Raw genomic sequence first — 112906 nt, 5'->3', positions numbered from 1 at the left:
GCGCTGCTCGAGGCCTCCGCCGATCTCGGCGCCCGCCCGCTCGGCACCTTCCTCTCGATCACCTTGCCGCTCTCCATGCCCGGCGTCATCGCCGGCGCCATGCTGGTGTTCATCCCCGCCATCGGTGAGTTCGTCATCCCCTCGCTCTTGGGCGGAGACAGCACGCTGATGATCGGCCGCATCCTCTGGGACGAGTTCTTTTCCAAGACCAACTGGCCCCGCGCCGCTGCGCTCGCCATCACCATGCTGATCGTCGTTGTGATCCCGATCATGCTGATGCAGCGCGCCCAGAACGCCGTGGTGGAGGGCCGCCGCTGATGGGAAAGAACCGCTGGTTCCTGCCGCTTACTTCGGCCCTGGGCTTTTTCTTCCTCTATGCTCCCATCCTCTCTCTGGTGATCTTCTCGTTCAACGCCAACAAGCTGGTGACGGTGTGGTCGGGCTTTTCCGTCCAGTCCTATGTCGATCTCTGGAATGACCCGCAACTGCTTCCCGCTGCCGGCCTCAGCCTCCAGATTGCCGCCGTCGCCGCATCGATCGCCCTTGTGCTGGGCACCCTCTGCGCCATCGCGCTCGTCCGCTTCCGGCGTTTCCGCGGCAAGACCATACTGCAGGCCACGGTGTCGGCGCCGCTGGTCATGCCCGACGTCATCACCGGCCTCGCGCTCTTGCTGATGTTCGTGGCTTTGCAGCAGCTGATCGGCTGGCCGCAGGGTCGCGGCATCCTCACCATCATCATCGCGCACGCCACCTTCTGCACCGCCTACGTGACGGTGGTGGTCCAGTCGCGGCTTGCTGATTTCGACATGAGCCTCGAAGAGGCGGCGATGGATCTGGGCGCAAGCCCGGTCCGGGTCTTCCTCGATATCACCTTCCCGATCATCGCTCCGGCGCTGGTCTCGGGCTGGCTCCTCGCTTTCACGCTCTCGCTCGATGACCTGGTGATTGCGAGTTTCGTGTCGGGCCCGGGTTCATCGACCCTGCCCATGGTGATCTTTTCGAAGGTCCGCCTCGGCGTCAAACCCGAGGTCAACGCGCTCGCCACCATCTTCATCGGCGTCGTCGCTTCCGGCGTCATCGCCGCCACCATCTTCAGCATGCGCAACACCAGCAAGCCGAAGAAGGCCTAGTCCCGCCTTCACCACCGGCCGTTATCCCAGCGAAAGCTGGGACCCACCTCTAGTCGGGCTGTGAGAGGGAGAAGCCGATGCGCGTGGGGGGCACAGTCGTGCCTCAACTCACCTCTCCCTTGGGGGAGAGGTCGGCCGAAGGCCGGGTGAGGGGGCCTTCATCAGCATCTTCGAACAGCAGAGCGCGACGCCCCTACCCGATCATCCATTCATGCTCGGGCGCATTATAAAACTTCCAGGTCCGCTTCGGCCCGGCCATGACGTTCAGATAATAGATGTCATAGCCCGCCACCGCCGCCACCGGATGGTACCCCTTGGGCACCATCACCACGTCGCCATCCTCGATCAGCATGGTCTCGTCGAGCGAGCGGTCGTCGGTATAGACGCGCTGAAACCCAAAGCCCTGCGGCTTTGAAAACCGGTGGTAATACGTCTCTTCGAGAAAGCTCTGCCGCGGCAGGTCGTCCTCGTCATGCCGATGCGGCGGATAGCTTGATGTGTGGCCGCCGGGCGTGATCACTTCCACCACGAGGAGCGAGTCCGCATCCGCCGTCTCGGGCAGGATATTGGTCGGGTAGCGCGTGTTGGTGCCCTTGCCGCGCGTCAGTCTGTCGGCGTCCTTGGGTCCGATCAGCCGCGCCGGCCGTGCCCCCGGTTTGCCGGGCGCACTGCACACCGCCACTTCCAGAGCCGTCAGCGCCTCGATCCGCCAGCGCGCACCCGCCGGTGCATAGACCGACCAGGGCTGGCCCTCGAACGGGCTCATCCGCTCACCGGCAAGAAACGTCTGCCCATCCACCTCGATCGACGCACGGCCCGAGATCAAAACGATGCAGACCTCGCGGTCATCCACCCCGCCATGCGCCACATCGCCGGCATTGGGCAACCGGTGGAGGTCAAACCCTACATAGGTCCAGCCCGCATTTTCCGGCGTCACATGATGCACATGCCCGGTCTGTGCCAGCGGCCTAAGCTTGAGGTTTGGCATCGTCATCTCCCGCAGGCGATGTGGTGTCCACGCCCGCCGCCGGCGCGTTGCCGCCCCGCTTGTCGAACGTGATGAACAGGCTCCAGACCGCATAGACCAGCGCCGCGCCGACAATCGCCATCCACAGCTGGTCGTGGTTGAAGAACGTCTCCCACCCCAGCCAGCCGACGAGGAACACCGTCACTGCGACCCGCCGCCACAGCGGCTTGAACCAGTCCATCTCGCTCTGTTTCACTTGCCTGTCCGCCTAGTTGGGAAAGCCGCGAGTATCGACGGTATAGCCTGCCGCCGTCATCACCCGCATCAGCTCCTTGTAGCCCACCTCAGCCATCTTAAGGGGCGGATTTTTCTTGGGGTCCTGCTCGGCCTCAACCACGAACCAGCCTTCATAGCCGTAGTCCGCAAACCGCTGCACGATCGCCCCGAAATCCAGCGACCCGTCGCCAGGCACTGTGAATGCCCCGAGCGCCACCGCATCGAGGAAGCTCTGCTTACCCCGGTCGAGCCCATCGACCACCGCCTGCCGGATATCCTTCACATGCACATGCGTGATCCGCTTATGGTGCGCATCGATCGCCCTCAGCACATCGCCGCCCGCAAACGCCAGGTGCCCGGCATCGAGCAGTAGCGGAATCCCCGCCCCGGAAGCCGCCATGAACGCATTGAGCTCCGGCTCGGTCTCAACTACCGCCGCCATGTGATGATGGTAGGCGAGCGGCATTCCCTGCTCGGCGCACCATTCGCCGAACGCCGTGACCTTTTTCGCGTAGGCCTTCATCTCGTCATCGGTGAGCTTCGGCTTGGTCGCGAGCGGCTTCGTCCTGTCGCCCTGGATCGAGCGCCCAACCTCGCCATAAACGATGCACGGCGCATCCACCGCCTTGAACAGCTCGATCATGGGGAGGATGCGGTCCTTGTTGGCCGCAAGTTCCTCGTTCACCAGCGTGCCCGAGAACCACCCACCGCACAGCGTCACATCCGCCGCCTTGAGGATCGGCAGCATCACCGCCGGATCATCGGGAAACCGCCGGCCCTTTTCCATCCCGGTAAACCCGGCCGACCGCGACTGCCTCAGGCACTCCTCCAGCGACACGTCATCGCTGAGCTCCTTCAGATCATCGTTCCACCACGCAATGGGCGACATCCCCAGTCTGGCTCTCACGTCTCAGTCTCCATTGTCCAAGTGTGCAATTCATCCTGCCCCTCACCTGGCGCTTCGCGCCACCCTCTCCCTCAAGGGGAGAGGGAAGAGGGAACACGATACCGCCGCAGCGTCCCTCTCCCCTTGAGGGAGAGGGTGCCCGAAGGGCGGGTGAGGGGACGTTTAGTCCGTCAGTGCCGCTGCCCCTTCAGCGCATCCACATATTCCGCGCGCGCCTTGTTGACACTCGGCCGCACCGAAACCTCTGGCACTGCCACATCCCACCAGTGCCCGCCCGCATCGGTCGAAATCAGCGGGTCGGTGTCGATCACCAGCACCGTCGTCCGCTCGATGCCGGCAGCTTCGGCCAGCGCCGTTTCGAGCTCCCCGACCGAGCCGACCTTCTTCGTCCATGCGCCCATCGCGGCGGCGTGCATCGCAAAGTCGATCTCGGGCAACACCTCGTGCCTGGTGTCCTTCAGGAGGTTGTTGAAGTTCGCCCCGCCGGTCGCCATCTGCAGCCGGTTGATGCAGCCAAAACCACGATTGTCGAGCACGACGATGGTGAGTTTCTTCCCCAGCATCACCGAGGTCGCGATCTCGGAGTTCATCATCATGTAGCTACCATCGCCCAGCATGACGATCACGTCGTCATCGGGCTTCGCGAGCTTGACGCCCAGCCCGCCGGCGATCTCGTAGCCCATGGTCGAGAACCCGTATTCCATGTGATACGAGCCCGGCGCGCCGGCCGGCCAGAGCTTGTGCAATTCCCCCGGCAGCCCGCCCGAGGCACAGACCAGCGTCGCCCCCGAGCCCCGCGCGCGGTGCACCGCGCCGATCACCTGCGCGTCCGATGGCAGCGCGTTGGTCGGGTCCGTCACCAGCTTTGCCGCGCCGAGCCAGTCGCTCTTTGCCGCTTTCGCTGCCGCCACCCAGCTTGCTGGCGATGCCCAGCCACCAAGCCGCGCCGTGAGCGCCTCAAGCCCAACTTTCGCATCTGCCACCAGCGGCAGCCCGCGGTGCTTGCCCGCATCGAACAGCTGCGCATTGAGCCCGATGATCTTGACGCCTTCGGCCTTGAACAGCGCCCACGACCCCGTGGTGAAATCCTGAAGCCGCGAGCCCACCGCCAGCACCACATCGGCCTGCTCGGCCAAGAGGTTCGAGGCCGACGAGCCCGTCACGCCGACCGAGCCCATATTGAGCGCATGGTCATGCGGCAGGCTCGATTTGCCCGAATTGGTCTCCATCACCGGAATGCCGTGCGTCTCTGCAAAGGCGCGCAGCGTCGCCGTCGCCTCCGAATAAAGCACCCCGCCCCCGGCAATGATCACCGGCTTCTTCGCCGCCTTCAGCGCCGCCACGGCTGTCTCGAGCTCCGTCGCATCCGGCTGCGGCCGGCGCGGGATCCAGACCCGCTCTTCGAGAAACTCTACCGGATAGTCATAGGCTTCCGCCTGCACATCCTGGCACAACGCCAAGGTCACCGGCCCGCATTCAGCCGGGTCGGTCAACACCTGCATGGCGCGGCTCAGCGCCGAAATGATCTGCTCGGGCCGCGTAATCCGGTCGAAATAGCGCGACACCGGACGGAACACGTCGTTCGCACTCACCGTGCCGTCGCCAAAGCTCTCCACCTGCTGCAGCACCGGGTCCGGCGCCCGGTTGGCGAACACGTCGCCGGGCAGCAGCAGCACGGGAATACGGTTCACATGCGCCAGCGCCGCCGCCGTCACCATGTTGGTCGCGCCCGGCCCGATCGATGACGTCGCCGCCATGAACCGCCGCCGGAAGCTCGCCTTGGCAAAGGCGATCGCCGCATGTGCCATGCCTTGCTCATTATGCGCCCGATAGGTCGGCAACTCGTCGCGCACCTGGTAGAGCGCCTCGCCCATCCCCGCGACATTGCCATGCCCGAAAATCGCGAACACGCCGCCAAAGATCGGCACCTTCTTGCCGTCAATGATCGTCATCTGCCGCGTCATAAACGTCGCCACAGCCTGCGCCATGGTCAGGCGAATGGTCTCTTGGGTCATTGCTGCCCTCCCTTATCCTTTGGGCCGAAAGACCCTTGATACGCTTCGATCTTCCCCCAGCGCATTCCTCTCCCCGTCGGGGAGAGGGTGGCCTGGCGAAGCCAGGTCGGGTGAGGGGTTGGCGCGCACCGCGCCATCCTCACTGCTCCCAGATCCCCACCAGCCGCCGGAACCGTGCCGCCATATCCGCGACCGCTGCTTCGTCGCTCATTTTGCCAGCAAACCACGCCTTGGCCGCATCCGCAAAGAGCGTCCGACCGACGGCAAATCCGCGCACCGTGCGCGATCCCTTTGCCGCTGCAAACCCACGCGCCAGTTCCGCTTCCGGCGCCTCGAGCCCGAGCAGCACCACCCCACGACAGAGCGGGTCATTGGCCTCGATCACCTGATCGATCTTTTCCCATGCCGCCGCACTCGGCTGCGCCTCGAGCTTCCACCAGTCCGGTTTCAGTCCGGCCGCATAGAGTTCCCCCAGCGCGTGCGCCACCGTCGTGTCATCAACCGGCCCGGCCTTGCTCGCAATGATCTCGATCAAGATGTCGCGCCCGACCTTGCGCGCACCCTCATAGGCGGCCGTGAGCTTTTCGGCCTGCTCGGTCTTCAGCTCCGCCGGGTCGTCCGGATGATAGAAACACAGCACCTTGACGCAATGATCCACCGGCCACTCGATCAGCCGGCTCCCGAGGTCCTGCGAAAACTCGAACTGCAGCGGCCGGCTCCCCGGCAACTCGATGGGCCGCCCGATCCAGAAGTTCTTCGGCGCGGCAAACAGCGCGTCGCGGCCGTACTTGTCGTCAAGCAGCATGCCGAAACCGTCGCGTCCCGCCGCCACCTCAGACGCCGCCTTCACCGCCAGCACCTTGAACGCCGGAATCCGGCCCAACTGGTCGCCCGCGATATCCTCGAGCTGCTTCCGGTGGTCGATCGCAAACGCCGTCAGCTTCGGCCAGGCCTTCCGCCGCGTCGTCGCCCAATGGATGTGGTTGAGCACCACATCCTTGCGGAGCGCCCGCTCGCTGCTGCCCTTTTCAAGGAAGTGCGTCAGCTCCGCCCAGCTCGGATATTCCGGCGCACAGAGCAGCCGGCTCACCGCAAAGGCGCCGCAGGCATTGGCCCAGGTGGCGCTCGTCGCATGCGGCTCGCCCTTGAGCCAGCCACGCAGGAAACCCGACATGAACGCGTCGCCTGCGCCCAGCACGTTGTAGATTTCGATCGGGAACCCCTGCCCGACAATCCCGTCCTCGAGATCGTCCGGGATCGGGCCGTCATAGACAATGCAGCCCATGGCGCCGCGCTTGAGCACGATCGTCGCCTCGGACACCGCCCGGATCGCCTTCAGCGCGCCGACAAGGTCACTGCCACCCGCCGCGATCAGCACCTCTTCCTCGGTCCCGACGATCAGGTCGCAGTCCTTGAGGATGGGCTTGAGCTTGCCCGTCACGTAGTCCGATTTCACATAGCGCTCGAACCCGGCAGCGTGGCCCGCAAGGCCCCATAGGTTCGGCCGGTAGTCGATATCGAACACCACCTTCCGCCCATTGGCCTTGGCAATGCGGATCGCCTTGAGCTGCGCTGCTTCCGAGTGCGGCTTCGAAAAATGCGTGCCGGTCACGACGATCGAGCGCGCCGAGGCAATGAACGCCTCATCGATATCGGCCTCGTTGAGCGCCATGTCGGCGCAGTCGGTGCGGTAAAAGATCATCGGCGAGACGCCTTCGGCTTCCACCGCCAAAAGCACCAGCGCGGTCAGCCGGTCTGGGTCGGAAACAATCCCCGCCGTCTCGACGCCCTCGCGCTGCAGCTGCTCGATGATGAAGCGCCCCATCTGCTCGGCGCCTACCCGCGTGATCAGCGCCGATTTCAGCCCCAGCCGCGCCGTGCCCACCGAGATATTGGTCGGGCATCCGCCGACCGACTTGGCGAACGAGCCGATATCCTCGAGCCGGCTGCCGATCTGCTGGCCATAGAGGTCCACCGAGGCCCGCCCGATCGTGATGACATCGAGCTTGTCCTCCGGCATGGTCTTCTCCTCTGTGTGGTCTCTGGACACCTGTTCGCGGCCGTTGTATCCCTGCCGCGAATGAAACGTCAATTCTGATCTGGAACAATTTCAGAATAAACGTTCTAATATGAACATCCGTTCATATTCTGGCACTAACTGTTCATCGCTGGGGTTGTTTCATGGTCAAATTCGGGATTCTTGGTGCCGGCCGCATCGGCAAGGTGCATGCCGCAACCATCGCTGCTTCGGCCCGCGCCAGCGTCGCCTACGTGGCTGACGCCATCCCCGACGCCGCCAACGCGCTGGCAGCAAGTGTTGGCGCAAAGGTCTCCACCATCGACGCGATCCTCGCTTCCGACGTCGATGCCATCCTCATCGCCACCCCCACCGACACCCATGCCGATCTGATCGAGCAGGCAGCGCGGGCCGGCAAGGCCATCCTGTGCGAAAAGCCGGTTTCGCTCAGCGTCGAGCGCATCGAAGCCTGCCTCCCCGTCGTCGAAAAGGCGGGCGTCCCGCTGATGATCGGCTTCAACCGCCGGTTCGATCCGAATTTTGCGAGCCTTCAGAAGCGCTTGCGCGATGGTGAGATCGGCGATGTCGAACTCGTCACCATCATCTCGCGCGACCCCGCACCGCCGCCGGTCTCCTATATCGAGCGCTCGGGCGGGCTGTTCCGCGACATGATGATCCACGATTTCGATATGGCCCGCTTCCTCGTCGGCGAAGAGTTCGTCACCGTCCACGCCCTCGGCGGCGCGCTTGTCGACAAGGCCATCGGCACCGCCGGTGACGTCGATACCGCCTCGGTCCAGATGCAGACGGCCTCGGGCAAGATCGTCGTCATCACCAACTCCCGCCGCGCCACCTACGGCTACGACCAGCGCCTCGAACTCCATGGTTCCAAGGGCATGCTGCGCGCCGGCAATGTCCACATGACCACCGTCGAAAGCGCCACCGCCTCGGGCTTTAACGCCGACGTCATCCAGAACTTCTTCATCGACCGCTACGTCGCCGCCTATGCCGCCGAAGTGAACACCTTCATCGACGCCATGGCCTCCGGCAAGACGCCTACCCCCTCAGGCCACGACGGCCTCCAGGCCCAACGCCTCGCCGAAGCCGCCACCAAAAGCCGCCAGACCGGCGAAGTGGTCCGGGTCTAGCCTCCTTACCTCTCCCTTCGGGGGAGAGGTCGACGCGTAGCGGCGGGTGAGGGGGCCTTACCTTCCATCGAGAAATGGGCAATAGGCACTCCTATTCCTCTCCCCGTCGGGGAGAGGGTGGATCGCGCGTGAGCGCGAGACGGGTGAGGGGTGAGCCACCAGTCCCACAATTTCGCCCACCCTCCCCTTCACTTACGCCTGCCAACTGCCTAGTGTCCGGCCGCTTCTCCATCAGCCGAGTCACATCATGTCCGACGCCTATGCGCTCTCCTCGTTTGCCGGCAAGGTCGCCGTCGTTACCGGCGGAGCGCAGGGGATCGGCGAGGCCACGGCGCGCCTGCTCGCCGCCCGTGGCGCCGAAGGGATTGTGCTTGTTGACCGCCGCGTCGAAAAGGGCGAGGCCGTCGCGGCGTCGCTGAATGCGGCTGGCACCAAGACCATCTTCGTCGCCGCCGATCTTGCCGATCCCGCCGCTGTCGCCCGCGTCATGCCGGCCGCCGACAAGGCCTTCGGCCGCGTCGATCTCCTCGCCAATGTCGCTGGGCTCACCGATCGTGGTAGCATCTTCGATACCGATCAGGCGCTGTTCGACGTGATGTTCGCGGTCAACGTCCGCGCCCCGTTCTTCCTCATCCAGGATGCGCTCAAGCTGATGCAGCGCGACCGCATCGAGGGCGCCATCGTCAACATCCTCTCGGTCAATGCCCATGTCGGCTCGGCGAATCTCGCCGCCTACAGCGCCAGCAAGGCGGCGCTGACCAACCTCACCAAGAACGTCGCCAACGCCGTCACCGGCTTCCGTATCCGGTCGAACGGCATTCTCCTCGGTTGGGTCGATACCCCCGGCGAGCATGAGACGCTGAAGAAATTCCATGGCGCCGGCGACGATTGGCTGGAAAGCGCCGAAAAGAGCCGCCCCTTCGGCAAGCTGATCAAGCCCGAAGACGTCGCCCGCATCGTCGCGTTTCTGTTGAGCGCCGAATCCGCCCCGATGACCGGCTCCGTCATCGACTACGAACAAACCGTCTTCGGCGGTTACTCCGGCCCCGCCACCGGCTACCCCAGCAATGACTAGCTGTTTCCACCGGCCGTGCGATTGGTCCCCTCGCCCCTCTGGGGACTTCGATCCGTCCCGCAGGGCAAATCGGTCCAGCGGACCGATTTGAGGGGAGAAGGCCATAAGCGCTGTGCGCGAATGGCAATGTGCCCGAAGGGCGGGTGAGGGGCCGTAGCACACCAAAATATTCCCCCAACCCTGTCGAAATCTCCCCTCCCCGTTCGGCTATAAAGCAAAGGGTCGGCACCTCGCCCGCCCGCGCCTGAGGAGAGATCATGACCCAATACCTGGTTGCCATTCACCGCCCCGATTTCTATGACGGCGCGACCGAAGACGCCGCAATGCGGGAGGGCATCAGCGCCCTCAACCGCGAGATGATCGCCGCCGGCGTCCGCCTGTTTGCCGGCGGCCTCCAGCCGCCGAGCAAAGCCATCGCCGTCCGCCGCAAAGCCGCCGGCGACCTGCTCGTCACCGACGGCCCCTATCTCGAAACCAAGGAACACATCGGCGGCTTCTGGATCCTCGACGTCGCGACCCGCGAAGACGCCCTCCTTTGGGCCAAAAAAGCCGCCGAATCCTGCCGCTGCTCGGTCGAGGCGAGGCCGCTGTTCTAGCGATCTATCGGCGTTAGTCCCCTCGCCCCTCTGGGGAGAGGGTGCCCGAAGGGCGGGTGAGGGGCCGGGCACCGCCCCTAGCGCCCCATCTCCCCGCGCCGCCCGGCAACCGCTACGGTCAGCGTCATGGCCAGCGCCATCGTCGCCGCCATCGAGCGGAAGCCTTCAAAGTTCGCCTCGACGATCTCGAGCCACACATCGGCAATCGGCGCGATGGGGGAGAATGGCGAGTCCGTGATCGATACGATCTTGGCGTCGCGTGCCCGTGCCGCGTGGGTCAGCGTCACCGTCTCGCTGGCATAGGGGGTGAAGCTGATCGACAGCACCGCGTCGCGGGCCGACACAAAGTTCATCTGCTCCGCCCCGAGCCCGGCAATGCCATCGACGAGGATATTGCGGATCCCGAGCTTGCCCATGGCATAGGCCATGTACGACGCGATTGGAAAACTGCGGCGCAGGCCAACGAGATAGATGGTTTCGGCGCCGGTCAGGATTTCTACCGCCCGGTCAAGCTGGGCCGGATCCACCTTGGCGCGGAAATCGGCAACCGAGCGCTCTGCGGCCTCTGCAAAGCCTTCAAGCAACAGACTGGTCTTTGAGGTCTCAATGCCATGGTCGCGCAACTGTTTGAGCCGCTCGTCATAGCTCGGCACCCGGTCCCTGAGCCGCGAGCGAAACACTTCCTGCAGGTCGGAAAAGCCTTGATAGCCGAGCGCCTGGCTGAACCGCACCAGCGTCGAAGGCTGGACGCCAGAATGCTGCGCGACGCTGGCTGCGGTGCCGAACGCGATCTCGTCGGGGTTTTCGAGCGCATAACTCGCCACCTGCGTCAGCCGCCGCGGCAAGGTCGCCGCCCGCGTCGCGATCAGCGCGCGCAAAGCCGCAAAATCGCGCGGCGCGCTCTCATCGGTCGTCACCGCGTCCTCACTCATCCCTGCCCCGAAAATAAGTTATCCCCGACTGTTGAAGGTCAGCGATAATCCGTCAGAAAGCTACAGACTTCTATTGCAAGTGCGTTGGAAGGCTGCCTGAGCGACCGAAAGGACACCGCGCCCCAGGACAGAATGGATATTCTATCTTGGAGCGAAAAAGCAACATATGTTCTAGCGTTGCCTTTCCCCCTCTCCCTTGAGGGAGAGGGCGGCCGCGAAGCGGCCGGGTGAGGGGAAGTTTAGAAACGGCCCCTCATCCGTCTCGCTGCGCTCGCCGCCTTCTCCCTCAAGGGGAGAAGGCGGAAAGGGCTCGAACTTCGACTCAGGCCGCCGACAACCCCATCGGAGCGTCGTGCTTGCCGTTCTCGGACCAGTAGATGAAGCTCGAGGCGGCAACGATCAGGGCGGCGCCGATCCAGAACCAGAACGTCGGCACCTGGGCAAGGAAGATGAAGCCGATCACTGCGGTCAACGGCACCTTCAGGTCGCCGAACGGCTGCAGGTAAGTCGCATCCGCCACCTTGTAGGCCGAAGCGAGGAGGTACTGGGCAGCGGCCGTCAGCACGCCCAGCAACCCGAGCAGCCAGAGGCTACCGCCTTCCGGCAACTGGAACGGGAAGCCGGTGGCAACGCCCGCCGGCAACAGGCCCGGCGTCAACGTCGAAAGCAGCGTTGCGACGAGGAGGATCAGCAAGTGGTTGGGGGTGATGAGCACCAGCAGCGACACCGTCAGCGTTTCCGGCGATTCCTCGCGGGACAGGTACTTGGTCAAGACGTCCGTGGTGGCCCAGAGCGCCGCGGCGGCAATCGGGATCAGCACCATGGCCGAGAACCCGTCACTGCCAATGCCCGACACCATCAGCGCCCCGACAAAGCCAAGGAGCGACGCAAAGAGCCGTGCCGGGCTGGCCTTCTCGCCGAGGAACAGCGTTGAGGCGAGGATGATGAACAGCGGGCCTGTTGCGAGCAGCGTCACCACCTGCCAGGCCGGCATGCCGGAGGCGAAGGCATAAACGAAGACGTGGACGCCGAGCGCGGAGACGAAGGCGCGGATTTCGTGGAGCACAGGGTGGCGGGTGCGGAGCTTGTTGACGCCGAGCCGGAAGATCAGCGGCACCGCGATCACCGTGGCGATCAGGTACTGCCAGAAGGTCATGCCGGTCGAACTCATCCCGATCGGCCAGATCAGGACGTTCTGCAAGATATTGGTGCCCGCAAAAGCGAGGCTGGCGAAAATCATCAGCAATGCGCCGGTGAGGGCGCCATTTCTGGAGGCAGAGGAAATCTGGTTCATCGTCGATCCTTTCCGTAACCAGTTTCCTCAGGGTTACGGACATCGACGGCGTCGAACAGACAGGCCGCCCAAATAGGGCACGGCCTGCCAGTGCGGCAGCGCAAATCCCGTTCTCTTTCATCCGGACTATACCGTCGGCCCCGGAATTACACCGGATCTGCTGACCCTCCGGCTTTTGACCGAAGGCGCTCGCGGGCTTTGGGATTTTCCCATCTACCGCCGGTGGGGAATCGCACCCCGCCCTGAGAACATGCCGGCCCGATCAGGCCGACCTTTGTTAATTAGACCGAGTTGGTAGCCTATTCAAGCAGGTACATCTTTGTCACCGACAAAGCCCCGCTTTCAGGCCGCCGTGAAGCCGTTGTCGACGAAGAGATGCGTGCCGTTGACGAAGCTCGCGTCATCACTGGCGAGAAACAGCGCCGCCTGGGCCACTTCCTCGGGCTCCCCGATCCGCCCCTGCTGCGCCGCCAGCGCCGCCTCGGAGGCATCGACGCCGAGCTTGGTCAGCTCAGCCACTTCGCGCAACCCATGCGGGGTGCGGATGAAACCAGGGCATACCGCATTGCAGCGGATATTGCGGTCGCGGAACTCGACAGCGATGGCACGCGCGAACATGTGCACCGCGCCCTTGGTGGTGTCGTACAGCACCTCCATGGGCGTCCCCGCGACCGCCGAAATCGACGAGGTGCAGACGATCGAGCCGCCGCCCGCCGCGATCATTTTTGGCAGCACGGCACGCGTCATCAGGAACATCGAGCGCACATTCACGGCATGAAGCCAGTCCCACTCGGTGAGCGTCGTTTCAAGGAAGGGTTTGATGACGATGGTGCCGGCGTGGTTGAACAGCACCGTCACCGCGCCGAACCGCGCCTCGACCGCTGCCACCGCCTGCTGCACCTGCCCCTCGTCGGAAACATCAGCCGCAAACGCTTCGGCGACACCGCCAGCGCCACGGATTTCCGCCGCCGTCGCCTCGGCGGCCGCGAGGTTGCGGTCGATGATAGCCACCTTGGCGCCCTCTGCCGCAAACAGTTTTGACGCCGCGCCGCCCATGCCGGTGGCGCCTCCCGAAATGATGGCAATCTTGTTAGCGAGACGATTCATGACGGCACCCCCTGTTGGCGTCTGAGCCTAGCCGTTTACCCGCAATTCGGGAAAGCCTTGACCACACGCCACTTTGCCGCGAATACCTCCGCACCGCCTGAGCCGGAGCCCGAAATGTCTGCCAATTTCATTCTCACCCTGTCATGCGCCGATCGGCCCGGCATCGTTGCCGCCGTGACCACCGAGCTGGCAGGGCTGGGCGCCAATATCGCTGAATCCAACCAGTTCTGGGATCGCGAGACCGGCCAGTTCTTCATGCGGCTTGCGTTCACCGCCCCCGACGGCGCCAACCGCGACGCGATCGAGCGCGCCCTGCGCCCGGCCTTCGAACGCTTTTCCATGCGGACGACCCTGCTCGATGAGAGCCGCAAGAAGAAGATCGTCGTCCTCGTCAGCAAGTTCGACCACGCCCTGCTGCACCTGCTCTACCAGATCCGGGTCGGCTGGCTCGATGCCGAGGTCGCAGCGATTATTTCAAACCACGAGGACTCGCGGCCAACCGCCGACTATGAGGGCATCGCCTATCACTACCTGCCGGTAGCGCGGGACAAGTCCGACAAGCCTGCCCAGGAGCAGCAGATCCTCGACCTGGTCAAGGACACCGGGGCTGAACTGGTGGTGCTGGCGCGCTACATGCAGGTGCTGGGGGATAGCTTCGCCACGAGGCTATATGGGCGGATCATCAATATCCACCACTCGTTCCTGCCGAGCTTCAAGGGCGCCAAGCCCTATCACCAGGCCCATGAGCGTGGGGTCAAGATCATTGGCGCTACCGCGCACTATGTCACCCCCGACCTCGATGAAGGCCCGATCATCGAGCAGGAAACCGCCCGCGTCACCCACGCCATGAGCCCCGACGACCTGATCGCCAGCGGCCGCGACATCGAGAGCCGGGTGCTGGCCCGCGCCGTAAAGCTCCACCTCGAAAGCCGCGTCATGCTCAACGGCAAAAAGACCGTGGTGTTCGGCTGACAGCAAAAAGGCGGGGCGCTTCTCAGCACCCCGCCTTGCCTTCGTGCAAACCCACAAAGGCCCCCTCACCCGCCGCTTTGCGGCGACCTCTCCCCCAAGGGAGAGGTGACGAGAGAGCGCGATTGTGCCTCAGCTCACCTCTCCCTTTGGGGGCAAGGTCGGCCCAAAGGGCCGGGTGAGGGGGCCTTCCCTTAGTGCGCAGCGGCCGCCGGTGCCGGGGGAGCGCTCAGTGCGGCAGCGTTGGCCTTGAAGAACTCTGCAACCGAAACCGGCTTCGTGCCCCACAGCGTTTCCACCGCATTGGTGGTGACATCGGCCTTGCCCTCGCGGGTGTTGCGGTCGAACGCCACGATGAAGTGCTCGATGACGAAATCCGGCACGCCCGCGGCCTTGGCGCCAGCAGCGAGCTGCTCGTCGCTGACATTGACCACAGCCAGCGACTTGCCAGCTGCGGCGCTCGCCAGCGCGGCGATCTCGGTGGCCGAAAGCGCGGCGGGACCGGAGACGGTGTAGGTCTGGTTGCTGGCGGTCGTGAGCAGCGCGCCGGCTGCCGCCTTGGCGCAATCCTCACGGGTGACGTAGTTCACCTTGCCGTCGCCGACCGAGGTGTACCACTGGCCAAAGGCCAAGGCGTTGGGGAGCGCGCCGAGGAGGTTATGCGTGTACCAGTTCATCCGCAGGATCGTGTAGGGGATGCCGCTCGCCTTGATCGCCTCTTCGGTGCCGAAATGCTCGGGTGCGAAGGTGATGGCCGACGGGGCTTCCGGGTTCGGCATCGAGGTATAGGCGATTTCCTTGATGCCCGCGGCCTTGGCGGCCTCGATGGCGACGACCTGGCCCGCAAGGCGGGTGCCGATCTGGTCGGTCGAAATGATCAGCAGCTTGTCGGCACCGGCCAATGCCGTGATGAGGCCTGCCTTGTCGGTGAAATCGGCCTTGCGCACTTCGACGCCCTTGAGATCGGCAAGCTTGCTCGGATCGCGTGTGCCGGCAATGATCTTGCCGTCATAGCCGCGCGACTGCAGCGCCGCGATCACGAGGCGGCCGAGATGGCCGCTGGCGCCGGATACGAAAAGGGTGGGACTGGTCATTGCAATTCTCCGAGTGGTTGTCTCTTTATGAGAGTAGGTATATATTAGGTACTGAAAGCAGGCGCCACAAGACGGCAGGTTTGGCGCCCCTGGTTACCTGGAGAGAACCACCATGCCCAAACTCGCCGCCGAACAGCTGGCCGCGCACATGCGCACCTCCCGCGAAAACTACCCCGAGCCGGGGCTCTGCCCGGTCCGCAATGTGCTCGACCAACTGGCGGGCAAGTGGAGCGTGCTGATCCTCACCGCACTTTCGGAAAAGCCCTTCCGCTTCGGCGAATTGAAGCGCGAGATCGGCGATATCTCGCAGCGCATGCTGACCCAGACGCTTCGCGATCTGCAGGCAAGTGGCCTCGTTGAACGCACCGTGTTTCCAACGACGCCCCCCAGCGTCGAATACCGGCTGAGCCCATTGGGCCAGAGCTTCATGGTGCCCTTGGCGACACTGGTCGACTGGGCCTTCACCAATATGCCCGCCATCACCGAGGCGCGCGCCGAGTTCGCCGAGGCCGCCTAAGCCACAACGCAGAGGAGACTTGCGTCGGCACGGCGCTTGGCTCAATGAAAGCCGAACCGCAGGGCGAAACGCGTGCCGAAAACTTCGATCTTTTCCGACCGGCGCGTCGTCGTCGCCCTGGCGCTCTTGTGTTGCCTGCTCTGGGGCAGCGCCGTGCCGGCGGTCAAGACCGGCTATGTGTTGCTGGGCATCGTGCCATCCGACACCGCATCGCTGCTGTTGTTTGCCGGCGTTCGTTTCACGCTTGCCGGGCTGATACTGCTGGTCATCGGGGCACTGGGTGGCAAGCCGATCGTCCGCACACCGCGGCAACTGGCCGAGATGACGTTGCTCGGGCTGATCTCCACCGCCGGCCAGTACCTCTTCTATTACATCGGCCTCGCCCACACGACGGGGGTGAAAGTCTCGATCACCACCTCGACCAGCACGTTCTTCTCGGTGCTGCTGGCGCACTTTCTCTACGCCAATGACCGCTTGACCCCGCGCCGCGTCATCGGCTGCCTGATCGGCTTTGCCGGGGTGGTGGTGGTCAACATCGCGGCGACCGGGCTCGATCTCCACATTAGTCTCCTCGGCGAAGGCTTCATTGTCATCGCAGCGCTGCTGTTTTCCCTCGCCGGCATCTACGGCAAGGGGCTGAGCAAACAGATCGACGTCACCGTGATGACCGGCTGGCAACTACTGCTGGGCGGGCTGATGCTCACCGCTGCCGGGCTGGCGGGCGGCGGGCATCTGGCAGCGTTCACGCTTGAGGCGGGTGTGCTGCTGGCTTATCTCGCCGCGCTATCGGCGGCGGCTTTCGCGCTGTGGAGCGTGTTGATGAAGCACAATCCGGTGGGCTCCATCGCCATCTTCAACACCGCCATCCCGATCTTCGGCGTGCTGCTCTCGGCGCTGTTCCTCGGCGAGAACGTCCTCGAATGGAAGAACCTCGCCGCCCTGGTGCTGGTCAGCCTCGGCATCTGGCTGGTGACAGCGACACGGCAGGTAAAACCCGCCTGACGCCTCACGCCGCCGGAAACAAGCGCCAGCGCTTGGGGCGGAAGGCGATGCGGGTGCGCTCGCCGGCCGGATGATCGAAAGGCAGGTCGATCTCCACCCGATCCGAACTGCCGCCGATTTCGAGCTCGACGCGGCGCGTACCGCCGACCCGGCGCGACGCCACGACAACCCCTGCGAGCGCGGCGCCGTCATCGACCAGTTCGACATCGTGCGGGCGGAAGAACAGCCGCGAGTCGCCGGCGACATCGTCATGAGCCGGCAGGCCAACGGCCCGGCCACCAGCCCAGACCTCGTGGTTCTCGACCTTCACCGGCAGCGAACTCGATTCCCCGATAAAGGTGAAAACGAACGGCGAGTTGGGCCGGTCATAGACCTCGTCGGGCGAGCCCACCTGCTCTATGGCGCCCCGGCTCATCACCACCAGCCGGTCGGCCAGTTCCAATGCCTCTTCCTGGTCATGGGTCACGAACACCGTGGTGTGTCCGGTGCGGTCGTGGATCTCGCGCAGCCACTTGCGCAGTTCTTTCCGCACCTGCGCATCGAGCGCGCCGAACGGCTCGTCGAGCAGCAGCACCTTGGGCTCGATGGCGAGCGCCCGGGCCAGCGCCACGCGCTGCCGCTGCCCGCCCGAAAGCTGCTGCGGATAGCGCTTTTCGAGCCCCGACAATTGCACGAGATCGAGCAGTTCCATGGCGCGGCGGCGGATTTCGCCTGCCGGCGGTCGCGTAGCGCGCGGCCTGACCTTCAGCCCGAACGAGATGTTCTCGAGCACCGTCATGTTGCGGAACAGCGCATAGGCCTGGAAAACGAAGCCGACATTGCGCTGCTGCACGGTGCGCCGCGACGCATCTTCCTCGCCGAAAAAGATCTGCCCCGCCGTCGGTGTCTCTAGCCCGGCGATCAGCCGCAGCAGCGTCGTCTTGCCCGAGCCCGAGGGACCGAGCAGCGCGATCAGCTCGCCCGAGTTGATTCCCAGCGACACATCGTTGAGCGCCGGGTAGCGCGAGAATTCCTTGCGGACGTTTTGTACGCGGATATCCAAAAGCTCTGGCCTTTCAGTGGCGGCGGGTGCCGGCGAGTTCGGCGCCGAAGCGGAACTCCAGCAGTGTTTTCAACAGCAGCGTCACAAGGGCCAGCATGGCCAAGAGCGACGCGACGGCGAAGGCTCCGGCGAAATTGTACTCGTTGTACAGAATTTCGATATGGAGCGGCATGGTGTTGGTCTTGCCCCGGATATGACCGGAGAGCACCGAGACGGCCCCGAACTCGCCCATGGCGCGGGCGTTGCAGAGCAGCACGCCATAGAGGAGGCCCCATTTGATATTGGGGAGCGTCACGCGCCAGAAGGTCTGCCAGCCGGTGGCGCCGAGCGAAATCGCTGCCTCCTCGTCGACATTGCCCTGCGCCTGCATCAAGGGAACCAGTTCGCGGGCGATAAACGGGAAGGTAACGAACATCGTTGCGAGCACGATGCCCGGCACGGCGAAGACGATCTCGATATCATGCGCCTTGAGCCACGGCCCGATCAGGCTCTGCGCCCCGAACAGCAGCACGTAGACCATGCCCGAGACCACCGGCGAGATCGAGAACGGCAGGTCGATCAGCGTGGTGAGAAACGCCTTGCCCTTGAACTCGTACTTGGCGACGCACCACGCGGCGGCGACCCCGAACACCAGGTTCATCGGCACCGCGATGACCGCCACCAAAAGGGTCAGCTGGATCGCGGCAATGGCGCTACGGTCGCTGAAGGATTTGAAATACACGTCGACGCCCTTTTTGAACGCTTCGACGAACACCAGCACCAGCGGCAGCACCAGCACCAGCAGCATGAACGCCACGGCAATGCCGATCAGCGTCCACTTCACCCAGCGCCGCTCGGTCGTGGGCCGGGTGTGGAGTTCCGGCGCCTCGGGCGGGCGGCGGCTGTCGTAAACGGCGACGTCGCTCTCATCAAACATCGCCGAACCTCCGTCGCGACCAGGTCTGGACGAGGTTGATGACGAGGAGCATCAGGAAGGCGATCAGCAGCATGATCACCGCGATCACCGAGGCGCCGGCCTGGTCGAACTCTTCGAGCTTGATGATGATCAGCAGCGGCGCGATCTCAGAATCGTTGGGCAGGTTTCCCGCAATGAAGATCACCGAGCCGTATTCACCCACCGCGCGCGCAAAAGCCAACGCGAAGCCGGTGACGATCGCCGGCGTCAGCCGCGGCAGGATCACCTGCGTGATGGTCTGCCAGCGATTGGCGCCCAGCGTTGCAGCCGCTTCCTCAAGCTCCTGCTCGAACTCTTCGAGTACCGGTTGCACGGTACGGACAACGAACGGCAGGCCGATAAAGATCAGCGCGATGACGATACCGGTCGGCGTGTAGGCGATCTTCCAGCCCAGGTGCAGCGGGCCATTGGCCGAGACCAGCCAGCCGATCCAGCCCTTGGGGGCATAAAGGCTCGAGAGCGCAATGCCTGCCACAGCTGTCGGCAGGGCGAACGGCAGATCGACGATCGCATCAAGCACGCGCTTGCCTGGGAATTTATAGCGCACCAGCACCCAGGCGATGATCACCCCGAAGACCACGTTGACCAAAGCCGCAATCAGCGACGAGCCAAAGCTGACCGACAGCGCGTGGATGGTGCGTGGCGCCGTCGCCAGCCTGATGATCTGGTCAAACGGCAGCGTGAAGGCCTTGAGAAACAGCGCCGCCAGCGGGATCAGAACGATGAGGCTCAGATAGGTCAGCGTATAGCCCAGCGTGAGCCCGAAACCGGGGATCACACTGGGCCTGACAAAACTCCACCCCGCTTTCGCGGGGTGGCGCAGGATGCCGGCGGTCACGCCTGGCTTATTGCTTGGGGACATAGATCTGGTCAAAAATCCCGCCGTCGCCGAAGTGCTTGGGCTGCACCGTCTTCCAGCCCCCGAAGATCGGATCATCAATAGACACCAGATCGAGCTTTGGGAAGTTGGCAAGCAGCGCTGTGTCGGTCACGAGGTCGGGCTTGGCCGGACGGTAGTGATGCTTGGCAGCGATGGTCTGCCCTTCAGCCGAGTAGAGATATTCGAGATAGGCCTTGGCGACTTCGGTGGTGCCGTGCGCTTCGGCGTTCTTGTCGACCACCGCGACCGGGGGCTCGGCAAGGATCGAACTCGGCGGATAGACGATGTCGAAATTGTCGGCGCCGAACTCGTCGAGCACCAGGTAGGCCTCATTTTCCCAGGCGAGCAGCACGTCGCCCAGTTCCTTCTGGGCGAAGGTCACGGTCGAATCGCGGGCACCGGTACCAAGCACCGGCACGTGGCCATAGAGGGCCTTGATGTACTCAATATCCTTGGCTTCATCGCCGGCATTGGTCTTGTTGGCCCAGGCCCAGGCCGCGAGGTAAGCCCAGCGCGCGCCACCGGAGGTCTTGGGGTTCGGGGTGATGACTTCGACGCCGTCCTTGATCAAGTCGCCCCAGTCGGCAATGCCCTTGGGGTTGCCCTTGCGCACGAGGAAGATGATGGTCGAGGTGTAGGGGGTCGAGTTGTTTTCGAGCTTCGAGCGCCAGTCTTCCGGGATCTTGCCGGTTGCCTTGGCGATCTTGTTGATGTCGCCCTCAAGCGCCAGCGTCACGACGTCGGCATCGAGCCCGTCGATCACGGCCTGCGCCTGCTTGCCCGAGCCGCCATGGCTCTGGTCGATGGTGACATTGTTGCCCGTCGTCTCTTTCCAGTGCGCCGCGAACGCCGCGTTGTAGTCTTCATAGAGCTCGCGGGTCGGATCGTACGACACGTTCAGCAGCGTCTGGTCGGCAGCGCGCACGGTGATGGCGCCACTTAGCGCCAGGGCCGCAACGAGCCCGCCAAAGGCGAGAAGTTTTGCAGTCTTCCTCATCATGTCCCCCAGGGGTGAATAACTACGCTTACTCTACCTGCTTAGTCGGCATTAACAAGAAACCCATTTGTCCGCGCGAAGGGTCCCAACGGAATAGGTTTCCGTCAGAACATGGGTTCTGGGGTAAAATGACTCAAGTTGGGCTTGGTTCCAAGCCAAGCGGGGAACGGTTTGCTCCAGCCCGCGAGGTGACCCCCCTGTCGGCGCGTCCCTAAAGCGGCATCTCGCCGCCTGCAACCGCATCGGCCAGCGTGGTCGAATCCAGCACCGCCCGGGTCGCAATGGTGACGTGAGCGAACACCCTGCGAATCTCGCAGGTCGCCTCTTCGGCGCAATCGGTGCACTTGCGGTAGGCGATCTTGCTGAGGCAGGGCAGCGGCGCGATCGGACCATCGATCAGCCGCAGCACTTCGCCGAACGTCACGTGCTCGGGTGCCTTCAGCAGCACGTAGCCACCGAGCCGCCCGCGCCGGCTCATCACGATTCCGGCCCGTTTGAGTTCCAGAAGGATCTGCTCCAGGAATTTCTTGGGGATCGCCTGTTCGCGGGCGATGTCGGAGATCATCACCGACTCCCCCTGCGGCACCTTGCACAGCGCGACGAGGGCCCTCAGGGCATACTTAGCCTTCTGTGAGATCATTTAGCCACTACCACCGCGCCGGTCGGGGTGAGCCCCCGCCGTTCAAGACACTCACCCTATAATCCAAATCCTCGCCAAATCGCTACGCCTCGTCGCGATCAGGCGCGCAAAGGCGGCGGCACTTCCGGATTGAACACTTCTTCCACCTCTGCCTCGGGTTCCGCGGCCGAGTGGTACGGCACCCCTGCGACCCGCGCCGGCTCAGACGGCTTCGGGCTCTGCGGCATGTAGGGCTGTACCACCGGTTGCGGCTGCTCGAATGCCGCGCCCTGCTCAGCAGCCGCTTCCGGCTCCTCGCCCAACGATGACACCACGCCCGGCGGCTCGGCCGGGCCGCTGTCGGCATGCCGAACTTCGGCCTGCGCCGCTTCGATCGCCGCCTCGAGCCGGTTCGTATCCACCTTGCCGAGTGACCCCGCCGCCGCAAGCGGGGCCAGCGCCGATTCCACCGCGTCGGCCGCCGTGATCTCGGCAACCGCACGGCTGTCGCGGCTGATCACATCGACCATGCCCAACCCGATTTCGCGCTCGCCCAAAATCACCACATCGGCGCCGAGGTGCTTGAGGTGCGCCTCCTCCTCGTCCGAATGCGCCCGCGCGACGATCAGCAGCTTGCCGTTATGCTTGCGGCACTGCTCAGTCGCCTGCCCCGCCTCGAAGGCATTGGGGATGGCAATGATCACTGTGCTGGCCGCATCGACATTGGCCAGTTCCAGCACCTTGGCGCTGGCGGCATTGCCGGAGATCACTTCAATGCCCGCAGCGCGCGCCGCATTGGCCCGGTTGTCTGCATCCTCAATGAGGAGGAACGGCCGCTTCCCGGCCTTCAGCGCCTCGGCCACCACCGTGCCCACCCGGCCATAGCCGATCAGGACGATGTGGTCATGCTTACTGGTGGCAACCACCGGCGCTTCGTTTTCAGCTGGCGCTTCCGGTGTGGCACGCGGCGCCGAGGCGACGAGATCAGGCTCCTGTCGCACCGCTTCCACAGCGGCGGTCCGGCTGCCGAACCGCGCCTCGAACCAGGGTCGCGCCTTCTCGAAGGCATAAAACACCACCGGGTTGAGGATGATCGAAATGATCGCCCCGGCGAGGATCAGGTCGCGCCCTTCGGTGGGCAAAATCCCGAGCCCGACGCCAAGCGTTGCGAGGATGAACGAGAACTCGCCGATCTGCGCAAGGCTGGCGGAAATGATCAGCGCGGTTCCCACCGAACGTTTCAGTGCTACCACGATCGCAAACGACAGGATGGCCTTGCCGATGACGATGATCGCCACCGTCGCCAGCACCTGCCATGGGCTGTTGACCACGATCATCGGGTCAAACAGCATGCCCACGGCGACAAAGAACAACACCGCGAACGCATCGCGCAGCGGCAGGCTCTCCTGCGCCGCCCGCTGCGACAGCTCGCTTTCAGACAGGATCATACCGGCAAAGAACGCCCCGAGCGCCAGCGACACGCCGAAGAGATATGCCGCACCGGCCGCAACGCCCAGCGCAATCGCCAGCACCGCGAGGCGGAACAGTTCACGGCTGCCGGTGTGGGCGGTATAGTGCAGTACCGCCGGGATCACCCGCCGCCCCACCACCAGCATGAAGCCGACAAAGGCCGCGAGCTTGATCAGCGCGATGGCAAGGATGCCGAAAATGCCAACATCGGCATTGAGCAGGCGCTCGACCAGGTCGACGAAGGGATCGTGGCTTTGGGCCGCTTCGACCCCGTTGGCGCTCGCAATCGCCGGGATCAGCACCAGCGCCAGCACCATCACCAGGTCTTCAACGATCAGCCAGCCAACCGCCAGATGGCCCTTTTCGCTATCGACCATGTGCCGGTCCTGCAGCGCCTTGAGCAGCACCACAGTCGAGGCCACCGAGAGCGCGAGCCCGAACATCAGGCCGGCGCCCAACGACCACCCCAGAAGCGTTGCAAGGCCTAGCCCGAGGAGCGTCGCACCGCCGATCTGCACCAGTGCACCCGGAATGGCGAGCGCCCGCACACTCAGCAGATCCTTCAGCGAAAAGTGCAGCCCTACTCCGAACATCAGGAGGATCACGCCGATTTCGGACAGCTCGTTGGCCAGTTCCGCATCGGCGACGAACCCGGGCGTAAACGGCCCGACGAGCACACCCGCGATCAGGTAGCCCACCAGCGGCGGCATCCGGAACCGATTGGCGATCGCTCCCAAAACAAATGCCAGCACAAGACCCACGACGACCGTCGAAATCAGCGGGGTACTGTGCGGCATGGGTGAGACCTCTATCGGAACGGATCCAGATTATGTTGAAACGCGAAGACGTTAAGATGGGGCATCAAGCGCCGTATCGCAAGCGGCGGACCCTGTTCAGGTCAGCAGTTTGTCGATCTTTTCGGCCAGCGCAACGTCTTTGCCGGTCAGCCCGCCCGCCTCGTGTGTGGTGAGCGTGATGGTGACCTTGTTATAGACGTTCGACCATTCGGGGTGATGATCGGCCTTTTCGGCAGCGAGTGCGACGCGGGTCATGAACCCGAACGCCTCGGAAAACGTCTTGAACTTGAAATCGTGGCTGATTGCGTCGGTCTTGCTGTCATAGATCCAGCCATTGAGACGCAGCAGCGCCTTCTCCCGGTCGGCAGTATTGAGTTTGTCGGCCATCTGGACAATCCTTTGTCGGTAAGCCGCAAACAATAGAGCCAGAGTGCGCCCGATCCGTGACGCCTTCGCACACCCGCGAAATCCAGTATTATCAACTCTTCGGGCATCGCGAACAGTCGCAGAGCGGACCGGCCTGGGGCAAAGAAAGCATAAACCATTTGCCGCGATAGCCCGCCGTGCGGGGCGAAACGGGCCGGTTTAGGCCAACGCCACACCTTTGGCGAAAGCAGACATTAACGGCTTGTAAGGCAGGGTCGGCAATCGACGGTGTAGGCTAATGTTCGAACCAGCACATAAATCATTGCCGCCAATCGATTACGTTTCGATGATCCGGTCACTTTATACGGATCGGCGGTCACAGGCTCTTGGCGCTTATGGCTCGGCTGCTGCCGTGGCCTTGACTTGGCTTGAGTCGCAGTCCGTCGTCCTGCTGTTGATCGCCATGGCTTTTGTTGTTGTCGGCATCGGCCGCAACATCGACATGATCATGTTCGAGCGCGAGGAACACGACGAAACCGACGTCGTGAGCGCCGCTCGCTGGGAAAAGCGCGCCATGATCGGCAGCGGCGCCATTGCGCTGCTTTACGGCACCTGGACGGCCTATAGCTTCCTCGTCGTCAACACCTTCTTTGCAGAACTGGCGAGCCTCGGCGTCTCGATGGCGGTTCTGGTCGGCGTCACGGCGCGCAACTTTGCGGTCGAGCGCGTGATGATGACCCAGGTGATGCTGATCTGCATTCCCACCTGGATCGGCATGATCCTTGACGGGCACTTCTTTACTGCGCTGCTCTCCTTCATCTTCCTCCCCTATTTCGCCAGCCTCCGCCGCCTTGCCGCCAATGTCCGCGGCATCCTCCTGCGCGCCGTGCGCGGGCGGGTCGAAGCCAGCCGGCTCGCCGCCGAACTCGATGCAGCGCTCGAAACCATGCAGCACGGCATCTGCATGCTGGACGAGCAGGGCGTCATCGCCGTCACCAATGATCGGGCCGAGCTGGTCTTTTCGCGATTCGTGCCAGGCAACTGGGGTGGCCGGCCGTTCTCGGCCATGATGTCTGCCGCCGCCGAACGCGGCACCATCCCGGCCCGCTCCGCGCAGCAATTGCAGGAAACGGTCGAAGACGGCACTGGCGGCAAGGTGCTGCTGCGGCTCGACGAGGGGCAGTTCTGCGAGGTGACCGTGTCATCGCGCCAGGACAAGACCGTGCTGCTGTTCGAAGACATCACCGAACGCGTCAAGGCCGAAGAGCGCATCAACTACATGGCGCATTACGACACGCTGACGGGTCTGCCCAACCGCGCCTATTTTACCGAACAGGTCGATGCCGACCTTGAGCGCCGCCGCCACAACCGGCGCCCCGCCAACAAGGGTGCGCGCACCGGCAAACATTCTGACATGGCCATGCTGATGATCGTCGACATCGACGATTTCAAGCATGTCAACGACACCATGGGGCACCTGATCGGCGACCGCGTGCTGATCGAAACCTCCGAGCGCCTGACCCGGGCGCTGGGCCGCGACAGCCTTGTGGCCCGCCTGGGTGGCGACGAATACGTCATCTACCGTTCGGGCGGGGTTTCGACCGCCGACACCACCACCGACGCCGAAGCGATCCTCAACGCGTTCAGCGGCCCGTTCGAGGTCGCCGGCGAAGTCTTTGCCGTCAATGTCAGTATCGGCATCGTCACCGCCGTCGAGCGCGCCGATGATCTCGATGCCCTGATGACCAAGGCCGACCTCGCGCTCTACAAGGCCAAGGCATTCGGCAAGGGTCAGGCGCAGGTGTTCCACGATGAGATGGACACCGACTACCGCTACCGCCAGCGGTTGAAGGCGGACCTCAAGGCAACCGTTGCGGCCGGTGGCCTCACCCTCGTCTACCAGCCGATCGTCGACCTCAAGTCGCGCCGCGTGGTGAGCTGCGAAGCCCTGGCACGCTGGCAGCACCCCGAGCTCGGCTCCATCCCGCCCTCGCTGTTCATCCCCATTGCCGAGGAGACCGGCATCATCTCCGATATCAGCCGCTGGGTGCTGAAATCGGCGACTGCCGAGTGCCGCAACTGGCCCGAGGAAGTCTCCATATCGGTGAACATCTCGGCGCGCGATTTCCGCAACGACGATGTCGCGGCCATGGTCAGGGAAGCACTGGCAAGTTCGGGGCTCGCCCCGCAACGGCTGGAAATCGAAGTGACCGAGACCGCGCTGCTCGAGGAAAAGGCCACCGCCACCAAGATCCTCAGCAAGCTGGCCAAACAGGGCATCGGCATCGCGCTCGACGATTTTGGCACCGGCTACTCGTCGCTGAGCTATCTGCAGGCACTACCCTTCACCAAGCTGAAGATCGACCGCAGCTTCGTCATGGATATCGTCGAGAACCCGCGCGCCCTGAAGCTGCTCAGCAACGTCGCCCAGCTCGGCAAGGACATCAACCTCACCGTCACTGCCGAAGGCGTCGAGACCGAGGATCAGCTCAACCTCATCGCCGAGCACTCCAAGGTCGACCAGATCCAGGGCTACCTGTTCGGCGTACCCCTGCCCCGCCGCGATGTCGCCGAGCTGATTGCGCGCATGGCCGCCCGCTCGCCGCTGCCTAGTGAGCCGGAAGTGCTCACCGTCGTGCCAAACCGCAAACGTGGTTAATCTGCGTTAACATCTTTCGGCTCTGACATTTTTTGGCCGCAGCGGCGTCGGCACGCGGGCAGATGCGTCTGGCTGGTGGCCGCATTGCAAAAATCCCAATTCAAATATGGCTAACGAAAGGTTAAGGTGCTTCGTATAATTGTGCGGAGTTCCTAATGCGTACCGATACTGAGGCCCCGGCGGCCACGACGACGCCTGGGCCCTCCCGTTTTGCAGGCACCCTTCTGGATATCCTCGATCGCGTCGAATATTCCCGCGTGCGCATGGATGTCACCGACAATCCGATCTACCGGCTGCGCTATGAAGCGTATCGGCGGGAAGAATCTGTTCCGTTCAACGATGCGGGCGTCGTGGTCGACGATCTCGACACCGCGCCCAATGGCATGTGCTTTGGCGTGCATATCGATGGCGAACTGGTGAGTTCGCTCCGCATGCACCACATCAGCGCGCGCCACCCGATCGGGCCGAGCATGAAGAGCTTCCCTGATGTGCTGCAGCCGCTGGTCGATCGCGGCGAAAGGTTCATCGATCCCAGCCGCTTCACCTCCGATTATGAAGCTTCGCTCGCCTACCCGGCGCTGCCGTTCCTGACGCTGCGCCTCGCGGTAATGGCAACGGTCCATTACGAGGCCACGATGTGCCTGTCGCTGGTGCGCCCCGAGCATACGGCGTTCTACCGGCGCGTCTTCCAGTCCGAGCCGATGAGCGACGTGCGCACCTATCCGGGCCTCGCCTTCCCGGTGACGCTCTATGGCGCCCGGGTCGAGGAAACCCGCCACCACTCGATCTTCACGCGCTACCCGTTCTTCATGTCGACCGAGACGGAGCGCCGGCAGCTGTTCGACCGGCCGTTCGACGACAAGTTCGAGACCCCGCAGCGCACCAGTTCGCGCCTCGCCTATGAGCGCGCCCTGCTCGAAACCGCGTTCGGAACTCACGCCGCCCCCGCAGTGACGGCCTGACGCGAGGACATAGGCAGGGAGCTTAAAAGTAGGCCCCCCTCACCCGACCTTCGGCCGACCTCTCCCCCAAAAGGGAGGTAATGAGAGGCACGATCATGCTGCCCCACCACCTCTCCCTTTGGGGGAGAGGTCGCCGCGGAGCGGCGGGTGAGGGGGCCTTTAGTCGTTCACATGCAAATAGAGGTTACCCGAGGCCTATGCCTCGGGGACCCAGACCACCATCGAACCCTTGCCGCGGTTGGCCCAGAGGTAATAGGGCACCGCCGTGAGCGTTGCTGCTGCCTCTCTTGGCGGCGCCGTGCGATAGAGCCCCGACCAGTCGCTCTCATCGATCGCCTTGCCCGACGCAGTGAGTGTCACGAGGCCACCCAGCACCGCATCGCGGTTTTCGCCGACCACGATCTCCGATTGCCGCGACAGCTTCAGCCGCTGCACCCGCCCGCCCGGATTGTCCGCTTCCTCGACGCAGTAGACCAGCGGGCCGCGCTTCAGCGCCACCCGGCCAACGTCCATGATCACCGCCGGATTGGCGAACATCCGCTCTGCCGGCATCGGCAGATCGAGCGTGATGGTGTCGCCCTTGCTCCAGGTGCGGTGGATGGTGGCGTAGCCCTTCGATGGCGACAGCGTGATCGTTTCGCCATTCACCTTGGCCGTCGCGCGCTTGCACCAGCCTGGCACGCGGAGCTTCAAATCAAACGCCTTGGGCGTTGCCGGATCGACACTGATCGAAATGGCGCCCGACCACGGGTAGTTCGAAGTCTCGCGCACCGCCACTGCCGTGCCGCCAACATCCAAATTGGACGAGATGCCGCCATAGAGATGGAAGGCAATGCCGTCCGGCGCCGTCGAGACGAAGTACCCCCCAACCGACGCCACCAGCCGCGATACGTTCATCGTGCAGCACGGGCAGGTGTGCCAGTCCCAGCGATTGGCCGAACCGTTGCTCTCCAGCGGGTTCATGTAGAAGTAGTGCTCGCCATCGCGGCTGAGCCCCGAGAGCGCGCCATTGAACAATGCCAGCTCAAGGATATCAGCATACTTGCCGTCAAGATCGAGATGCAGCATGCGCTGCGCCCAAAAGATCAACGCCACCGAAGCGCACGTCTCTGCGTACGCGGTCTGGTTGGGCAGGTCGTAGTCGTAGGTGAAGCCCTCGTTGTGCTCCGACGGCCCGAGCCCGGCGGTGACGTACATCTTGGTGACCATCACGTCATCCCAGAGCGTCTCGCAGGCTTTCCTCAGCCCCGCATCGTTCAGCTCCACCGCGAGGTCGGCCATCGCAGTATACATGTACATCGCGCGCACGGCGTGCCCGACCACCTTGTCCTGCTCGCGCACCGGCTTGTGCGACTGGCTGTACTCGTAGTTGGACTGCGCGTAGCGCTGCATCTCCCAGCCCTTCTTGATGCGCTCCTCGCGTTCGACATCGAAATAATGCGGCGGCTGGTTGCCGCGCTCGTTGATGAAATAGGCCGCGAGGTCGAGGTGCTTTTTCTCCTTGGTGAGGTGATAGAGCTTGATCAGCGCGATCTCGATTTCCTGGTGCCCGCAATAGCCGCGCTTTTGCCCCGGCCCGGTGCCGAAGGTCTGCCGGATGTGCTCGACATAGCGCTCCATGATATCGAGCCAGCGCCGGCGCCCGGTGGTCTCGAAATAGGCGATGGCGCCCTCGAGCATATGCCCGGCATTATAGAGTTCATGGTTGTCGCGCATGTTCGACCAGCGCTTTTCCGGCTCCCGGCCGAGATACCAGCAGTTGAGATAGCCGTCCGGCAGCTGCGCCTTTTCGAAGTCATCGACGATGGCTTCGATCTTGGCCTCGATATCGGCATCGCGCCGGTGGCTCAGTGCATAGCTCGCCGCCTCGATCCACTTGCCGACGTCTGAATCCCAGAACACCTGCACGGTGAAACCGTTCGGGTGGCGCGGAAAGCGCAGCGGCGGCGGCGGGTTGGGCAGCTTCAGCGAGTCAAGGAGGCCATATTCGGCCAGCTTCTTGTGCTGGCTCGGGATGGTCTTGGCCAGAACGGTGTCCAGCCGCTCCTTCCAGAAATCGCCCTCAAGGCGCACATCGACAAAGCGGACTGAGTGGTACTGGCTCATCATAACTCCCTTTGGCTCCGCCCTTTTTGAAAGGCGGTTTCGTTTCTCGTTTCTAGCGTTTGGTCGATTCCCGGACGACCAGCGTGCAGGGCAGGCGGCGGATGCCGCGCAATCTCTCGCCGCCGATCATGCCGATCAGCAGCCGTCCCGCCTCGTGCCCGAGAGCGGAGAGATTCATATCGACACTGGTGAGTGGCGGCCGCGCCGCGGAGGTCATCACCTCCCAGTTGTCGAACCCGACAATCGCCACTTCCTCCGGCACCTTGATGCCGCGTTCGCGGAGCGCATCCACCGCGCCACGCGCGATCTGGTCATTGCCGCAAAACAATCCATCCGGCCGCTCGCCGGCCCCATCGAACAGCGCCGCCACGGCCTCGCGGCCCCAGGCCTCCGACCATTTTCCGGAGAGATAGTAGCCTGGATGCTCTGGCAGCCCCGCCTCTGCCAGCGCCGCGTGATAGCCAAGCTTGCGCTGCAGCACCGCTTCGAAATGCTCAGGACCCGTGAGATAGGCGATGCGCGTGCAACCGACTTCGATCAGGTGATTGACTGCCTGGCGCGCGCCATCTTCTTCATCCGACAACAGCGACAGCGCATCACCATCGTCAGCCTGCGAATAGACATAGATCACCGGCAGCCCTGGCGGCAGCGGCCCGACTGGCGCCCGCTTGTCAGCCCGGCGCGCCGTCACCACCAGGCCGTCGATGCGCTTACCCAGCAACTGATCGAGATGCTGGCGCTCCCGCGCCGGATCGTCGGTGGCATTGCACATGAAAATGGCAATGCCCTGGTCGGCAAACTGCTCTTCCAGCGCCTGGAAGATCGGCAGCGTGAAGCGCCCGAACGAGTCCGTCGACAGCACTCCGACGGTCATCGACCGCGTCCGGTGGAGACTCTGTGCCATGTCATTGGGCCGGTAGCCGATCTGCAGGGCCACCTCATTGACCTTGTCGCGCGTCTCCTGCCTCAGCCGCCCATTGGCATTGAGCGCCTTGGACGCCGTGCCGATCGACACGCCCGCCAGCCGCGCTACATCGCGGATGGTCGGACCGTGCCGGCCGGCCTTGTCGCCGGGCCCGTTGGGAGGCGTATCACTCATTTACTTCACGGCACCATTGAGGAAGCCGGCCACGTAGTACTTCTGCAGCAAAACGTAAATCAGCACGCACGGCAGGATCGAAAGGATTACCCCTGCCTGCAGCGCACCCCAATCCACCGCCCCGAGCCGCCCTGCCCGCACGCTGACCAGCATGATCGGCACGGTGAACGAGCTCTCCTTGTTCATGAAGATCAGTGCCGAGAGGAACTCGTTCCAGCTGGCAATGAACGCAAACAGCGCTACCGTCACGATCCCCGGCACCACCAGCGGCAAAAAGATGCCGCGCAGTGCCTGGAACGACGTGCTGCCATCGACCTTCGCCGCCTCTTCGAGCTCCCGCGGAATGCTCTCGAAACTGTTGCGCATCAGGTAGATCGAGAACGGCAGTTGCAGGATCGTGTGCACCATGGCGAGCCCGAGATGCGAATTGGCGAGCCCGATCTTGGAAAACGTCAGGTAAAGCGGCGTCAGCAGCGCCTGGTAGGGCACCATCAGCGGCGCGAGCAGCAGGATGAACCAGAATTCCTTGAACCGGATCTTGAACCGCGCCAGCCCGTAGCCCGCAGGTATGGCCAGCGCGAGACAGAGGACGATCGTCAGCCCCGCCACGATGATGGAATTGCTGAGGTAGGTCAGGAACCCCGCCTGGTACTGGAACACCTTGACGTAGTTCTCGATGGTGAACCCATGCGGCAGGTAGTTGGGCGGTGTCTCATGCGCTTCCGCCATCGGCTTGATCGAGGCGAACAGCGACAGCACCAGCGGCGCCAGCATGATGACCACAACGGCGACGAGAACCGCCGCAACGATATAGCCGATCGGCCGGCTTTCGCCCGCCGCGCGGGACACATATTCCTTGGCCTTGGCCGGCGCTGCCGTTTCGATCAGCGTGGTCATGACTTGGGACTCCGGTTCGAAAGCGCCACCTGGATCGATGAAAAGACCAGGATGATCAGCGTCAAAATGATCGACAGGGCGGCGCCATAGCCGAGTTTGAAAGAAATGAAGCTGTTCTGGTAAATCCAGTACACCGAGGTGAAGGTCTGCCCGCGCGGGTTGCCGCCGGTCATGATGTAGAACTGGTCAAAGGCCAGCATCGAGCCGATCACCGAGATCAGCGTGGTCAGAAGGATCACCCTGAGCGACAGCGGCAGGATGATGTACCAGACGCGCTGCCAATAATTGCCGCCATCGATCAGCGCCGCCTCCCCGATCTCGCCATTGATCGACTGGATGCCGGCGACAAACAGCAGCATGCCGAAGCCCACCACTTTCCAGGTGACCGAAATCGTCACCGCGACCAGCGCCATATCCGTCTTGGTGAACCACACGGCAGGCTCCGCCAGCACATGGATATCGACGAGGAACCGGTTGAACAGGCCCACCTGCTGGTCGAACAGCCAGAACCAGAGGAGACTCGAAGCGCCGAGCCCGATCACCACTGGCAGGAACACCGTGGCGCGCGCGAATTGCTGCAGCGGCCGGTTGGGGGCCGTCAGCAGGGCCAGCGCGAAGCCGAGCCCCATCAGGAACGGCGTGATGAACACCGTGTACTTGACAGTGAACCACAGCGCGCGCCAGAACGCGGCATCGCTGAACGCCTTGATGTAATTGGCAAAGCCGATGAACTTGCCACCGCCGAGCAGCGAGGCGTCGGTCAGCGACAGATAGACCAGCTGCCCCAGCGGCCAGAACACAAACAGCCCCACAAAGGCCAGTGCCGGCAGGACATAGAGAAAGCCTTCGCTGTTGCGCAGCGCCCGGATCACGAAGTGGCTCCTGTTCTCAATTCGGAAAGATTGGGGTTCACGGCAGAAGCCGCGAACCCCGGGGTCCGGGAGGACCGTTTACTGCGCCGCGATGGCGTGCATGGCGTCGCGCGCCGCCTGGATGGCGCCGTCGATATCGCCGTCGAACACTGCCGTCTGGATCATCGTCAGCCACGGCGACTGGTCGGCATTGACCATGTCGTTGAAGTGGAAGGCATAGGGTGTCTGCCCGATGCCCACCGCCTGCGCGGTGGTGACGTAGCGCGGTTCGGCCTTGAAGAACTCGTTGTCGGCCAGATCCGAGCGTGAGGGCAGGATCAGGTTCTTGGCGAGGCCCTGGAGCTGTGCTTCGTCGGTCAGCTGCCACTGGATGAACTTGGTGGCGAGGTCTGCATGCTTGGAGCCGGTCGGGATGGCGATCACGTCACCGCCGACAAAGCTCGACTGGTTGCCATCCTTGATGCCCGGCAGCGGTGCGATGCCGAAGTCGATCTCGGGATGGTTGGCCTTAAGCGCCGCGATGGCAAAGCCACCCGAGCCCTGCATGCCGATGGTGCCGGTTTCGAACGTCGCCTGGAAGTTCGCCCCGGTATCGGCTTCCGCGCTTTCCGGAATGACGCCGGCCGCCCACATGTCGTGGAGCATGGTCAGCACTTCCTTGACGCCCGGACCGTCCATCGCCGGCGCATCGCCGCTCGTGGGCAGGAGCGTTGCGCCCGAGCCCCACATCATCGGCGCCTGGGTGAAGATATTGCACCCGCCGCACGAGCCGGAGAAATAATAGCCATAGAGCGACGGGTCGGCCGCATGGATCTTGGTGGCATAATCCTGGAGCTCAGCCAGCGTCTTGGGCGGCTGTTCCGGATCGAGCCCGGCCTTCTTGAAGATGCCCTTGTTGTACAAGAGGATCGAGACGTCCGGGGTGAAGCCGGTGCCATAGAGCTTGCCATCATAGGTGGCGAGATCGCGGAAGGCCTTTGCGACCTTGGCCTGGTTCGGATCGGCGCCGAGCGTCGCGGTCAGGTCTGTCAGGAACCCGGCTTTCATGAAGTCGGGCATGAAGATCAGGTCGAACGAGATCAGGTCCGGCACGTCACCGGCCTGCACGCCCGTCGCCAGCTTGGTCACCATCTGGTTGTCGGGAATGGTGGTCAGCTCGATCTTGTCGTCATGTGACGAATTCCACAGATCGATCATGTGCTGGGCCGCGTTCGAGCTCGATGCGCGCGCGAACATGCTCAGCGTTTCGGCAAAGGCCGCGCCAGGCAAAATGGCAGTGGCCGACATGGAGACGGCAAGCGCCATCTGCCACAGGTTTGGCATTCTCATGAGTTCCTCCCTCGTGCCAATCAGACCGCCGGCCCTTGCTGCGCAAGGCTCCTTGCCGGAGGTTCTGTCTCTCGGGAAAAGCTTTTCCGTCGGGTTCTGCACCCTTTTTGAGGGAACATCCTGACGATTTGGGAAAAGCTTTTCTCGCGCTTTACCTCGCATGTTTTGCCAGCCTCGGCAAGAGCTTGGGAAAAGCTTTTCTTGGATTATCCGCGCGGTAGGCTATCGAGCGTGCTGACCCAGTTCACCACGTTCTCCACCGCCCGTTGCTCCGGCAGGCCACCCGCCGCCAGCTCTGAAAGCCTCAGGGCAGAAGTGTAGAGCATCACCAGTTCCCGGTTCACGTCGCGCTTCGCCAGCACCTCGTAGCGTGCGATGATCCGGAGCGTGAGGTCGGCGGAAATCCAGTTGCTGTAGCTGAGGTCGCGATGGCGTGAGCCAAAGCCGGAATCGGCGAAATCGAACACGCCGTTGAGCATCCCCGTCGCATGGTCAAACGCCATGTTCCAGCCATGGCCGTCGAAATAACCATAGACCAGCTCATCGCCGGCAATCGCCAGCTTGCGGTAGGCTTTCACGGTGCGCTTGAGGAACGGATAGAACTTCTTCGCCAGCAGCGGTTCCGCGCCCGCCAGAACGTCGTCCGGTGCCATCCATGGGTCCACCGCCACCGCGCCGACGGCCTGCATCCGGTTCAAAGGCAGCGCGTGCAGTTCGGCATAAAGCTGAGCCATGCGCGTGGCCAGCGCGTTGCGGCGGCCCTCGTCAAGCGCCTCATAGTCTGTGGCCTCGAGCGATGTGCCGGCAATTTTCCTGTGCTGCGAAAACGGCTGCGGCCCCTCGTGCCAGACCATTTGCGGCAGCGACATCGTCACGCGCGGCCTGAGAAACGCGAGCACCGCGACCTCGCGCCGCAACCGCACTTCAGCGTCGGCATGGCGCGCAAATTTGAATATCCACCCGTCGCACTCCAGCGCGACGCTATCCCAACCCGCACCAATCAGACTGAATCCGGCACCCGCAAACTGCGGGAGAGTCCCGATGACGATGGCACGATAGCGTGCCAGATCAGCCTTTGGATCCGGGATCGGAGTAACGGTGAGCGCCTCGCGCATCTGGTCCCCCCGGCAGGCAACGCGAATCTATCCCACCTGCCGCCGAACGCAACTGCCTCGAAGGGTCTGGATACAGCCCCAATTGGGGCTCACGCGCGGCGCTGCACCTTGGGCGGCATCGACTTCGTGCGGCGTACGCCGGCAGTGCGCCCGCGCGGCGCACGACGATGCGAGGTGACATCCCGGCGCAGGCCAAGGGCCTCGGCAACAGCATTTTCCAGCAGCTTTTCAATTTGCAGGCGCGTCATGGCGTTTCTCCTGAGTGACAGCCTCAAGGCCATCGTCTGGAGTTAGCAACGCGAACGATCCCCGCCGGGTTGCCAAATCGTCTTCACGTTTTGGTAATCTCTTCTTAGCTGCCCGCTAGGGCTGCTGCACCCGTTCGGCAAGTCGCACGGCAGCCCGATAAGTCTCGACCGGATCCAGCGCTGGCCGCGGCAGCAGATCCTCCCCCCGGTTTCGGGCAGCTATCCAGTCGATCGAACGCGCCGGCGGCAATGCCTCTGTAAAACGGGGCGGCAATGTCAGAACTTCATGCTCCAGCTCCCGAAACTGCCCGATGTCTTTTGGTGATGTCTGCACGAGCGACGCGATACTGACCATCTGGCTGTTAAATTTGGATGCCGGAACGGCGGCTGCAAATCGCGCTTCGTCGAAGATGTAGAACCGCTCGAGGTAGGCATCCTCATCTAGCCGGTTTTGCCAGCCGAGATCGTTACGCAATGACCCCTCCGACCAGGCAAGCTTGTTGCGGCCGTTGATCCGTGCCTTCGAAATTGTCACATCCATGGCCCGCAGATGAAACAGGTAGAGGCCCGCCGCCATCGCGACAGGCTCGGTCGTGTTGTGAAATCCGATGCCCCAGAAAACCGGCGCCTTGTGAATCAGCTGCTTGCAATAGCCGCGCTCAAACTGCACAAAACGCCGCTGTTCGAAAACACCACGGCTCGGCGAATAGTCCGGCTCGTCTGAGATGTGCTGGATCACATTGAGGCCCACAGCGTTGAAATGATCCAGCGCGGTTCGTTCGATGTAGTCCCGAAGCCCCACGCCAAACAGCGGATCAGGCACCAGAAACTCATCAATATCGACGTAGATTACCGCATCATAGAGGCGCTTGATCTCGTTGTGAAAAAAGCTCACGTCCCGGCACCGGAGATCCTGGTCGATCTCGGCCTGATCGATCTTGATCACATTGACCCCACCCAGATTATCCGTCGACCCGTCGGTCGAGCCGTCATCGATCAGATAGAGGTTATCGAGCCCGAACAGCGATCCATAGTAGGTTAGCCACAGCGGCAGCAGAATGGCCTCGTTATAGACCGTGCAGATCACGGCAACCCGGTATTGCGGTCCGTTGGGCAAGGGCAACTCTTGAATCAAAATAGGCCGACAAGGTTCTCATGAACGAGCTTTGTGGCCAAGTCTGATCACGCCTCGCGACGGCCGCTTGTTCTCCACATGATTTTCGCTTATCCAGTTTGCTCTTGGCCCAAACACGAACAGGGAGACGCGATATGACAGTTTGCATGCGACCGCATCCCTTTGGGCTGCTTCCGGCGCACCGTTAGGTCGCCTGCGCGCCATACCCCGGCGCCCTCGTTTTCTCCGTATTCGCCGCTCTACGGCACCGTCATTTCTCCAGTCTGGGACCGGCTTTGCGCCTTTGGCGTGCCGGCTTGATTTCATGGCCCGCTCGAAAACCAAACTGAACGGTCAAGCCTTCTCCAAGGTGCTGCGCTTTTCCGCGCAGCACTGGAAAAAGCAGCCGCTGCGCATCGCCGGCATCGGCGCGATGATCTTTGTGTCGACCATCGCTGACGTCCTGACCCCGCTCTATGCCGGCCATCTCGTCGATGCGGTAGCGACTAGCGCCGCCAGCGATGTCATCGCCTGGAACGCCGCCATCACCGCCTTCCTGATCCTCCTCGCCCTCGGGCTCGCCGCGCTGATCACCCGCCAGTTCGCCTGGATGGGGATGATCACCGTGACGCTGAAAATGATGGGCGACATCACCGCCGATGCCTTTGCCCGCGTTCAGCGCTTTTCGACCGATTGGCATGCCAACGCCTTTGCCGGCTCCACCGTGCGCAAAGTGACGCGCGGCATCTGGGCGCTCGATCTGCTCAATGACACGCTGCTCCTCGCCATGCTCCCCTCGCTGGTGATGCTGGTCGGCACGACCGTGCTGCTCGGCGTCTTCTGGCCGCTGATGGGGCTGATCATCGGGCTCGGTTCGGTGCTCTATATCGTCGTCACCGTTGTCCTCTCGGTCGCCTATGTCGCCCCGGCAGCCAGCCTTGCCAACGCCTGGGACACGAGGCTCGGCGGCGCGCTGGCCGATGCCATTTCCTGCAACGTCATCGTCAAGGGCTTTGGCGCCGAGCAGCGCGAGGAGGCCCGCCTCGGCCACGTCGTCGAAAAGTGGCGCCACCGCACCGAACGCACCTGGCAGCGCGGCACGCTCAACGGCACTGCCCAGCAGGCGATGCTGCTGCTGCTGCGTGCCGGCATTGTCGGTGCGGCGCTGATCCTCTGGCAACAGGGGCTGGCGGCAGCCGGCGACATCACCTTCGTCGTCACCACCTTCTTCGTTCTCCAGGGGTACCTGCGCGACGTTGGCATGCACGTGCGCAACCTGCAGCGCTCGGTCAACGACATGGAAGAACTGGTCGGGCTCTACGATCAGCCGCTCGGTATCGACGACCGCAAGTCCGCTGTCCCGCTGCTGATCAAAAAGGGTGGCATCACCTTCGAGAACGTCGATTTCCACTACGGCAACCACGCCCGCCCGCTCTACAGCAATTTCTCGGCGACCATCGCGCCGGGCGAGCGGGTGGGCCTAGTCGGCCATTCCGGCTCGGGCAAGACCACCTTCGTCAAGCTGATCCAGCGCCTCTACGACGTCACCGGCGGCCGCATCGCCATCGACGGCCTCGATATCCGCGATGTCACCCAGGCGACGCTGCGCCAGCAGATCGCCATCGTGCAGCAGGAGCCGGTGCTGTTCCACCGTTCGCTCGCCGACAACATCGCCTATGGCCGCCCCGGCGCCGGCCGCGACGACATCGTCGCTGCCGCAAAGCTCGCCAACGCCCATGGCTTCATCGAGCGCCTGCCCAAGGGCTACGAAACGCTGGTGGGTGAACGCGGCATCAAGCTCTCGGGTGGCGAACGCCAGCGCGTCGCCATCGCCCGCGCCTTCCTCGCTGATGCCAAGGTGCTGATCCTCGACGAGGCCACCTCCAGCCTCGATAGCGAAAGCGAAGCGCTGATCCAGGAAGCCATGGTCCGCCTCATGGAAGGGCGCACCACCATCGTCATCGCCCACCGGCTCTCGACGGTGCGCGCGCTCGACCGGCTGATGGTGTTCGATGCCGGCAAGGTGGTCGAGGAAGGCACGCACGCCGCGCTCGTTACGCGCCCCGACGGCATCTACCGTCGCCTCTTCGAGCGTCAGGCGATGGAACTGGTCAAGGGCCTCAGCGCCGCTGCCGAATAAACGGAAAGACCCTCCGGGTTGAGCCGGAGGGTCCCAATCAGGCCACTGCTTTTAGGAGGCTTGGCCTGACCCGGCACGCTGCCTTACTTGGGCAGCAGCACCTTGTTGACGACCTGGATCACACCGTTCGACTGGTTGACGTCCTTGATCGTGATCCGTGCGATATCGCCGCTCTCGGAGACGATCGAGACATAACCACCGACCAGCGCTGCGGTCAGCCGGTCGCCGCTCAGCGTCTTGAACGACCACTGCCCGCCATTCTCCTCAGCCTTGGCCTTGAGGTCGGCATAGGACCACGCGCCAGACGCCACATGCGCGGTCAGGATCTTGACCAGCGTCTTGCGGTTTTCGGCCTTCAGAAGGTTCTCGACCGTGCCCTTGGGCAGGGCCGCGAAGGCGGCATTGGTCGGTGCGAAAACGGTGAACGGGCCGGGCCCCGACAGTGCCTCGACAAGGCCTGCGGCCTTCACGGCGGCGACCAGTGTCGTGTGGTCACGCGAGTTGATGGCGTTCTCGATGATGTTCTTGGTGTCATACATGGCCGCGCCACCAACCATCTTGGTCGCGGCAACCGCCGGCATCGTCACCGCACCGAGCGCGAGGACCGATACGGCAAAAAGCGTCTTGAGCATCTTCTTCATGAGTGTTCTCCCTGGGACAGGTCTGCTGCTGTCGGGAGAAGCTACGGAAGTGCGGCTGGAAAAGTTTCGGGGCGCTGCACGGTGCCGCGTGGAGCAATACACCCTCGCCCACACTGATATGTAGCGCACAAGGGGCTTGCTTCAAGACCCCCACCATCGTCTACGAAAGAGGCCGTTTCAGCACTCTGAAAGGCAAACCCATGCAGATCACCGAGCACGCTGTCGTCATCGCCGGGGGCGGGCCTACCGGCCTGATGCTAGCCGCCGAATTGGCCCTTGCCGGAGTAGACGCCGCCATTGTCGAACGCCGCGCCACACAAGCTCTCGCGGGCTCCCGGGCCGGTGGCCTCAGCGCCCGTACCCTCGAGATTCTCGACCAGCGCGGCATCGTCGACCGGTTTCTTGCCGAAGGCCAGAAAGCCCAGGTCGCGGGCTTTGCCGTCACCCGCCTCGACATCACCGATCTGCCGACGCGGCACAATTACGGGCTGGCGCTATGGCAGAACCATATCGAGCGCATCCTCGCGGGGTGGGTGGCGGAGCTACCCATGACCGTCTATCGCGGCACCACGGTCACCGGTCTTGCCCAGGATGAAACGGGGGTGAGTGTCACCCTCGACAGCGGCGCCTCCCTCAGGGCTGGCTATCTCGTCGGCTGCGATGGCGGACGCAGTCTGGTGCGCAAAGCCGCCAACATTGCCTTTCCGGGCTGGGACGCTTCCACCAGCAACCTCCTCGCCGAGGTTGAAATGTCAGAGACCCCACCCCTCGGCATGCATCAGACCGCGCACGGAACCCACGGCTTCGGCCGGGTGGACTACGAGATCCGCAACGGCGAAATCATCTATGCCGACCACGGGCCAATCCGCGTCATGCTCAGCGAGGCCGAAGCGGGCGCGGCGAGCGAGCCCACTCTCGCGGACCTGCGCCAAGCACTGGTCGCCCGCTGCGGCACCGACTACGGCATCCATTCCCCAACCTGGATCACCCGCTTCACCGACGCCACGCGGCAGGCAGCGAGCTACCGCGCTGGCCGGGTTTTCCTTGCCGGCGACGCGGCCCACATCCACTCGCCCGTCGGCGGCCAGGGCCTCAACATGGGCATGCAGGATGCGGTGAACCTTGGCTGGAAGCTGGCCCAAGTGATCAATGGTACATCTCCCGAAACGCTCCTCGATACCTATCACGCCGAGCGCCATCCGGTGGCGGCGCGCGTTCTGCGCAAGACCATGGCGCAGACCGTGCTGCAGCGTCCCAATGACGAGCGCATCACGGCGCTCGGCGAAACCATCGCTGACCTGCTCAAGATGGACGAGCCGCGCCGGCGCTATGGCGCCATGATGTCCGGGCTCGATATCGCCTACGATCTTGGCGCCGGGCACCCGCTGCTCGGCCGCCGCATGCCCGATCTTGATCTGACCACTGACGAGGGACCCAAGCGGCTCTTCACGTTGCTCCATCGCGCCCGCCCAATCCTGCTGCGGCTCGATGGGCCGGGCACGATCGATGCTGCGCCATGGTCGGATCGCGTGCAGATCGTCGAGACGCACTATGCCGGCCCGTGGCAGTTGCCCGGGCTAGGCGACGTCGCCGCACCCACAGCGGTGCTTGTGCGTCCCGACGGCCACGTCGCCTGGGTCGGGGAGGGCGGCGAAGCCGGGTTGACCGACGCCCTCACCCGCTGGTTCGGCGCACCACGCGCCGCGTGAGCGTTGTCGACCCTCCGTCACGAGGGCCGCCCCTTTCACAAAGTCGCCCCGCGGTCTTGGCATTCATCGTAGAATGCCGATATAAATCCGCATGACCAAGCTTCCCCTCTCGATCCTCGATCTCGCCCCCGTTTCCGAAGGCACCAGCACCGAGGCGGCGTTGCGCCAGGTGGTGCGCCTTGCACAACTGGGCGACGAGCTGGGCTATACCCGAGTATGGTACGCCGAACACCACGGCATGCCCTCGATCGCCTCGTCATCCCCCGAAGTGCTGATCGCCACCTCTGCTGCCAACACCAGACGCATCCGCGTCGGCTCGGGCGGCGTCATGCTGCCCAATCACGTGCCGCTGCGTGTGGTCGAAACCTACCGCACGCTGGCCGGCTTCAACCCCGGCCGCATCGATTTGGGCATCGGCCGCGCTGGTGGCAGTGATGGCCGCACGCTCTCGGCGCTGCGCTCGGTCGGTGGCGAACACTTTTCCGAAGAGCTGGCGGAAATGCTCGCCTTCGACCAGGAAGGCTTCCCCGCCAACCACCCGTTCAGCGCCATCACCGTGGCGCCCGAAAACGTCGACCTGCCGCCGATCTATCTTCTGGGCTCTAGCGGCGCCAGCGCCGCGGCGGCCGGCCATCTCGGCGCCGGCTATTCCTTTGCCGCCCATTTCAGCGCCACCCCTGCAGCACCAGCTTTCGCCGCCTATCGCGCCGCCTTCATCCCCAACCCGGTGTTCCCGGCCCCCCACGCCATCATCGCGCTCTCGGCGCTGGTCGCGCCCACCGATGAAGAGGCGCAGTTCCTTGCCGGCTCGCAGGCACTGAGCTGGGCGCTGTTCCATTCCGGCCAGATCCGCAAACTCGTCTCCCCCGAAGCCGCCGCCGCGCACCCCTACACCCCGCGCGAGCGCGCCATCATCGAAAACCAGTCCGCCCTCTGGATCATCGGCTCCCCCGACAGCGTAAAGCGCCAGATCGAACAAAAAGTCTCAGAATCCGGCGCCGACGAAGTCATGATCACCACCACCGCCTGGGACTACGAGCTCCGCCTCAGGTCCTATCGGCTCTTGGCGGAAGCGTTCGGGCTTTAGCCTTTCTGCCTTCTCCCCTTGTGGGAGAAGGTGCCCGAAGGGCGGATGAGGGGTTATCTCAACACGCTCCGATCGCTCGTCGCTTTGCTCCGATCGCGCAACACAACGTGTTGCGGACCCCTCATCCGGCGCTACGCGCCACCTTCTCCCACAAGGGGAGAAGGCAAGAAGCAGCGGTCTCGTTGCCTACCCCCGCACTGCCCGCCACGCCGCAATAATTGCATCCGCCGACATCTCGATATCCTCGGCGGTCGTCTCGCCCGAGCTGATCGAAATCCGCATCACCCAGTCGCCGCGCCAGGCGGAGCCGGCGGCAAAACACACGCCATCCTGCTGCACCTTCGCGATCACCGCCTCGGTCGCAGATTTCCGCGCGGCGGCGTCGCCGGTGCCGAAATTGACGATCAGCTGGTTGATGGCGAGCTCGTTGACCACCCGCACCCCCGGCTCCACCGCAAGCCGCGCGGCCATCTGCTCGGTAAACCGGCAGTGCCGGTCGACCATCTCGGCAATCCCGTTCTTCCCAAAGGTCTTGATCAGCGCCCAGACCGGCACGCCGCGCGCCCTGCGGCTGAGCTCCGGCACATAGTTCGACGGCACGCGGTCGCCCTGCGCGATCGAGGGGAGGTAAGACGACCATTGCGTCATCGCCCCCAGCAACGCGTCGCGGTGCCGCACGATCGCGAAACCGCAATCGTAGGGCGCCTGCAGCCACTTATGCCCATCCGTCACCCAGCTGTCGCAGCCCTCGATCCCACGGGTGAGATGCTTCAGCCGCGGCGTCGCCCTGGCCCAGAGCCCGAAGGCGCCGTCCACATGCACCCACGCATCATGCGCCTTGCCGATGGCGACAATTTCCGTGAACGGATCGAACGCCCCGGTATTGATCTGCCCCGCCTGCGCGATGATGATCTTGGGGCCGGTGAGCCCGGCAATCGCCGCCTCCAGCGCACTTGGGAGCATCCGCCCCTGGTCGTCGGTCGCGATGGTGATGACGCGCTTGCGACCAAAGCCGATCAGCTGCAGCGATGAAAACAGCGACGAATGCGCATCCGCCCCGATCAGCACATGCACCGGCGGCGCCCCGAACAGCCCATCCGCATCCGGGTCCCACCCGGCCTTGAGCAGCACGCCGGTGCGCGCTGCTGCGAGGCACGTGCCATTGGCAACCGTGGCGCCCGTCGAAAACCCGATTCCGCTCTCAGCCGGCAGGTCCAGAATTTCGAGGAGCCACCGCTCCGCCATTTCTTCCAGCGCTGCCGCGGATGGCGCGGTGGATTGGTACCCGGCATTCTGCCCCCAGGCGCTGACCAGCCAGTCGGCTGCCACACCCGCTGGGTGCGATGCACCCATCACCCAGGCAAAGAACCGTGAGCCCACCGTCGGCATCAGCCCCGGCTCTGCGACCGCCACTAGCTCTTCGAGAACCGCAGCGGCATCCATGCCATTGACCGGCACAGGTCCGGCGATCTGGTCGCGAATACTGTGATAGTCCCGCTCCGGCCGCGCCAGCCCGTCGCCCACCCGTTCGCGATAGGCAATGGCATGCGTCATGGCTCGCCCGAGCAGCGCCCGCAGATCTTCAGCCATCGTGTCCTCCGATTTTGCGCCCGCAGTGATACCCGCTGCACACGGCTCACACCAGCCAGACCGCTCAGGCCAGCGGCGCTGCCGTCGAACCCCGCACGTCCAGCGTCGTCTCCAGCACCTGCCGCTCAGGCTCTGCTGTTGGCTGGAGGATCGCGCGCACCGCGCGGCGCCCCATCTCGAGGATCGGTTGCGCCATGGTCGTCAACGGCGGCTCTGAGCGCGCCGCCTCCGGCACGCCGTCAAAGCCGATCACCGAGACATCCCTCGGCACGCTGAGGCGGTGTTCGGCCAGCCATTTGAGCGCCACCAGCGCGATCCGGTCCGACATGCAGAGCAGCGCCGTGGGATACGGTTGAGCCGCAAACAGCGCCTCCAGCCCGGCACTTGTGCTGGCATCGGTCGATTGCGTCTCCCACACCGGCACCATCGAGGTATCGATGCCGTATTCTCCCAGCACGGAGAAATACCCCTCGGCCCTGAGCTTCGAGGTCTGGTAGCGCGCGACGGCGATCTGCGCTGCGGTAACAGGCCCGACATGGCCATCATCGAACTCCAGCGCCAGCACACCGAAGCGCCGGTGACCCAACTCACACAGATGCCGGGCGGCGCGCTGCGCGCCGATGAAGTCATCCACCCCAATGGCACTCACGCTCGGATCAGGCCGTCCCAGCGCCAGCGCCACGAAGGGCAACTGCCGCTGGCGCGTCAGCTCCACCAGCCGTTCGCCACCCTCGAGGCAAAGCAGCACGAAGCCATCGACCAGTGCGCTTTCTATATTCCAGGCCAGCCGCTCGTTGTTCTGTGCCGAAACCAGCGCCAGCCCCGAGCCCTCCGCGTCACAGGCCTCCGAGATGCCGCGCATCAGTTCACGCGCGAACGGATCGTCGAAGAAATAGCTCAGCGGCTCCGACGTTGCGACGCCGATGGCGTTGACCTTGCCTGCCCTCAACATCCTCCCGCGCGGGTCCGGCCCTCGATAGCCGATACTGGCGGCGATTGCCTTGACGTGCTCCCGCACTTCCTGTCGCACCAGTTCGGGCCGGCTGAAGACGTTCGACACCGTCCCCTGCGACACGCCCGCCGCCTTGGCGACATCAGCCAGCCGCGCCGTGCGCTCAATCCGGGAACCGCTCATCAACAGGTCTGCTCCAGCCTTAGTCGTCGATCTGCGTACCAGCTTTTTGAACCGGTTCAAATAGTGCTTGACTTCATTCCCGGACAAACTATGTTTTGAATCGATTCAACGCCTCTTCTTGTTGGTGAATTGAATCGATTCAAAATCTAAACAGGAGGCCAGCATGGCCTTGATGGAACAGCACTGCCCGACTTCGATCGACGCCCCCGCATCCGGCGCCACGCCCTTGCGCAACATCCCGCGCGCACCCAGCCTCCGCGCGCTTCTCGCAAGCTGGTGGGCCGCCCGTGCTGAGCGCCGCCAGATTGCCCACTTGTCGCGCCTCAGCCCCCGTCGCCTGCGAGACCTCGGCTACCATCCTGCCGATATCTATAGCACCGTCGAAGGCACCTGGGATGAAGTCACCGTCGACCGCTTCCGCCGCCTTCAAGACGACTGAACCGGAAAAGGGACGTCGGCGCTTGGCTCAGTCCGCAAGCACCCGGATCAGGCGATTGGCGCTCTGCAACCGTTCGGCCAGCACCCGTCCGAGGGCGCGGTGGAAGGCAGCCGCCGCCGCCGGCTGTTCAACCTCAACCTTGTCGAGCGCGGCGCGGCTGAGCTTGAACGCCACCACCTGCGTCCGCGCCAGCGCCGAGGCCGAGCGCGCCTCCCGTCCATAAAACGCGATCTCGCCGAGGATGGTGCCGGGCGCAAAGTCCATCAGCGCGAGCGGCGCGTCACCCTTGGTCTCAAGCATCACTGAGCCCTGGCCGGACTCGACGATCAGGATGTCATCCGCGGCAGTGCCCTGGAGGATCAGCCGCTCGTCGGCCTGATACTCCATGCGTTCGAGGTAAGGGAAAACCGCGCCCGCAAGCTCGGTATCCCCCAGCAACTGACCCAGCGACACTTGTGCCGGCACAATGTCGGGGCGCGTCTCCGCCAGCGCGCCGAGCAGTTCACCCTCGGCCCAGTTGAGCGCCGCATCGAGGTCGGGCGCGAGGTGGAAAGGCGCGGTGCGGATGTCGAGACCCCCGTCAACAAGGCGCTGCCCCAGCGGCCCAAGTCCGGCGAAGACCACTCTGAACCCATCGCGTTCCGCGATGCGGCGCAGGCGCTCGAAGCTGAGAATGGTGGACGAGTCGACCCCGGTGACGCGGCTGAAGTCGAGGATGGCGAACCAGGCTCCATTTTTGCCGGCCGTCTGGGCCTGCCCAGTGATGCGCTGCACGATCCGGTCGCTGGTACCAAAGAACAGGAAGCCGGCAAGCTTGATGATGGTGATGGCCTCGCCGCGGCTTGCCATTTCGCTGCGGCGCAGTGGCGTGATGTTGCGCGAGTGAAGATCGCGCCCGGTGGCGATGAAGCGCACCCCGTCGACCCGCGCATATTCGACCGCAAACAGCACCAGCGCCGTCAACAGCCCCATGGCGATGCCGGCCGGGAGCCCAGCGGCGATGCTGACCCCGAGAATAACGAGAATGATGGCGTATTCGGACCGCCTGAGAGTTCGGATCGGCCGCACCAGCCAGTCCATGATCAGCGACACGCCGACCCAGATCAGCAGCGCGCCCAGCATCGGCACCGGAACCCGGGCGAAGACCTGTGGCGCAAAGGCCAGCGCCAGGATGGCGACGGCACCGGTCACAACCCCGGTAGCGCGATACCAGGCGCCCAGACGTTCGGCCAGCATCGTGGTCGAAACCGCTGGAAAGCCGGGAATTCCGCCAAACAGGCCCGAAAGCACGTTGCCCGCGCCCATCGAACGCAGCTCGGCATTGAGGTCGATATCGCGACGCGTGTCGAGTTCGATGCCGCTGACATTCATCATCGCACCCGCCGTGGTGATGATGACCACAAAGGGTGCAAACAGCAGCCCCGACGCCACCGCGCTCCAGTCGACATTGCCCAATTGATCGATGCCCACCGGTGGCCAGCCGAGCCCGGTCGCGGGCACCAAGGCCAGCCACCCAAGCGCTTCGAGCTCAGGCTGCGACAGGCCAAGCACCGCCACCACAATGTTGAACAGCGCGATGGCCGCAAGGGCACCCAGTGGCAGCGCCACGCCTGAAGGAAAGCGCCGATTGGCGAGTTCGACCGCAACGACGAAACAGAGCGCAGCACCAATTTTCAGCGCCACAACGCCATCGGCCAGCTCGAGCAACCGAGGGAGGCTCAGATGCCCACCGATAATGGTCTCAAGCCCACCGGTGATCAGGTACCAGCCGGTGATGGCCAGAAAGCCGGCAAACACCGGATAGGGCACATAGCGCGTGATCCGCCCCAGCCGCAGCGCGCCGAGCGCATACATCGTCACCCCGCACAGCACACTGGCAAGCCCGATTGTCACGAGAATGGTCGGCAGTAGTCCGCTCGCAGGATCACCGCCGAATGCAGCCGTCGCAGCGCCGGTCACCGCCGCCAGCGCCACGACCGAGATCTCCTGCGTCGTCGTCACCTGCCCCGGCATGGTGCTGAGGAAGGCCGTGGCGATCGGCAGGATGGCAGTAGCGAACAGGATCGCGCTGGCGATCGGGGTCAGCAGTGGCAACAGGTCGCCGCGCGCCAGCAGCACGCTGTTGCTCAGCGCCAGCGCCACCGACATCAGGCCACAAAGAAAACCAGTGACGGCAATGCTCACTGCGCGCTGAAAAATCATGGGTCCACGTAAGCTCTAAAAAAGCGGACCCTGCGTAATTTCAGCAGGCTTGGCAAGCACCTGCGGGCCGCGACGCGGCCCGCCACCAGTCTTGAAAGCCCCCGATCAGGCCTGCAGTTTGCGGAGGATCGCGGCGCCCATTTCCTCGGTGCCAACGGTCTTGCGGTTCTGCTCGCCGATATCGCCGGTGCGCAGCCCCTCGGCCAGCACGGCCGAAATGGCGGCTTCCAGCCGGTCAGCCAGCACCACCATGTTGAACGAATAGCGCAGCGCCATCGCAAAGCTCGCGAGCATGGCGATCGGGTTGGCGATGCCCTTGCCGGCAATGTCGGGCGCCGAGCCGTGCACAGGCTCATAGAGCGCCTTGCGCTTGCCAGTCACCGGATCGGGCGCCCCGAGCGAGGCGGACGGCAGCATGCCGAGCGAGCCGGTCAGCATCGCCGCCGCATCGGAAAGGATGTCGCCGAAGAGGTTGTCCGTCACCATCACGTCGAACTGCTTGGGGTTGCGCACCAGCTGCATCGCCGCGTTGTCGGCGAGAATATGGTGGAACTCGACATCCGGGTAATCCTTGGCGACAGCCTGCGCCACCTCGTCCCAGAGCACGCCCGACTTCATGACATTCTTCTTGTCGGCCGAGTGTACCTTGTTCTTCCGGGTGCGGGCGAGGTCCATCGCGACGCGCACGATGCGGTCGATTTCGTAGGTCTCGTAGACCTGCGTATCAATAGCGCGCTTCTGGCCATTGCCGAGATCGGTGATGGTCTTGGGCTCGCCGAAATAGACGCCGCCGGTCAGTTCGCGGACGATGAGGATATCCAGCCCCTCGATCAGCTCGCGCTTCAGCGAGGAGGCATCGGCCAGCGCCGGATAGCAGATCGCCGGACGGAGGTTGGCGAACAGCTGCAAATCCTTGCGCAGGCGCAAGAGACCCGCCTCCGGGCGCTTGTCATAGGGAACCTTGTCCCACTTCGGCCCGCCGACTGCGCCGAAGATCACGGCATCAGCGGCCAGCGCCTTCTGCATGTCCTCTTCCGAAATCGCCTCGCCATAGGCGTCATAGGCGCAACCACCCACCAGCCCGCTGTCGAAGGTAAAATCGGTCTCGCCTTGGCTGTTGAGCCAGGTCACCACCTTGACCACCTCCTTCATGATCTCGGTGCCGATGCCGTCGCCGGGGAGAAGGAAGAGTTTCTGGGCCATTTGAAGGGTCTCGAGAGTTTTCTTTGGGTTGAGCTATCTAGTGCAGACCGACGCCGCCGCAAAGCGGGATTTGCACGTGGCTGGCGCGGCCGCTTCAGAGATACTTGCGCAGGAAGTAGCGGCTCGACCCGCGCGGGAAATCATTGAGCTCACCAAACACCTCGTAGCCGAGTTTTTCGTAAAAGCCGCGCGCCTGGAAGGCGAAGGTATCGAGCCAGATCCCCACCAGCCCGCGCTCCCGCGCAAACGCCTCAGCCCGCGCCATCACCCTGGTGCCCAGCCCGTCACCACGCAGCGTTTCAGGCAGGTGGAACAGGTTGATATAGAGCCAGTCGAACATTTCTTTGCCCGTCAGCCCGCCCAGCGTCTCGCCGGTGACGGGGTCGCGCACCAGCACCGCGAAGGGCTGCTGGCCGGTGGGGCGCGGCGCGTTCCGGATATTGAAAGCGAGCAGCCCGTCAAACACCGCCTGCTCGTCCGCCGCCTCAGGGTCGAGCACAAGGACGATATCGAACTTCATTTCAGCTTCCATGTCAGATGGAGGCGCTGTCGAAGCGCTTTTGCATGAAGTAGCGGGCGCCGCCGACAGGATGGTCATGCAGCGTGCCGAACACGACAAAACCGAGCTTCTCGTAGAACGGGCGCGCCTGGAAACTGAAGGTATCAAGCCAGATGCCGATGAGGCCCTGCTGGCGCGCAAAGGCCTCCGCCTCAGCCATCAGCGCCGCGCCATGCCCCTTGCCGCGCAACTCCGCCGGTACATGAAGCCACTCAACGAACAGCCAGTCCAGCACCGCCGTTGCCGTCAGCCCACCCACCGACTTCTCGTTCGCATCGCAGAGCAACAGCGCGATATCCTGTCGCTTGAACGGCCCAGCCTGCTCGCGATTATAGGCGCGCAAACCGTTGCGCACCACCGCCACGTCACGGCCGAGAGGATTGAGCTTGAGCTTTATCTCCACGGACGTCAGTGCCCGTGGGCGCCGATATGCGCGGTGACTTCGATCTCGAGCTTCATTTCCGGCGTCGTCAGTCCGCACACCAGCATCGTTGCCGCAGGCCGGATCTCGCCGAACGTCGCGCCCGCGACTTCCACCAGCGCGTCGTACCACTTCATGTCGGTGATGTAGTACCGCACCCGCACCACGTCCTTCAGCGACGAGCCCGCTTGCTCCAGCGCATGCGCGATGGTCTTGAGCGCATTGCGCGCCTGCTGGCCCGCATCTTCCGGCATGGTCATGGTGGCGTAGTCGTAGCCGGTCGTGCCCGACACATAGACCATCGCGCCATCAACTACGGCGCGCGAATAGCCGATCTTTTTCTCGAACGGCGAACCTGACGAAATATGGAGAACCATCCGTTGCCCCTCAGAGCCAGGGGCGGTCGTGTGCCATCTTGGTCTCGAACCCGGTGATCGCCGGATCGGATTTCAGCGTCGAGGCGATATCGTCGAGCCCTTCGAGGAGGATGTGTTTCCGCGCTGGATCGATATCGAAATGGATCGAACCGCCATCCGGTCCCTTGATCGTCTGGCTGGGCAGGTCAACCGTCACCGTCGCGTTCGAACCGCGATCGGCGTCGTCCATCAACAGCGCCAGCTGCTCGGGCGTCACCACGATGGGCAGGATGCCGTTCTTGAAGCAGTTATTGTAGAAAATGTCGGCAAAGCTGGTCGAGATCACACAGCGCACGCCGAAATCCAGGAGCGCCCACGGCGCATGCTCACGGCTCGAGCCGCAGCCAAAATTGTCACCGGCAACGATGATAGTGGCGTTGCGATAGGCCGGCTTGTTGAGCACGAATTCCGGGTTCTCGCTGCCATCGTCATTGTAGCGCATCTCCGAAAACAGCGCCGAGCCGAGCCCGGTGCGCTTGATCGTCTTCAGGTACTGCTTGGGGATGATCATGTCGGTGTCGATATTGATGAACGGCAGGGGCGCCGCGACACCAGTCAGATTGATAAATTTGTCCATGAGCAGTTCCCTTCGGGGGCCAGCGGCAGCGTGAAAAGCCTGTCGCACTTTTCGCGATTAACGGGCAAGATGCGCAATAATCTGGCGCTTAATGGCGCATCAGGCGCGCTGCGGTCAAGTGCGGCGAAGCCTGCAGTTTCGGGGGAGGGACGTCCCGCATGAAGATTCTGGTGGTCGCAGACCTGCACTATTCGCTGCCGCAGTTCGATTGGGTGCTGCAGGCCGCCCCTGCCTACGACGTTGTGGTGATCGCCGGTGACCTCTTGGAGATCGCCTCGGCGGTCGATCCAGGCACCCAAATCGTCGTCATCAACACGTACCTTAAGCGCCTCCGCCAAGCGACGCGGCTGCTTGTCTGCTCGGGCAATCACGATCTCGATGCGCTCAACGCCGACGGCGAAAAGCATGCCGCCTGGCTGGAATTCGCCAAGCGCCTCGCCATCCCCATCGACGGCGACACCATCCTCATCGATGGGGTGATGATCACCGTCTGCGCCTGGTGGGATGGGCCGCTGACTTTGAAACGCATCGGCGAGCAACTCGCCGCCGCCGCGCCCGATCGCATCGATCGCTGGATCTGGGTGCACCACGCCCCGCCGTCAGATTCTCCGGTCTCCTGGTCCGGCGGCCGCCATTACGGCGATACGGCCCTCTCCGGCTGGATCGTCCAGTACCAGCCCGATTTCGTCTTTTCCGGCCACGTTCACGAAGCGCCCTTCGCGCGCGGCGGCTCCTGGGTCGATCAGATCGGCAAGACCTGGGTGTTCAACGCCGGCCGCCAGATCGGCGATGTCCCCACCGCCATCAGCATCGAAACCGACGCCGCCGAGGCCGCCTGGTTCTCGCTCGAAGGCGCCGAAGGCGTCCACCTCGACCTCCCCCTGACCCGCCCCATCGAGCAACTCACCGCCATGCCCGAATGGATGCTGCGCAAGGAAGCGTGAGTTCCGTTCCTCTCCCCGTCGGGGAGAGGGTGGATCGGCCGAAGGCCGAGACGGGTGAGGGGCTTCCTCTTCCTTCTCCCCTTGAGGGAGAAGGTGGCGCGCAGCGCCGGATGAGGGGTTCGCATCGCCACGGCGATGCGCGATCCGAGCCTAGCGAGGAGCGGCCGTTGCGGAGGAGAGAACCCCTCATCCGCCCTACGGGCCGTAGCCCGCAGGCATAGCCTGACGGGCGTTCTTCGCTGCAAAGCTCCACTGGAGCTTTGCAAGAGCACTCAGAACTCTCCCTCAAGGGGAGAAGGAAGAAGATTGAAAGTTCAGAGCCCTACAGCCGCGGATCAGACTTCAGCGTCGAGCCCACGCTCACCGCCGGCCGCTGCCGTTGCACCAGCGCCTCGAGCACTTCATCGACCAGCCCGAAATGGTCGTTCCGCCCGGCGAACTGCCGCTTGAAATCCGCTAGGTAGGTCGTTGCATCCTGCAGCCGCCGGGCGAGGATGGTCGCCACGTGATAAACCACCTCGTTGCCCGTCCGCATGAACGCCTTGGCGTCGTCGATCCGGTACGCCGTCACCGGCCCCACCGCCCGCACCGTCGCCGTATGCGCACCGCCGAGCAGCGCCGCCATTTCGCCGAACACCGCGCCGGGCTCGGTAATTTCAGCCACCTGCGTTTCCCCGCGCAAAACTTCGATCGTGCCATCGACGAGAATGAACATCCGCCCCGAAGCTGGCCCCTCGGCAATCAGCACGCCGCCCGCCTCGAACCTGTCCAGCGGCAGCCCCTCGCAAAACGCCAGCACCCCGTCCATCGCCTGCCCTCATCACTGTGACAAAACCATCATGCACCACGCCCTGCCGCCGGTCAAAAGCGCAGATGTCACGTGAGATATGCGTCTTTCGAAGGCTATGGCTGGCCTGCGGCCCGCTCGCGCTCGAACCGCGCCACCCAGTCGCGGCTTTCGGCATCCGCCATTTTCGCCGTCCGGATTTCAGCCGCCTGCGCGAGCTCAGGGTCACGACCCAGCGCCACCAGCACTTGAGCCGATGCGGTCCTCGGGTCAGCAGCCACATCTTCGTAGCTCATCCGTACCGGCGTGATGCCGTGCCGGGCGAACCAGCGGTTCCATTCAGCATCGGCGGTCTCCGCCTCCGCCACGAACCCGGCGAGCCGCTCGAAATCGTAGACCGGCGCTTGATGCAGCGCCGTGCGCTCCCGCTCGGTGCCATCGGCGCCCATGTGCCAGAGCCCCGTCTGGTGCGCCTTCAGCCGCGACACGGCCTGCGACACCTTGTCCCGCCGGCTCAGATGCACATAGAGCGGCGCCCCGAACGCCGCCTCGAGCCGCGCCGCATCATCGGCAAGCCCGGGAAACACCAGCTCAAGCCGCGCCATCAGGTCAGCAAGGCTCGGCCACATCAGCCGCAGCGCAAAAATGCCTGTTTCGCCAGTTCCGCGTTGCACCACCGCATCGAGATAAGCCCGTTCGAACGCCGCGCCCTCGCCACACGGCACGCCCATGCGCTCCGCCCACTCCGCGATGTCCTCAGCCCGATAGTACGACGCCGGGCGCCCCGCGGCGCCCGTCCCCTTCAACAGGTCGCAGAACAGCGTCGTCCCGCTGCGCGGCGAGGCGCAAAGGATCAGGGATCGGTACGACACCCGCTCAGGCTGCCAGCGACGTATCGGCCGCAAGGCCCAGCATCAGGTTGAGATTCTGCACGGCAGCGCCCGAAGCGCCCTTGCCGAGATTGTCATAGACCGCGACCAGTAATGCCTGCGCCCGCGCATCGTTGGCAAACACATGCAGCTTCATGCGGTTGGTGTTGTTGTAGAGTTCCGGGTCCAGTTCCGGCGTCTTCGCCGTCGGCTCATAGGGCGCCACCTCGACAAAGCTATTCTTGATCGCGGCGAAATGGTCGGCAATCGCCGCATGCAGTTCACGCCCGGTCGGCACCTTTGCCAGTTGTCCAAGCTGCAACGGCACGAAGGTCACCATGCCCTGTGCATAATCACCGACGGCCGGAACGAACAGCGGTGCATGCTTGAGCGTCGAATAGCGCGTCATTTCCGGCAGATGCTTGTGCTGGAAGGTGAGACCGTACGGCATGTATTCGCTGGCCTCATCACCGGCCGCTTCATACTCGGCGATCATCGACTTGCCACCGCCCGTATAGCCAGAGATGGCATTGACGCTGATCGGAAACTCCGCCGGCAGCGGCCCCGCCGCGATCAGCGGCCGCAGCATCGCGATCGGGCCCTGCGGGTAACACCCCGGGTTCGCGACAAAGCGCGCATTGGCAATGGCGTCAGACTGGCCCTTGTCCATTTCGGCAAAGCCATAGGCCCAGCCCTCGGCCACCCGATGTGCCGTCGAGGCATCGATCACCTTGGTGGTGTCGTTTTCGATCAGCGCTACGCTCTCAAGCGCCGCATCGTCCGGCAGGCAGAGGATCGCCACGTCCGCCGCATTCAACAGGCGCTTGCGCTCCTCGATATCCTTGCGCTTGTCCTGCGCGATCGAGATCACCTCAAGGTCGCGCCGACCGGCCAGCCGTTCGCGGATCTGAAGACCCGTCGTTCCAGCCTCGCCATCGATGAAAATCTTCGCAACCATGTCGGTCCCCAATCTGGAGCTAATTCGCCGCACATATAGGGCGTCCGTGTCACTGGTGCAAAGGCCTCGGCGTGCCCACCTTTAATTGTGCATTTGGGGGAACCACCGCGCGTTTCGTTGGTTCCCGACCTGAGGAGGAAACCATCATGCGCACACGTACCCTGACCACCCACTCGGCCATCCGGAACTGGGTTGAATCCCGCAAGGGCCACCCTGCCCTTGGCCTCGTTCGCGACCGTATCGGCCAGCTCCGGCCCCGGCTCAGCCTGAACTTCCAGCATCCCGAACTGTCCGACGTTTCGCCCAGCGTCGATGACGGCGTCAGCCCGTGCTCATGGAACGCCTGGCTCGCCGAACTCGACCGCCAGAACCTCGCCCTCAAAGTCTCCGACACCGCATCCGGCATCGAGTTCGTCGAACGCAGCGCGCTGCACTGAAGCTTCAGCGTGAACCCATCGCCAGTGTGCCCGCCAGCGGGTGCGCCGGCATGACGTCGGGCGTCGCCTCGCCTGCGACGCAGACCCGGTCACGTCCGCCGCGCTTGGCCGCATAGAGCGCCGCATCGGCGCGGCGGCGAAGGTCGGAGAGGCTATCCTCGCCATCGCTTTCGGCGACCCCGAAACTGGCGGTGCAACGGAAATCGCCGGGGAGGCCTGCAATCGCCAGCCCGGCAAAACCACTGCGCACGGTTTCCGCGTAGAGCCGCGCCATCGCTGCATTGGCGCTGGGCAGTACAACCGCAAATTCCTCGCCGCCGATGCGGCTGACAATGGCGCGTTTGGGCGCTTGATCGCGGATCAGCCGCGCGAAAGCGACAATCACCTCATCGCCGCGATCATGGCCAAACGTGTCATTGATCGCCTTGAACGCATCGAGATCGGCAATCACGATGGAGACCGGAACCTTGTCGCTGCGCGCCGCCGCCAGCAGCGGAATGGCGCGCTCCTCGAAGCCGCGGCGGTTGTAGAGCCCGCTCAGCGCATCGGTTTCCGACTTGGCGGTGATATCGACCAGCATGTCGCGCACCAGCAGCATCAGCATCACCAGCCCGGTCGCCACCTGCAGCACCGCCCCCAGCGATTGCGAATAGAGCGCATAGGTGGTGACCAGATATTCCTGCGCAGTGCCACCGGTGCCTCCGGTGAGGTTCGCAACCAGCGGCTTGGACAGGAACTGCAGTGCGCTCAGCGAAAACAGCGCCATCAGTGCCAGATCGATCGGCTGCCGTCGCCGCGACCGCAACACCACCCAGGCCGCGAGCGCCTGCATGAAGGCATAGGGGGCCTGATAGCCCATCATCCGCATCATCGAGTCGCGCTCGAGATCAAAGGCGAGCCAGTTGGTCACCCCGAAGCCCGCAACGGCGACGCCGATCAGCAGCCAGGGCACCGGCCGGTTGTAGCGCCGCGTGATGCCGATCGACACCGCCGTGACCGCGCCGAGAAATGCCATGAACCCTACCACATAGGCGATCTTGGCGTAGCTCTGGGTCGGCAGCACGAACTCGCAGAACACATACGCAATGCCAAACACGTAGGCGAGCGCGAACCACAGCGCGACACGATCGGAACGGTTGGTGAGGGCAACGAGCAGGAACGCCAGCGCAAACAGCGCGGCAATAACCAGATTGATGGCGAGAATGAAGCTCGCTCCGGCCATTTTCCAATACATCCCAAAATTTATGGGCGAACAGTAGCGACGCGCTGGAGAACAATTCGTTAATATCTGGCCGCAACTCCTACGGATTACCACGTATATGCCACGCTGCAATGAGTCGCACCGGCTTGGAACCTTCCGCTCGGCACCCCACTTATAGCGACGGGGCAATCATCCGCAGTGCTGTCAGCACACCGCCCTTCGCCCGCGGATGTACGGCTCAGCTTGAGGGATATATCTGATGACGCAAATTCTGACCCAGCATGACGAAATCCGCCAATGGGCCATTGCCCGCACCGGTAACCCGGCGCTTGGCGATGCGCCCGCAACCGGCGCCCGTCCGATTCTTCGCATCGTCTTCGGCCAGGAAGCGCTGAACGCCGGCGAGAACCAGTATGGCGACCGCGTCGGCGGGCTCGACCTTGTCGGCTGGGACGACTGGTTCCAAGAATTCGACAGCCAGAAGCTCGGCCTCCTCGTCGAAGAGGAAAAGCCCGGCATTCTCGACGACTACTACGAATTCGTCCCCCGCGACGCCGGCGTCAACGAGGCCTAAACCTTGCCTGCCTCAGCATCGGCCGCCGCTTCGATGGCTTCCATGTCTTCATCGGAAAAGCCGAAATGGTGGCCGATCTCGTGCACCAGTACATGGGTGACGATCTCGCCCAGCGTCTCGCCGTCCTCGCTCTCGGCCCAATAATCGAGAATGGGGCGGCGATAGAGCCAGACCTGGTTGGGCAGCTGCCCCGTCTGCGCCAGCACCCCGCCCTGTGGCAGCCCGACGCCGCGGAACAGCCCTAGAATGTCGAACGGAGACTCGAGCTCCATCTCGGCGATGGTCTCGTCATCTGGAAAATCCGCCACCGCGCAGGGGACGTTCTCCGCCAGCTCGCGGAATTCGGCCGGCAGCGCGTCAAACGCCGCCAGCGCCATTTCCTCAAAGTCGTCGAGCGAGGGGGCGGATCGCTCCGCCCACGCATTCGCGCTCAGTTCGGCCACTGCCGGATATCGACAAAGTGCCCGGCGATCGCCGCCGCCGCCGCCATCGCCGGCGACACCAGGTGCGTGCGGCCCTTGAAGCCCTGCCGGCCCTCGAAATTGCGGTTCGAGGTCGAGGCACAGCGCTCATGCGGCTTGAGCTTGTCGGCGTTCATGGCCAGGCACATCGAGCAGCCCGGCTCGCGCCATTCGAACCCGGCATCCTTGAACACCTTGTCGAGGCCCTCGGCTTCCGCCTGTTCCTTGACGAGGCCCGAGCCCGGCACGACCATGGCGTTGACGCCGTCATGCACCTTGCGCCCGCCGATCACCGCCGCCGCCGCCCGCAGATCCTCGATGCGCCCATTGGTGCACGAGCCGATGAACACACGCTCGAGCGTGATGTCGGTGATCTTGGTGCCCGGCTGAAGGCCCATATACTCAAGCGCCCGCCACTTCGAGGCGCGCTTGTTGGGGTCCTGGATATCGTCCGGGTTCGGCACCGCGCCATTGACCGAGATCACGTCCTCGGGGCTCGATCCCCACGAGACGATCGGCGGAAGCTTTGCCGCATCAAGCACCACGACCTTGTCGTAATGCGCATCTTCGTCGGTATAGAGCGTCTTCCAGTATTCGAGCGCCATGCCCCAGGCCTTGCCCGTCGGCGCCCGGTTGCGGCCCTTGACGTATTCGAACGTCGTCTCGTCGGGCGCGATCAGCCCGGCGCGCGCGCCGCCTTCGATGGTCATGTTGCAGATCGTCATGCGGCCTTCCATCGACAGCGAGCGGATGGCTTCGCCCGCGAACTCGATGACGTGGCCGGTACCGCCCGCCGTGCCGATCTCGCCGATGATGGCGAGGATGATGTCCTTGGCGGTAACGCCCGGCGGCAACTGGCCGTCGACCCGCACCAGCATGTTCTTGGCCTTCTGCTGCAACAGCGTCTGCGTGGCGAGCACGTGCTCGACCTCCGAGGTGCCGATGCCATGCGCCAAAGCGCCGAACGCGCCATGCGTCGAAGTGTGGCTGTCGCCGCAAACGATCGTCATGCCCGGCAGCGTAAAGCCCTGCTCCGGCCCGACAATGTGCACGATCCCCTGCCGCCGGTCGAAGGCGTCATAGTATTCGATGCCGAAATCGCGGGTGTTCTCGGCCAGCGCCGCGATCTGCGTCACGCTCTCGGGATCGGGGTTGGGCAGCGAGCGATCGGTCGTCGGCACATTGTGGTCGACCACGGCCAGCGTCCGCTCCGGATGGCGCACTTTGCGGCCATTGAGGCGAAGGCCTTCAAAGGCCTGCGGGCTCGTCACTTCGTGGACAAGGTGCCGGTCGATGTAAATCAGGCTGGTACCGTCCGCATCGGTCGAAACCAGGTGATCATCCCAGATCTTGTCGTAAAGCGTTCTGCCGGCCATTTGCCCAATAATCCATCTCGAGGAAGGGGTAGGCGGGCGTTCTAAGCCCCTGCTACCGCATCGGTCAAGATTGGCGAGGCCTCACGCGATTACAAGGCCGCGACCGGCGCCGCTTGAGGCTCGGCCCGATCCACTCGTCGGTTGATCGAGAACACGCCGAAAAGGCTCGGGTCGAGCCCCACCTTGCGCGTCCCCCACACCGCAATCGCGCTCTGCGCCACGGCCCGCGACAGCGCGTTCACTGCCGCGGCCCCCACCAGCCCCCAGACCGGGATCACCAGCAGTTCGATCACCAGCCCCACCAGCATGATGGCGCCCCAGATCCGCACATAGTCGCGCTCATGGCCCGTCATCATCAGAACGATCCGCGCCGGCCCCGTCGCCGCATCGAACATCAACCCAACCGAGAGGAGGATCAGCACCCAGTAGCCCTCTGTGGCATGCGGTCCAAACAGCGCCAGAAGCTCGGTGCCGAACACCACAAAGCCCACAAACACCACCAGCGAGAACAAGAACCCCGCCCAGGCACAGAGCGCCGTGATCGCCTGGGCTTTCCGCATTTCGCCGGCGTGATAGTGCTGCGCCACCATCGGGGCCACCACCAGCGTGATGGCAAACATGAACAGCGTCAGCAGCCCCGCCGTACGGAAGGCGTTGAAATAGATGCCGGCGCTTACTGGCGCCAGCAGTAGCCCGACAAAGATCGTGTCCATGTTGAGCGCTGCGGAATCGATCACCGTGCCGATCAGGAACCAGCGGCTCGCCTTGCCCCGCGCCTGCCAGTAGCTCCCGAGCCCCGACGTTCCCGGCGCAATCTCGTAGCCCCGCCGTTGCGCGACGAGATATTGCACCCCCAGCGCCGCCGCCAACACCAGCGCCGTCAGGAGCAGCGCTTCCCAGCCGCTGAGGGTGACGCCAAGCCAGACCAGCCCCACCACGGCCAGTGGTGTCACCAGCCGCCAGCCGATGTCGCGTGGTGTCAGCGCCGTCCACACCGAGCCCTGCGCGCGCAAGGCCGATGACCAGTATTCGGCCAGCGCCATGGGGAGGATCAGCGCTGCCGCCGCGTAGAAATGGCTCACCGGCCCATGGTCGAACACCCCGAGCCCCGCCCCGAACAGGAGCAACGCCACCGAAATCACCGCCCCGGCGATAAACGTCAGCGCCCCACCCGAGCGCAGTGCCTCGATCGCCTTGTCCGGCCGCCCCGCCACCTGGTCTTCCGGCCAATAGCGGAGGATCGCCGTCTGCTGGCCCATCGAGGCGCCGATGGCGAGCACCGTCGCAAGGCTGAGCCCGAAGGCGAAGTACCCGTATTCCTCCGCCCCCATGGTGCGCGACAGCACCACATACATCGCGTAGGTCAGCCCCGCCGTCGCCACCTTGATCATCAGCGATACCAGCGAGCGGCTGCGGCCGGTCCGGAGGATCGAACGGAGGTCGGTTCGTGCAGGGGTCATGGCGCCGTCACATTGGTTTGACCCAGTATAGGTGCCCAAGCGCTTCGAAGGTCTTACCGCCCTTCACACTCTCTAGAGCTATTGGGACAATACTCGACAAATCCCACCGGCCGGTCACACACTGGCCCGGTGGACATCAGGGCAAGGCAGGGGGAGCATTGCGTTGAGTGACGTTACGGCCACGGGGGTACGCGCTGAACTTTTGGCGCGGGCACAGGGATATCAGCTGAGCGAGCCGAGCTTTTCGCGGTTCCTCAAGACCGTCGTCGACGCGTCCGATCCCGAGGATCTCGAGCTCCAGTCGGCCGCAGTGCTCGAAGCAACCTTCCGCAAATCCTATAGCCGGCTCGGCAAGCGCGAACTCGCAAGCCACAACGTCTATGTGGTTCCGCCCGAGCATCCGGGCGAGCCCGAGATCGTCGAAGTGTTTTCGGCGGACATGCCCTTCATCGTCGATAGCGTCCTGGCGGCTGTCCGCTCCTATGGCGGCGTCGTGCGTTTCATCACCCACCCGGTGCTGCAGTTCGATCCCGCCACCTATCGTGTCCTCGAAGTTCCCGGCGCCGGCAGCCGCCTCGAAAGCTTCCTCCACCTCGAAATCGACCCGCTGCCCGATATCGTGGTGCGCGAGGCGCTGAAGGGTGAAATCGACGACACCCTCACCGATGTCGGCCGCGCCGTCGCCGGCTGGCGCCCGATGCTCGCCAGGGTTCGGAAAGCGGTGCAGGATTGGCACGACCACGCCCCCATCGCCCCGGCGCCTGCCGTGGCCGAGGCCATGCATTTCCTCGGCTGGCTCGCCGAGCACAATTTCACCTTCCTCGGCATGCGCGAGTACCGGCTCGAGGGCGCAGGCCCCACCGCCCGGCTGCTGCCGGTCCATGACAGCGAACTGGGCATCCTTGAGGATCCCAACGTCCTGTTCCTCCGCTCTGGCGCCAGCTTCGTCGAAATGACCGCCCAGCACGCGGCCTTTCTTGCCGAGCCCGCGCCGCTCCTCGTCACCAAGGCCAATATCCGCTCGCGCGTCCATCGCCGCGCCTATCTCGACTACATCGGGGTCAAGCTCTACGACACCGAAGGCGCCACCTCGGGCGAACTCCGCATCGTCGGCCTCTTCACCTCGATGTCCTATGCAACGCCAAATATCGATGTGCCGCTGATCCGCAAGAAGGTCACGGATGTCTTGAAGCGCGCCGGCCATGACCCGCAGAGCCATGCCGGCAAGGCGCTGATGAACGTGCTCGATACCTACCCGCGCGAAGAGCTGTTCCAGATCCCCGATGACCTGCTCGCCGAATTTGCGACCATCATCGCCAATTTGACCGACCGGCCGCGCGTCCGCGTCCTGCCGCGCATCGACCGCTTCGATAACTTCGTCTCGATCCTCGTCTATGTGCCGCGCGACCGCTACGATTCCGATGTCCGCATCCGCATCGGCGCCTACCTGGCGCAGGTCTATGAAGGCCGCGTCTCGGCCTTCTATCCGAGCTTTCCCGAGGGCGAGCTGGTCCGCGTGCAGTTCATCATCGGGCGCAATGGCGGTACGACGCCGCGCCCGTCGCGCGACGATCTCGAAACCGCGGTCGCCGAACTGATCCGCACCTTCGGCGATCATCTCCTCGCCGCCGCCCCCGACAAAGCGGCCATTGCCGAGTTCACTGACGCCTTTTCGACCGCCTACCAGTCAAGCAACAGCCCCGAGGCGGCGCTGGCCGATATCGAGGTGGTCAAGCTCCTCCCCGACGAGCGTGCCATCGCGCTGCGGCTCGGCCAGCGCGAAGATGGCGCGCTGGGGCTGAGGGTCTATCATCGCCAGAGCCCCATCCCGCTCAGCGACCGCGTCCCGATGCTGGAAAATTTCGGCTTCCGCGTCATCGACGAGGACACCTTCACCATCACCCCGCGCACCGGCGGCGACACGTGGCTCCATGACATGGTGATCGAGGCCGACACGGCGCTCGATCTCGATGATCATCACCTCGGCGAAAAGATCGAGAATGCCATCCTCGCGGTCTGGCGCCGCGAGGCGGAAAGCGACGGGCTCAACCAGCTCACCACCCGCGCCGGGCTCAGCTGGGACGATGTCGAGGTGCTGCGCGCCCTGACCAAATATCTGAAGCAGGTCGGCATCCCCTATTCGCGAGACTACCTGATCGCCGTGCTCGCCCGCCATCCGCACGTCGCGGCGGCCTTGGTGACGCTGTTTCACGCCGAAAACGACCCGCATTTTGCCGGCCACCGCGAACGCGCCACCACCACTGCGCGTGAGATCATTGCCGCTGCCGTCGAGGCCACTACCTCGCTCGATGAGGACCGTATCCTCCGCCGCTATCTCAACCTCACCGAAGCGATCGTCCGCACCAATGCCTACCAGCGCGATTCCGCCGGGCAGCGCCGCCCGGCGCTGGCGCTGAAGTTCGATTGCTCGAAGGTCGATGAGCTTCCCGAGCCCAAGCCTTATCGCGAGATCTTCGTTTATTCACCGCGCGTCGAGGGCCTCCACCTCCGTTTCGGCCCCATCGCCCGTGGCGGCCTCCGCTGGTCGGACCGGCCTGAGGATTTCCGCACCGAGGTGCTGGGTCTGGTCAAAGCCCAGCAGGTCAAGAACGCCATCATCGTGCCGGTTGGCGCCAAAGGCGCGTTCGTTCCCAAGCAGACCCCGGCCGGCGCCGACCGTGAAACGGTGATGCGCGAAGGGACGCTCTGCTACAAGATCTTCGTCTCGACCCTGCTCGACGTCACTGACAATCTCGATGGCGACACCGTCGTGCCACCCCCCGATGTGCTGCGACGCGATGGCGACGATCCCTATCTGGTGGTCGCCGCCGACAAGGGCACTGCCAGTTTCTCCGATACCGCCAACGGCATCGCCCTCGACCGCGATTTCTGGCTCGGCGACGCCTTCGCCTCAGGCGGCTCGGTCGGCTACGACCACAAGAAAATGGGCATCACCGCCCGTGGTGGCTGGGAAGCGGTCAAGCGCCACTTCCGCGAACTCGACCGCGACATCCAGGCCTCGCCGTTCACCGTCGTCGGCGTCGGCGACATGAGCGGCGACGTCTTCGGCAACGGCATGATGCTGTCGCCGCACCTGCGCCTCATCGCCGCCTTCGATCACCGCGACATCTTCATCGATCCCGATCCGGATGCCGCACGCAGCCTTGCCGAACGCATCCGCCTCTTCGGCCTGCCACGCTCCAGCTGGCAGGACTACAATGCCGAACTTCTATCCAAGGGCGGCGGCATCTATTCGCGCAGTTTAAAGACCGTAGCGCTGTTCGCCGAAGCCCGTCGCGCCCTTGGTCTCGGCAACGAAGCCGTCACCCCCAATGACGTCATCCGCGCCATCCTCAAGGCCGACGTGGACCTGCTCTGGTTCGGCGGCATCGGCACCTATGTGCGCGCCTCGACCGAAACCGAGGCGGCAGCTGGCGACAAGGCCAACGACGCCGTCCGCATCACCGGCAAGGACATCCGCGCCCGCGTCATCGGCGAAGGCGCCAATCTCGGCATGACGCAGCGCGGCCGCATCGAATATGCGCTGGCTGGTGGCCGGCTCAACACCGACGCCATCGACAACTCGGCCGGCGTCAATTCGTCCGACCTTGAGGTCAATATCAAGATCGCGCTCGGCGCCCTGACCCGGGCCGGCAAGCTCACGCCCCAGGTCCGCAACGAATTCCTCGCCTCGATGACCGACGAGGTCGCGGCCCTCTGCCTCCGCAACAACTACCTGCAGTCCCTCGCGCTGTCGGTCGAAGAGCAACGCGGCCTCTCCGCCTTCCCCGAGCATCTAGCGCTGATGGATGCGCTCGAAAGGCGCGGCGAACTCAACCGCGCCGTCGAATTCCTCGCCGACGACGCCGCCTTCCGGCAGCGCGCCCTCGGCGCCCGAGGCCTCACCCGGCCTGAACTCGCGGTGCTGCTCGCCTACGCCAAGAACGTCGTCAACGCTGACCTTTTGCAAACCGGCGTGCCCGACGATCCCTATCTCGGTCGCGAACTCTACCGCTACTTCCCCAACCGGCTGACCGAGACCTTCGAAGACACCGTCACCCACCACCGGCTCCGCCGCGAGGTGATCGCCACAGTGCTCTCGAACGCCATGATCAATCGCGGCGGTCCGGGCTTCGTCAACGAACTGATGTCCGCGACCAGCGCCGATGCCGGCCAGGTCGCCGCCGCCTATGCCGCCGCCCGTGACGTCTATGGCCTGCCCGATCTCAACCTCGCCATCGATGCCCTCGATGGCGAGGTGCGCGGCAAGACCCAACTCACCCTATACGCCACGGTCCAGAGCCTCCTGAAGCGCGAAACCCTCTGGTTCCTGCGCAACGGCGACTTCCGCCACGGCCTCGCGCCCCTCGTCGAGCGCTACCAGGCAGGCATTGAAGCCGTCCGCACCCTGTTCACCGGCCTCCTCGGCCCCTATCTCGAAACCACCATCGCCGAACGCGCCAGCGCGCTCGAAGCCGCTGGCGCCGGCCGCGACATGGCCCGGCGCTTTGCCGAACTCTCGGTGCTGGCGCTCGGCACCGATATCGTCCTCGTCTCCGACCGCACCGGTGCCCCAGTCGTCGAGGCCGCCGTCGCGTTCTTTGCGGTGCTCGACCTGTTCAAGCTCGGCCGGGTCATCGAGGAGGGCAATGCCATCGTCCTCGCCGACACCTTTGACCGCATGGCGCTCGACCGCGCGCTCGCCAACCTGCTTCGCGCCCAGCGTGACCTGACCGCCGATGTGCTGGCGACCGGCGAGGGGTCCGTGGCCGAGCGGCTCGACCGCTGGCAGTCCGAACGCTCCGACGCCATCGCCCGAATTATCGCCGCGGTAAAGGGGCTGACCGAAGGTGACATGACCGTCTCACGCCTCTCGGTCGCGGCCGGTTTGCTGTCCGATCTCGCCAAGAGCGCCTGAGTCACCCCAGGCGCTGTTGGATTTTGTTCATCCGTTTGATGCTTTAATGGCGGAAGTGCCGCATACCGGTCATCACCATCGCGATACCGGCCGCATCGGCCGCATCAATCACCGCCTGGTCATTCATCGACCCGCCCGGCTGGATCACCGCCGTCGCACCCGCCTCAACCGCCGCTAACATCCCGTCCGGAAACGGAAAAAACGCATCCGAGGCAACGACCGAACCCTTGGTCAGCGCGCCCTCGATCCCCGCAGCCTCCGCCGCATCGATCGACTTCCGATGCGCCACACGGCTCGAGTCCACCCGGCTCATCTGCCCCGCGCCAATACCCACCGTCGCGCCGTCCTTGACGTAGATAATCGCGTTAGATTTCACATGCTTAGCAACTTTCATCGCCAGCTTGAGATCCCGCACTTCCGCCTCTGTCGGCTGCTTTTTGGTGACCACCCGGAACGCGGCATCATCCACATTCCGGTTATCCCGCGACTGCACCAAGAGCCCCCCGGCCAGCGACTTCACCGTCAACCCATCGGCCTTCGGATCGGCCAGTGCGCCGGTCAGCAGGAGCCGCAAATTCTTTTTAGATGCAATGACTTGCACCGCCGCGTCGGTCGCATCGGGCGCCACGATCACCTCGGTAAACACCTTGACGATCTCAGCAGCCGTCGCCTCATCGAGCGTCTGGTTCAGCGCCACGATGCCCCCGAAAGCGCTCGTCGGGTCGGTCCTGAGCGCGAGCCGGTAAGCCTCGATCACGCTCGCCCCGGTGGCCACGCCACAGGGGTTGGCATGTTTGATGATCGCCACCGCCGGCACCGCCGGATCGAACTCCGACACCAGCTCGAACGCCGCGTCGGTGTCGTTCAAGTTGTTGTACGATAACGACTTTCCCTGCACCTGCCGCGCCGTCGCAACGCCCGGGCGCGCCTCGCCCGTGGCATAGAACGCTGCCCACTGATGCGGGTTTTCGCCATACCGCATCACCTCGGTCAGCCGTCCCGCAAAGCTCCGATAGGGCATTTCAGCATAGTCGAGGGTCTTCGCGAACCAGCTCGAAATCACCGAGTCATAGGCCGCCGTCCGCGCATAGGCCTTGGCCGCCAGCCGCTGCCGCAGCGCATAGGGCACGCCGCCGGTTTCGCGAATAGACTGAAGCACTTGCGCATAGTCTGCAGGATCGACCACCACCGTCACATAGGCATGGTTCTTGGCTGCCGAGCGGATCATCGCCGGCCCGCCGATATCAATGTTTTCAATGGTTTCGTCGTAGGACGCGCCCTTTGCGATGGTCTCCTCGAACGGGTAGAGGTTGACCACGACGAGGTCGATCGCCCCGATCTCGTGTTCGTCCATCGACGCCTTATGCGTCGGGTTATCGCGCACCGAGAGCAGCCCGCCATGCACCTTGGGGTGCAGCGTCTTGACCCGCCCATCCATCATTTCAGGGAACCCGGTCAGATCCGAGATGTCGCGCACCGCTGCACCGGTCGCCGAGATCAGCTTGTGGGTGCCGCCGGTAGAGACCAGCTCCACCCCTAACCCCGCCAGATCCTTGGCAAAATCCGCCATGCCGGTCTTGTCGAAGACCGAAAGCAACGCGCGCTTGACCGGAACCAGTTTGCCGTCGGACATGCCAATTTCCCGCGATTTCAGGTTGAATGCGCGCTCGCTAGCACGGCAAGGAAGGAATGAAAACCGCCCTCAAGCCTCTTCCAGCGTGAAAATCCAGCTCACTTCGCTCGCATCGGCAACCAGCACATCGAGGACGATCTGCTTGGTGCGATGAAAGCCGAAATAGGCGGACTGCCGGACGCTGTCCTCAACCCGCATCTCCGCCCCTTCCCAAAGGAAGGTCCAGACGGCGCCCGAACCAAGTTTCAGCCGCACAAGGTCTTCTGTCACCTGCACTTCTGTCTGGTGCGCGAGATGGAAGCGGATGGCGCAGGCGCCGGAAACACGCTGCCGGTGCCGGATGAACCGGTCCTGCCCGACGAGCGTCTTGCCCTCCGCCAAGAGCGTCAGGTGCCGCTCCAGCGTCACCCCGAAGCGCTCGGTATAGCCATGGCAACGGATGACCAGCGCATCCTCGGCATCATGCGCCTCGATCTCGGCCGGCCGTCCAATCTGCACCAGCCGCCCTGCGAGCGGGCCTGATGACGGAATTGCGGCCGATGACAAGGCGTTGATGGTCGGAGCCGAGTGCGCAATGCCCTGCCGGAACAGCAACGCATCCTCGTAGTCCGCCGGCGCCGGCCCGCAATTGCAGACGATCAAGTCTCGCCCGTGGCTGAACTCGAAGGCGAGGGCGCTGGCATGCGCGCGCTCCATATATTCCGGCTCTCCCACCAGCCCGGAATCGGCAACAACGATCGATCGGCCGGCCAGGAGGCGCCCGTAGCCACCCGCCGTGCCCGTCGATCTGGCGCGGGCCGCACTCTGCGCCTGCACCGAAACAATCAGGTCATGCGCCATCTGGCCGGTGCCATTGAAATACGCGGGCTCGCCGGTCCCCAGCGATATGGCATCGAGCGCGCGCTGCATGCTCTCGGTCAATTCGCTGAGATCGTTGGAGAATTGCTCGTGGTCGCGGCGCAGCGCCTGCATGATGGTGATGAGTTCCACCAATAGCAGGATCTGCACTTTGGCGGACCGGGTGAGGTGCAAGCCGTCTTCGTCGATCTGCTCTTCAAGGAGGCGCTGCACGCGCTTGACCCGCTCGGCGACTTCCACGTCCGAACGGTCAGCACACAGCGAAACGCCGACCAGCGCGATCGCCACGAGGAGGGAATCTACGGGGTCCGTAGCAAGCAGCCCACGCAGCTTTAGCGACGAAATCTGCGTCGAGAGCGAGCGCGAAATCTGCTGCTGCTGCTCCAGCGTGGCCCCTTCGATCAGAATATTATAGTGACGCAACCAGTTAAGCACCCTGCGGGCAGTCAGCGACGGGGCCCAGCTGTCCCGATTGAAGCTGCCATCACGGCCGATCCAGTCGAGCGTCAGCGTGCGGGCGAACCGCCGCTCTTCATCGCTCCGGGCGTCCCGGAAGTGCCGCAACCAGGCGAATGCCTGCAGATCGTCTTGCCAGTCGTCATGATCGACATCGAGCGAGAACGGCGACACGCCATGGGTGTCGACCAGCTTGGATGCCAAAAGGTAGCGCCCCTGCATCATTTCGAGCACGGTTTCGCGGTCCGAGGGGCGGAACTCGCCAATCGCACTGAGCAAGTCCTCGTTGGCCGGGCCTGTCCAGGTCCAGCGCACGAGCGGATTGGTCACGAGATAGTCGGCCACCGACAGCAGGGTGCGGCGCGCCAAAAATCGCAGCGAATGGGCCAAGAATATCCCTCACACCCGTTGGGGCCGGCTGATCCTGATAGGGCGCAATGACCGCCTTGCCAACCCCGTCGGTTGATCCGCGACGCTCAACCTCTCAGCGACGACGATATCGCGCAACGAAGAACCCATCGAGCGTGCCACCGTTTTCCCCAGGAACCGGCATACCCGGCAGCGTGCGCACAAAGCCCTCGTCTGTGAGGGCCTCTTCCAGCCCCGGCAACTCTTCCGCTGTAACGGGCAGTGGCTCAAGGCTATCGATAGTGTCGGCGATCCACCGCGCCTGCTCCTCGCCCTCCTCGGGCTCAAGCGAGCAGACGCAATAGACGAGCACTCCGCCGGGATTGAGGCACTTGGCGGCAGCGGCAATGAAGCGGCGCTGCAGTGCCACGCGGCCGGCGACATCGGCAGCACTGCGATGCCAGATCACCTCGGGGTGCCGGCGGAACGTGCCGGTTGCAGAGCATGGCGCGTCCAGCAGCACGCCATCGAACTTGGCCTCCGGCTCCCAGATGAGGCCGTCAGCGACGACCAGATCGGCCGAATAGCCCAGCCGCGCCAGATTTCCGGCCATCCTCTCAACGCGTCCGGCATCATTGTCCAGCGCGGTGACTGCGTAGCCCGCCTTGATCAGTTGCGCCGTCTTGCCGCCGGGTGCGGCGCAGAGATCGAGCACTTTAGCGCCTGCGGTGAGGTGAAGCAGGCGGGCCGGAATGGCGGCCGCGACGTCCTGCACCCACCACCGGCCCTCGGCATATCCGGAGAGCATATCCACAGCGCTGTCGCGCGTCGCAACCCGAACAGTGTCCGCGATCACCGGACTGGCTTTCAGGGCATCAACGAGCGAGGCATCCGCGTCCTTGACGGTCAAATCCAGCGGCGCGCCATCGATGAGTGCGTCCGCCATCCCTTCCAGCGACCCCTCGCCATAGGTCTTGATCCAGAGCAGGCCCAGTCGCTCGGGGAATAACGATGGCGCGGGCAGCCCGCGGAGAAAGTGCGCCTCACCCTGGGCCCGCCGCAGCACCGCGTTCATCAGCTTTGACAGATGCTGGCTGCGCGTATCACGCTTGGTCGCTTCGACCGCGAGGAACAGCGCGCTGTGGTCACCGAGTTCAGGCAGATAGAGCAGCTGGCTGAGGCAGAGACGGAGCAGCGCCTCGAATGGTCCGCTCTTTTTGGGGATGCCGCGATCGAGATAGCGCGCAATGGCAAAGTCCAGCTGGCCATGCCGCCGCAAGGCCGTGGTCACCAGCCGGTTGGCGATGGCACGGTCGCGGCCATCCGGCATTTCTGTTGCAGAAAAGGGAACAAAGTTTGCTCCCTTGAGGACTTCGGCCAACCGCTCGGCAGCGGCGATCCGGAGCCCAAGCCCCGGCGGCATTTTCTGTTTCTTCAAGCCATCAACCCCAGGGTCCGCGCCCGCCGCGCACGCTCTCATTAGAGCCAGCAGACGGAACACGCCAGCTACTCTCGCTCGGACGAGGGACAGTATTGGCGGCATCGGAAAGCGGCGGCGTCCTGCGTCCGGTGCGGTCGACGCCCATTTCCTCGGCAATGCGCTGCAGCTGCGCGATGCGGTTTTCGACCGCCGGGTGCGTCGCGAACAGGTTGTCCATGCGCTGCCCCGAGAGCGGGTTGAAGATATACATATGGGCCTGACCCGGGTTCCGCTCGGCCGAGACGTTGACCGTCTGCGAGGCGATCTGCGATATCTTTGTCAGCGCCGAAGCGAGCGCGAGGGGATCGCCCGAGATCGCCGCGCCGTGCCGATCCGCCTCATATTCCCGCGTACGGCTGACGGCCATCTGCACAAGGGCCGCAGCGATGGGCGCGACGATCACCGCAATGAGAACGCCGATCGGGCCAAGCGGGTTGTCGCGCGAGTTGCGGGAGCCAAAGAACATGCCGAACTGCGCAAGCATCGAGATGGCGCCCGCAAACGTCGCGGTAATCGTCATCGTCAGTGTATCGCGGTTCTTGATGTGCGCGAGCTCGTGCGAGACCACCGCCGCGACTTCGCGCGGCTCAAGATAGCGCAGCAGACCGGTCGATACGGCCACGGCGCCATGCTCGGGATCGCGCCCGGTGGCAAAGGCGTTCGGCTGGTCGGTATCGATCAGATAGAGTTTCGGAGTTGGAATATCGGCGCGCTGGGATAGGTCCGCGACCATGGCATGCAGGTCCGGGGCACTCTGGGGATCAACTTCCCTCGCGTTCTGCATGCGCAGCACCAGCTTGTCGGCCTTCCAGTAGCCGATCGCATTGGTCGCAGCGGCAATCGCGAGGGCGATGAGCACGCCGCTCTGGCCACCAACGATATAGCCTACAGCCATGAAAAGCGCCGTCAGCGCAGCAACGAGTACGGATGTTCGAAGAAAGTTGAGCATCGCTGGTAAGGGTTCCACCTCGACAAGGACTGATTTCGAGCCGTAAAAGTGGGGACATTGTTGCCCTTGGGCAAGGGCAGATGACCAAACCTTAAGGTCGCGCCATGACTGAGATCGCCGAGACTGAAACCCAGACTATCCCTGAGCGGGAGCTATCACCAGCCGCGCAACGCGCGCTGGACGAAGCAGCGCAGCGCCGCCGCGAACTCGAGGATCTGGTGGCCACAGGCGAAAAGGGTGGCCGGGGCGGGCTCGATCCGGTGCGCTATGGCGACTGGGAGATCAAGGGCCTCACCGCCGACTTCTGAGGCCTAGAGGCCACCCATCTTCAGGATCAGCTTCCACTCGGCTTCGGTCACCGGACCGACCGAGAGGCGAGAGAGCTTGACCAGCGCCATATTGGCAAGCTCTGGCGTCGACTTGATCACATCCAGCCCAACCGGCTTTGGCAGCTTCTTGACCGGGGCCACATCGACACACTCCCAGACTACTTCCCCCTTTGCATTGAGATCAGCGGTAGAATCAGGATGGGCGAGTGCCACAACCTTGACGATGCCCACGATCTCCTTGCCGATATTAGAGTGGTAGAAGAATGCCTCGTCGCCGAGTTTCATCGCCCGCATATTGTTGCGCGCCGTGTAGTTGCGCACCCCATGCCACTCCTCAGGCACGCCCTTGTTGACGACGTCGTCATAGGACAGCACGTCCGGCTCGGACTTCATCAGCCAGTATGCCATCTCAGCGGCCCGCGCTCTTGTTGAGCGTCAGCGCCCAGCGGCTGATCTCATAACTGGCAAAGACGCCCTGCTTGACGAACGGGTCCTGTTCGAACAGCGCCGTTGCTGCAGCGAGGTCCGGGGCTTCGATGACGACGAAGCTGCCAGTGGCCTTGCCCTCTTCGGTCTGGAACGGACCGGCCAGCACGAGCTTTTCGCCCAGGGCATCGAGGTGCTTGAGATGCTCGGGGCGCACCGCGAGACGGTGCTCCAGCCCGTTGGGCTTGTCCTTGGCAGTGATGGAATAAAGCGGCATCAGACTTCCCTCTTGAGCGGCCGCGCCATCAGGCCGGCAACAATGGCATTGATGGTGGTTGTGCCACCGAGCAGCAGGTTTATCGCATCAATGAGCGGGGCGTCGATGCCTACCTGCCGCGCCAGGCGCTGCGCGACGGGCGCGGTTGAAACACCTTCGGCTAGCCCGATCCCTTCGGCCGACTCGCCACGGCCAAGGGCGATACCGGTGCGGTAGTTGCGCGATTGCGCCGACATACACGAGAGCGTCAGGTCGCCAAGCCCCGCGAGCCCGGTAAGGGTCGAGGCCGAGCCGCCCATCGCGACCACCAGCCGCGTCAGTTCAGCAAAGGCGCGGGCGAGCAAAGCGGCCCGAGCCGAAGCACCGAGCCCAGCCCCTTCAACCGCGCCGCAGCCCAGCGCGTAGACGTTCTTGAGGGCACCCGCGAGTTCGACGCCCAGGAGATCATCGGCGGCATAAAGCCTGAACGTCGGACCGGCGAGGGCGGCGGCGATTTCCGAGGTCAGCTCCGCATTATCCCCCGCCAGCGTCACCGCCGTCGGCCGGCCTGCCGCCACATCGGCAGCAAAACTGGGACCCGAGAGGACATAGGGTTTAGCCTCATGCACCACCTCGTGGAGGATTTCGCTCTGCCGCTTGAGGCTGCCGGCTTCGAGGCCCTTGGCCGAGAGCACGACAGGCATTCCGCGCAATCGTGATGCGATCTCCACCAGCACAGAACGGCTGGCTTGGGCCGGCACGGCAAGAACGAACAGATCGGCCTCCGGCACCTCGCGTGACGCCTGGATACCTGGATCGATGACGATGTCCCCGAGGTGCGGGCTGTTGCGGCGCCGTTCGTTGATATCAGCGATCACCGCCGCATCCCGGCCGACCAGCGTGACGCGCCGCCCCGCCATGGCCGCGGCCTGCGCGAGCCCAGTGCCCCAGGCGCCGGCACCGATCACCGCGACATGGTCAAGCGGCATAGCCGGGCCTCATATCGGCACTGTCGAGCGGCCAGCGCGCCTTGGCAGAAAACCCCATCGGGTCAGACGATCCCAGCGCCAGCCGCTCGGCCCCGGCCCAGGCGACCATCGCGCCATTGTCGGTGCAGAGCGCCGGTGGCGGCACGACCAGCCGTGCTCCAGCGGCGTTGGCAGCGTGCCGCAGGGCATCCCCGATTTCACGATTGGCCGCCACGCCGCCAGCCACCACCAGTTGGGAGGCGGCATCCGGTAACTCGACCGAAAAGCGCCGCAGTGCCGCCGTCGACCGCGTCGCAACGATCGTAGAGACGGTGCGCTGGAAGCTGGCGCAGATGTCGGCAACATCTGCGTCGGTGAGCGGCGCCAGTTGCTCGGCAGCGAGCCGTACGGCCGTCTTCAGCCCCGAAAAGGAGAAATCCAGCCGGTCTTCCTTCAATAGCGGCTTTGGGAAGGCAAAGCGCGTGGGATTACCCTGCAGCGCCTGTCGCTCGACATGCGGACCGCCGGGAACACCGAGCCCCAGGAGCTTGGCGACCTTGTCGAAGGCTTCGCCGAGCGCGTCGTCAATGGTGCCGCCCCAGCGTTCGTACTGCCCGACGCCCCGCACCAGCGCGAACTGGCTGTGACCGCCGGAAACCAGCAGCATGAGGTAGGGAAACGCGATGCGGTCCGTTAGGCGCGCGGTAAGAGCATGCCCTTCCAGATGATTGACAGCGACGAGCGGCTTCCCCAAGGCAGCGGCGATGGCCTTGGCCGTCGTCAGGCCCACAAGGACGCCGCCGATCAGGCCGGGGCCCGCCGTTGCAGCGATGGCATCGACATCACTCAAGGAAAGTCCGGCCTCGTCGCAGGCACGACGAATGATCCCGTCGAGGTGGCTGACATGGGAGCGCGCCGCGAGTTCGGGGACGACTCCCCCATAGGCGGCATGCTCTTCGAACTGGCTGCGGACAATGTTGGAGACGATCCGGCCGTTGCCCGCTTCGTCGCGCTCGACAATGGCGGCGGCTGTTTCGTCGCAGCTGGTCTCGATCCCCAGAACTCTCATCAAACTTGCCCGCCCGGTTCGCGTCGGCTAAGCCCTGTCGGGCACCATATCTGGGCTTGGCCTACAATAGGACCCGACGTCAATGCAATCGGCGCCCTTCCTCCGCATCGGTACCCGCGGCTCAATGCTGGCCCTCGCCCAGGCGCATTTGACGCGCCGCCTGCTGGCAACCGCCCACCGGGTCGATGAGTCCCGGATCGAAATCCGGGTCATCAGCACCAGCGGCGACCGCCTGACCGATCGCCCCCTGAGCGAAGCGGGCGGCAAGGGCCTGTTCTCTAAGGAGATCGAGGCGGCGCTTGAAGCTGGCGAGATCGATTTGGGGGTCCATTCATCGAAAGACCTAGCCTCGGCATTGCCGGATGGCCTGATCCTCGCAGCGTTCCTCGAGCGAGAAGACGTGCGCGACGCCTTCGTATCGTTGCGCTACGGCTCGATTGCGGCTTTGCCCGAGGGCGCAAAACTCGGCTCGTCCTCCATCCGACGTGCGGCGCAAATGTTGCGCGAACGTCCAGATCTCAAGATCGTGCCGTTCCGAGGCAACGTGGACACGCGCTTGGCAAAGCTCGAGGCCGGCGTGGCCGATGCGACGCTGCTCGCAGCTGCCGGACTCAACCGGTTGGGCAAGTCCGATCGGATCACCAGCCTCCTCGATCCCCGCCAGTTCCCGCCGGCACCAGCCCAGGGCGCCATCGCCATCGAAATCCGAGCTGACGACACGAAAACTGCGGAATTCGTCGCGCCGCTCAATCATGCCGACACCTCCACCGCAGTCTCCTGTGAGCGCGCCCTCCTCGCCACGCTCGACGGATCGTGTCGAACACCGATTGGCGCGTTTACCGAATTGAGTGGAATTTCGTGCACGTTGACCGCGGAAATCCTGAGCCCCAATGGCCGCGAGTACCACCGCGGCACAGCGAGCGGACCTCGACAGGACGCAGTCAGCATCGGCCATGAACTCGGTGCGCAACTTCTGGCCCAAGCCGGCGCTGATTTTCAGCGTCAATTCAAAGGATAGCGTGGCGTGCGCATGCTCGTGACCCGGCCAGAACCCGACGCGAGCGACACCGCAGCCCGACTGGGAGCGCTCGGGATAGCGCCCGTGCTAGCCCCCATGCTGGTGCATGAAACACTTTCGCACACGCTGCCCGATCCCGCAGGTTTTGCGGCGCTAGCGTTGACCAGCACCAACACCCTGCGGGCATTGACCGAACGCGGGGCGCTTGAGCGATATCAACATCTCCCGGCCTACTGCGTCGGCGACCGCACCGCGGCAGCGGCCAAGGCGAGTGGCTTCACAAAGGTCCAAAGCGCCGCAGGTTCTTTTGCCGACCTGACGGAACTGCTGGCACATGCGTCGGTGACCGGACCGATCCTCTATCTCGCGGCCCGGGACAGATCAGCCGACCTTGCCAAGTCGCTCGCTCCTTTCGGTCGAATGGTCATCACCGTGCCGGTTTATGCCATGGTCGCCGTCAAAGGCCTGCCGGACGGCGTGGCTAAAGACCTGGCGGGGGGCAGCATCGCAGCAGTGCTGTTTTACTCTCGCCGCACGGCGGCCACGTTTGTTTCGTTGTTGGGAGATGAGTTTGACCGGGCAGCCCGCAGCCGTCCTGTCATGCTTTGTCTCTCCGAAGCCGTTGCCGAGCCGCTGATGGATGCCCATTTCGTTCGCATCGGGCTGGCCGATCATCCCAGCGAAGAGGCAATGATGGGGCTTGCCTTGTCTTTTTCGCGCGACCAAAACGCACACTGATTGAATATGAGGACCTTGCCGCATGGCTGAGCGCAAATCGGGACCCGTAAAGCCCCCGGTCATCGACCTGACAGCGCGAACGGCTGCTGCGGAAAGCAGTTCGGCAGCAGAAGCGACGTCCGATGCCGAACGGCAGGATCCGCCCCGCCCGCCGCGTCCGCAGGCGCGGCTCGCCATGCCATGGAGTGCCATATCGATCGCCGCAGCCGTGGGCGCCATCCTAGGTGTTGGCGCAACCTATGGGATTGCAACTCTGGTTCCGCTGCCCGACCATCGCCCGCAGATCTCCGATCCGTCAGCGCGGCTGGAAAGCCAGGACGCCAGGATTTCCGACATCGAGACGCGACTCGGCGATGTCGAGGGGCAGACAAAGCGCACTCAGATCAGCCTTGATGCGACCATTACCCAGCTCGATGCCGGGTTGACCGAACTGCGCGAGGCGATTGCGACCGCCAGCGCTACTGCTGCACCGATCGATCTGACACCGCTCGAAGCCCGGGTAAAAGATGTTGAAGACCGCATCGCCGCGATCGGCGCAGGCGCGCCAGCAGCAGACGGCTCGGCACTGGCCAGCACCATTGCCAGCCTGTCCTCGGCGCTGGACGCCGTTAAATCCGACCTTGCGAGCCAGCAGGCGAAACTCCAGAGCCATGACGATGCGCTCGCCAAGGCGGCAAGCGACATCGCATTGGCCAAATCGGCCATCTCGTCTCAGAACCAGAGCATGTTGGGCGGAGATATCGGCCCCGCTGTTCGCCTGCCGCTCCTGGTGGCAGCAATCGAAAGCAGCTTCGACACCGGTGGTCCTTTCGCCTCGGAGCTGGCTGCGCTGCTCAAGCTTTTACCGGACATGGCGGTCCCGGACGCCGTCAATGCCGCTGCAGCGAGTGGCCTGCCGCGGCCTGATAGTGTCGCGGTGCAGTTTGCAGCAATCGTTCCGGCTATTCTTTCTGCAAGAACCGCCACTCCGAGCAACGATCTGTGGGAAGGCACGCTCGAATGGACCAAAGCCCTGCTGGCGTTTCGCCCGACCGGCGAACTGGAGGGAGATGCGCCAGACGCGGTGATGTCCCGTCTCGAGGGCGCGGTGCAGCGGCGTGACTTTGTTGCCGCATCCGGGCTGCTCGACAGCCTGCCGCAGCAGATGCGCGACGCGGCCGGCGCGGTTGGTGGGGATATTCGCACCCTCGCCGCCGCTGGCCAGTTCATCACCGACCTACGAAGCAAGGCGCTGGCCGCGACGGAGACCACACCGTGATCCGTCTCGCCTATTGGTTAATCGTCAGCCTGCTGGTCACAGCCGGGATCGCTTGGCTGATCGGCCTGCCCGGCATCCTGACCATCGAAATGCTCGGCTTCCGCGTGCAGCCCAGGCTGGGCGTTGCTGCGTTTCTGGTCATCGCGGCGATCGCCGTGGTCATCCTTGTGTGGGGCATCGTCAAACGCATTGTCGCGGCCCCCTACTACATCGCCCGCCGCAGCCGTGAGCGGCGCAAAGACCTTGGGTTCCTGGCGCTCTCGGATGGCTTTATCGCGCTGCAAGCGGGTGACGCGAACCGGGCGCGGCAACTGGCGCGAGAGGCCCAGGGTAACCTACCACGCAACGCCGCTGCACAACTGCTCGAAGCTCGTGCCGACCTCGCGCTAGGCGACATGCATTCGGCACGCGAGCACTACCGCGCGCTGATTTCCAACCGAAAGACAGCACTTGCTGCACTTTCCGGGCTCTATGATCAGGCCCGCCAGCAGGGCCGTACCGATGCAGCTTTGACCTTTGCGCAGAAGGCCCTTGATATCGCCCCACAGGCGCCCTGGGCGCGTGAGGCTGTGTTCGACGATCTGACACGGAACGGCCGCTGGGACGAAGCCCTACGCATGGTGGCCGACGAAACCGCCGTTTCACGCGAAGAAAAGATGCGCAAGCGCCGGCGGCAGGCTGTGGTCGAGACCGCTCGTGCGCAACTAGCGGAAGGCCGCGACCCCGCCGCCGCGCTGGAGCACTCGCTAGCCGCGCTGAAGCTGCAGCCCGACTTTGTTCCTGCAGCGCTGGTCGCCGCTCGCATTTATGCCAACCGCAACGAGGCGCGGCGTGCCAGCAGCCTGCTGCGCCGCGTCTGGCGCGCCACGTCGCACCCCGATGTCGCCGTGCTGTTTGCCAACGCCACCCCCGGCACCTCGGCGGTCGATCGGCTGAAGCGGATAAGCGAACTGGTCGAGTCGCCCCCACCCAACAAGGCCAGCGCGCTGGTGTTGGCACGTGCCGCGATCGATGCGTTCGACTGGACGCTGGCCCGCTCGGCGCTGTCGAACTACGCCGGTGCGAATTCGTCCCAGGCGGTCTGCCTATTGATGGCCGAAATCGAGGAAGGCGAGACCGGGGACAAGGGCAAGGCTCGCGACTGGCTCAACCGCGCGGTCCGCGCGCCGCGCGACCCGGTATGGACGGCGGATGGGATCACGTCCGACGAGTGGGAGCCACTGTCCCCGGTCTCCGGGAAGCTCGATGCGTTCGAATGGCGCGTACCGACCAGCGCAGTAGCCGCCCGCACCAGTGCGACAGGTAGTGCCGTTGCAACCACCGAGCCGACGACGCCGCGCGCTGCACCGCTGGCACTGCCGGAGGGCTGACGACGATTGGCGCCAAACCTCTTGCGCGCGGCGCTGACCCCGCGTATGAGACCGACGCTCGCGCGTAGACGCAGCAGGCCGCTTTAGCTCAGTTGGTAGAGCACATCATTCGTAATGATGGGGTCAGGTGTTCGAGTCACCTAAGCGGCACCATTTTTCTGAACATTGCGAGCGGAAACGACGGGCACCCGCAGGGGGCGCCGGCCGAATTTTCCTCTACTCAGGCCTTGCCGAGGAACTCCGCCATCCGGATCAGGCCCTGCATGTACCCAATCGCATGCGACCGTCCCCGGTGGTTCCAGTCGCTGTCACCGTCCATCTTGGGGACGTGATCGTCGAGAAGGAACCCGTCGAACCCGTGCTTGGCGAGGAGCACGATCACTTCGGCCGGATCGAAATTTCCGTCGCCGATAAAGCACTCGGTGAAGTTCGGCACTGTGCCCTTCACGTCGCGGAAATGGATGTACGAGATCCGGCCCTTGGGTGCGAAATACTCAATTATCTCAGTGACATTGGCCTTACCGCCCGCCATCTCCGAACAGCAGCCGAGGCAAAGGTCGAGCGACCAGGCCTCTGAGCGCCCAACGAGGTCGTAGGCCTTGATGAAGTTCTCTGGTTTGTAGAACAGCCGCGCCACACCACCCAGCATCGGCACCGGCGGATCATCGGGATGGAGCGCCAGCTTCAGCCCTTCTTCCTCGGCCACCGGCAGCACCGCCGTCATGAAGTAGACGTAGTTGTCCCACATCTGGTCCTCAGTGATCACCGGCCCGTCCTTGCCGAACAGCGGCATGGAGGAGGCGCGGCCCAGCGTCGTCGGCATGTAGGAACGAAGTAGCTCGATGTTGTCGGCATTGGCTTCGACCACCGACATGTCGAACTGGCGCGCTACCGCACCGCCGCGGGTGGCGCCGGCGCGATCCGTGGTCCAGACGGAGTTGGGCATGAAGTGCAGGCCCAGCACCGGCACACCGGCCCGTGCCACGGCGCGGATGGTCGCCTGGTAGTTCTCGATCTGCTCGTCCCGACCCTCAAGGCCCATCATCGCTTTGTGGTAGAAGTGAGTGGGGACGTTCTCGATTGCCTCGAACTTCAGCCCGGCCGCTTCGATCTGGTCGACCAGCCCCCTTACATCTTTCTGCTCCCAGCGGCTGTCGCCGGGGAGCGTGGGGTTGTTCATCTGCAAACCCGTCGCGCCGATCTGCGCCGCAAAGCGCAGCCGCTCCTCGGTCAGCTCGTGAAACTGCCCTACCGCAACTCTGATACCCATCGTCCGTTGTTCCTGTCTTTCGTTGAGTTGTTTCGTCAGCCCTTGACGGCGCCTTCCGACATACCGGCAATCATGAAGCGTTGGGCGACGAAATAGAGGATCATCAGCGGTACCGACGAGATGACGGCGCCGGCCATCAACGGCCCCCACGGCAGCACGTCGCTGGTGATGAGATAATTGAGCGCGAGCGGCGCGGTGCGCACGCTCTCCGAGGTGGTGAGCACAAGCGCGAACAGCAGCTCGTTCCACGCCCCGGTAAAGGTGAAGATTGCCACCGCAGCGAGGCCCGGCGCAGAAAGCGGCAGGACGATCCGGATCAATGCGCCGAAGCGCGTCAACCCATCAATCATCCCCTGCTCTTCGAGTTCGCGCGGCACGCCCCTGAAATAGCCCTGCAGCAGCCAGGTCGACAACGGCAGCGAGAAGGTCAGGTAGACAAGGATCAACCCGACCAGCGAGTTGCCGAGGTGCAGTTGCGCCATCACAATCGACAGCGGAATGAACAGCAGCGAGCCGGGCGTCAGGTAGGCAAACAGGATCAACCGCCCGAACACGCCGCGAAACCGGTACCGGAACCGCACCATCGAATAGGCGGCAAACGATGAGATAATCACCGAGATGACCGTCACGATCGACGACACAATAGCGCTATTGCGGATGGCGAGCAGGAATTTTCCATCGGCCAGAAGCTTAGAAAAATTGTCGAGCGTAAATGTCTTCGGCCATAGCGACGGCACGCGATAGATCTCGCGCGGCAGCTTCAGTGAGGTGACGATCATCCAGTAGATCGGGAACAGCACCAGGATCACCGCAACGATCAGAGCTGCATAAACGATGATCCGGCTGGTGATGAGCCGGCGCCGCGCCGAAACGCTGTGCACCGGCATGGCGCCCGAGATGTCGGCAAGGGCGGCCATTATTCTTCCCTCCGCATCATCAGCGAGGTGGCGAACAGAACGAGGATCGCCAGCACCGGCAGCATGTAGACCGACACCGCGGCCGCCTCGCCGATGCGCTGCGTCTGCATGCCGAAATAGGCCAGCACCGGGAACACCATCGTCGCGTCCGACGGCCCGCCGGCGGTCAAGAGCCAAACATGCTCGAAGCCGTTGGCGGTCCAGATTGAGCTCAACAGCGTCGTAACGATGATCACCGGCATCAAGCCGGGAATGGTGACGTTCCAGAACCGCTGCCAGGCACTCGCCCCGTCGACGATTGCCGCCTCGTACAACTCCTTGGGCACCGACTGCAACGCCGCAAGGATCGAGACGAACCAGAACGGGAAACCGCGCCAGACCGAAGCCACGATCACCGAGCCTATCGCCGTCGAGCGCGAGCCGAGGAAATCGATCACCTCGGGGTAGAGGCCCGTCTGCGTGAGGATGAGATTGATGCCGCCGCCGATCGGTTGATACAGCACGCGCCAGGTCAGGAAAGCGACGAACGCCGGCATCGCCCAGGGCAACATCAGGAACGAGCGGAAAATGCCGCGCCCCGGCAGGTTCTGGTGCACTAAAAGGGCGAGGCCGAGCCCAATGACCAGCTTCAGCCCGTCCGAAATCAGCACGATGGTAACGGTGTTCCAGATCGCGCTGTAGAAGGTGGCGGTTCCGGCGAGATACTCGAAGTTCTTGAAGCCAACAAAGTTGCCAACGCTGCCCACCACCATGTCGGTGAACGACACCCAGATGGCGAACAGGAACGGATAGGCGACCAGCCCGCAGATCAGCAGAATGACCGGCGCGACGAGGAGGTAGGCGAATACTTTCACGCGAATATTGCCTGAAAGCAGGCGCCGCCGTGTCGCCGGGATGTTGTCAGCCGCAAGGGACATGGCCCATCCATTCAAAACGAACAAAAGAAGCCGCGGCCGGCCAAACCGGCCGCGGAAGATGACTGGATCAAGCGTACTTGTCGTAGATCGCCTGGCCCTGGGTCTGCGCTTCGGCGATTGCCTTGTCGAAGTCCCAGCCATCAACCACCACGCGCTGTGCCAGCTTGGGGATCAGGAAGTTCGAGGCAAGATCGGCGAAGGCGGCATTGTTGACGTCCGGGTAGGCCGGTGCCGTGCCGTTCTTGGCGAGACCGAGCAGGCCGACGAGGATCGAGTTGGTTCCGTCGAACGCCTGCAGCTTTTCCTGGGCCTGCAGCACCGGGCCGTAGATCGCCACATTGAAGTAGGCGTTCATGTATTCGGGGCTGCTGAGGTGCTCAAGCAGCGCCTTGGCCTCATCCTGCATGGCGCTGGACTTGGTGATGGCGCGCATCTGCACATCGATAGGCGAGATGATACCCTTGGGGCCGCCTGGCAGCGGCGAGAAAGCGCTGGCCTCGAACAGTTCCATATCGTCTTTCTTCGCGGCAATGCCGACCGAACCGGTATTGGCGATGAAGCCGGCCTGGCCCGACAGGTACGCCTGGTTGTCTCCGGCACCATCCCAGGTGGTGTTACCCGCTGGGAACAGCTTCTTGTCCCACGCATCCTTGACCCAGGCCAGCCACTCGCGCGTCTCGGGCGAGTCGATCATCACCTTCTTGCCGGCATCATCGGCAATGCGGCCGCCATATGATTGCAGCACCGCGACCTGCAGGTTCGCGTCACCGACGTTTGATAGCGCCAACCCAAGGCCCGAAACCGGCGCCTTGTTGATCGCTTCGGCTTGGGCCTTTAACTCTTCCCAGGTCTTGGGCGCCTCGGTAAACCCGGCCGGCTCGAGTAGGTCCTTGCGACGCAGCAGCAGGTTGCCGTTGACGCCGAACGGAATGCCGATGCGCGCCACGCCAGCGTCCACCGTCAGGTCGGTCGCCGTGTCCGGGCCGGAGAACCAGCCGCCCTGTGCATCGCCGATCTTCTTGTAGAGATCGCCAACGTCCGAGAACACTCCCTGCCGACCGAGCAACCGCACGAGGCCAAGGCCCGCATCCATGGCATCCGGCATGGTGTTGGACGACACCGCCGCCGAGACCTTCTGCGTCGTCTCGTTCTGGTTGATCATCACAACTTCGGTAGCGACGCCGTTCGCGGCACCCCATGCCATGATGGTGTCGCTCAACAGCTTGTTTGCATCTTCAGAAAAGATCAGGCCGCCCCAGTAGGTGAGCTTCTTGCTCTGCGCGATGGCGGGCATCGGAAAGCCGCTCGCGGCGGCCAGCGCGAGACCGCTCGCAGCGGTGGTGAGCAAGCGGCGCCGCGACCAGGGTTTGCTGGCATGGATCGTGTCGGTCATAGGTTTCTCCTCCTCAGGATCGCGCCCGATGCCGTTGAGCCGGCCTTTGTCGGGCAGCGATCTATCTCCCTTGATGACCACGCCTGCTGTGGAGGCGTCTCCTCGGTCATCGCAAATTTCGTAGTGCCACGCTCAAAACACTGGCGGTGGCAGAAGCTGGCGTTCAACAGCGCCATCGACGCAAAGATATATCTAATATCTAGATTGAAAGCCTATATGGCGCGATTAATGCTTGTCAACGCGACGGCATACTAGCCTTTCGTTTGATGACAATTGGGCTCACCGCGGCTAGAAGCGCGCGGTGGCACGGAGGAAAGCGTGAACGGAGGCATCGACAACAAGGGCTACAGCGCCTTCTTCGAGGCGCTGATCGAGGGCCGGCTCAAGCTCGGCCAGACGCTGAAACAGGAAGAACTTGGCGAGATTTTGGGGCTATCCCTGTCGCCGATGCGCGAAACCACCACGCTGCTCGAGGCCGAAGGGATGATCAAAGTCCGCCGCAAAGTCGGAATTACGATCTTCTACCCCGATATGAAGTTCGTCGGGAATACCTTTCAGTTCCGCGGCCTGCTGGAACGGGAAGGCCTGAGGAAGTTCGCCGGCATGGTGACGCGCGAGTGGATCGCGCGGATGCGGGAAGCGCATGGCGCAATCATCGAGTTCGTGCAGGCGACCAATGAGCTGGCGGCCTATCGGCTAGCTGTGAAAGCCCTTGAGGACGATTTCCACGAGAGCTTCATCAAGGTCTACGCCAATGATCAGGTGGGCACGGTATATGCCCGCCTCACCCAGAAGATGTACCTGATCCGGCTACACAATCTGGACGCCGTCGGACCCGCCAACACGGTGCAGTCGATGCGCGAACATCTCGCCATCATCGACGCGCTTGAAGCGGGTAACGTGGATGTCGCGGTCGAGGGTCTCGACCGGCACCTCAAGGCGGTGCTTCACCGGGTGCTGACGACGTAGTGCGTCACCTGTGCCGCCCGTGCACTAGCCTGTAACGATGACTTTGGTGCCGACGGGGACGCGGCTGTAGAGGTCGATGATGTCTTGGTTGATCAGCCGGATACAGCCCGATGAGACGCTTTGGCCGATCGTATAGGGCTCAAGCGTGCCATGCAGCCGGAAGTGCGTGTCCTTGCCGTTGCGATAGAGATAGAGCGCCCTCGGACCAAGAGGATTTCCGGGGCCGCCGGCCATGCCGGCCGCCACCGGGCCATAGCGCTCCGGTTGCGTCTTGATCATGTTGGCAGTGGGAGTCCAGCGCGGCCACTCTGCCTTGCGGGCAATGGTCGCGGTACCACGGAAGTTGAGCCCTTCCTCGCGGCCGACGCCGACGCCGTACCGCATTGCGCGGCCGCCAGCCTCGACAAGATAGAGGAAGCGTTCAGTCGTGTTCACCACGATGGTGCCGGGTTGCTCGCCACCCTCGTAGTCGACTTCCTGACGCCAGAACTGTTGGGGAATCTTGCGGATATCCACGCCATTGACGGGGAACGGCTCGTCCTTCAGCATCGAATAGTAGCTGGCCCACGGCTGATCGACCTGGATGACATTGGACTGCAAACCGGGTCTGCCAGTGGATGAACAGGCGCTCAGGGCCAATGAGGCCCCGCCGACGAGGAACAAGCGACGATTGGTCAAATAAGTCTTCCAAAAAAGAGAGAAACGCGAGCCCACATCAGCCGGCAAGCCCCTGTATTTGTCTAGTAACATCGGCATCATCAGAACTGCGACGGCGCCTGCCGCTGAAAGTAACGCGAGGAGGGGGTATCGGTTGCAATCAGCTAGGGGGACGTCAATGCGTCCCGCAGCGCGCGGCCTTCGAGCGACCTCAGATCGAGGTCGCCCTCGATATGGTCGATATGGTGCACCAGCAGGCGGCCCGCGAGCGCGCCGTCCCGGCTTTCGAGCGCTTTGAGGATGCTGCCGTGGTCGGAGTGACCGCAACTTGAAGCTCCGGTGCGGCCATAGAGCGCGATTACCAGGGAGGATCGCGCAACCAGTTCTTCCATGAAGCGCTGCAAAATCGCGTTGCCCGCAACTTCCGCCAGCAGCAGGTGAAAGTCACCCGACGCCCTGATCTCCGCGCGGCGTGCACTGGCCCCACGCTCCGAGATCAACTCGGATTCCTGGGCGAGGCGGTCGCGGAACGCCGCAATATCGGTTGGTCCGATCCGCTCTGCAGCCGCCATGGCAAGTGCCGGTTCGATCAGGCGTCGGGAGTCAAAAACTTGCCGCGCCTCTTCTGGGCTGGGATTGGCCACAAACGCGCCGCGGTTCCGCTCTGTGCGGACCAGCCCTTCGAACGAGAGCATCTGCAGGGCAGCGCGCACCACGGTGCGGCTCACAGAAAACAGTTCGCCGACCTCGGCCTCATTCAGTTTCGTGCCCGGCGCCAGCCGACGATCGATGATGGCATCACGCAGTTGCTCGCGAATGCCGAACGCCCTGTCCTCGCCAGCGGTGGCGGGGACAAAAGGGTAATCAGCGATTTTGATGTCGTTCGGCATGTCCAGCACTCATAGCCGGAATCGCAGCGCGGAGAAAAGGGCAGACCGCACACAAGCCCCTATCAAGATTGCATACACTTTCGGCGCACATTGCGAACACTCGCCTACGAAATAGGCAATGATCAGCGCTGATGCATTTGTCGGCATTCGTCTCTGCGAAAAACTGCAAATGAAAACAACCGGGTAATCCCGCCGACGCGAACTGGCACGCGGCCTGCATCGTCTTTTGCGAAAACGGGGACGCTGGATGTCGAAAGCCGCCGAGATCGACCTTGCTTCTGTGACCAAGCGCTACGGCTCGACCGTGGCGGTTGATGCGGTCAGCCTCAAGATACCGGCGGGGACCTATTGCTGCCTGCTCGGCCCATCGGGATGTGGCAAAACCTCGACCCTGCGGATGATTGCCGGGCACGAAAGCGTCTCCGATGGAGATATTCTTCTCGGCCGCACCATGGTGACACACCTGCCGCCAGCCCGGCGCGGCACCGCCATGATGTTCCAGTCTTACGCGCTGTTTCCGCATCTTGATCTGATCGACAACGTCGCCTTCAGCCTGCGCATGAAAGGCGTAGGCAAAGAGGCGCGGCGGGCCAAGGCGCTAGAGATGCTGCAGTTGATGCAGATGGAAGGCTATGCCACGCGCCGGCCTGCCCAGCTTTCCGGCGGCCAGCAGCAACGCGTCGCTCTGGCGCGTGCCCTGATCACCGACCCGGAGGCGCTGTTGCTTGACGAACCGCTCTCGGCGCTCGATCCGTTCCTGAAGATCCGGATGCGCGCGGAACTCAAGAAACTGCAGGCGCGGCTTGGCATAAGCTTCATCCATGTCACCCACTCCCAAGAAGAAGCCATGGCACTGGCCGATCTGATTGTGGTGATGAACGAGGGTCGGATCGAACAGGCGGGCTCACCGCGCGAGGTCTTTGAACGCCCCGCCACCGCATTCGTCGCGCGTTTCATGGGCGACCACAACGTGGTGTCGGGGCGGACAGTCTCCGCCGACAGCGCAGAGCTTCTGGAGGTGCCGAACGGTGGCCGCTTTGCCGCGAACGGCATGCTGGGTGCCGCCGGGGACCCCGCCGATATCGCCATTCGCACCGATCATGTCAGGCTTGGACCGAGCGCAGGCGCGGGCCTCGGCTTCACCGGCACGGTCTCCAACATCGAGTATCGCGGCGCCTCGGTAAAACTCTCGGTCGATGGGGCCGGAGTCGAGGACTTCACTGCAATTGTCGACGACATCAGCTTCTTTGCGAGGCCGGTCAAAGTCGGCGATGCGGTGCCGCTCAACTGGGACATCGAGGACGCAATCGTTCTCGGACGTTTCACCAAGTAGGCCATCTGTAACAGGGAAATGCACATGACTGACATCAGCAAGAAAGCCGGCATCTCACGCCGCAGCCTGCTCAAGACCGGCGCCGCCGCTGCGGCGGGCGCCGCTCTCGGCACGGGAGCTATTACTGGGTTCCCGACCGTCTGGGCCCAGAACCCGATCACCCTGCGCCAGTTCGGCACGGGCGTGTCGAACCTCAACGCCATCGCTGAAAAGTGCAAGGCCGACCTCGGCATTACGCTCGAAATGACGGCGACCGATTCAGATGCCGCCGCACAGCGCGCCGTCACCCAGCCGGACAGCTACGACATCGCCGACATCGAATACTGGATCTTGAAGAAGGTGTTCCCCACCGGCGTGATCCAGCCGATGGATACGTCCAAGCTCAAGTACTACGACAAGATCGTGCCGCTGTTCAAAAGCGGCAAGCTGACGCCAGATAGCGTCATTGCCCAGGGTACTGCTCCCCACACCGTGGGCTATGTCGAAAAGCCGGGCGACAAGACCTTCGCCGCATCAGAGACCGGCTGGTTCACCATGGTGCCGACGATCTACAACGCCGACACGCTGGGCATCCGTCCGGATCTGGTGGGTCGTGAGATTTCGACCTGGGCCGACATCATGGACCCGGCCTTCAAGGGCAAGACAGCCATCCTCAACATCCCGTCGATCGGCATCATGGACGCCGCGATGATCTGCGAGGCGATGGGGATCATCAAGTACGCCGACAAGGGCAACATGACCAAGGCGGAGATCGACACGACGATCGACTTCCTGATCAAGGCCAAGGCTGACGGGCAGTTCCGCGCCTTCTGGAAGTCGTTTGACGAGAGCGTCAACCTGATGGCATCCGGCGAAGTGATCATCCAGTCGATGTGGTCGCCGGCAGTGGCCGCCGTGCGGTCCAAGGGCATCGCCTGCAAGTACCAGCCGCTCAAGGAAGGCTATCGCTCATGGGGCGGCGGTCTTGGGCTTGCTTCGCACCTCTCCGGTGCGACGCTCGACGCGGCTTACGAGTACATCAACTGGTACACCTCGGGCTGGGTCGGCGGTTATCTCAACCGCCAAGGCTATTATTCGGCGGCCATGGATACAGCCAAGGAATTCATGTCCGCCGATGAGTGGGGCTATTGGATCGAAGGCAAGCCGGCCGCCGGCGATATCCTCTCGCCCGATGGTGCGGTGATGGAAAAGGCGGGTGCCGTGCGTGATGGCGGCTCGTTCCTCGAGCGTATGGGCCACGTCGCCTGCTGGAATTCGGTGATGGATGAAGACCGCTACATGGTGAAGCGCTGGAACGAGTTCATCGCAGCGTAACGACGCCACTCTGACGGGTGGGGAACGTCCCCTCACCCGGCGCTTTGCGCCACCCTCTCCCTCAAGGGGAGAGGAAAGGCCGACTAAAATATCTCGGCTTTGGCCCCTCTCCCCTTAAGGGAGAGGGTGCCCGAAGGGCGGGCGAGGGGAAGTTCCAGGAGAAGAAATGGCCATAGCCGACGAGTCCTTGATTGCCCCCACCGGCAAGCCGAAGCCGCGCCGTGTGCCGTTCACGCTGGGTGCTATCGCCTCATATCTGCAGGCCACCCCACTGCTGGTGATCCTGGCGTTCTTCCTTCTGCTCCCCATCCTCCTTCTGGTTGTGGTGAGCTTCTGGGACTATGATTTTGCAGGGCTTTATCCAGACTTTCTGACCAGCAATTACGCTGACGTGCTGGGTAGCTGGGTGACCTGGAAGACCTATCTCAACACGCTAAAATTTGCCGCCATTGTCTGGGCACTGACCTTGTTCATCGGCTTCTGGGTGGCCTATTTCCTGGCGTTTCACGTGCGCAAGGCCGCGACGCAGACAGTGCTGTTCCTGATCTGCACGGTGCCGTTCCTGACCTCGAACATCATCCGGATGATCTCTTGGATCCCAGTTCTGGGCCGCAATGGCCTCGTTAATACCACGCTGGTGCAGATGGGGATCATCTCCGAGCCGATCGAGTGGCTGCTCTACTCGGACTTCGCGGTCATTCTCGCCATGGTGCACCTCTACACCCTGTTCATGGTGACACCGATCTTCAACACCCTGATGCGCATCGACCGCTCGTTGATCGAGGCTGCACGCGACGCTGGTGCCAATAGTTTCCAGATCCTATGGAGCGTCATTCTGCCACTTGCCAAGCCCGGGATGGCCATCGGCACAATCTTCGTCGTGACGCTGGTCATGGCGGATTTTTCCACCGTGCAGGTGATGAGCGGCGGCCAGAGTGCTTCGGTGGCGCTGATGATGAAGAACCAGATGTCGCTGCTTCAATACCCTGCGGCAGCGGCCAACGCCGTGGTGCTGCTGGCGGTTGTGCTGCTCCTGGTCGCTGGCATCCTCCGTATTGTCGATATCCGGAAGGAGCTCTGAGATGGGCGGCGAAAAACGCGGTATCGGATTCTACGTCCTTGCGGCCTTCTTTGGCCTGTTCGTGCTGTTTCTTTACGGCCCGATGTCGGCGATCTTCATCCTGAGCTTCCAGGGGCCCAATGGCGGCCTCACCTTCCCCTTGAATGGCGTGTCGCTGCACTGGTTCTTCAACCTTTTCGAAAAGCAGGCTGTGGGTGATTTCGGTGCAAGCTTTACGCGCTCGCTGACCTTGGGCCTGATGGTGATGGCATCGACCGTGGTCGTGGCGCTGCTGGCAGGACTGGCATTCAGGCGCAGGTTTGTCGGTGCTACGCCCTTGTTCTACCTGACTATTGCCAGCCTGGTCGTTCCTTCGATCATCGTCAGCCTTGGGATTGGGGTGCTGTTCCAGCAAATCGGCATCAGGCCTGCCTGGTACGGCTCTGGGTTTGGTGCCCACCTCACGTGGACACTGCCGTTCGGGGTGCTGATCATGTTTGCCGTGTTCAACCGCTTCTCGCCTTCTTACGAAGAGGCGGCGCGCGATCTGGGGGCTAGCCCGTGGCAGACGTTCTACCACGTGCTGCTGCCGATGATTGCACCGAGCCTGATCGGCGTCGGCTTGTTCGGCTTCTCGCTCAGCTATGATGAGTTCGCTCGCACCCTGCTCACCGCCGGCAGCTTCAACACGCTGCCGCTTGAGATCTATGGGATGACGACCAACGTCACGACCCCCGTTCTCTATGCGCTCGGCACCGTGACGACGGCCTTCTCGTTCCTGATCATTGGCGGCACCATAGCGTTGATCGCCTTGATCAATCGCCGGCAAGTGGCGAGGCCGTGAGGTGCGGCTGCTTATCGTAAACCCGAACGCCACCGCCAGTATGACCGCGACGATAGCCAATGCTGCGCGACTGGTTGCGGCTTCCAGCACCGAGATTGACGCCCGCACCTCAATGGCGGGGCCGGTATCGATCGAGGGGTATTACGATGAGGCCATGTCGCTCCCCGGACTGCTGCACGAGATTGCACGCGGCGAGGCGGAAGGCGCCGCTGCGGTGGTGATCGCGTGCTTTGATGACACGGGGCTCGACGCTGCCCGGGCGCTGGCGACCATTCCGGTGATCGGAATCTGCGAGGCCGCCTGTATGTCTGCGGCCATGCTGGCCAAGCGGTTCACGGTGGTGACGACGCTCGACCGCTCGCGTGTGCCGGTGGAAGAACTGGTGAGGCGCTATGGCATGGGGGACCGTGCCAATGTCCGGGCCTCGAACATCCCGGTTCTGTCGCTCGAAGACCCCAATTCCGGCGCCCGCGATCGGCTGCGTAGTGAAATTGCCAAGGCAATTGAAGATGATAAGGCCGAGGCGATCGTTCTGGGATGTGCAGGCATGGCTGACCTGGCCCGCACGCTGCAGCGGGAGTTCGGCATGCCAGTGATCGACGGGGTCGGAGCGGCAGTGAAGTTGGCGGAAGCCTTGGTTGCCCAGGGGCTGACAACTTCGAAGCGAGGGTCGTACGCTACCCCGATCGCCAAGCATTTCGTCGGCACCATCGCGCAGTTCGTTGCGCCGGGTGTGCTGACCGGGGCCTGAGCGGCAGCTGCCCCAAGTGGTTGCCTGCGCGACAAAAGCCGCATTGTCACCACAACATTGCCTTCCAGATTTCCGAACATGAACAGCTCCTGAACCGTCGACTCACCTAGCGGTCAGACGGCTCAGGCTATGGTCTGGTCAAGGATGTGGGCGGATCCCTCGTTCAACCCTAAGGAAGCAAAAAATGAAAACCATTCTGGCGCTCGCAGCTCTGGCCCTCAGCGCAGGCTTTGTCTCCGTTGCACATGCCGACGACATCTCGCTGGGCGAGCCCGGTTATGGTGGCACGGGTTGCCCCGGTGGTAGCGTCTCGACGACGCTGAGCCCCGACGCGAAGTCCCTGAGCCTGCTGTTCGACGCGTACTCGGCGCAGGCCGGTGGCGACAGCGGCAAGGCGTTCGACCGCAAGAGCTGCAACATCGCGATCCCGGTCCATGTCCCGCAGGGCCTGTCGATCTCGGTACTCGCCATCGACTATCGCGGCTATAACAACGTGCCGGCTGGCGCGTCGTCAGAATTCAACGTCGAGTACTTCTTTGCCGGCACCAAAGGTCCTTCGTTCAAGAAGACCTTCAAGGGTGCGCTGGATGAGGACTACACGATCCACAACGAACTGGTCGCCCAGGCTTCTGTGTGGTCGGCTTGCGGCGCAGATGTGAACCTGCGCACCAACTCATCCATCAAGGTCACCACCAAGAACAACAAGGAAGCGCTGGCAACCGTTGACTCCGAAGACGTGAGCGCCGCCATCGTTTACCAGTTGCAGTGGAAGAAGTGCTAACACTGCGCTAACGCTAAAACGACGGGGCGGCCGCGTGCCGCCCCAAATGCGTTGTGGAGTTATGCCATGCGACTACTCGCAATTTCGGCATCCTTGCCGGTGATCCTTGGCCTCGCCTCTGGCGCGATGGCAGCGAGTTGCGGCGGCGCAGTGATGCCGGATTCGCATTCAGGTAGCCTTCCAGACCTTGAAGCGCCCACCACCGCAAATACCGGTGCACCCGTTGCAACTTGTGACGCCAGCATCGACGTCAACGCCCTGGCACCCGGGGACCCGATACCTGCGGGCACCATAGTTGTTTACAAAGCCCAATACCGCGGCTTCCTTGATGACGGCGACAGCGCTCATATTGCGGTTAGCCACGACGGGGTCACCGATTCGGCTGACGTTTCAGGCCTGATCGACGGCGATATCTACTTCGAGAACTATATCGGCAGCGGGCTGAACGGCACGATCGACCTCGGAATCCAGTTGAGCCTGCTCGAGGGCGGAAGCGGCGTGGGGACGACCAACCTCGATTCCCTCGATTTTGCCGAGGCGGGCAGGACCACACTCATCTCGCAGCAGGCGTCAGTCGACAGCCTCGCCGCACAGGGCATGACCTTCGTCACCCACCTCAATACCACGGCAGACCTATTGGTAGGCGACGACCAGCCGCTCGAAGCGCCGGACAGCGTGTCGCTGCTGGGGGCGCTCGGCTCGCACACTCTGGGTGCCACGGCACACTACAACCTTGGCGGCGGGTTCAGCATCGATGGCGGGGCGGCGCTGTTTGACCAGGAGGGCGCCAGCGGATCGCTGTTTGGCGGCTCGGTGCGGTATCTCGAACCGGGGGTGAATACGTTCCGGCCGTTTGCCGAAGTTGGCTTCAACGCCGCGCCGGGGATGAACCTCACCTTCTCGCGTTCCTATGAGGATGGCTCGAAAGACGGCGCGACCGTCCTGTCTGAGACGAGCGGCAGCATGGCCGGTGCCTACGTGACTGGCGGCATGCTGTTCGCCCCTGACCTTACGAACCAGATCGCCTTCTCGGGCACCTTGATGCACACGTGGCTGAGCTACGATGGCTATACCGAGAGCTTCAGCGACGACAATTTGTTCAACGCCGAAGTGGCAGGCGGAACTGGCGGTTTCGATACGATCAAGGCGCAGATCGCCTGGACCAGCGCGCTTTCATCGGACCTCGACATGACGCTGCATGCGGCGCTCGGAGTGACGCATGCGACCGAGGGTGTGGTGACCGACATTGCCTTTGTCGGCCCGCTCACCGGGACCAGCGATGACGACATTTTCGTGCAGTACGGGGCCCGCCTCGGCTGGGCAGTGACCCCGACGACAACCGCAAATGTCTTCGTCAATGGCTCCAGCGGGACGGTATCAGGCACCCATGCACAGATTGGCGCCGGCGTCCGGATCGCCTTCTAGAGACAACAATTTCGGCGGTGCCCAGCAGCCCGCCGCAGAAACAATCGCGGGTGGCATTTTGGAGCGTACGAACATGAAAGCCTTGATTCTTGGCCTCGCCCTTGCCGTCCTTTGCCTGCCGGCCCAGGCGGCCGGTATCAGCCTGGGCAAACCCGGCTATGGCGGCAATGGCTGCCCCGCTGGCACCGCCGATGTCGCGTTGGGCGCGGGCGGCAAGAGCCTGACGCTGCGATTTGACAACTATCAGGCCTCAGCTGGCGGCTCGTCCGGCAAGTCGCTGGACCGCAAGACCTGCAACCTCGCTATTCCTGTGAAGGTACCGGCGGGCAAAAGCGTTTCGATCATTGCCATCGATTTCCGCGGCCAGAGCCGGCTTCCTGCGGGAGCCAGTGCGAGGTTCAGCGCCGAGTACTTCCTTGCTGGCGGCAGCGGCCCGAAGTTCGTTCGCAACATCACCGGTCCCAAGACTGGTGCGTTCATGAGCAGCGACACCCTGACGGCCAAAGTTTGGTCCGCCTGTGGGGCCGACGTGATCCTGCGCACCAATTCTAGCATTCTGGTCAAGGCCAGCGGCGGCAAAGCCGCATCGTTCAGCGTCAAGGCGCAGGATGTGAAGACAGCGGTGGTCTATTCGCTGCAGTGGCGCGACTGCTGAGGCAGAGCGCGGACTTCGATAGCATCTAGGGGTTATCCGGCCCCCTCATGCGCCCTTCGGGCACCGTCTCCCCGACGGGGAGAAGGGAATGTGCCTAGCGCCCTGGCTCGCGACCGTAGATGGCGAGGGTGAGGGCGCCGACGGCCAGCAGCAGCCCGCCAAGGAGCCGTGTCTCGCCGACGCCGAGGCGCAGGAACGGCACGTAACTGTGGTAAAACGGGAACAGGAAAAATAGCACGCTCAGCAGCAAAGCTGCCAGTCCAACTGCACGCATGAAGGATGCTCCACCCAGGAGTTGACCCAATAGACCGTATGCCGGCCCCCGTCGAACGAGACTGCCATAGCTTGCTTAATGCTTGCTTGCGCGCCTCAGCGCACACCTCCCCATGTATTTTGGCCAAACCGATCCATCGAGCCACACTCAGAAGGTATCCCCTTGCAAATGACTGACCAGTCAGTTAGTAATAGCTGACTGGTCAGTCAGCAAGAGCATGCTTGAGATGCAGGAAGACAGAACCCAGCGTGGTCCGAAGTTTCGACGACGGGCGGAAGCACGGCCCGATGAGGTGCTCGACGCAGCGTTGGCGCTGTTTATCGAGAATGGCTTTGCGGCGACGCGGGTCGAAGATATCGCCAAACGGGCTGGCCTCAGCAAGGGCGCGGTCTATCTCTACTTCCCTTCGAAAGAAGCGTTGCTCGAAGGCTTAGTACGGCGCGCGGTGCTCCCCATCGCAGAGAACGCCCTTGGCGCGCTGCAGAACTACGAAGGCGATCCCAGGATCGTCATCACGGCGGTATTGAAAATGCTGGCGCTGCGGCTGAAGGACGACAAGCTGATCGCCATTCCCAAACTGATCTTCCGCGAAGTGCTGGGCTTTCCCGAGCTTGCAGCGATGTATCGCCGCGAGGTGCTGGACCGGGTCATCCCCACCCTCGAGGCCCTGCTGCGCAATGGCATCGAGCAAGGCTATCTGCGGCAGGTCGACCCCCATCTGACCATCCGCTCGATCATCGGGCCGCTGATGATGCACATCGCCATGGCCGAGGTCTTCGGCATCATGCCCGAGGATGGGCTGCATATGGAGCGGCTGATCGACAACCACCTGACCATCCTGTTTGACGGCCTGAGCGCCCCGCCAAGCGCCCGGCAATGGTCGAGCTCGTAAGGAGCACGAGATGAACGAGTTCATTGCCTGGATGGTTGGACTGATCGGCCTGGTGGTGCCTGGTTTCGGCGTCAGCGAGGTGCCTCACTACAACGGCTATGTCGAAGCGGATTACCTTTATGCCGCGTCCTCGACCGGTGGCCAGATTGCGAGCATCGCTGTCACCGAAGGCCAGACGATCAAGGCTGGCGACCTGCTGTTCACGCTGGCCGACAGCCAGCAACGCGCGCTTGTCGATGCGGCCGACGCGCGGGTGACAGCGGCTGAAGCCAACCTCGAAAACCTTGCGACAGGCGGCCGCGAAGACGAGCTCGCCGTCGTGCGCGCGACACTTTCGAAAGCGGAGGCCGATGTGAGTCTCGCGCGGGAAAGCGCGGCCCGCAGCGGCAAGCTGTTTGCCGAGGGCCTGGTGCCACAGGCACGGCTGGACCAGGATCGGGCTAACCTCGCGAGCGCGGAAGCTATGGTGCGTCAGCTTTCGGCGCAACTCAAGGTGACCGAACTGCCGGCCCGGGATGCCCAGCAATGGCAGGCCGAGGCCAACCTTGCCGCCGCAAAGGCCGACGCTGAAAAGGCCCGCGCCGATCTCGCCGATCGACGTGTGCTGGCGCCAGCCGGCGGCAAGGTGGAGCGGCTGTTCTTTGACGCCGGTGAGATGGCCGCAGCCGGCACACCAGTTCTTTCGCTGCTTCCAGAGGGAGCGCTGAAGGTGAAGTTCTACCTGCCGCAGACCGCACGGCAGGACTTCAGGATGGGCGACCCGGTGACGATCAGTTGCGACGGCTGCCCACCGGGAATTGGCGGAACGCTGAGCTATATGGCGTCCGAACCGCAGTTCACGCCGCCGGTGATCTACTCGCGCGACGAACGTCAGCGGCTGAGTTTTCTCGCCGAGGCGACGCTCGACGCGGCGGTGATGCTGCAACCGGGGCAGCCGGTGACGCTGACGAGGCCACAATGAGCGCCGACCTGGTGATCGACGTTAAGGGCCTGACCAAGGATTTTGGCCCCAAGCGCGTCGTCGATCACTTCGATATCCAGGTGCCGCGCGGCGCCATTTACGGATTTTTGGGACCCAACGGGTCGGGCAAGACCACGACAATCCGTATGCTTTGCGGTCTGCTCACCGCCGATGCGGGGGAAGGCACCTGCCTAGGCTTCGACGTACGCCGGGACGCCCGCCGGATCAAGGAACAGGTCGGCTACATGACGCAGAAGTTCTCCTACTATGAGGACCTCTCGATCCGCGAAAACCTCGATTTCGTGGCCCGCATGTACCGGCTTGACCGGCGCAAGGCGCGCGTTGATGCGGCGCTGACCGACCTGGGACTCGCCGATCGGCAAAAGCAGCTGGCAGGGTCGCTCTCGGGCGGCTGGAGGCAGCGGCTGGCGCTCGCCGCGTGCCTGCTGCATGAGCCGCAACTGCTACTGCTCGACGAGCCGACAGCGGGCGTCGACCCCAAGGCACGGCGCGAATTCTGGGACGAGATCCGTCGGCTTTCCGCCAGGGGCGTGACCGTGCTCGTCTCCACCCATTATATGGACGAGGCCGTGCAGTGCGATTTCATCACCTACATCGCCTACGGCAAAAAGCTCATCGACGGGCCATCGGCAGATATCCCGGCAATGGTCGGGCTCGAAACCTGGCGCGCTGAGGGGCCCGACCTGCCGGCGCTGGAGCTGCGGCTGAAAAGCGAGCCCGGAGTTGAGCAGGTGGCGCGCTTCGGCACGGTGCTGCACGTCTCCGGTACTGACAAGGCAGTGCTGGGTGCAACGATCGAGCGGCTTAAATCCGAAGGCACGCATCGCTGGAGCCTGCAGGTGGCTGGGCTCGAAGAGGCCTTCATCTACCTGATGGCGGGCTCGAAGGACAATTTCGCATCCGATGCCAAGCCTAAGCCTTCAGCGGGGGCCGCATCATGAGCGACGGGTTCTCGCCGGGTCGGTTCCGGGCGGTGCTGGTGAAGGAGTTCATCCAGATGCGGCGCGACCGCATCACTTTTGCCATGATGATCGTGCTCCCCATCGTGCAACTGATGCTGTTCGGCTTTGCCATTAACTCCGACCCCAGGAAGCTGCCGACGCTGGTGGAGCTGAACGACAACGGCCCGGTGACCCGCGCCGTGCTCGCGGGAATGCAGAACTCGTCCTATTTCGATTTTCGCGGACCGGTGAGCGGTGTTGCCGAGGGCGAAGAGGCGCTGCGGCGCGGCGACGCCAACTTTGTCATCGTTATCCCGCAGAATTTTGAGCGCGATGTGGTGCGGGGGCTGAGCCCTCAGATTCTTATGGCCGCCGACGCGTCCGATCCGTCGGCAGCGGGAGGCGCGGTTTCGGCACTCTCCGGAATTGTCACGGTGGCAATCTCCGAAACGCTGACCGGGCCACTGGCGCCCAAAGCCAACCCGGCTCCGTTCTCAGTGGTGGTGCACCGCGAATTCAACCCGGAAGGCAAGACCTCGACCAATATCGTGCCGGGGCTGCTCGCGATTATCCTGTCGATGACCATGGTGATGATCACCGCTGTCGCCATCGTCAAAGAGACCGAGCGCGGCACCATGGAGATGCTGATCGCAACCCCGGTGCGACCGCTTGAGGTGATGCTGGGCAAGATCCTGCCCTATGTGTTTGTCGGCTATGTGCAGACTGTAGTGTTCCTCCTCTCGGCAGCTGCGATCTTCCACGTTCCGTTCGATGGCTCATGGCTGGCGTTCTTTATCGGCTTCAACCTCTTCATCGTGGTGAACCTGGCGCTCGGCTTTCTGATCTCGACCGCGGCGCGGAGCCAGATGCAGGCGATGCAGTTGAGTTTTTTCACCATCCTGCCCTCAATCCTCCTCTCGGGCTTCATGTTCCCCTTTGCCGGCATGCCCGGCTGGGCGCAGTTCATCGGCACCGCGGTGCCAGCAACACATTTCCTCCGCATCGTGCGCAAGGTGATGCTGAAGGCCGGGGAACTCGCCGACGTGGCCGGCGAACTTACCAGCCTCACCATCATTCTCGTCGTGATCGCAGCGATCGCTATGCTGCGCTATCGGCAGACGCTGGATTGATCAGGCGACTGCCGGCCTTGCGGGATGTCCTCCAAGGCTCGATATACGGCGCACCATTGAGAGAATTGAGCAATGAAAAGCGTTGTGTTCGAGGCGTTCGGCGCGCCGGGCGAAGTCCTCAAACTGGCAGAGCGCCCGCTGCCTGAACCCGGTCCGGGTCAGGTGCGAGTGAAGATGGGGCTGGCGCCGATCCACAACCATGACCTCGCGATTATTATGGGGACCTATGGCTATAAACCGGCGCTGCCCGCAGTGCCTGGGACCGAGGCGATGGGTGTGGTGGACAAGCTTGGCGACGGCGTGAGCCACCTGAGCGTTGGCCAGCGTGTTGCCGGTGGCGCATCGGCGACCTGGGCGGAATACTATCTGGTAGATGGCAAGCGGCTGGTGCCGCTACCGGACACCGTTTCCGATGAAACCGGCTGCCAGCTGGTCTCGATGCCGCTGAGCGCGCTGATGCTGCTTGAAGATCTCGACATCAAGGCCGGCGATTGGGTGATCCAGAATGCCGCCAATGGCGCAGTCGGCAAGGTGTTCGCGCAGCTGGCGCCGGCCCGCGGCGTCAATGTCGTCAACCTCGTTCGCCGTGACGCGGGAATTGCCGAATTGGCTGCGCTCGGGATCGGCAATGCCGTATCGACGGAAACGGCCGGGTGGCAGGATCGGGTCAAGGCTATCACCAGCGGCGCGCCGATCATTCGCGCCATCGATTCGGTTGCTGGCGAGGCAGCCGACCAGATCATGGAGACGATCGGACAGAACGGCGTGCTGATCTCGTTTGGCGCCATGTCGGGAAAACCGCTGGTGATCAGCCCGGCAAACCTCTTGTTCAAGACCGCGACGGTCAAGGGCTTCTGGGGCGCCAAGCGGTCCGAACAGACGAGCCCCGCTGAATTGGGCCGGATGATTGGAGAACTGGTGAAGCTCGCAGGGACTGGCGCGCTGAAGCTCGAGATCGAGGCCGCCTATGACCTGTCAAACGCACGCGAGGCCGCCAATGCCAGCGCGGTTCCGGGCCGCAAGGGCAAGATCGCCTTGCGGGGCAGCCGCTAAAGGTCGAGGGCCTTCTTGACCTCGCGGATCAGGCGGGCATCGTCCCAGTAATTGGCTTGCAGCCAAGGGGCAGAGGCTTTGACCTGAGCGAGGTCCTGAGCGACCCAGCCAATGCGCATGGCGGCGCAGATCTTGCCGGTCGAGAACCGGTACATCGCCGCCATTTCCTCAAACATCCGCTTGGAATAGCCGTAGGGGTTGATCGCCGCCCAGCCGCGTTTGGGCTCTGCCCAGTCTGACGAGGGCAGCAGCACCCGGGGGACCGGGTAGCGTTGGCACGCAAGCAGCAGGCGTGCAGCATCGACGACGGCCTGGTAGTGCACCTCGTCGGGCGCATCGACGTCTGGCGAGGTGGCGACGTGGAGGACGATTTCGGCTTTGCCCAAGAGCGCGTGGATCTCCGGCGCGTCGTAGTCGATGGTCTTAAGGTCCGCGACGATATCGGCCCCAGCGACCCGATCAATGCCGATGGCACCCGGAAACGCCGCCTTGAGCCGGCGGCCGACATTGCCTTCTGAGCCGAAAATCACTGTCGTCATGCTGTCCCCCACAACATCTGATCCTGTTTCTGACGCAAGGCGAAGAGTCGTGTCGTCTGGTCCGGCGTCGCGTTGGCCCGCGTCAGCAGCTCGCCCTTCTTGACCGGCTTCAGCACCTTGCCGCCTTCGAGCAGCCCGACCGGAACGGCCTGCTGTGCCCGCGCATCGCCGATGGTCAGAATGAAACTGCGATAGCAGGTCTCGCCGATCGCGTCGAAGGTCTCGCCGACGGCGAGATCGCGCTTGGCGACCGCGCAGACTTCGGCAACCGGCCGTGGCAGCGGCACCATGTCGGGCTTGCCGTAGAGCATGATGCGCGCCGCCGTCAGGGGCACTTCGAGCGAGGTGAGGTGGTAGGGGCGGAAGAAGGCATAGTAGGGCCCGACCCCGACATGGAGGTCATCCATCCGCTCGATGATGCGCGGATGCTCGGCCTCGACGATGACGAAGACGCCGGGCGCCACTCCCTTGCCGACGGTAAAATCGACGACGCCCTTCTTGTGAAGGATGCCGCCATCTTCGCGCGGGATCAGCACTTTGACCATGTCGTCGCGGTCGGCCTTGGGGCCGTGCATGCCAGGTACATCGGGCACCAGCCCAGTGGCGTTGGCGATGCAGCACATCTCGACCATGGTCTTGGAGCCATCGACGAACTCCACCAGCATGCGCGGGTTCATGTTCCGGCGGAGGGCTTCCTCGCGGTAGTCGTCTGGAACGGCGAAATGGTTGAGTGGGTTGTTCTTGCCCTTGCCCGCAGAAACAATGCGATAGCCGAGCGCCGAGGCGAACTCGATCAGTTCCATGCAGCTCGATGGTTCGTCGCCGGCGCCGACCGAGTAGATGACGCCGAGCCGGTCCGCCTGCTGCTTGAGGTAGGGCCCGATGGTCACGTCCGCCTCGACATTCATCATGACGAGGTGCTTACCGTGTTCCATGGCGAGGAGGTCATAGTCCGCTGCGACGCCCGGCTTGCCGGTGGCATCGATCACCACATCGATCAGCGGATTGGTGACCAGCGTTTCGGCCGAGGTGATGGCAAGCTTGCCCGCCTCAATGGCAGCCGTGATCTTGCTCTCTGTGTCGGCTTCGACGGCATGCGAATCGTCGCCATAGGCAATGGTGGTGGCGTCGCGCGCCGTCTGCGGACGGCGGGTGGCAATGGCCGAAATCTCGATGCCGCGCATCAAGGCGCCCTGGGTGACAAGGTCGGTGCCCATCTCGCCCGAGCCGATGACGCCGATGCGGATAGGCTTGCCGGCATCGGCGCGCGCCTTGAGGTCGCGGGCGATGCCTGTCAGATGCACGTTAGTAAGCGGGACAGCTGGGATATTGGCCTTCATGGGCGGCTGCTCTATCACTCAGCGGCACGCTTTGGAACTGAGGAACGATGACCACCCAGCTCGATATCGTCCGCGACGGGCCGCTTGGCGTGATCGCGCTGAACCGTCCCGAAGCGATCAACGCCCTGAGCCTTGAAATGATCGAGGGCATCACTCGGACGCTTTTACAGTGGCAGGATGTTCCTGCACTCCGGGTCGTGCTGTTTGAAGGCCGCGGCCCGCGTGGATTTTGTGCCGGCGGTGATGTGCGCTGGGTTCGCCAGGCGATCCTCGACGGGCGCGGCGAAGACGCGGACGCCTATTTCGCCGCCGAATACCGAATGAACGCGCTGATTGCAGCCTATCCCAAGCCGCTGGTCGCCTTGACCCATGGCGTGGTGATGGGGGGCGGCATCGGGATTGCCGGGCACTGCCGCTATCGGTTCACGCTGGATGGCGCAAAGTTCGCTATGCCCGAAGCGGCGATCGGCTTTGTGGCGGATGTCGGTGTCAACCGCATCCTGGGCAAAGTGCCGCTGCACCGGGCGCTTCTGTTTCTGATGTCCGGGATCGCGGTCGGCGCCGCCGATGCGCGGGAACTCGGCCTCGTCGATGCCGTCTGCAACCCGGAGCACCGGGAAGCCATCAGGGTGGCGATCGGCATCGCGAGTTCAGCACCCGACCCCGACCTCGCCTTGCGGGAGCTTGTTCAAAGTGAGTCTGTCGCCGCTGGTGAGCCGGTCTTCTGTATCGAGGCCGACCTGGTCGCAGCTTATGATGTCGACTGGCAAAGCGCCGAATCGATTGTTGCGGCCACGGCTGGCAGGCTGGCCGACACCTTGAACAGCCGCTCGCCCACCAGCCTTGAAGCTATCGTACAAAGCCATCTCGCGGCACGATACTTGTCGAGCACGCCTGAGGTGCTGGCGCTGGACCTGCGGTTAGCAAAGATGCTGGCGCGGATGCCAGATTTTGCCGAGGGCGTGCGGGCTGTGCTTGTCGATAAGGATCAGAAGCCGGCCTGGACTCCGAAAGAGTTCGCGGCAGTGGCCCGGCAAGTCATCGCGGCAACTATTCTGCCCCCTCTGGAGCTCAATCGGGCAGAGTCTTAGCACTTCTTCAACCGTTCCAATGGATGCTGACGGCCGGACCAGAACCTTTGGGGGCAGCCGAGTCCATGGCCAAAGACAGTGAAAAGATCGTCGCCTTGCCGGCGATCGTTGATCTAGATGCGCTCGACCTTATTCGGGACGAGCTTATTGACGCGGTTGAAAGCGGCCCCGTACGCGTTGGCGGCAAAGCTGTCGAACGGGTCTCGACAAATGCTCTCTTCATGTTGCTGAGCGCAGCCGAAACGGCGCGTCGCAATAATTTTGGTTTTGCAGTTTTCGAACCGAGTGCGCCGTTTCGAGCAGCCGTAGACCGGCTCGGCATCGGCGCCCAGTTCGCACCGATTATGGAAGGAATATAATTCAATGCGCGTTCTGACAGTTGACGATTCTCGCACCATTCTCGCCATGCTGCACCACACCTTGTCCAATGCAGGCTTCGAAGTGCTACAGGCAGAAGACGGCCAGAAAGGCCTCGATGTTCTCAAGAACGAGAGCGTCGATGTGGTGATCACCGACATCAACATGCCCGTCATGGACGGCATCGAGTTCATCAAGAATGTGCGCGCCTCAGGCATGCACAATTCTCTGCCGATCCTGATCCTGACCACGGAAACCAGCCAGGACAAACGCGACCAGGGCCGGGCGGCCGGTGGCACGGGCTGGATCGTCAAACCGTTTGACCCTGAAAAACTGATCTCGGTCATCCACCGCGTCGTGCACTAAACAGGCCAACAACCCAGAAGGGTTCTGCGCGTTTCCATGAGCGATCTAGACGACTTCAAGGCCACATACTTCGACGAATGCTCCGAGCTCTTGCTGGAGCTCGAAGAACAGTTCGCCGCCATCGAGGAAGGGGATCGCTCCTCCAACCGGTTGAACGCGATCTTTCGTGCCATTCACTCGATCAAGGGTGGCGGTGGCGCGTTTGGCTTCACCGCGCTGGTGGGTTTTGCGCATGCTTACGAGACGCTGCTCGACCACGTTCGCGATGGCCGGCTTGAGCTGAGCGAGCACGTCGCCACGCTGTGCGTGCGGGCCAACGATATTGTCGCCGACTTCATCGCTGCAGCCAAGGACGGTGTCGCTCTTGATGCTGGCTATGGCGCTGACGAGAAAGCCCAGTTCGACGCCCTTACCTCCGGCAACGATCCCGACATGGCCGGCGAGCCGATGGAGGAGTTCGACATCGATTTCGTGCCGGTGATGGTCACCATCGCTGGCGCAGAGGACGACGTAGCTGTTCCGTCAGGGTTCTCGGATCTGCTTGCCGGGCCTACCGACGACAGTTTTGCAGCGCCACCGATGGAGCCCGAAGCAGCCCGGTGGCTGGTGAAGTTCACCCCCCATTCCGAACTCTATGCGCGCGCCAACGACCCGCTGCTGCTGTTCCGCGAACTGGCAGCGCTCGGTGAAATCAAGGTTCTGGCCAAGCTCGACGATATCCCGGCGCTCGCTGACTTCGAACCGTTTGGCGTCTATTGCCATTGGGAGATCACCCTCACCTCACCGACCGTCACTGAAGCGGCCATCACCGAGGTGTTCGAGTTTGTCGAAGGCAATTGTGACCTGACCATTTCCCGGATCGCTGCTCCGGTTTCGGTCACCGCCGCGCCAGTTTCAGCGCCGCCCGTGGCCGCCAAGGCAACCGACCCGGTCGTCGCCTTTAGCGCGGACGCCGCGGCAGATGGCGAAGTCGTCAGCTTCGCCGAAATCGCCGCCGCCATGAAGCCAGCCCTCAAGGCTGCCCCGCCCGTCATGCCGACCCCGCTCAAGCAGAGCGCCCCGGCCGAAGACACCGAAGATGGCGACCGCCGCAACGGGACCGAAGACCGCCGTAACGGCGTGCAGTCAATTCGCGTCGATCTCGACAAGATCGACCGCGTCGTCAACATGGTGGGTGAACTGGTGATCACCCAGTCCATGCTCACCCAGCAGATGGATGAAACGCTCCGCGCTCGCTACCAGGAACTGGTGCGCGGCCTTGAAGTGCTGGCCCAGACGACGCGCGGCCTGCAGGACTCGGTGATGGCGATCCGTGCGCAACCGGTCAAAACCGTGTTCAGCCGCATGCCGCGCCTGGTGCGCGAACTCGCCACCAAGACCGGCAAGAAGATCCGCCTCGAAACGATTGGTGAAAACACCGAAATCGACAAGACGATCATCGAGCAGCTTTCTGATCCGCTGACCCACATGATCCGCAACTCCGCCGACCACGGCATTGAAATGCCGGCCAAGCGGACCGCGAACGGCAAATCGGATTCGGGCGTCATCCGCCTTTCGGCCGAACAGGCCGGCGGCAACATTTTGATCGTCGTGGAAGACGACGGCGCCGGCATCAACCGCGAGCGCGTGCTGCAGGTGGCCCGTGACCGTGGTGTGGTCGGGCCCGACCAGACGCTGACCGAAGAACAGATCGACCAGTTGATCTTTGCGCCGGGGTTCTCCACCGCATCGGAAGTCTCCGACATTTCCGGCCGCGGCGTTGGTATGGACGTGGTGCTTTCCAACATCAAGAAGATTGGCGGCTCGGTGCACGTCAAGAGCTGGACCGGCAAGGGCACGCGCATGACGCTGCGCCTGCCGCTGACGCTCGCCGTGCTCGATGTCATGCTGGTCAAGGTCGCAGGCAGCCCCTACGTGATCCCGCTGTCCTCGATCGTTGAAACCATCCAGTGCGCGCGCGCCAACTTCAGCCGGGTGCCGTCGGGTGCCAAGGTGCTGCAGGTCCGCGGCGAGTATGTGCAAGTGGTTGACCTCGGTCACCGCTTTGCCATGGTGAGCAATGACAGCAATGACGGCCGGTTCGTCGTGCTGTGCGAGGCTGAGGGCGGCATCAAGATCGCGCTGATCGTCGATGACATCATTGGCCAGCAGCAGGTGGTGATCAAGTCGCTGGAAGAGAACTTCCAGTCGATCGAAGGTATCGCCGGCGGCACCATTCTCGGCGACGGTAATGTAGCCCTGATCGTCGATGTGCAGGGCCTGAAGTCAGCAAATTCCTCGCACAAGAGCGCCGCGTAGTCTGGCGCACTGTGCCGTAACATTAGTACCACCCGGAAATGGGTGTTGAGAAAGGGTCGAGTACCATGGAATCCATGGCGTTTAAGGATGATGCGTCAGGCAGCAATGCGGCGGGGGCGAATTCGTTGCAGCTGATCGCCTTCTCGATTGGCGAGCAGACTTACGGCGTTGAGATCACGACGGTGCGCGAGATTCGCGCCTGGAATGGTGCGACTCCGCTGCCCAATACCCGTGAATTTGTGCGCGGCGTCATCAACCTTCGCGGCACGATCGTGCCGATCTTCGACCTGCGCGCCCGTTTTGGCGAGGGCCCGACCTCACCGACCAAGAACCACGTCGTGGTGGTGATGTCGGTTGGCGACAAGTGGGTGGGGATCCTGGTGGACGCCGTGTCGGACATTTTGACGGTCGCAAAGGATGACATCCACAACGTGCCCGAAGGCAACTCGATCGATACCGAACTGCTCAACGGTATCGTCACCCATGAGAGCCGCATGGTCGGGCTGATCGACCTGCACGCCGTGGTATCGGGCGCCAAGATGGATAGCTGAGGCAAAAGTCTCACTCTTTTGAAAAGGCCGCCTCTGGGCGGCCTTTTTGTTTAGTGGAAGTTGCGACCAACCGGCAGCGCGGCATAGGCTTCGCGGTTGAGCTGCTCGCGACGGCGGCGCTCGCCCTCGTCACGACCGGGCGGCGGCCCGCTCCTACCCTCATCGCCACGCGCGAGCACCGCATCGCCGATGTCATGGCCCTGAGCCAGCTCGATCAGGCGCGGCGTGAAGTCGGTAAAGCTGCGCGCGATCAAATGGGTGACCAGCCCCTCGCGCTGCAATTCGCCCCGCACCGCGAGAAGGCGTGAGGCAAGCACCACTTTACGGTTCTTTTCGAAGGTTTTGGGCCAGATGATGATGTTGGCGATACCCGTTTCATCCTCAAGCGTCGAAAAGATCACCCCGCTAGCCGTCCCTGGCTGCTGGCGGACCAGCACCAGGCCGGCGGTTTCGACAATGGCGCCATTGCGCTTTTCAGCCAGATCGGCGCAACGCAAGGTGCCGCGGCGATCAAGTTCAGGCCTGAGGAACCCGACCGGATGCCCCTTGAGCGACAGCGACAGGGTCCGGTAGTCATGAACGACATCCTCACCGGGCGGCATCAGCGGCAACTGGCCGTCGTTATCATCGGCCTGTGAGTCGCGGTGGCCGACTGAGAATAGCGGCAGACGCTCGGCGCCGGCCGCACCATTGAGCCCACGCACGGTCCATAGCGCCTCGCGGCGGCTGAGCCCGAGCGAGCTGAACGCATCGGCCTCGGCGAGTTTTTCGAGCGTTGCCACCGGCAGCCCGGTCCTCAGCCACAGGTCGCGCACGGAGTCGTATCCGGCGCCGCGCCGGGCGATAATCAGGTTGGCATGATCCTGCTTGAGGCCGCTCACCTGCCTGAGGCCAAGCCGGATGGCTCGGTTGGACCAGATATCGGGCTGCATTTCGGCGTGCTGCTTTGCGATGCGCTCGCGCGCCGGAAACCCTGATTCGAGCACGTGGATATAGTCGGAGCGGTTGATATCGGCGCTTCGCACCTCGACCCCATGCTCAATCGCATCGCGGACAATCTGCGCGGGCGAATAAAAGCCCATGGGCTGGCTGTTGAGCAGGGCGCAGGCAAACACATCGGGGTAGTGGCACTTGAACCAGCACGAGGCATAAACGAGGAGCGCGAAGGACGCCGCGTGGCTTTCGGGAAAGCCATATTCGCCGAACCCCTGGATCTGCGAAAAGCAGCGCTTGGCGAAGTCCTCGGGGTAGCCATTGCCAATCATGCCCGAGATGAACTCCTCGCCGAACTGCGCAAGTCGGCCATTGCGCTTCCAGGCCGCCATGGCGCGCCGCAACTGATCAGCCTTGCCGGCAGAAAACCCGGCGCCGACAATGGCGATCTGCATCGCCTGCTCCTGGAACAGCGGCACCCCCAGGGTGCGGCCGAGCACGGCTTCGAGTTCGGGACGAGGGAAAGTGACCGTCTCTTTTTTCTGCCGGCGCTGCAGGTAAGGATGCACCATGCCGCCCTGGATCGGGCCGGGACGGACGATCGCCACCTCGATGACTAGGTCGTAGAACTCTTTCGGCTTGAGGCGCGGCAGCATCGACATCTGCGCGCGGCTCTCGATCTGGAACACCCCGATCGTGTCGGCACGGTGGGTCATATTATAAACCGGCGCCTTGATCTCGGGATGCGCCTCCTCGGCCATAAGGTCGGGCAGGCTCAGGTCGCGGCCGTAGTGCTGGTGCAAGAGCTCGAACGAGCGGCGAAGGCAGCTCAGCATACCCAGCGCCAGCACATCGACCTTGAGGATGCCGAGCGCGTCGATATCGTCCTTGTCCCACTCGACAATGGTGCGGCTTTCCATGGCGGTCTTGGAAATCGGCACCAGGCTTTCGAGCGAATCGCGGGTGATGACGAAGCCACCGACATGCTGGCTGAGGTGCCGGGGGAAGGATTTCAGCACCGAGATGACATTGAACATCTGTGTCAGGGTCGGATCGTTGGGATCGAGTTGCAGCATGCTCGCGCCCTTGAGGTCGGCAGAATTGCCCCAACCCCAGTGCATCTGGTTGAGTGCGGCAACGATATCCTCCGAGACGCCGAACACCTTTGCGGTCTCGCGGATGGCGCTTTTCGAGCGATAGGAAATGACGGTGGCGGTGAGGCCGGTGCGGGCGCCGCCGTACTTTTTGTAGATGTACTGCATTACCTCCTCTCGCCGCTCATGCTCGAAATCGACATCGATATCGGGCGGCTCGTCGCGTTCGGTGGAAATGAACCGCCCGAATACGAGGTTGGCGGTGGCCGGATCGACCGCAGTGATGGAGAGGCAGTAACAGACCGCCGAGTTGGCCGCTGAGCCGCGCCCCTGGCAAAGGATTTTGCGGTCGTGCCGTGCGTAGCGGACGATGTCGTGCACGGTGAGAAAGTAGGAGGCGTAGCTCTTGTAGGCGATAAGGCAGAGCTCGGCCCAAAGGCTCGAAAGCACCTTTTGCGGGATGCCTTGCGGGTAGCGCTCGCGGGCTCCTTCCCAGGTCAGACGCTCCAGCGTTTCCTGCGCGGTTTCGCCATTACCGATGGTTTCGGTGGGGTAGTTGTAGCGTAGCTGGTCGAGTGAAAAACCAATACGGCTGAGGATCACCTGGGTCTGTTTCAGCGCCTCGGGGTGATCGGCAAAGAGCCGCGCCATCTCGCTCGCAGGCTTCAGATGGCGCTCGGCATTCTGCCCCAAGCGCCGGCCGGCAACCTCGAGCGTCAGGTGCTCGCGGATGCAGGTGACGACATCCTGCACGATCTTGCGGCTTGGCTCGTGGTAGAGCACGTCGTTGACGGCTAGGAGCGGCACGCGGGCTTCGGCAGCCATCGCCGCGAGACGGTTGAGGCGCGCCCGGTCGGTGCCGGTGAACGTCGCGGCTGCGGCGAGCCAGACATTGCCGCGGGCCAGACGGGCCAGTTCATGTAGCACCTCGCGGCTATGCTCTAGGTTGGTTTCGTCGGCTTGAAGGATCAGCAACTGCCCTTCAATGAATTCGGTGAGGTCAGCAAAGCTGAGCGCGCACTTGCCCTTCTCACTCTCGGGCTTGAGGTTACCCCGGCTCAAGAGGCGGCAGAGCCGGCCATAGGCTTCGCGATCCGAGGGGTAGGCGACGATGTCGGGCGTGCCATCGGCAAAGCAGAGCCGAACCCCGACGACATAGCGAAAGTCAGGCGCCGTTTCCTTGAGGTCCCGATGCGCCACATAGCCCCGCACCACCCCGGCAAAGCTGTTGCGATCGGCAATGCCGATGCCGCTGAGCCCGAGAGCGATAGCGGCGGCGACCAGTTCCTCCGGGTGCGAGCCGGAGCGGAGGAACGAGAAATTGCTGGTCGCCATCAGTTCGGCGTAGGGGGGCACGGGCTGAGACAGGTTCATGCGAACAACCCATGGAGAAACCAGCGGGGGGTTGCCTCGGCCCCATAGAGCCCGACGCGGAACACCCAGAAGCGGCGCCCGCCCTCGTCCTCGATCACATAATAATCCCGCACCGTGCTGGTGGGCTGGAACAACTCGATACCCGGCAGTTGCGGCGAGGCAGCATCGACCTGCTCGGGCTGCGGATGCCGGGGCAACAGTGCCAGGCGCTTCCCAGACCGCCACCACTCGGCCTCGATCCGCTCGGGGCCGGTCGCCTTTTGCACCTTGTAGGCAACGCGCCGCCAGATCATTCGCATCGGCGGGCCATGCGGCACTTCGGCGATGACATTGATCGGTTCGGGCGTGGGAAAGAGCCGTAGCGGGCGAACCAGACCGGGAGGCGGGGCAGCTGCCGGATCATCCTCGGTTCGCGCCACGGCCGGCTCGAGTTTCACCGCCTGTTCGGGGATGTGGGTGTTGATGAACTTGGAGCGCAGCAGGGCAAAGGGCCCGAGCCGGCTGGTCATCCGGTCATAGAGCCGCTCGATATCCGCGGCCCCGTCACGGATTTCGAAGGCGCCGATCTGCGCACTCTCAACCGGTGACACTGAACTGGCGGCAAGCCGGATCATGTCGATGCCAAAACCTGCATCATACTCCCCCTCCAACCGCTCGGAACGGTGGATGAAAAGCTGGGCGATATGGTTGGCATCGCGCGTGGCACGAGCGGAATTGACCGAAAGCGTCATCACCTTGTGGTCGACCCGGTAGAGGAAGAGGTGAAAGCTCTGTGCCCCCAGCCCTTCGGCTTCGAGCCGCAGCGCGAGCTGGATGGCAAGATCGCGCGTCGTCATCAGCACGTCGTCCATGAAGCCGATCGGCTCGGGAAAGCGCCGTTCGGCATGGTATTCGGCAATAGGGATGCGTGGCGTGATCCGTTCTTCGATCCGGCCCAGCGCCTGATCGAGCCGCAACAGCAGCGAGGCGCCGAACCGGGCATGCAACCCCTTGCGGTCGCGCCCATAGAGCTGGCCGATGCGCTTGAGGCCCATCTGGTTGAGGCCCGCAACTTGGGAAGGATCAAGCCGCAACGCTACCACCGGCAGCTCGGCGAGCACGGTCTCAAGCTGGTCAGCCGCAATGATCCCCGGGGCAAAATGCGCCAGCGCCCAGGCCGCGCCGACAGTGTCGGCAATCGCGCCCGAAACGGAAAAGCCGAGTGCCCTGAGCCGGCCCACCAGCATCCTGAGCAGCTTGTCCTCACCCCCGAACAGGTGCTGCACACCCGTGATATCGAGGACCAGATCACCAAAGGCGGTAACATCTGTCATCACGGCTACGATCGGGCTGGCATTGGAATGCCAATCGGCAAAATCGGCGAACACCTGCTCGATATAGGCGCGGTCGATCTCCCGCACCTCAAGGTTGGGGACGAGCGCCCGCGCGTCGGAAAGGTTCTGGCCGGGAGTGAGCCGAGCCGATTCGGCAGCAGCATCGAGCGCCACCAGCCGCATGCCGCCCTTCTGCTTTTCCCAAAGCGCCAGCGGCCGCACCGAAGCGGCGAGCGCCACATCAGCTCGCTTGAGACAATCGGTGGCCCAGCGCGGCAGGTTGAGGACGAGATATCGGCGTGCTGTTCGAAAGCTGAGATCCAAACCGGGGTTCGACTGAAACGAAGCCATTTTCTGTCCAGTCCAGGGTCAATCTGGTGTTTTCTGCGCGTTGCGAAGTGCCGCCGAGCCGGCGCTTTTCGACCTCGACCACAAAGCGGGGCGGGCCAGGGGCGAAGGCATCGAAGCGCTGCTCGGCGCTGAGCGCAGCCATGACGCGCCAGCGCAGTTTTGCGGCACTGGCCTCGCGCTGGCGGCCATAGCGGAGGAGGAAGGCGGAGGTGCCCGCTGCTGCCGCACGAAGGCTCAGCCGGCGCGACACGGTGAAATCGAGCGCCTTGGGATGGCCGGCGAGATCGACGATCACGCCCGCGATCGCCCGGCAGGCGATGGCCTCCTCGATGGCCCAGAGCAGTTCGGTAAGGCTCTCGATGCGGCCGATCACCAGCTTGTCCGAATCGAGCCCGAACCGTTCCAATCCGATGCCGTAGGGAAGACCGAGCTCCTGGGTCTCGGCGGCAAGCTGAAGATAGAGGATAGCCTGCCGCTCGCCTCCAATCAGCCCGCGCGCCATCCCCAGGGTAAAGCCGAGTGCCGTGCCGCTGAGGCGCTGCTCATCGGCAAACACTTCATGCAGCACACCGGCGGGAGTGGCGAGAATGTCTGCCGCCTCGGAGCGGGCGGGCATCTGAGGGGCAGCAGCCGGGCGCAGAGCATGCTCTGCCGCCCCCTCGGACAGCACGGGACGCTTTTCGATGGCGGCAATTTTAGCGCGCAGGGCGTCAAGCTCTGCCGTGGCGAGGCTCGCCATGGGAGCCTCCTTTTGGTGCTCAACTGGAACAAATAGAGAACACCAGAGTCATGCCGAGAGTCAAGGCGCGAGTCTGCAAGACCTGAATCGAGGTGAGATTGACTCTGTTTTGACTTTGTCGGTCACCCTCACGTGACCCGCTCCGGCCCCACTTCCACGAAAGCGGATTAGTCCCTATCTTGACCGCAACCAAGTGAGACAAAGTCATGTTCGAGGCGCTGCGCAGCATCTTTTCCAAACCCGACGCCACCATGCTCTCGATGGAGCCCAAGCTGGCCGTTGCCGCCCTGCTGGTGCACCTCGCAGCGATCGATGGCTCGGTCAAAGCCGAGGAGCGAACAGCGCTCGAATCAACGCTCCAGGACTATTACGGGCTGACCGATTCCGAGGTGCGCAAGCTCATCGAGGAAGCCACACGCCGCGACCAGGAATCGGTAGATTTCTATCGCTTCACCTCGGCGCTGTCCTCGCTCGACGCGGCAGAAAAACTCGAGATCATCCGCATGATGTGGCTGGTGGTGTTTGCCGACAACAAGAACCATGAGCTTGAAGACAACATGGTCTGGCGTATCGCCGAACTGATCGGCGTCTCGGCCCGCGACCGCACCGTACTGCGCAACCAGATGGCGCGGGGCCACGAGACCCAGGCGCTCTAAACTAGCGCGCCCAGGCCTCGAACTTGCCGACAATCTCCGGCTCGTTCTTGCAATCGAAGTCTGCTGCCTTTTCATCGGCCGCCTTGCGCGCCAACTCGTTTGCATCGGGATTGGCGAGAGCATCGATATAGGCGACGTGGCAGGTTGCGCCTGGGGCGATCCTAGTCACGACCAGCACCTGACCTTCGGTCTCGCTGGCTTCGCTGCGAACGAAGTACTTGAGAATTGTCGCGAACGGCCTGTAGGCGCCCTCTGCATTGGATACCCGCCACTCGATCTCCGGACCAAGATGGTTGAATAGCGGCAAAGTCTGCTTGGCGGCCTTTTCCGTGGTCGAGGTGAGCCCGTATGAAACGAACATGCGTTGGTCGGTCTCAGCGATCATGACCGGCATGCCCTTGAGCCCCGCACAGGCCCAGGTCGAGCCGAAATCGTCGGACGCCATTACCGTGCACTCATCGAGATCGAGGTCGGTATAGCTCGAAACTAACAGCTGGGCCTGGGCCCCGCTCGCGAGGCCCAGAAGCAGCGCTCCGGCGAGCAGCATCGCGAACATTCGACCCATTGCAGCAAGACCTCCTTCAGGCACAAAGGCCACATGCGATTTCTATGCCTTGCAAACATGGCTCTCGATAGGCGACAAAGCCACGAAATCCCATCCTAGGACTGATCATGAATATCGACGCGATCCCGATCGGCAAGAACCCGCCCGACGACCTCAACGTCATCATCGAAGTGCCCATGGGCGGCGAGCCGATCAAGTACGAGATCGACAAGGCCTCGGGCGCGCTGTTCGTTGATCGCTTCCTCTATACCCCGATGCGCTACCCGGGAAATTACGGCTTTGTGCCGCATACGCTGTGCGGCGATGGCGATCCGCTCGACGTGATTGTGATGAACTCGCGTCCGCTGGTGCCCGGTGCCGTCGTGCGCTGCCGACCGTTCGGCGTGCTGTTCATGGAAGACGATGGCGGTATGGACGAGAAGATCCTGGCGCTGCCGGTGAGCAAGCTCACCAAGATGTATGACGGGATCAAGGATATCGGCGATATGCAGCCGATCCAGATCGAGCGGGTGAAGCACTTTTTTACCCACTACAAGGATCTGGAGCCCGGCAAGTGGGCCAAGATCGACCGCGTCGGCCATGTCGAGGATGCCCGCAAGGTGATTCTCGAATCGATCGAACGCGCCAAGGCGGCAAAATAACTGCCCGCGGGCAGGCCTTGAAAGTCGACTGACCCGATCACATATAGGCTGCAATGGTTGGTCGAGGCGACGCTGTCCCCTCCCTGCGAGCCCCGGCCCGGCCACATGAAAGGCGCTCCCCGAAAGGGTTGAGCGCCTTTCTTTTTTCGCTCAGTGGCCGCCCATGCCAGCCATGGCGGGATTTGCCGGCGGCTTCTTGACGAAGATTCCCGCGACAATGGCGAACAGCGAAATGATTGCCCCCACCACGAAGGCCACGCGGATGCCACCCGATAGCGCATCGACCTGAACCACGCCTTCACCGAGGAGGGCAGAGGTCTGGATGGTCATCAACGCCACGAACAGCGCTACGCCCGCTGCGCCCGCAACCTGCTGGATCGAACCCAGGATGGCGCTGGCGTGGGAATAGAGCGGCAT

Annotated in this window: 106 protein-coding genes, 1 tRNA gene and 1 riboswitch (2 of these 108 cut by a window edge); of the genes, 45 read left to right on the top strand and 62 right to left on the bottom strand. The window is 63.5% G+C overall.

The window, feature by feature from the left end; translation table 11 throughout:
• Together ACO06J_RS17595 and ACO06J_RS17590 are read left to right on the top strand one after the other, a co-directional pair.
• Positions 1-318, top strand: the 3' portion of a protein-coding gene (locus ACO06J_RS17595; protein ID WP_421762014.1) for an ABC transporter permease subunit. It extends 636 nt beyond the left edge of the window; 318 of the gene's 954 nt are visible here — the last part of the coding sequence; its start codon lies off the left edge, out of view; it ends in the stop codon at positions 316-318.
• A complete protein-coding gene (locus ACO06J_RS17590; RefSeq protein WP_421762013.1) occupies positions 318-1130 on the top strand; it encodes an ABC transporter permease subunit in 813 nt (270 codons plus the stop codon). The genes ACO06J_RS17595 and ACO06J_RS17590 overlap by 1 nt, the downstream gene beginning before the upstream one ends.
• 193 nt (positions 1131-1323) lie before the next feature.
• On the opposite strand, the gene iolB is transcribed toward ACO06J_RS17590, so the two are convergent.
• The 5 genes from iolB to ACO06J_RS17565 form a co-directional block, all read right to left on the bottom strand.
• Positions 1324-2118 carry a 5-deoxy-glucuronate isomerase gene (gene iolB, locus ACO06J_RS17585; protein ID WP_421762012.1) on the bottom strand — a complete coding sequence of 265 codons (795 nt, stop codon included), beginning with the start codon at positions 2116-2118 and terminating at the stop codon, positions 1324-1326.
• The gene (locus ACO06J_RS17580) at positions 2099-2353 is read right to left on the bottom strand and encodes a hypothetical protein (protein WP_421762011.1); all 255 of its coding nucleotides are present in this window, start codon (positions 2351-2353) and stop codon (positions 2099-2101) included. Before ACO06J_RS17580 ends, iolB begins: the two co-directional genes overlap by 20 nt.
• A 12-nt stretch (positions 2354-2365) precedes the next feature.
• On the bottom strand, positions 2366-3280 hold the full coding sequence (gene iolE, locus ACO06J_RS17575) for a myo-inosose-2 dehydratase (RefSeq protein WP_421762010.1): 915 nt from the start codon (positions 3278-3280) through the stop codon (positions 2366-2368).
• A gap of 170 nt (positions 3281-3450) precedes the next feature.
• Positions 3451-5295 (bottom strand): 3D-(3,5/4)-trihydroxycyclohexane-1,2-dione acylhydrolase (decyclizing), encoded by a 1845-nt coding sequence (iolD, locus tag ACO06J_RS17570; protein ID WP_421762009.1) that lies wholly within the window; start codon positions 5293-5295, stop codon positions 3451-3453.
• A gap of 139 nt (positions 5296-5434) precedes the next feature.
• The gene (locus ACO06J_RS17565; RefSeq protein ID WP_421762008.1) at positions 5435-7315 is read right to left on the bottom strand and encodes a bifunctional 5-dehydro-2-deoxygluconokinase/5-dehydro-2-deoxyphosphogluconate aldolase; all 1881 of its coding nucleotides are present in this window, start codon (positions 7313-7315) and stop codon (positions 5435-5437) included.
• A 161-nt stretch (positions 7316-7476) separates the two neighbouring features.
• Here ACO06J_RS17565 and iolG point away from each other — a divergent pair, with 161 nt between their 5' ends.
• The 3 genes from iolG to ACO06J_RS17550 all read left to right on the top strand — a co-directional run bounded on the left by iolG (position 7477) and on the right by ACO06J_RS17550 (position 10131).
• Positions 7477-8460: an inositol 2-dehydrogenase gene (iolG, locus tag ACO06J_RS17560; protein WP_421762007.1), complete on the top strand. Its 984-nt coding sequence runs from the start codon at positions 7477-7479 to the stop codon at positions 8458-8460.
• A gap of 247 nt (positions 8461-8707) precedes the next feature.
• Entirely contained in the window at positions 8708-9535 is an 828-nt protein-coding gene (locus ACO06J_RS17555; protein ID WP_421762006.1) for an SDR family oxidoreductase, read from the top strand.
• A 257-nt stretch (positions 9536-9792) separates the two neighbouring features.
• Entirely contained in the window at positions 9793-10131 is a 339-nt protein-coding gene (locus ACO06J_RS17550; RefSeq protein WP_421762005.1) for a YciI family protein, read from the top strand.
• A gap of 77 nt (positions 10132-10208) precedes the next feature.
• Here the strand turns inward: ACO06J_RS17550 and ACO06J_RS17545 are convergent, their stop codons facing one another.
• The 3 genes from ACO06J_RS17545 to ACO06J_RS17535 all read right to left on the bottom strand — a co-directional run bounded on the left by ACO06J_RS17545 (position 10209) and on the right by ACO06J_RS17535 (position 13464).
• A complete protein-coding gene (locus ACO06J_RS17545; RefSeq protein ID WP_421762004.1) occupies positions 10209-11063 on the bottom strand; it encodes a MurR/RpiR family transcriptional regulator in 855 nt (284 codons plus the stop codon).
• Positions 11064-11385: 322 nt separating this feature from the next.
• A complete protein-coding gene (locus ACO06J_RS17540) occupies positions 11386-12357 on the bottom strand; it encodes a DMT family transporter (RefSeq protein WP_421762003.1) in 972 nt (323 codons plus the stop codon).
• Between the two features lie 105 nt (positions 12358-12462).
• Positions 12463-12611: riboswitch (FMN riboswitch) on the bottom strand.
• Positions 12612-12699: 88 nt separating this feature from the next.
• Entirely contained in the window at positions 12700-13464 is a 765-nt protein-coding gene (locus tag ACO06J_RS17535) for an SDR family NAD(P)-dependent oxidoreductase (RefSeq protein ID WP_421762002.1), read from the bottom strand.
• A gap of 114 nt (positions 13465-13578) precedes the next feature.
• Here ACO06J_RS17535 and purU point away from each other — a divergent pair, with 114 nt between their 5' ends.
• Positions 13579-14436, top strand: coding sequence for a formyltetrahydrofolate deformylase (purU, locus tag ACO06J_RS17530; RefSeq protein ID WP_421762001.1), 858 nt, complete (start codon positions 13579-13581; stop codon positions 14434-14436).
• A 191-nt stretch (positions 14437-14627) separates the two neighbouring features.
• Here the strand turns inward: purU and ACO06J_RS17525 are convergent, their stop codons facing one another.
• Positions 14628-15527 carry an NmrA family NAD(P)-binding protein gene (locus tag ACO06J_RS17525; protein ID WP_421762000.1) on the bottom strand — a complete coding sequence of 300 codons (900 nt, stop codon included), beginning with the start codon at positions 15525-15527 and terminating at the stop codon, positions 14628-14630.
• A 112-nt stretch (positions 15528-15639) separates the two neighbouring features.
• Here ACO06J_RS17525 and ACO06J_RS17520 point away from each other — a divergent pair, with 112 nt between their 5' ends.
• Positions 15640-16044 carry a winged helix-turn-helix transcriptional regulator gene (locus ACO06J_RS17520; protein WP_421761999.1) on the top strand — a complete coding sequence of 135 codons (405 nt, stop codon included), beginning with the start codon at positions 15640-15642 and terminating at the stop codon, positions 16042-16044.
• Between the two features lie 72 nt (positions 16045-16116).
• Positions 16117-17046, top strand: a complete 930-nt coding sequence (locus ACO06J_RS17515; RefSeq protein WP_421761998.1) for a DMT family transporter — start codon at positions 16117-16119, stop codon at positions 17044-17046.
• A gap of 4 nt (positions 17047-17050) precedes the next feature.
• Here ACO06J_RS17515 and ACO06J_RS17510 read toward each other — a convergent pair whose 3' ends face one another.
• The 7 genes from ACO06J_RS17510 to ACO06J_RS17480 form a co-directional block, all read right to left on the bottom strand.
• Entirely contained in the window at positions 17051-18088 is a 1038-nt protein-coding gene (locus ACO06J_RS17510) for a sulfate/molybdate ABC transporter ATP-binding protein (protein WP_421761997.1), read from the bottom strand.
• 13 nt (positions 18089-18101) lie between these two features.
• Complete coding sequence (gene cysW, locus ACO06J_RS17505) at positions 18102-19004, bottom strand: sulfate ABC transporter permease subunit CysW (protein ID WP_421761996.1); 903 nt, start codon at positions 19002-19004, stop codon at positions 18102-18104.
• A complete protein-coding gene (gene cysT / locus ACO06J_RS17500; RefSeq protein WP_421762538.1) occupies positions 18997-19869 on the bottom strand; it encodes a sulfate ABC transporter permease subunit CysT in 873 nt (290 codons plus the stop codon). The genes cysW and cysT overlap by 8 nt, the downstream gene beginning before the upstream one ends.
• A 19-nt stretch (positions 19870-19888) precedes the next feature.
• A complete protein-coding gene (locus ACO06J_RS17495; protein ID WP_421761995.1) occupies positions 19889-20920 on the bottom strand; it encodes a sulfate ABC transporter substrate-binding protein in 1032 nt (343 codons plus the stop codon).
• 211 nt (positions 20921-21131) lie between these two features.
• Positions 21132-21560 carry an RrF2 family transcriptional regulator gene (locus ACO06J_RS17490; RefSeq protein WP_421761994.1) on the bottom strand — a complete coding sequence of 143 codons (429 nt, stop codon included), beginning with the start codon at positions 21558-21560 and terminating at the stop codon, positions 21132-21134.
• 98 nt (positions 21561-21658) lie between these two features.
• Positions 21659-23806 (bottom strand): YbaL family putative K(+) efflux transporter, encoded by a 2148-nt coding sequence (ybaL, locus tag ACO06J_RS17485; RefSeq protein ID WP_421761993.1) that lies wholly within the window; start codon positions 23804-23806, stop codon positions 21659-21661.
• Positions 23807-23902: 96 nt separating this feature from the next.
• Positions 23903-24193 (bottom strand): 4a-hydroxytetrahydrobiopterin dehydratase, encoded by a 291-nt coding sequence (locus tag ACO06J_RS17480; protein WP_421761992.1) that lies wholly within the window; start codon positions 24191-24193, stop codon positions 23903-23905.
• A 325-nt stretch (positions 24194-24518) separates the two neighbouring features.
• On the opposite strand from ACO06J_RS17480, the gene ACO06J_RS17475 reads away from it, so the two are divergent.
• Entirely contained in the window at positions 24519-26831 is a 2313-nt protein-coding gene (locus ACO06J_RS17475) for a putative bifunctional diguanylate cyclase/phosphodiesterase (RefSeq protein ID WP_421761991.1), read from the top strand.
• 155 nt (positions 26832-26986) lie between these two features.
• Positions 26987-27793 (top strand): N-acyl amino acid synthase FeeM domain-containing protein, encoded by an 807-nt coding sequence (locus ACO06J_RS17470; protein ID WP_421761990.1) that lies wholly within the window; start codon positions 26987-26989, stop codon positions 27791-27793.
• 195 nt (positions 27794-27988) lie between these two features.
• Here ACO06J_RS17470 and ACO06J_RS17465 read toward each other — a convergent pair whose 3' ends face one another.
• From ACO06J_RS17465 to ACO06J_RS17430, 8 genes are all read right to left on the bottom strand, one after another.
• Positions 27989-29899: a glycoside hydrolase family 127 protein gene (locus ACO06J_RS17465; RefSeq protein WP_421761989.1), complete on the bottom strand. Its 1911-nt coding sequence runs from the start codon at positions 29897-29899 to the stop codon at positions 27989-27991.
• 52 nt (positions 29900-29951) lie between these two features.
• Complete coding sequence (locus ACO06J_RS17460; RefSeq protein ID WP_421761988.1) at positions 29952-30998, bottom strand: LacI family DNA-binding transcriptional regulator; 1047 nt, start codon at positions 30996-30998, stop codon at positions 29952-29954.
• Positions 30999-31895: a carbohydrate ABC transporter permease gene (locus tag ACO06J_RS17455; RefSeq protein ID WP_421761987.1), complete on the bottom strand. Its 897-nt coding sequence runs from the start codon at positions 31893-31895 to the stop codon at positions 30999-31001.
• The gene (locus tag ACO06J_RS17450) at positions 31892-32767 is read right to left on the bottom strand and encodes a carbohydrate ABC transporter permease (RefSeq protein WP_421761986.1); all 876 of its coding nucleotides are present in this window, start codon (positions 32765-32767) and stop codon (positions 31892-31894) included. The genes ACO06J_RS17455 and ACO06J_RS17450 overlap by 4 nt, the downstream gene beginning before the upstream one ends.
• Before the next feature lie 78 nt (positions 32768-32845).
• A complete protein-coding gene (locus ACO06J_RS17445; RefSeq protein WP_421761985.1) occupies positions 32846-34096 on the bottom strand; it encodes an ABC transporter substrate-binding protein in 1251 nt (416 codons plus the stop codon).
• 206 nt (positions 34097-34302) lie between these two features.
• Positions 34303-35211, bottom strand: coding sequence for a phosphotransferase family protein (locus ACO06J_RS17440; protein WP_421761984.1), 909 nt, complete (start codon positions 35209-35211; stop codon positions 34303-34305).
• 89 nt (positions 35212-35300) lie between these two features.
• Complete coding sequence (locus ACO06J_RS17435) at positions 35301-35459, bottom strand: hypothetical protein (RefSeq protein ID WP_421761983.1); 159 nt, start codon at positions 35457-35459, stop codon at positions 35301-35303.
• 115 nt (positions 35460-35574) lie between these two features.
• Positions 35575-36576 carry a glycosyltransferase family 2 protein gene (locus tag ACO06J_RS17430; protein ID WP_421761982.1) on the bottom strand — a complete coding sequence of 334 codons (1002 nt, stop codon included), beginning with the start codon at positions 36574-36576 and terminating at the stop codon, positions 35575-35577.
• 322 nt (positions 36577-36898) lie between these two features.
• Between ACO06J_RS17430 and ACO06J_RS17425 the strand changes: the two genes are divergently transcribed.
• Positions 36899-38713 carry an ABC transporter ATP-binding protein gene (locus tag ACO06J_RS17425; protein ID WP_421761981.1) on the top strand — a complete coding sequence of 605 codons (1815 nt, stop codon included), beginning with the start codon at positions 36899-36901 and terminating at the stop codon, positions 38711-38713.
• 83 nt (positions 38714-38796) lie between these two features.
• On the opposite strand, the gene ACO06J_RS17420 is transcribed toward ACO06J_RS17425, so the two are convergent.
• Positions 38797-39345, bottom strand: a complete 549-nt coding sequence (locus tag ACO06J_RS17420; protein ID WP_421762537.1) for a fasciclin domain-containing protein — start codon at positions 39343-39345, stop codon at positions 38797-38799.
• 215 nt (positions 39346-39560) lie between these two features.
• Between ACO06J_RS17420 and ACO06J_RS17415 the strand changes: the two genes are divergently transcribed.
• Together ACO06J_RS17415 and ACO06J_RS17410 are read left to right on the top strand one after the other, a co-directional pair.
• On the top strand, positions 39561-41063 hold the full coding sequence (locus tag ACO06J_RS17415; protein ID WP_421762536.1) for an FAD-dependent monooxygenase: 1503 nt from the start codon (positions 39561-39563) through the stop codon (positions 41061-41063).
• Between the two features lie 91 nt (positions 41064-41154).
• The gene (locus ACO06J_RS17410) at positions 41155-42150 is read left to right on the top strand and encodes an MsnO8 family LLM class oxidoreductase (RefSeq protein WP_421761980.1); all 996 of its coding nucleotides are present in this window, start codon (positions 41155-41157) and stop codon (positions 42148-42150) included.
• 186 nt (positions 42151-42336) lie between these two features.
• Here the strand turns inward: ACO06J_RS17410 and ACO06J_RS17405 are convergent, their stop codons facing one another.
• Both ACO06J_RS17405 and ACO06J_RS17400 read right to left on the bottom strand, forming a co-directional pair.
• Complete coding sequence (locus ACO06J_RS17405; protein ID WP_421761979.1) at positions 42337-43740, bottom strand: pyridoxal phosphate-dependent decarboxylase family protein; 1404 nt, start codon at positions 43738-43740, stop codon at positions 42337-42339.
• A gap of 64 nt (positions 43741-43804) precedes the next feature.
• The gene (locus tag ACO06J_RS17400; protein WP_421761978.1) at positions 43805-44875 is read right to left on the bottom strand and encodes a LacI family DNA-binding transcriptional regulator; all 1071 of its coding nucleotides are present in this window, start codon (positions 44873-44875) and stop codon (positions 43805-43807) included.
• 163 nt (positions 44876-45038) lie between these two features.
• Here ACO06J_RS17400 and ACO06J_RS17395 point away from each other — a divergent pair, with 163 nt between their 5' ends.
• Entirely contained in the window at positions 45039-45314 is a 276-nt protein-coding gene (locus ACO06J_RS17395) for a DUF1127 domain-containing protein (protein WP_421761977.1), read from the top strand.
• Between the two features lie 27 nt (positions 45315-45341).
• On the opposite strand, the gene ACO06J_RS17390 is transcribed toward ACO06J_RS17395, so the two are convergent.
• The 6 genes from ACO06J_RS17390 to leuD all read right to left on the bottom strand — a co-directional run bounded on the left by ACO06J_RS17390 (position 45342) and on the right by leuD (position 50692).
• Positions 45342-47516: a SulP family inorganic anion transporter gene (locus ACO06J_RS17390; protein WP_421761976.1), complete on the bottom strand. Its 2175-nt coding sequence runs from the start codon at positions 47514-47516 to the stop codon at positions 45342-45344.
• A 105-nt stretch (positions 47517-47621) separates the two neighbouring features.
• Positions 47622-48719, bottom strand: coding sequence for a 3-isopropylmalate dehydrogenase (gene leuB, locus ACO06J_RS17385; protein ID WP_421761975.1), 1098 nt, complete (start codon positions 48717-48719; stop codon positions 47622-47624).
• Between the two features lie 94 nt (positions 48720-48813).
• The gene (locus ACO06J_RS17380; protein ID WP_421761974.1) at positions 48814-49239 is read right to left on the bottom strand and encodes a GNAT family N-acetyltransferase; all 426 of its coding nucleotides are present in this window, start codon (positions 49237-49239) and stop codon (positions 48814-48816) included.
• 13 nt (positions 49240-49252) lie between these two features.
• Positions 49253-49681, bottom strand: a complete 429-nt coding sequence (locus tag ACO06J_RS17375) for a GNAT family N-acetyltransferase (RefSeq protein ID WP_421761973.1) — start codon at positions 49679-49681, stop codon at positions 49253-49255.
• Positions 49682-49686: 5 nt separating this feature from the next.
• On the bottom strand, positions 49687-50076 hold the full coding sequence (locus tag ACO06J_RS17370; RefSeq protein ID WP_421761972.1) for a RidA family protein: 390 nt from the start codon (positions 50074-50076) through the stop codon (positions 49687-49689).
• 10 nt (positions 50077-50086) lie between these two features.
• The gene (leuD, locus tag ACO06J_RS17365) at positions 50087-50692 is read right to left on the bottom strand and encodes a 3-isopropylmalate dehydratase small subunit (protein WP_421761971.1); all 606 of its coding nucleotides are present in this window, start codon (positions 50690-50692) and stop codon (positions 50087-50089) included.
• Positions 50693-50850: 158 nt separating this feature from the next.
• On the opposite strand from leuD, the gene ACO06J_RS17360 reads away from it, so the two are divergent.
• Positions 50851-51636, top strand: a complete 786-nt coding sequence (locus tag ACO06J_RS17360) for a metallophosphoesterase family protein (RefSeq protein ID WP_421761970.1) — start codon at positions 50851-50853, stop codon at positions 51634-51636.
• Positions 51637-51958: 322 nt separating this feature from the next.
• On the opposite strand, the gene ACO06J_RS17355 is transcribed toward ACO06J_RS17360, so the two are convergent.
• The 3 genes from ACO06J_RS17355 to argC form a co-directional block, all read right to left on the bottom strand.
• Entirely contained in the window at positions 51959-52444 is a 486-nt protein-coding gene (locus ACO06J_RS17355; RefSeq protein WP_421761969.1) for a Crp/Fnr family transcriptional regulator, read from the bottom strand.
• A gap of 95 nt (positions 52445-52539) precedes the next feature.
• On the bottom strand, positions 52540-53295 hold the full coding sequence (locus ACO06J_RS17350; RefSeq protein WP_421761968.1) for a Stf0 family sulfotransferase: 756 nt from the start codon (positions 53293-53295) through the stop codon (positions 52540-52542).
• 4 nt (positions 53296-53299) lie between these two features.
• Complete coding sequence (gene argC / locus ACO06J_RS17345) at positions 53300-54250, bottom strand: N-acetyl-gamma-glutamyl-phosphate reductase (protein WP_421761967.1); 951 nt, start codon at positions 54248-54250, stop codon at positions 53300-53302.
• A 146-nt stretch (positions 54251-54396) separates the two neighbouring features.
• Between argC and ACO06J_RS17340 the strand changes: the two genes are divergently transcribed.
• The gene (locus ACO06J_RS17340; RefSeq protein ID WP_421761966.1) at positions 54397-54687 is read left to right on the top strand and encodes a hypothetical protein; all 291 of its coding nucleotides are present in this window, start codon (positions 54397-54399) and stop codon (positions 54685-54687) included.
• 4 nt (positions 54688-54691) lie between these two features.
• Here ACO06J_RS17340 and ACO06J_RS17335 read toward each other — a convergent pair whose 3' ends face one another.
• Entirely contained in the window at positions 54692-55909 is a 1218-nt protein-coding gene (locus tag ACO06J_RS17335; RefSeq protein WP_421761965.1) for a diguanylate cyclase, read from the bottom strand.
• 238 nt (positions 55910-56147) lie between these two features.
• Between ACO06J_RS17335 and ACO06J_RS17330 the strand changes: the two genes are divergently transcribed.
• On the top strand, positions 56148-56462 hold the full coding sequence (locus tag ACO06J_RS17330; protein WP_421761964.1) for a hypothetical protein: 315 nt from the start codon (positions 56148-56150) through the stop codon (positions 56460-56462).
• On the opposite strand, the gene ACO06J_RS17325 is transcribed toward ACO06J_RS17330, so the two are convergent.
• The 3 genes from ACO06J_RS17325 to ACO06J_RS17315 form a co-directional block, all read right to left on the bottom strand.
• On the bottom strand, positions 56459-56839 hold the full coding sequence (locus ACO06J_RS17325) for a metallopeptidase family protein (RefSeq protein WP_421762535.1): 381 nt from the start codon (positions 56837-56839) through the stop codon (positions 56459-56461). The two genes, ACO06J_RS17330 and ACO06J_RS17325, sit on opposite strands and share 4 nt — an antisense overlap.
• 53 nt (positions 56840-56892) lie before the next feature.
• Positions 56893-58299 (bottom strand): 3-isopropylmalate dehydratase large subunit, encoded by a 1407-nt coding sequence (leuC, locus tag ACO06J_RS17320; RefSeq protein WP_421761963.1) that lies wholly within the window; start codon positions 58297-58299, stop codon positions 56893-56895.
• Positions 58300-58388: 89 nt separating this feature from the next.
• Positions 58389-59759, bottom strand: coding sequence for a lipopolysaccharide biosynthesis protein (locus ACO06J_RS17315; protein ID WP_421761962.1), 1371 nt, complete (start codon positions 59757-59759; stop codon positions 58389-58391).
• 163 nt (positions 59760-59922) lie between these two features.
• On the opposite strand from ACO06J_RS17315, the gene ACO06J_RS17310 reads away from it, so the two are divergent.
• Entirely contained in the window at positions 59923-64677 is a 4755-nt protein-coding gene (locus ACO06J_RS17310) for an NAD-glutamate dehydrogenase (protein ID WP_421761961.1), read from the top strand.
• A 43-nt stretch (positions 64678-64720) separates the two neighbouring features.
• Here ACO06J_RS17310 and purH read toward each other — a convergent pair whose 3' ends face one another.
• From purH to htpX, 4 genes are all read right to left on the bottom strand, one after another.
• Positions 64721-66310, bottom strand: a complete 1590-nt coding sequence (gene purH / locus ACO06J_RS17305; protein ID WP_421761960.1) for a bifunctional phosphoribosylaminoimidazolecarboxamide formyltransferase/IMP cyclohydrolase — start codon at positions 66308-66310, stop codon at positions 64721-64723.
• Between the two features lie 69 nt (positions 66311-66379).
• Positions 66380-68014, bottom strand: a complete 1635-nt coding sequence (locus tag ACO06J_RS17300; RefSeq protein ID WP_421761959.1) for a heparinase II/III family protein — start codon at positions 68012-68014, stop codon at positions 66380-66382.
• Positions 68015-68108: 94 nt separating this feature from the next.
• Positions 68109-69410 (bottom strand): RsmB/NOP family class I SAM-dependent RNA methyltransferase, encoded by a 1302-nt coding sequence (locus ACO06J_RS17295; RefSeq protein ID WP_421761958.1) that lies wholly within the window; start codon positions 69408-69410, stop codon positions 68109-68111.
• A gap of 4 nt (positions 69411-69414) precedes the next feature.
• The gene (htpX, locus tag ACO06J_RS17290) at positions 69415-70401 is read right to left on the bottom strand and encodes a zinc metalloprotease HtpX (RefSeq protein ID WP_421761957.1); all 987 of its coding nucleotides are present in this window, start codon (positions 70399-70401) and stop codon (positions 69415-69417) included.
• Between the two features lie 104 nt (positions 70402-70505).
• Between htpX and ACO06J_RS17285 the strand changes: the two genes are divergently transcribed.
• The gene (locus tag ACO06J_RS17285) at positions 70506-70709 is read left to right on the top strand and encodes a DUF1674 domain-containing protein (protein ID WP_421761956.1); all 204 of its coding nucleotides are present in this window, start codon (positions 70506-70508) and stop codon (positions 70707-70709) included.
• A 3-nt stretch (positions 70710-70712) separates the two neighbouring features.
• Here the strand turns inward: ACO06J_RS17285 and ACO06J_RS17280 are convergent, their stop codons facing one another.
• The 4 genes from ACO06J_RS17280 to tsaD are packed head-to-tail and all read right to left on the bottom strand — an operon-like array spanning position 70713 to position 73449.
• Positions 70713-71138 (bottom strand): EVE domain-containing protein, encoded by a 426-nt coding sequence (locus tag ACO06J_RS17280; RefSeq protein WP_421761955.1) that lies wholly within the window; start codon positions 71136-71138, stop codon positions 70713-70715.
• A gap of 1 nt (position 71139) precedes the next feature.
• Positions 71140-71433, bottom strand: coding sequence for a YciI family protein (locus tag ACO06J_RS17275; RefSeq protein ID WP_421761954.1), 294 nt, complete (start codon positions 71431-71433; stop codon positions 71140-71142).
• Positions 71433-72401 (bottom strand): NAD(P)H-dependent glycerol-3-phosphate dehydrogenase, encoded by a 969-nt coding sequence (locus ACO06J_RS17270; RefSeq protein WP_421761953.1) that lies wholly within the window; start codon positions 72399-72401, stop codon positions 71433-71435. Before ACO06J_RS17270 ends, ACO06J_RS17275 begins: the two co-directional genes overlap by 1 nt.
• Positions 72391-73449, bottom strand: a complete 1059-nt coding sequence (tsaD, locus tag ACO06J_RS17265) for a tRNA (adenosine(37)-N6)-threonylcarbamoyltransferase complex transferase subunit TsaD (protein ID WP_421761952.1) — start codon at positions 73447-73449, stop codon at positions 72391-72393. Before tsaD ends, ACO06J_RS17270 begins: the two co-directional genes overlap by 11 nt.
• Before the next feature lie 82 nt (positions 73450-73531).
• Here tsaD and hemC point away from each other — a divergent pair, with 82 nt between their 5' ends.
• The 5 genes from hemC (at position 73532) to ACO06J_RS17240 (ending at position 77986) form a co-directional block, all read left to right on the top strand.
• Complete coding sequence (gene hemC, locus ACO06J_RS17260; RefSeq protein ID WP_421761951.1) at positions 73532-74467, top strand: hydroxymethylbilane synthase; 936 nt, start codon at positions 73532-73534, stop codon at positions 74465-74467.
• Positions 74468-74479: 12 nt separating this feature from the next.
• Positions 74480-75205, top strand: coding sequence for a uroporphyrinogen-III synthase (locus ACO06J_RS17255; protein ID WP_421762534.1), 726 nt, complete (start codon positions 74480-74482; stop codon positions 75203-75205).
• A gap of 22 nt (positions 75206-75227) precedes the next feature.
• Positions 75228-76463: a COG4223 family protein gene (locus ACO06J_RS17250; RefSeq protein WP_421761950.1), complete on the top strand. Its 1236-nt coding sequence runs from the start codon at positions 75228-75230 to the stop codon at positions 76461-76463.
• Complete coding sequence (locus ACO06J_RS17245; RefSeq protein ID WP_421761949.1) at positions 76460-77833, top strand: heme biosynthesis protein HemY; 1374 nt, start codon at positions 76460-76462, stop codon at positions 77831-77833. Before ACO06J_RS17250 ends, ACO06J_RS17245 begins: the two co-directional genes overlap by 4 nt.
• A gap of 77 nt (positions 77834-77910) precedes the next feature.
• A tRNA-Thr gene (locus ACO06J_RS17240) sits at positions 77911-77986 on the top strand.
• A gap of 67 nt (positions 77987-78053) precedes the next feature.
• Here the strand turns inward: ACO06J_RS17240 and ACO06J_RS17235 are convergent.
• The 4 genes from ACO06J_RS17235 to ACO06J_RS17220 all read right to left on the bottom strand — a co-directional run bounded on the left by ACO06J_RS17235 (position 78054) and on the right by ACO06J_RS17220 (position 82330).
• Entirely contained in the window at positions 78054-79103 is a 1050-nt protein-coding gene (locus ACO06J_RS17235) for a mannonate dehydratase (RefSeq protein WP_421761948.1), read from the bottom strand.
• Positions 79104-79138: 35 nt separating this feature from the next.
• On the bottom strand, positions 79139-80020 hold the full coding sequence (locus tag ACO06J_RS17230; protein WP_421761947.1) for a carbohydrate ABC transporter permease: 882 nt from the start codon (positions 80018-80020) through the stop codon (positions 79139-79141).
• Complete coding sequence (locus tag ACO06J_RS17225; protein WP_421761946.1) at positions 80020-80937, bottom strand: carbohydrate ABC transporter permease; 918 nt, start codon at positions 80935-80937, stop codon at positions 80020-80022. The genes ACO06J_RS17230 and ACO06J_RS17225 overlap by 1 nt, the downstream gene beginning before the upstream one ends.
• Before the next feature lie 67 nt (positions 80938-81004).
• Entirely contained in the window at positions 81005-82330 is a 1326-nt protein-coding gene (locus ACO06J_RS17220) for an ABC transporter substrate-binding protein (protein WP_421761945.1), read from the bottom strand.
• Between the two features lie 318 nt (positions 82331-82648).
• Between ACO06J_RS17220 and ACO06J_RS17215 the strand changes: the two genes are divergently transcribed.
• Positions 82649-83299 (top strand): GntR family transcriptional regulator, encoded by a 651-nt coding sequence (locus ACO06J_RS17215; protein WP_421761944.1) that lies wholly within the window; start codon positions 82649-82651, stop codon positions 83297-83299.
• A 24-nt stretch (positions 83300-83323) separates the two neighbouring features.
• Here ACO06J_RS17215 and ACO06J_RS17210 read toward each other — a convergent pair whose 3' ends face one another.
• Positions 83324-83899 (bottom strand): L,D-transpeptidase, encoded by a 576-nt coding sequence (locus ACO06J_RS17210; protein WP_421761943.1) that lies wholly within the window; start codon positions 83897-83899, stop codon positions 83324-83326.
• A 221-nt stretch (positions 83900-84120) separates the two neighbouring features.
• Positions 84121-84846, bottom strand: a complete 726-nt coding sequence (locus tag ACO06J_RS17205; RefSeq protein WP_421761942.1) for a GntR family transcriptional regulator — start codon at positions 84844-84846, stop codon at positions 84121-84123.
• Positions 84847-85093: 247 nt separating this feature from the next.
• Here ACO06J_RS17205 and ACO06J_RS17200 point away from each other — a divergent pair, with 247 nt between their 5' ends.
• The 8 genes from ACO06J_RS17200 (at position 85094) to ACO06J_RS17165 (ending at position 93009) form a co-directional block, all read left to right on the top strand.
• Positions 85094-86179: an ABC transporter ATP-binding protein gene (locus tag ACO06J_RS17200; protein ID WP_421761941.1), complete on the top strand. Its 1086-nt coding sequence runs from the start codon at positions 85094-85096 to the stop codon at positions 86177-86179.
• A gap of 24 nt (positions 86180-86203) precedes the next feature.
• Positions 86204-87493 carry an ABC transporter substrate-binding protein gene (locus ACO06J_RS17195; protein WP_421761940.1) on the top strand — a complete coding sequence of 430 codons (1290 nt, stop codon included), beginning with the start codon at positions 86204-86206 and terminating at the stop codon, positions 87491-87493.
• A 166-nt stretch (positions 87494-87659) separates the two neighbouring features.
• Positions 87660-88574, top strand: a complete 915-nt coding sequence (locus ACO06J_RS17190; protein WP_421761939.1) for an ABC transporter permease — start codon at positions 87660-87662, stop codon at positions 88572-88574.
• Position 88575: 1 nt separating this feature from the next.
• On the top strand, positions 88576-89397 hold the full coding sequence (locus ACO06J_RS17185; RefSeq protein WP_421761938.1) for an ABC transporter permease: 822 nt from the start codon (positions 88576-88578) through the stop codon (positions 89395-89397).
• 1 nt (position 89398) lies between these two features.
• Positions 89399-90148, top strand: a complete 750-nt coding sequence (locus ACO06J_RS17180) for an aspartate/glutamate racemase family protein (protein WP_421761937.1) — start codon at positions 89399-89401, stop codon at positions 90146-90148.
• A gap of 184 nt (positions 90149-90332) precedes the next feature.
• The gene (locus tag ACO06J_RS17175; protein WP_421761936.1) at positions 90333-90929 is read left to right on the top strand and encodes a DUF4360 domain-containing protein; all 597 of its coding nucleotides are present in this window, start codon (positions 90333-90335) and stop codon (positions 90927-90929) included.
• 66 nt (positions 90930-90995) lie between these two features.
• Positions 90996-92354, top strand: coding sequence for a hypothetical protein (locus ACO06J_RS17170; RefSeq protein WP_421761935.1), 1359 nt, complete (start codon positions 90996-90998; stop codon positions 92352-92354).
• 73 nt (positions 92355-92427) lie between these two features.
• Positions 92428-93009 carry a DUF4360 domain-containing protein gene (locus ACO06J_RS17165; protein WP_421761934.1) on the top strand — a complete coding sequence of 194 codons (582 nt, stop codon included), beginning with the start codon at positions 92428-92430 and terminating at the stop codon, positions 93007-93009.
• 94 nt (positions 93010-93103) lie between these two features.
• Here ACO06J_RS17165 and ACO06J_RS17160 read toward each other — a convergent pair whose 3' ends face one another.
• Complete coding sequence (locus ACO06J_RS17160) at positions 93104-93283, bottom strand: hypothetical protein (RefSeq protein WP_421761933.1); 180 nt, start codon at positions 93281-93283, stop codon at positions 93104-93106.
• 226 nt (positions 93284-93509) lie between these two features.
• Between ACO06J_RS17160 and ACO06J_RS17155 the strand changes: the two genes are divergently transcribed.
• From ACO06J_RS17155 to ACO06J_RS17135, 5 genes are all read left to right on the top strand, one after another.
• Positions 93510-94175, top strand: coding sequence for a TetR/AcrR family transcriptional regulator (locus ACO06J_RS17155; RefSeq protein WP_421761932.1), 666 nt, complete (start codon positions 93510-93512; stop codon positions 94173-94175).
• 10 nt (positions 94176-94185) lie between these two features.
• Positions 94186-95136, top strand: coding sequence for an HlyD family secretion protein (locus ACO06J_RS17150; protein WP_421761931.1), 951 nt, complete (start codon positions 94186-94188; stop codon positions 95134-95136).
• Positions 95133-96098 (top strand): ABC transporter ATP-binding protein, encoded by a 966-nt coding sequence (locus ACO06J_RS17145; RefSeq protein ID WP_421761930.1) that lies wholly within the window; start codon positions 95133-95135, stop codon positions 96096-96098. Before ACO06J_RS17150 ends, ACO06J_RS17145 begins: the two co-directional genes overlap by 4 nt.
• Complete coding sequence (locus ACO06J_RS17140; RefSeq protein ID WP_421762533.1) at positions 96092-97228, top strand: ABC transporter permease; 1137 nt, start codon at positions 96092-96094, stop codon at positions 97226-97228. The genes ACO06J_RS17145 and ACO06J_RS17140 overlap by 7 nt, the downstream gene beginning before the upstream one ends.
• A 72-nt stretch (positions 97229-97300) precedes the next feature.
• Positions 97301-98281 carry a zinc-binding dehydrogenase gene (locus ACO06J_RS17135; protein WP_421761929.1) on the top strand — a complete coding sequence of 327 codons (981 nt, stop codon included), beginning with the start codon at positions 97301-97303 and terminating at the stop codon, positions 98279-98281.
• Here ACO06J_RS17135 and ACO06J_RS17130 read toward each other — a convergent pair.
• Complete coding sequence (locus ACO06J_RS17130) at positions 98278-98820, bottom strand: NAD-dependent epimerase/dehydratase family protein (RefSeq protein ID WP_421761928.1); 543 nt, start codon at positions 98818-98820, stop codon at positions 98278-98280. The genes ACO06J_RS17135 and ACO06J_RS17130 overlap by 4 nt on opposite strands.
• Positions 98817-100160: an NAD(P)H-dependent oxidoreductase gene (locus tag ACO06J_RS17125; protein WP_421761927.1), complete on the bottom strand. Its 1344-nt coding sequence runs from the start codon at positions 100158-100160 to the stop codon at positions 98817-98819. Before ACO06J_RS17125 ends, ACO06J_RS17130 begins: the two co-directional genes overlap by 4 nt.
• 47 nt (positions 100161-100207) lie before the next feature.
• On the opposite strand from ACO06J_RS17125, the gene ACO06J_RS17120 reads away from it, so the two are divergent.
• From ACO06J_RS17120 to ACO06J_RS17100, 5 genes are all read left to right on the top strand, one after another.
• Positions 100208-101251, top strand: a complete 1044-nt coding sequence (locus ACO06J_RS17120) for an enoyl-CoA hydratase/isomerase family protein (protein ID WP_421761926.1) — start codon at positions 100208-100210, stop codon at positions 101249-101251.
• A gap of 65 nt (positions 101252-101316) precedes the next feature.
• On the top strand, positions 101317-101610 hold the full coding sequence (locus ACO06J_RS17115; RefSeq protein WP_421761925.1) for an STAS domain-containing protein: 294 nt from the start codon (positions 101317-101319) through the stop codon (positions 101608-101610).
• Between the two features lie 4 nt (positions 101611-101614).
• A complete protein-coding gene (locus ACO06J_RS17110; RefSeq protein ID WP_055874686.1) occupies positions 101615-101974 on the top strand; it encodes a response regulator in 360 nt (119 codons plus the stop codon).
• 36 nt (positions 101975-102010) lie between these two features.
• Entirely contained in the window at positions 102011-104272 is a 2262-nt protein-coding gene (locus tag ACO06J_RS17105) for a chemotaxis protein CheW (RefSeq protein WP_421761924.1), read from the top strand.
• Between the two features lie 74 nt (positions 104273-104346).
• Positions 104347-104823 carry a chemotaxis protein CheW gene (locus ACO06J_RS17100; protein ID WP_421761923.1) on the top strand — a complete coding sequence of 159 codons (477 nt, stop codon included), beginning with the start codon at positions 104347-104349 and terminating at the stop codon, positions 104821-104823.
• 50 nt (positions 104824-104873) lie between these two features.
• Here the strand turns inward: ACO06J_RS17100 and ACO06J_RS17095 are convergent, their stop codons facing one another.
• From ACO06J_RS17095 to ACO06J_RS17085, 3 genes are read right to left on the bottom strand one after another with little or no spacing between them, the layout of a single operon-like run.
• Entirely contained in the window at positions 104874-108224 is a 3351-nt protein-coding gene (locus ACO06J_RS17095) for an error-prone DNA polymerase (RefSeq protein ID WP_421761922.1), read from the bottom strand.
• Positions 108221-109888 (bottom strand): Y-family DNA polymerase, encoded by a 1668-nt coding sequence (locus tag ACO06J_RS17090; protein WP_421761921.1) that lies wholly within the window; start codon positions 109886-109888, stop codon positions 108221-108223. Before ACO06J_RS17090 ends, ACO06J_RS17095 begins: the two co-directional genes overlap by 4 nt.
• A complete protein-coding gene (locus ACO06J_RS17085) occupies positions 109779-110627 on the bottom strand; it encodes an ImuA family protein (protein WP_421761920.1) in 849 nt (282 codons plus the stop codon). The genes ACO06J_RS17090 and ACO06J_RS17085 overlap by 110 nt, the downstream gene beginning before the upstream one ends.
• A 206-nt stretch (positions 110628-110833) precedes the next feature.
• On the opposite strand from ACO06J_RS17085, the gene ACO06J_RS17080 reads away from it, so the two are divergent.
• Entirely contained in the window at positions 110834-111283 is a 450-nt protein-coding gene (locus tag ACO06J_RS17080) for a TerB family tellurite resistance protein (protein WP_421761919.1), read from the top strand.
• Between the two features lies 1 nt (position 111284).
• Here ACO06J_RS17080 and ACO06J_RS17075 read toward each other — a convergent pair whose 3' ends face one another.
• A complete protein-coding gene (locus ACO06J_RS17075; RefSeq protein WP_421761918.1) occupies positions 111285-111848 on the bottom strand; it encodes a hypothetical protein in 564 nt (187 codons plus the stop codon).
• Between the two features lie 107 nt (positions 111849-111955).
• Here ACO06J_RS17075 and ppa point away from each other — a divergent pair, with 107 nt between their 5' ends.
• On the top strand, positions 111956-112489 hold the full coding sequence (gene ppa, locus ACO06J_RS17070; protein WP_421761917.1) for an inorganic diphosphatase: 534 nt from the start codon (positions 111956-111958) through the stop codon (positions 112487-112489).
• A gap of 150 nt (positions 112490-112639) precedes the next feature.
• On the opposite strand, the gene ACO06J_RS17065 is transcribed toward ppa, so the two are convergent.
• On the bottom strand, positions 112640-112906 hold the 3' end of the coding sequence (locus ACO06J_RS17065; protein WP_421761916.1) for an MDR family MFS transporter. Its footprint extends 1215 nt past the window's final position; 267 of the gene's 1482 nt are visible here — the last part of the coding sequence; its start codon lies off the right edge, out of view — the gene reads right to left on this strand; its stop codon occupies positions 112640-112642.

Source organism: Devosia sp. (assembly GCF_965229025.1).
Lineage (GTDB): Bacteria > Pseudomonadota > Alphaproteobacteria > Rhizobiales > Devosiaceae > Devosia_A.
This window is presented reverse-complemented; position numbering and strand designations above follow the sequence as displayed.

What these genes read in the sequence shown, in the direction of transcription:
- ACO06J_RS17590 (WP_421762013.1), top strand. Translation starts at nt 318, where the DNA reads ATGGGAAAGAACCGCTGGTTCCTGCCGCTTACTTCGGCCCTGGGCTTT.
- iolB (WP_421762012.1), bottom strand. Translation starts at nt 2,118, where the DNA reads ATGCCAAACCTCAAGCTTAGGCCGCTGGCACAGACCGGGCATGTGCAT.
- iolD (WP_421762009.1), bottom strand. Translation starts at nt 5,295, where the DNA reads ATGACCCAAGAGACCATTCGCCTGACCATGGCGCAGGCTGTGGCGACG.
- ACO06J_RS17565 (WP_421762008.1), bottom strand. Translation starts at nt 7,315, where the DNA reads ATGCCGGAGGACAAGCTCGATGTCATCACGATCGGGCGGGCCTCGGTG.
- iolG (WP_421762007.1), top strand. Translation starts at nt 7,477, where the DNA reads ATGGTCAAATTCGGGATTCTTGGTGCCGGCCGCATCGGCAAGGTGCAT.
- ACO06J_RS17555 (WP_421762006.1), top strand. Translation starts at nt 8,708, where the DNA reads ATGTCCGACGCCTATGCGCTCTCCTCGTTTGCCGGCAAGGTCGCCGTC.
- ACO06J_RS17550 (WP_421762005.1), top strand. Translation starts at nt 9,793, where the DNA reads ATGACCCAATACCTGGTTGCCATTCACCGCCCCGATTTCTATGACGGC.
- ACO06J_RS17545 (WP_421762004.1), bottom strand. Translation starts at nt 11,063, where the DNA reads ATGAGTGAGGACGCGGTGACGACCGATGAGAGCGCGCCGCGCGATTTT.
- ACO06J_RS17540 (WP_421762003.1), bottom strand. Translation starts at nt 12,357, where the DNA reads ATGAACCAGATTTCCTCTGCCTCCAGAAATGGCGCCCTCACCGGCGCA.
- ACO06J_RS17535 (WP_421762002.1), bottom strand. Translation starts at nt 13,464, where the DNA reads ATGAATCGTCTCGCTAACAAGATTGCCATCATTTCGGGAGGCGCCACC.
- purU (WP_421762001.1), top strand. Translation starts at nt 13,579, where the DNA reads ATGTCTGCCAATTTCATTCTCACCCTGTCATGCGCCGATCGGCCCGGC.
- ACO06J_RS17525 (WP_421762000.1), bottom strand. Translation starts at nt 15,527, where the DNA reads ATGACCAGTCCCACCCTTTTCGTATCCGGCGCCAGCGGCCATCTCGGC.
- ACO06J_RS17520 (WP_421761999.1), top strand. Translation starts at nt 15,640, where the DNA reads ATGCCCAAACTCGCCGCCGAACAGCTGGCCGCGCACATGCGCACCTCC.
- cysW (WP_421761996.1), bottom strand. Translation starts at nt 19,004, where the DNA reads ATGTTTGATGAGAGCGACGTCGCCGTTTACGACAGCCGCCGCCCGCCC.
- ACO06J_RS17495 (WP_421761995.1), bottom strand. Translation starts at nt 20,920, where the DNA reads ATGAGGAAGACTGCAAAACTTCTCGCCTTTGGCGGGCTCGTTGCGGCC.
- ACO06J_RS17490 (WP_421761994.1), bottom strand. Translation starts at nt 21,560, where the DNA reads ATGATCTCACAGAAGGCTAAGTATGCCCTGAGGGCCCTCGTCGCGCTG.
- ybaL (WP_421761993.1), bottom strand. Translation starts at nt 23,806, where the DNA reads ATGCCGCACAGTACCCCGCTGATTTCGACGGTCGTCGTGGGTCTTGTG.
- ACO06J_RS17480 (WP_421761992.1), bottom strand. Translation starts at nt 24,193, where the DNA reads ATGGCCGACAAACTCAATACTGCCGACCGGGAGAAGGCGCTGCTGCGT.
- ACO06J_RS17475 (WP_421761991.1), top strand. Translation starts at nt 24,519, where the DNA reads ATGATCCGGTCACTTTATACGGATCGGCGGTCACAGGCTCTTGGCGCT.
- ACO06J_RS17470 (WP_421761990.1), top strand. Translation starts at nt 26,987, where the DNA reads ATGCGTACCGATACTGAGGCCCCGGCGGCCACGACGACGCCTGGGCCC.
- ACO06J_RS17465 (WP_421761989.1), bottom strand. Translation starts at nt 29,899, where the DNA reads ATGAGCCAGTACCACTCAGTCCGCTTTGTCGATGTGCGCCTTGAGGGC.
- ACO06J_RS17460 (WP_421761988.1), bottom strand. Translation starts at nt 30,998, where the DNA reads ATGAGTGATACGCCTCCCAACGGGCCCGGCGACAAGGCCGGCCGGCAC.
- ACO06J_RS17455 (WP_421761987.1), bottom strand. Translation starts at nt 31,895, where the DNA reads ATGACCACGCTGATCGAAACGGCAGCGCCGGCCAAGGCCAAGGAATAT.
- ACO06J_RS17445 (WP_421761985.1), bottom strand. Translation starts at nt 34,096, where the DNA reads ATGAGAATGCCAAACCTGTGGCAGATGGCGCTTGCCGTCTCCATGTCG.
- ACO06J_RS17440 (WP_421761984.1), bottom strand. Translation starts at nt 35,211, where the DNA reads ATGCGCGAGGCGCTCACCGTTACTCCGATCCCGGATCCAAAGGCTGAT.
- ACO06J_RS17435 (WP_421761983.1), bottom strand. Translation starts at nt 35,459, where the DNA reads ATGACGCGCCTGCAAATTGAAAAGCTGCTGGAAAATGCTGTTGCCGAG.
- ACO06J_RS17425 (WP_421761981.1), top strand. Translation starts at nt 36,899, where the DNA reads ATGGCCCGCTCGAAAACCAAACTGAACGGTCAAGCCTTCTCCAAGGTG.
- ACO06J_RS17420 (WP_421762537.1), bottom strand. Translation starts at nt 39,345, where the DNA reads ATGCTCAAGACGCTTTTTGCCGTATCGGTCCTCGCGCTCGGTGCGGTG.
- ACO06J_RS17410 (WP_421761980.1), top strand. Translation starts at nt 41,155, where the DNA reads ATGACCAAGCTTCCCCTCTCGATCCTCGATCTCGCCCCCGTTTCCGAA.
- ACO06J_RS17405 (WP_421761979.1), bottom strand. Translation starts at nt 43,740, where the DNA reads ATGGCTGAAGATCTGCGGGCGCTGCTCGGGCGAGCCATGACGCATGCC.
- ACO06J_RS17400 (WP_421761978.1), bottom strand. Translation starts at nt 44,875, where the DNA reads ATGAGCGGTTCCCGGATTGAGCGCACGGCGCGGCTGGCTGATGTCGCC.
- ACO06J_RS17395 (WP_421761977.1), top strand. Translation starts at nt 45,039, where the DNA reads ATGGCCTTGATGGAACAGCACTGCCCGACTTCGATCGACGCCCCCGCA.
- ACO06J_RS17390 (WP_421761976.1), bottom strand. Translation starts at nt 47,516, where the DNA reads ATGATTTTTCAGCGCGCAGTGAGCATTGCCGTCACTGGTTTTCTTTGT.
- leuB (WP_421761975.1), bottom strand. Translation starts at nt 48,719, where the DNA reads ATGGCCCAGAAACTCTTCCTTCTCCCCGGCGACGGCATCGGCACCGAG.
- ACO06J_RS17380 (WP_421761974.1), bottom strand. Translation starts at nt 49,239, where the DNA reads ATGAAGTTCGATATCGTCCTTGTGCTCGACCCTGAGGCGGCGGACGAG.
- ACO06J_RS17370 (WP_421761972.1), bottom strand. Translation starts at nt 50,076, where the DNA reads ATGGTTCTCCATATTTCGTCAGGTTCGCCGTTCGAGAAAAAGATCGGC.
- leuD (WP_421761971.1), bottom strand. Translation starts at nt 50,692, where the DNA reads ATGGACAAATTTATCAATCTGACTGGTGTCGCGGCGCCCCTGCCGTTC.
- ACO06J_RS17360 (WP_421761970.1), top strand. Translation starts at nt 50,851, where the DNA reads ATGAAGATTCTGGTGGTCGCAGACCTGCACTATTCGCTGCCGCAGTTC.
- ACO06J_RS17355 (WP_421761969.1), bottom strand. Translation starts at nt 52,444, where the DNA reads ATGGACGGGGTGCTGGCGTTTTGCGAGGGGCTGCCGCTGGACAGGTTC.
- argC (WP_421761967.1), bottom strand. Translation starts at nt 54,250, where the DNA reads ATGGTTGCGAAGATTTTCATCGATGGCGAGGCTGGAACGACGGGTCTT.
- ACO06J_RS17340 (WP_421761966.1), top strand. Translation starts at nt 54,397, where the DNA reads ATGCGCACACGTACCCTGACCACCCACTCGGCCATCCGGAACTGGGTT.
- ACO06J_RS17335 (WP_421761965.1), bottom strand. Translation starts at nt 55,909, where the DNA reads ATGGCCGGAGCGAGCTTCATTCTCGCCATCAATCTGGTTATTGCCGCG.
- ACO06J_RS17330 (WP_421761964.1), top strand. Translation starts at nt 56,148, where the DNA reads ATGACGCAAATTCTGACCCAGCATGACGAAATCCGCCAATGGGCCATT.
- ACO06J_RS17325 (WP_421762535.1), bottom strand. Translation starts at nt 56,839, where the DNA reads ATGGCGCTGGCGGCGTTTGACGCGCTGCCGGCCGAATTCCGCGAGCTG.
- leuC (WP_421761963.1), bottom strand. Translation starts at nt 58,299, where the DNA reads ATGGCCGGCAGAACGCTTTACGACAAGATCTGGGATGATCACCTGGTT.
- ACO06J_RS17315 (WP_421761962.1), bottom strand. Translation starts at nt 59,759, where the DNA reads ATGACCCCTGCACGAACCGACCTCCGTTCGATCCTCCGGACCGGCCGC.
- purH (WP_421761960.1), bottom strand. Translation starts at nt 66,310, where the DNA reads ATGTCCGACGGCAAACTGGTTCCGGTCAAGCGCGCGTTGCTTTCGGTC.
- htpX (WP_421761957.1), bottom strand. Translation starts at nt 70,401, where the DNA reads ATGCTCAACTTTCTTCGAACATCCGTACTCGTTGCTGCGCTGACGGCG.
- ACO06J_RS17285 (WP_421761956.1), top strand. Translation starts at nt 70,506, where the DNA reads ATGACTGAGATCGCCGAGACTGAAACCCAGACTATCCCTGAGCGGGAG.
- ACO06J_RS17280 (WP_421761955.1), bottom strand. Translation starts at nt 71,138, where the DNA reads ATGGCATACTGGCTGATGAAGTCCGAGCCGGACGTGCTGTCCTATGAC.
- ACO06J_RS17275 (WP_421761954.1), bottom strand. Translation starts at nt 71,433, where the DNA reads ATGCCGCTTTATTCCATCACTGCCAAGGACAAGCCCAACGGGCTGGAG.
- ACO06J_RS17270 (WP_421761953.1), bottom strand. Translation starts at nt 72,401, where the DNA reads ATGCCGCTTGACCATGTCGCGGTGATCGGTGCCGGCGCCTGGGGCACT.
- tsaD (WP_421761952.1), bottom strand. Translation starts at nt 73,449, where the DNA reads ATGAGAGTTCTGGGGATCGAGACCAGCTGCGACGAAACAGCCGCCGCC.
- hemC (WP_421761951.1), top strand. Translation starts at nt 73,532, where the DNA reads ATGCAATCGGCGCCCTTCCTCCGCATCGGTACCCGCGGCTCAATGCTG.
- ACO06J_RS17255 (WP_421762534.1), top strand. Translation starts at nt 74,480, where the DNA reads ATGCTCGTGACCCGGCCAGAACCCGACGCGAGCGACACCGCAGCCCGA.
- ACO06J_RS17250 (WP_421761950.1), top strand. Translation starts at nt 75,228, where the DNA reads ATGGCTGAGCGCAAATCGGGACCCGTAAAGCCCCCGGTCATCGACCTG.
- ACO06J_RS17235 (WP_421761948.1), bottom strand. Translation starts at nt 79,103, where the DNA reads ATGGGTATCAGAGTTGCGGTAGGGCAGTTTCACGAGCTGACCGAGGAG.
- ACO06J_RS17230 (WP_421761947.1), bottom strand. Translation starts at nt 80,020, where the DNA reads ATGGCCGCCCTTGCCGACATCTCGGGCGCCATGCCGGTGCACAGCGTT.
- ACO06J_RS17225 (WP_421761946.1), bottom strand. Translation starts at nt 80,937, where the DNA reads ATGTCCCTTGCGGCTGACAACATCCCGGCGACACGGCGGCGCCTGCTT.
- ACO06J_RS17220 (WP_421761945.1), bottom strand. Translation starts at nt 82,330, where the DNA reads ATGACCGACACGATCCATGCCAGCAAACCCTGGTCGCGGCGCCGCTTG.
- ACO06J_RS17205 (WP_421761942.1), bottom strand. Translation starts at nt 84,846, where the DNA reads ATGCCGAACGACATCAAAATCGCTGATTACCCTTTTGTCCCCGCCACC.
- ACO06J_RS17200 (WP_421761941.1), top strand. Translation starts at nt 85,094, where the DNA reads ATGTCGAAAGCCGCCGAGATCGACCTTGCTTCTGTGACCAAGCGCTAC.
- ACO06J_RS17195 (WP_421761940.1), top strand. Translation starts at nt 86,204, where the DNA reads ATGACTGACATCAGCAAGAAAGCCGGCATCTCACGCCGCAGCCTGCTC.
- ACO06J_RS17190 (WP_421761939.1), top strand. Translation starts at nt 87,660, where the DNA reads ATGGCCATAGCCGACGAGTCCTTGATTGCCCCCACCGGCAAGCCGAAG.
- ACO06J_RS17185 (WP_421761938.1), top strand. Translation starts at nt 88,576, where the DNA reads ATGGGCGGCGAAAAACGCGGTATCGGATTCTACGTCCTTGCGGCCTTC.
- ACO06J_RS17175 (WP_421761936.1), top strand. Translation starts at nt 90,333, where the DNA reads ATGAAAACCATTCTGGCGCTCGCAGCTCTGGCCCTCAGCGCAGGCTTT.
- ACO06J_RS17170 (WP_421761935.1), top strand. Translation starts at nt 90,996, where the DNA reads ATGCGACTACTCGCAATTTCGGCATCCTTGCCGGTGATCCTTGGCCTC.
- ACO06J_RS17165 (WP_421761934.1), top strand. Translation starts at nt 92,428, where the DNA reads ATGAAAGCCTTGATTCTTGGCCTCGCCCTTGCCGTCCTTTGCCTGCCG.
- ACO06J_RS17160 (WP_421761933.1), bottom strand. Translation starts at nt 93,283, where the DNA reads ATGCGTGCAGTTGGACTGGCAGCTTTGCTGCTGAGCGTGCTATTTTTC.
- ACO06J_RS17155 (WP_421761932.1), top strand. Translation starts at nt 93,510, where the DNA reads ATGCAGGAAGACAGAACCCAGCGTGGTCCGAAGTTTCGACGACGGGCG.
- ACO06J_RS17150 (WP_421761931.1), top strand. Translation starts at nt 94,186, where the DNA reads ATGAACGAGTTCATTGCCTGGATGGTTGGACTGATCGGCCTGGTGGTG.
- ACO06J_RS17145 (WP_421761930.1), top strand. Translation starts at nt 95,133, where the DNA reads ATGAGCGCCGACCTGGTGATCGACGTTAAGGGCCTGACCAAGGATTTT.
- ACO06J_RS17135 (WP_421761929.1), top strand. Translation starts at nt 97,301, where the DNA reads ATGAAAAGCGTTGTGTTCGAGGCGTTCGGCGCGCCGGGCGAAGTCCTC.
- ACO06J_RS17130 (WP_421761928.1), bottom strand. Translation starts at nt 98,820, where the DNA reads ATGACGACAGTGATTTTCGGCTCAGAAGGCAATGTCGGCCGCCGGCTC.
- ACO06J_RS17125 (WP_421761927.1), bottom strand. Translation starts at nt 100,160, where the DNA reads ATGAAGGCCAATATCCCAGCTGTCCCGCTTACTAACGTGCATCTGACA.
- ACO06J_RS17120 (WP_421761926.1), top strand. Translation starts at nt 100,208, where the DNA reads ATGACCACCCAGCTCGATATCGTCCGCGACGGGCCGCTTGGCGTGATC.
- ACO06J_RS17115 (WP_421761925.1), top strand. Translation starts at nt 101,317, where the DNA reads ATGGCCAAAGACAGTGAAAAGATCGTCGCCTTGCCGGCGATCGTTGAT.
- ACO06J_RS17110 (WP_055874686.1), top strand. Translation starts at nt 101,615, where the DNA reads ATGCGCGTTCTGACAGTTGACGATTCTCGCACCATTCTCGCCATGCTG.
- ACO06J_RS17105 (WP_421761924.1), top strand. Translation starts at nt 102,011, where the DNA reads ATGAGCGATCTAGACGACTTCAAGGCCACATACTTCGACGAATGCTCC.
- ACO06J_RS17100 (WP_421761923.1), top strand. Translation starts at nt 104,347, where the DNA reads ATGGCGTTTAAGGATGATGCGTCAGGCAGCAATGCGGCGGGGGCGAAT.
- ACO06J_RS17095 (WP_421761922.1), bottom strand. Translation starts at nt 108,224, where the DNA reads ATGAACCTGTCTCAGCCCGTGCCCCCCTACGCCGAACTGATGGCGACC.
- ACO06J_RS17090 (WP_421761921.1), bottom strand. Translation starts at nt 109,888, where the DNA reads ATGGCTTCGTTTCAGTCGAACCCCGGTTTGGATCTCAGCTTTCGAACA.
- ACO06J_RS17085 (WP_421761920.1), bottom strand. Translation starts at nt 110,627, where the DNA reads ATGGCGAGCCTCGCCACGGCAGAGCTTGACGCCCTGCGCGCTAAAATT.
- ACO06J_RS17080 (WP_421761919.1), top strand. Translation starts at nt 110,834, where the DNA reads ATGTTCGAGGCGCTGCGCAGCATCTTTTCCAAACCCGACGCCACCATG.
- ACO06J_RS17075 (WP_421761918.1), bottom strand. Translation starts at nt 111,848, where the DNA reads ATGGGTCGAATGTTCGCGATGCTGCTCGCCGGAGCGCTGCTTCTGGGC.
- ppa (WP_421761917.1), top strand. Translation starts at nt 111,956, where the DNA reads ATGAATATCGACGCGATCCCGATCGGCAAGAACCCGCCCGACGACCTC.